Origin of the sequence: Streptomyces sp. SudanB5_2050 (genome assembly GCF_964272335.1) — a bacterium.
Taxonomy (GTDB): Bacteria; Actinomycetota; Actinomycetes; order Streptomycetales; family Streptomycetaceae; genus Streptomyces; species Streptomyces rochei.
In genome coordinates this window covers 4,985,362-5,098,867 of record NZ_OZ186760.1, presented here as the reverse complement: position 1 = coordinate 5,098,867, position 113,506 = coordinate 4,985,362, and the positions used below count along the sequence as shown (strand labels likewise).

103 protein-coding genes (2 of these 103 running past the window's edge) are annotated in these 113,506 nt (G+C 70.9%); 35 read left to right on the top strand and 68 right to left on the bottom strand.

The window, feature by feature from the left end:
* Together ACFZP7_RS22865 and fdxA are read right to left on the bottom strand one after the other, a co-directional pair.
* Window positions 1-1,029, bottom strand: the 5' portion of a protein-coding gene (locus ACFZP7_RS22865; RefSeq protein ID WP_030971146.1) for a bifunctional succinyldiaminopimelate transaminase/glutamate-prephenate aminotransferase. Its footprint begins 69 nt before the window's first position; the window shows 1,029 of its 1,098 coding nt (coding positions 1-1,029); it begins with the start codon at window positions 1,027-1,029; its stop codon lies off the left edge, out of view.
* 111 nt (window positions 1,030-1,140) lie between these two features.
* The gene (gene fdxA / locus ACFZP7_RS22860; RefSeq protein WP_003973842.1) at window positions 1,141-1,461 is read right to left on the bottom strand and encodes a ferredoxin; all 321 of its coding nucleotides are present in this window, start codon (window positions 1,459-1,461) and stop codon (window positions 1,141-1,143) included.
* Between the two features lie 141 nt (window positions 1,462-1,602).
* On the opposite strand from fdxA, the gene ACFZP7_RS22855 reads away from it, so the two are divergent.
* Both ACFZP7_RS22855 and ACFZP7_RS22850 read left to right on the top strand, forming a co-directional pair.
* Window positions 1,603-2,610 carry a GNAT family N-acetyltransferase gene (locus ACFZP7_RS22855; protein WP_385635466.1) on the top strand — a complete coding sequence of 336 codons (1,008 nt, stop codon included), beginning with the start codon at window positions 1,603-1,605 and terminating at the stop codon, window positions 2,608-2,610.
* A gap of 30 nt (window positions 2,611-2,640) precedes the next feature.
* Complete coding sequence (locus ACFZP7_RS22850; RefSeq protein WP_385635464.1) at window positions 2,641-3,525, top strand: tetratricopeptide repeat protein; 885 nt, start codon at window positions 2,641-2,643, stop codon at window positions 3,523-3,525.
* 67 nt (window positions 3,526-3,592) lie between these two features.
* Here the strand turns inward: ACFZP7_RS22850 and ACFZP7_RS22845 are convergent, their stop codons facing one another.
* The 4 genes from ACFZP7_RS22845 to ACFZP7_RS22830 form a co-directional block, all read right to left on the bottom strand.
* On the bottom strand, window positions 3,593-5,947 hold the full coding sequence (locus tag ACFZP7_RS22845; protein ID WP_385635462.1) for a hypothetical protein: 2,355 nt from the start codon (window positions 5,945-5,947) through the stop codon (window positions 3,593-3,595).
* Window positions 5,948-6,104: 157 nt separating this feature from the next.
* Window positions 6,105-6,527, bottom strand: a complete 423-nt coding sequence (locus ACFZP7_RS22840; RefSeq protein ID WP_030971142.1) for a DUF6113 family protein — start codon at window positions 6,525-6,527, stop codon at window positions 6,105-6,107.
* A complete protein-coding gene (gene mshB, locus ACFZP7_RS22835; protein WP_385635458.1) occupies window positions 6,524-7,414 on the bottom strand; it encodes an N-acetyl-1-D-myo-inositol-2-amino-2-deoxy-alpha-D-glucopyranoside deacetylase in 891 nt (296 codons plus the stop codon). The genes ACFZP7_RS22840 and mshB overlap by 4 nt, the downstream gene beginning before the upstream one ends.
* Window positions 7,415-7,501: 87 nt before the next feature.
* Window positions 7,502-7,696 carry a hypothetical protein gene (locus ACFZP7_RS22830; protein WP_029393692.1) on the bottom strand — a complete coding sequence of 65 codons (195 nt, stop codon included), beginning with the start codon at window positions 7,694-7,696 and terminating at the stop codon, window positions 7,502-7,504.
* Between the two features lie 186 nt (window positions 7,697-7,882).
* On the opposite strand from ACFZP7_RS22830, the gene ACFZP7_RS22825 reads away from it, so the two are divergent.
* Complete coding sequence (locus tag ACFZP7_RS22825; RefSeq protein WP_385635456.1) at window positions 7,883-10,009, top strand: prolyl oligopeptidase family serine peptidase; 2,127 nt, start codon at window positions 7,883-7,885, stop codon at window positions 10,007-10,009.
* A gap of 128 nt (window positions 10,010-10,137) precedes the next feature.
* On the opposite strand, the gene ACFZP7_RS22820 is transcribed toward ACFZP7_RS22825, so the two are convergent.
* The 5 genes from ACFZP7_RS22820 to ACFZP7_RS22800 are packed head-to-tail and all read right to left on the bottom strand — an operon-like array spanning window position 10,138 to window position 15,778.
* Window positions 10,138-11,253 (bottom strand): ABC transporter ATP-binding protein, encoded by a 1,116-nt coding sequence (locus ACFZP7_RS22820; RefSeq protein WP_385635454.1) that lies wholly within the window; start codon window positions 11,251-11,253, stop codon window positions 10,138-10,140.
* Complete coding sequence (locus ACFZP7_RS22815; protein ID WP_030971133.1) at window positions 11,246-12,229, bottom strand: ABC transporter ATP-binding protein; 984 nt, start codon at window positions 12,227-12,229, stop codon at window positions 11,246-11,248. Before ACFZP7_RS22815 ends, ACFZP7_RS22820 begins: the two co-directional genes overlap by 8 nt.
* Before the next feature lie 8 nt (window positions 12,230-12,237).
* Complete coding sequence (locus ACFZP7_RS22810; RefSeq protein WP_185927533.1) at window positions 12,238-13,224, bottom strand: ABC transporter permease; 987 nt, start codon at window positions 13,222-13,224, stop codon at window positions 12,238-12,240.
* Window positions 13,217-14,140 carry an ABC transporter permease gene (locus ACFZP7_RS22805; protein WP_019327067.1) on the bottom strand — a complete coding sequence of 308 codons (924 nt, stop codon included), beginning with the start codon at window positions 14,138-14,140 and terminating at the stop codon, window positions 13,217-13,219. The genes ACFZP7_RS22810 and ACFZP7_RS22805 overlap by 8 nt, the downstream gene beginning before the upstream one ends.
* 9 nt (window positions 14,141-14,149) lie before the next feature.
* Window positions 14,150-15,778, bottom strand: a complete 1,629-nt coding sequence (locus ACFZP7_RS22800) for an ABC transporter substrate-binding protein (protein ID WP_385635451.1) — start codon at window positions 15,776-15,778, stop codon at window positions 14,150-14,152.
* Window positions 15,779-16,282: 504 nt separating this feature from the next.
* Here ACFZP7_RS22800 and ACFZP7_RS22795 point away from each other — a divergent pair.
* From ACFZP7_RS22795 to ACFZP7_RS22775, 5 genes are all read left to right on the top strand, one after another.
* Complete coding sequence (locus ACFZP7_RS22795; protein WP_247608067.1) at window positions 16,283-17,311, top strand: ABC transporter permease; 1,029 nt, start codon at window positions 16,283-16,285, stop codon at window positions 17,309-17,311.
* A gap of 76 nt (window positions 17,312-17,387) precedes the next feature.
* Window positions 17,388-19,148, top strand: a complete 1,761-nt coding sequence (locus ACFZP7_RS22790; RefSeq protein WP_385635448.1) for an ABC transporter substrate-binding protein — start codon at window positions 17,388-17,390, stop codon at window positions 19,146-19,148.
* A 108-nt stretch (window positions 19,149-19,256) separates the two neighbouring features.
* Complete coding sequence (locus tag ACFZP7_RS22785; protein WP_046250237.1) at window positions 19,257-20,237, top strand: ABC transporter permease; 981 nt, start codon at window positions 19,257-19,259, stop codon at window positions 20,235-20,237.
* Window positions 20,238-20,282: 45 nt separating this feature from the next.
* Complete coding sequence (locus ACFZP7_RS22780; protein ID WP_019327072.1) at window positions 20,283-21,320, top strand: ABC transporter ATP-binding protein; 1,038 nt, start codon at window positions 20,283-20,285, stop codon at window positions 21,318-21,320.
* Between the two features lie 26 nt (window positions 21,321-21,346).
* A complete protein-coding gene (locus ACFZP7_RS22775; RefSeq protein WP_385635446.1) occupies window positions 21,347-22,387 on the top strand; it encodes an ABC transporter ATP-binding protein in 1,041 nt (346 codons plus the stop codon).
* Between the two features lie 154 nt (window positions 22,388-22,541).
* Here ACFZP7_RS22775 and ACFZP7_RS22770 read toward each other — a convergent pair whose 3' ends face one another.
* From ACFZP7_RS22770 to ACFZP7_RS22740, 7 genes are all read right to left on the bottom strand, one after another.
* Window positions 22,542-23,663 (bottom strand): ABC transporter ATP-binding protein, encoded by a 1,122-nt coding sequence (locus tag ACFZP7_RS22770; RefSeq protein WP_031018963.1) that lies wholly within the window; start codon window positions 23,661-23,663, stop codon window positions 22,542-22,544.
* A 57-nt stretch (window positions 23,664-23,720) separates the two neighbouring features.
* Window positions 23,721-24,782, bottom strand: a complete 1,062-nt coding sequence (locus ACFZP7_RS22765) for an ABC transporter ATP-binding protein (RefSeq protein ID WP_030969513.1) — start codon at window positions 24,780-24,782, stop codon at window positions 23,721-23,723.
* A gap of 13 nt (window positions 24,783-24,795) precedes the next feature.
* Window positions 24,796-25,773 (bottom strand): ABC transporter permease, encoded by a 978-nt coding sequence (locus tag ACFZP7_RS22760; RefSeq protein WP_019329237.1) that lies wholly within the window; start codon window positions 25,771-25,773, stop codon window positions 24,796-24,798.
* Window positions 25,774-25,872: 99 nt separating this feature from the next.
* Complete coding sequence (locus ACFZP7_RS22755) at window positions 25,873-27,669, bottom strand: ABC transporter substrate-binding protein (protein WP_031018960.1); 1,797 nt, start codon at window positions 27,667-27,669, stop codon at window positions 25,873-25,875.
* 111 nt (window positions 27,670-27,780) lie between these two features.
* Window positions 27,781-28,824 (bottom strand): ABC transporter permease, encoded by a 1,044-nt coding sequence (locus ACFZP7_RS22750; protein WP_029394169.1) that lies wholly within the window; start codon window positions 28,822-28,824, stop codon window positions 27,781-27,783.
* A gap of 645 nt (window positions 28,825-29,469) precedes the next feature.
* Entirely contained in the window at window positions 29,470-31,386 is a 1,917-nt protein-coding gene (typA, locus tag ACFZP7_RS22745; protein ID WP_019329234.1) for a translational GTPase TypA, read from the bottom strand.
* Between the two features lie 155 nt (window positions 31,387-31,541).
* Window positions 31,542-33,848, bottom strand: coding sequence for an ABC transporter substrate-binding protein (locus ACFZP7_RS22740; RefSeq protein WP_385635443.1), 2,307 nt, complete (start codon window positions 33,846-33,848; stop codon window positions 31,542-31,544).
* Window positions 33,849-34,155: 307 nt separating this feature from the next.
* Here ACFZP7_RS22740 and ACFZP7_RS22735 point away from each other — a divergent pair, with 307 nt between their 5' ends.
* The 4 genes from ACFZP7_RS22735 to ACFZP7_RS22720 are packed head-to-tail and all read left to right on the top strand — an operon-like array spanning window position 34,156 to window position 38,033.
* Window positions 34,156-34,446: a hypothetical protein gene (locus ACFZP7_RS22735; RefSeq protein ID WP_019329232.1), complete on the top strand. Its 291-nt coding sequence runs from the start codon at window positions 34,156-34,158 to the stop codon at window positions 34,444-34,446.
* A gap of 28 nt (window positions 34,447-34,474) precedes the next feature.
* Window positions 34,475-35,311 carry a hypothetical protein gene (locus ACFZP7_RS22730; protein ID WP_385635441.1) on the top strand — a complete coding sequence of 279 codons (837 nt, stop codon included), beginning with the start codon at window positions 34,475-34,477 and terminating at the stop codon, window positions 35,309-35,311.
* Window positions 35,311-37,266: a fumarate reductase/succinate dehydrogenase flavoprotein subunit gene (locus ACFZP7_RS22725; protein ID WP_385635439.1), complete on the top strand. Its 1,956-nt coding sequence runs from the start codon at window positions 35,311-35,313 to the stop codon at window positions 37,264-37,266. The genes ACFZP7_RS22730 and ACFZP7_RS22725 overlap by 1 nt, the downstream gene beginning before the upstream one ends.
* Window positions 37,266-38,033 (top strand): succinate dehydrogenase/fumarate reductase iron-sulfur subunit, encoded by a 768-nt coding sequence (locus ACFZP7_RS22720; protein WP_127438274.1) that lies wholly within the window; start codon window positions 37,266-37,268, stop codon window positions 38,031-38,033. Before ACFZP7_RS22725 ends, ACFZP7_RS22720 begins: the two co-directional genes overlap by 1 nt.
* Here the strand turns inward: ACFZP7_RS22720 and ACFZP7_RS22715 are convergent.
* From ACFZP7_RS22715 to ACFZP7_RS22685, 7 genes are all read right to left on the bottom strand, one after another.
* Window positions 38,030-39,313 carry a glycosyl hydrolase family 18 protein gene (locus tag ACFZP7_RS22715; RefSeq protein WP_385635437.1) on the bottom strand — a complete coding sequence of 428 codons (1,284 nt, stop codon included), beginning with the start codon at window positions 39,311-39,313 and terminating at the stop codon, window positions 38,030-38,032. The genes ACFZP7_RS22720 and ACFZP7_RS22715 overlap by 4 nt on opposite strands.
* A gap of 241 nt (window positions 39,314-39,554) precedes the next feature.
* Complete coding sequence (locus ACFZP7_RS22710; RefSeq protein WP_109202657.1) at window positions 39,555-42,143, bottom strand: SpoIIE family protein phosphatase; 2,589 nt, start codon at window positions 42,141-42,143, stop codon at window positions 39,555-39,557.
* A 253-nt stretch (window positions 42,144-42,396) separates the two neighbouring features.
* The gene (locus ACFZP7_RS22705) at window positions 42,397-42,810 is read right to left on the bottom strand and encodes an ATP-binding protein (protein ID WP_193448679.1); all 414 of its coding nucleotides are present in this window, start codon (window positions 42,808-42,810) and stop codon (window positions 42,397-42,399) included.
* A gap of 137 nt (window positions 42,811-42,947) precedes the next feature.
* Window positions 42,948-43,370 (bottom strand): (deoxy)nucleoside triphosphate pyrophosphohydrolase, encoded by a 423-nt coding sequence (locus ACFZP7_RS22700; protein ID WP_046250245.1) that lies wholly within the window; start codon window positions 43,368-43,370, stop codon window positions 42,948-42,950.
* A 135-nt stretch (window positions 43,371-43,505) separates the two neighbouring features.
* The gene (locus ACFZP7_RS22695; RefSeq protein WP_019329224.1) at window positions 43,506-43,697 is read right to left on the bottom strand and encodes an SPOR domain-containing protein; all 192 of its coding nucleotides are present in this window, start codon (window positions 43,695-43,697) and stop codon (window positions 43,506-43,508) included.
* A 411-nt stretch (window positions 43,698-44,108) separates the two neighbouring features.
* Complete coding sequence (locus tag ACFZP7_RS22690) at window positions 44,109-44,861, bottom strand: GntR family transcriptional regulator (RefSeq protein ID WP_019329223.1); 753 nt, start codon at window positions 44,859-44,861, stop codon at window positions 44,109-44,111.
* 147 nt (window positions 44,862-45,008) lie between these two features.
* A complete protein-coding gene (locus tag ACFZP7_RS22685; protein WP_385635435.1) occupies window positions 45,009-46,211 on the bottom strand; it encodes a DUF4190 domain-containing protein in 1,203 nt (400 codons plus the stop codon).
* Window positions 46,212-46,331: 120 nt separating this feature from the next.
* Between ACFZP7_RS22685 and ACFZP7_RS22680 the strand changes: the two genes are divergently transcribed.
* Window positions 46,332-47,537: a serpin family protein gene (locus ACFZP7_RS22680; protein WP_385635433.1), complete on the top strand. Its 1,206-nt coding sequence runs from the start codon at window positions 46,332-46,334 to the stop codon at window positions 47,535-47,537.
* Window positions 47,538-47,553: 16 nt separating this feature from the next.
* Here the strand turns inward: ACFZP7_RS22680 and ACFZP7_RS22675 are convergent, their stop codons facing one another.
* Window positions 47,554-49,149 (bottom strand): S8 family serine peptidase, encoded by a 1,596-nt coding sequence (locus ACFZP7_RS22675; protein WP_385635432.1) that lies wholly within the window; start codon window positions 49,147-49,149, stop codon window positions 47,554-47,556.
* Window positions 49,150-49,448: 299 nt separating this feature from the next.
* Between ACFZP7_RS22675 and ACFZP7_RS22670 the strand changes: the two genes are divergently transcribed.
* The 3 genes from ACFZP7_RS22670 (at window position 49,449) to ACFZP7_RS22660 (ending at window position 50,634) form a co-directional block, all read left to right on the top strand.
* Window positions 49,449-49,859, top strand: coding sequence for an SRPBCC family protein (locus tag ACFZP7_RS22670; protein ID WP_385635430.1), 411 nt, complete (start codon window positions 49,449-49,451; stop codon window positions 49,857-49,859).
* Window positions 49,860-49,990: 131 nt separating this feature from the next.
* Window positions 49,991-50,242, top strand: a complete 252-nt coding sequence (locus ACFZP7_RS22665) for a hypothetical protein (RefSeq protein ID WP_018845686.1) — start codon at window positions 49,991-49,993, stop codon at window positions 50,240-50,242.
* Window positions 50,242-50,634 carry a DNA-binding protein gene (locus ACFZP7_RS22660; protein WP_385635428.1) on the top strand — a complete coding sequence of 131 codons (393 nt, stop codon included), beginning with the start codon at window positions 50,242-50,244 and terminating at the stop codon, window positions 50,632-50,634. Before ACFZP7_RS22665 ends, ACFZP7_RS22660 begins: the two co-directional genes overlap by 1 nt.
* Before the next feature lie 369 nt (window positions 50,635-51,003).
* On the opposite strand, the gene ychF is transcribed toward ACFZP7_RS22660, so the two are convergent.
* Window positions 51,004-52,092 carry a redox-regulated ATPase YchF gene (gene ychF, locus ACFZP7_RS22655; RefSeq protein ID WP_030969476.1) on the bottom strand — a complete coding sequence of 363 codons (1,089 nt, stop codon included), beginning with the start codon at window positions 52,090-52,092 and terminating at the stop codon, window positions 51,004-51,006.
* Between the two features lie 169 nt (window positions 52,093-52,261).
* Here ychF and ACFZP7_RS22650 point away from each other — a divergent pair, with 169 nt between their 5' ends.
* Window positions 52,262-52,888 carry a DUF6542 domain-containing protein gene (locus ACFZP7_RS22650; RefSeq protein WP_385635426.1) on the top strand — a complete coding sequence of 209 codons (627 nt, stop codon included), beginning with the start codon at window positions 52,262-52,264 and terminating at the stop codon, window positions 52,886-52,888.
* A gap of 189 nt (window positions 52,889-53,077) precedes the next feature.
* Here ACFZP7_RS22650 and ppgK read toward each other — a convergent pair whose 3' ends face one another.
* Both ppgK and ACFZP7_RS22640 read right to left on the bottom strand, forming a co-directional pair.
* On the bottom strand, window positions 53,078-53,842 hold the full coding sequence (gene ppgK, locus ACFZP7_RS22645; protein ID WP_019329213.1) for a polyphosphate--glucose phosphotransferase: 765 nt from the start codon (window positions 53,840-53,842) through the stop codon (window positions 53,078-53,080).
* A gap of 30 nt (window positions 53,843-53,872) precedes the next feature.
* On the bottom strand, window positions 53,873-54,901 hold the full coding sequence (locus tag ACFZP7_RS22640; RefSeq protein ID WP_125536363.1) for a 4-hydroxy-3-methylbut-2-enyl diphosphate reductase: 1,029 nt from the start codon (window positions 54,899-54,901) through the stop codon (window positions 53,873-53,875).
* Window positions 54,902-55,017: 116 nt separating this feature from the next.
* Between ACFZP7_RS22640 and ACFZP7_RS22635 the strand changes: the two genes are divergently transcribed.
* The 3 genes from ACFZP7_RS22635 (at window position 55,018) to ACFZP7_RS22625 (ending at window position 58,032) form a co-directional block, all read left to right on the top strand.
* A complete protein-coding gene (locus ACFZP7_RS22635) occupies window positions 55,018-56,421 on the top strand; it encodes an APC family permease (protein ID WP_127436638.1) in 1,404 nt (467 codons plus the stop codon).
* Between the two features lie 144 nt (window positions 56,422-56,565).
* Complete coding sequence (xseA, locus tag ACFZP7_RS22630) at window positions 56,566-57,774, top strand: exodeoxyribonuclease VII large subunit (protein ID WP_029394163.1); 1,209 nt, start codon at window positions 56,566-56,568, stop codon at window positions 57,772-57,774.
* Between the two features lie 9 nt (window positions 57,775-57,783).
* A complete protein-coding gene (locus ACFZP7_RS22625; protein ID WP_019329209.1) occupies window positions 57,784-58,032 on the top strand; it encodes an exodeoxyribonuclease VII small subunit in 249 nt (82 codons plus the stop codon).
* A 16-nt stretch (window positions 58,033-58,048) separates the two neighbouring features.
* Here the strand turns inward: ACFZP7_RS22625 and ACFZP7_RS22620 are convergent, their stop codons facing one another.
* Window positions 58,049-58,264: a DUF4287 domain-containing protein gene (locus ACFZP7_RS22620; RefSeq protein WP_385635424.1), complete on the bottom strand. Its 216-nt coding sequence runs from the start codon at window positions 58,262-58,264 to the stop codon at window positions 58,049-58,051.
* Between the two features lie 279 nt (window positions 58,265-58,543).
* Here ACFZP7_RS22620 and ACFZP7_RS22615 point away from each other — a divergent pair, with 279 nt between their 5' ends.
* Window positions 58,544-59,134: a malonic semialdehyde reductase gene (locus ACFZP7_RS22615; RefSeq protein ID WP_019329207.1), complete on the top strand. Its 591-nt coding sequence runs from the start codon at window positions 58,544-58,546 to the stop codon at window positions 59,132-59,134.
* An 81-nt stretch (window positions 59,135-59,215) separates the two neighbouring features.
* On the opposite strand, the gene ACFZP7_RS22610 is transcribed toward ACFZP7_RS22615, so the two are convergent.
* Complete coding sequence (locus tag ACFZP7_RS22610; protein WP_029394162.1) at window positions 59,216-59,752, bottom strand: DUF4245 domain-containing protein; 537 nt, start codon at window positions 59,750-59,752, stop codon at window positions 59,216-59,218.
* Window positions 59,753-59,877: 125 nt separating this feature from the next.
* Here ACFZP7_RS22610 and glpX point away from each other — a divergent pair, with 125 nt between their 5' ends.
* Window positions 59,878-60,909 carry a class II fructose-bisphosphatase gene (glpX, locus tag ACFZP7_RS22605; RefSeq protein ID WP_019329205.1) on the top strand — a complete coding sequence of 344 codons (1,032 nt, stop codon included), beginning with the start codon at window positions 59,878-59,880 and terminating at the stop codon, window positions 60,907-60,909.
* A gap of 99 nt (window positions 60,910-61,008) precedes the next feature.
* Here the strand turns inward: glpX and ACFZP7_RS22600 are convergent, their stop codons facing one another.
* Window positions 61,009-61,386: a WhiB family transcriptional regulator gene (locus tag ACFZP7_RS22600; RefSeq protein ID WP_029394161.1), complete on the bottom strand. Its 378-nt coding sequence runs from the start codon at window positions 61,384-61,386 to the stop codon at window positions 61,009-61,011.
* A gap of 104 nt (window positions 61,387-61,490) precedes the next feature.
* On the bottom strand, window positions 61,491-62,174 hold the full coding sequence (locus tag ACFZP7_RS22595) for a DUF1707 domain-containing protein (RefSeq protein WP_019329203.1): 684 nt from the start codon (window positions 62,172-62,174) through the stop codon (window positions 61,491-61,493).
* 277 nt (window positions 62,175-62,451) lie between these two features.
* Between ACFZP7_RS22595 and ACFZP7_RS22590 the strand changes: the two genes are divergently transcribed.
* The 4 genes from ACFZP7_RS22590 to ACFZP7_RS22575 all read left to right on the top strand — a co-directional run bounded on the left by ACFZP7_RS22590 (window position 62,452) and on the right by ACFZP7_RS22575 (window position 68,775).
* Entirely contained in the window at window positions 62,452-64,119 is a 1,668-nt protein-coding gene (locus ACFZP7_RS22590; protein ID WP_029394159.1) for a fumarate hydratase, read from the top strand.
* Between the two features lie 77 nt (window positions 64,120-64,196).
* Entirely contained in the window at window positions 64,197-65,600 is a 1,404-nt protein-coding gene (locus tag ACFZP7_RS22585) for an aspartate ammonia-lyase (RefSeq protein ID WP_019329201.1), read from the top strand.
* Between the two features lie 97 nt (window positions 65,601-65,697).
* Window positions 65,698-66,399 (top strand): DUF402 domain-containing protein, encoded by a 702-nt coding sequence (locus tag ACFZP7_RS22580; RefSeq protein WP_030969467.1) that lies wholly within the window; start codon window positions 65,698-65,700, stop codon window positions 66,397-66,399.
* Between the two features lie 279 nt (window positions 66,400-66,678).
* On the top strand, window positions 66,679-68,775 hold the full coding sequence (locus ACFZP7_RS22575) for a SpoIIE family protein phosphatase (RefSeq protein ID WP_176603912.1): 2,097 nt from the start codon (window positions 66,679-66,681) through the stop codon (window positions 68,773-68,775).
* A gap of 64 nt (window positions 68,776-68,839) precedes the next feature.
* On the opposite strand, the gene ACFZP7_RS22570 is transcribed toward ACFZP7_RS22575, so the two are convergent.
* Window positions 68,840-71,146 (bottom strand): transglycosylase domain-containing protein, encoded by a 2,307-nt coding sequence (locus ACFZP7_RS22570; protein ID WP_210903369.1) that lies wholly within the window; start codon window positions 71,144-71,146, stop codon window positions 68,840-68,842.
* Window positions 71,147-71,521: 375 nt separating this feature from the next.
* Between ACFZP7_RS22570 and ACFZP7_RS22565 the strand changes: the two genes are divergently transcribed.
* Genes ACFZP7_RS22565 through ACFZP7_RS22555 form a run of 3 tightly spaced genes read left to right on the top strand, consistent with a single transcriptional unit; the run spans window position 71,522 to window position 75,071 of the window.
* Window positions 71,522-72,046, top strand: a complete 525-nt coding sequence (locus ACFZP7_RS22565; protein ID WP_029394156.1) for a PadR family transcriptional regulator — start codon at window positions 71,522-71,524, stop codon at window positions 72,044-72,046.
* Entirely contained in the window at window positions 72,043-72,732 is a 690-nt protein-coding gene (locus ACFZP7_RS22560; RefSeq protein WP_019329196.1) for an ABC transporter ATP-binding protein, read from the top strand. Before ACFZP7_RS22565 ends, ACFZP7_RS22560 begins: the two co-directional genes overlap by 4 nt.
* Window positions 72,729-75,071, top strand: coding sequence for an ABC transporter permease (locus ACFZP7_RS22555; protein ID WP_385635421.1), 2,343 nt, complete (start codon window positions 72,729-72,731; stop codon window positions 75,069-75,071). The genes ACFZP7_RS22560 and ACFZP7_RS22555 overlap by 4 nt, the downstream gene beginning before the upstream one ends.
* A gap of 68 nt (window positions 75,072-75,139) precedes the next feature.
* Here ACFZP7_RS22555 and ACFZP7_RS22550 read toward each other — a convergent pair whose 3' ends face one another.
* Complete coding sequence (locus tag ACFZP7_RS22550) at window positions 75,140-76,078, bottom strand: LysR substrate-binding domain-containing protein (RefSeq protein WP_019329194.1); 939 nt, start codon at window positions 76,076-76,078, stop codon at window positions 75,140-75,142.
* Window positions 76,079-76,215: 137 nt separating this feature from the next.
* On the opposite strand from ACFZP7_RS22550, the gene ACFZP7_RS22545 reads away from it, so the two are divergent.
* Together ACFZP7_RS22545 and ACFZP7_RS22540 are read left to right on the top strand one after the other, a co-directional pair.
* The gene (locus ACFZP7_RS22545) at window positions 76,216-76,770 is read left to right on the top strand and encodes a peroxiredoxin (protein WP_019329193.1); all 555 of its coding nucleotides are present in this window, start codon (window positions 76,216-76,218) and stop codon (window positions 76,768-76,770) included.
* Window positions 76,771-76,776: 6 nt separating this feature from the next.
* Entirely contained in the window at window positions 76,777-77,313 is a 537-nt protein-coding gene (locus ACFZP7_RS22540) for an alkyl hydroperoxide reductase (protein ID WP_019329192.1), read from the top strand.
* Between the two features lie 88 nt (window positions 77,314-77,401).
* Here the strand turns inward: ACFZP7_RS22540 and ACFZP7_RS22535 are convergent, their stop codons facing one another.
* The 11 genes from ACFZP7_RS22535 to ACFZP7_RS22485 form a co-directional block, all read right to left on the bottom strand.
* Window positions 77,402-78,820, bottom strand: a complete 1,419-nt coding sequence (locus ACFZP7_RS22535) for an AI-2E family transporter (RefSeq protein ID WP_385635419.1) — start codon at window positions 78,818-78,820, stop codon at window positions 77,402-77,404.
* 152 nt (window positions 78,821-78,972) lie between these two features.
* Complete coding sequence (locus ACFZP7_RS22530) at window positions 78,973-79,668, bottom strand: transglycosylase SLT domain-containing protein (RefSeq protein ID WP_031018917.1); 696 nt, start codon at window positions 79,666-79,668, stop codon at window positions 78,973-78,975.
* A gap of 413 nt (window positions 79,669-80,081) precedes the next feature.
* Window positions 80,082-81,407 carry a PhoH family protein gene (locus tag ACFZP7_RS22525; RefSeq protein ID WP_019329189.1) on the bottom strand — a complete coding sequence of 442 codons (1,326 nt, stop codon included), beginning with the start codon at window positions 81,405-81,407 and terminating at the stop codon, window positions 80,082-80,084.
* Between the two features lie 1,295 nt (window positions 81,408-82,702).
* The gene (locus tag ACFZP7_RS22520) at window positions 82,703-83,494 is read right to left on the bottom strand and encodes a methyltransferase domain-containing protein (protein ID WP_385635416.1); all 792 of its coding nucleotides are present in this window, start codon (window positions 83,492-83,494) and stop codon (window positions 82,703-82,705) included.
* A 181-nt stretch (window positions 83,495-83,675) separates the two neighbouring features.
* Window positions 83,676-84,548, bottom strand: coding sequence for an LLM class flavin-dependent oxidoreductase (locus tag ACFZP7_RS22515; RefSeq protein ID WP_385635414.1), 873 nt, complete (start codon window positions 84,546-84,548; stop codon window positions 83,676-83,678).
* A 47-nt stretch (window positions 84,549-84,595) separates the two neighbouring features.
* A complete protein-coding gene (locus ACFZP7_RS22510; protein ID WP_385635412.1) occupies window positions 84,596-85,285 on the bottom strand; it encodes a hypothetical protein in 690 nt (229 codons plus the stop codon).
* An 8-nt stretch (window positions 85,286-85,293) separates the two neighbouring features.
* Window positions 85,294-85,887: a hypothetical protein gene (locus ACFZP7_RS22505; protein WP_385635410.1), complete on the bottom strand. Its 594-nt coding sequence runs from the start codon at window positions 85,885-85,887 to the stop codon at window positions 85,294-85,296.
* A gap of 91 nt (window positions 85,888-85,978) precedes the next feature.
* Entirely contained in the window at window positions 85,979-87,337 is a 1,359-nt protein-coding gene (locus tag ACFZP7_RS22500) for a putative T7SS-secreted protein (RefSeq protein WP_385635408.1), read from the bottom strand.
* On the bottom strand, window positions 87,334-87,651 hold the full coding sequence (locus ACFZP7_RS22495; RefSeq protein WP_030969441.1) for a hypothetical protein: 318 nt from the start codon (window positions 87,649-87,651) through the stop codon (window positions 87,334-87,336). Before ACFZP7_RS22495 ends, ACFZP7_RS22500 begins: the two co-directional genes overlap by 4 nt.
* A 104-nt stretch (window positions 87,652-87,755) precedes the next feature.
* Complete coding sequence (locus tag ACFZP7_RS22490) at window positions 87,756-88,733, bottom strand: hypothetical protein (RefSeq protein WP_385638508.1); 978 nt, start codon at window positions 88,731-88,733, stop codon at window positions 87,756-87,758.
* 41 nt (window positions 88,734-88,774) lie between these two features.
* Entirely contained in the window at window positions 88,775-89,434 is a 660-nt protein-coding gene (locus ACFZP7_RS22485; protein WP_385635406.1) for a hypothetical protein, read from the bottom strand.
* 269 nt (window positions 89,435-89,703) lie between these two features.
* Here ACFZP7_RS22485 and ACFZP7_RS22480 point away from each other — a divergent pair, with 269 nt between their 5' ends.
* Entirely contained in the window at window positions 89,704-90,096 is a 393-nt protein-coding gene (locus ACFZP7_RS22480) for a DUF192 domain-containing protein (protein WP_322501372.1), read from the top strand.
* A gap of 44 nt (window positions 90,097-90,140) precedes the next feature.
* On the opposite strand, the gene ACFZP7_RS22475 is transcribed toward ACFZP7_RS22480, so the two are convergent.
* The 15 genes from ACFZP7_RS22475 to ACFZP7_RS22405 form a co-directional block, all read right to left on the bottom strand.
* Window positions 90,141-90,683 (bottom strand): hypothetical protein, encoded by a 543-nt coding sequence (locus ACFZP7_RS22475; protein ID WP_385635404.1) that lies wholly within the window; start codon window positions 90,681-90,683, stop codon window positions 90,141-90,143.
* An 8-nt stretch (window positions 90,684-90,691) separates the two neighbouring features.
* On the bottom strand, window positions 90,692-91,312 hold the full coding sequence (locus ACFZP7_RS22470; RefSeq protein WP_127433361.1) for an OmpA family protein: 621 nt from the start codon (window positions 91,310-91,312) through the stop codon (window positions 90,692-90,694).
* 8 nt (window positions 91,313-91,320) lie between these two features.
* Window positions 91,321-91,899, bottom strand: coding sequence for a hypothetical protein (locus tag ACFZP7_RS22465; RefSeq protein WP_030969429.1), 579 nt, complete (start codon window positions 91,897-91,899; stop codon window positions 91,321-91,323).
* Window positions 91,900-91,932: 33 nt separating this feature from the next.
* On the bottom strand, window positions 91,933-92,526 hold the full coding sequence (locus ACFZP7_RS22460; protein ID WP_109203872.1) for a pilus assembly protein TadG-related protein: 594 nt from the start codon (window positions 92,524-92,526) through the stop codon (window positions 91,933-91,935).
* On the bottom strand, window positions 92,523-92,720 hold the full coding sequence (locus tag ACFZP7_RS22455; RefSeq protein WP_030969427.1) for a Flp family type IVb pilin: 198 nt from the start codon (window positions 92,718-92,720) through the stop codon (window positions 92,523-92,525). The genes ACFZP7_RS22460 and ACFZP7_RS22455 overlap by 4 nt, the downstream gene beginning before the upstream one ends.
* A 135-nt stretch (window positions 92,721-92,855) precedes the next feature.
* The gene (locus tag ACFZP7_RS22450) at window positions 92,856-93,659 is read right to left on the bottom strand and encodes a response regulator (protein WP_385635401.1); all 804 of its coding nucleotides are present in this window, start codon (window positions 93,657-93,659) and stop codon (window positions 92,856-92,858) included.
* A 32-nt stretch (window positions 93,660-93,691) separates the two neighbouring features.
* On the bottom strand, window positions 93,692-95,182 hold the full coding sequence (locus ACFZP7_RS22445) for a sensor histidine kinase (protein ID WP_385635399.1): 1,491 nt from the start codon (window positions 95,180-95,182) through the stop codon (window positions 93,692-93,694).
* 143 nt (window positions 95,183-95,325) lie between these two features.
* Window positions 95,326-96,219: a DUF5936 domain-containing protein gene (locus tag ACFZP7_RS22440; RefSeq protein WP_385635397.1), complete on the bottom strand. Its 894-nt coding sequence runs from the start codon at window positions 96,217-96,219 to the stop codon at window positions 95,326-95,328.
* A 13-nt stretch (window positions 96,220-96,232) separates the two neighbouring features.
* The gene (locus tag ACFZP7_RS22435) at window positions 96,233-97,177 is read right to left on the bottom strand and encodes a type II secretion system F family protein (protein WP_019329172.1); all 945 of its coding nucleotides are present in this window, start codon (window positions 97,175-97,177) and stop codon (window positions 96,233-96,235) included.
* 8 nt (window positions 97,178-97,185) lie between these two features.
* A complete protein-coding gene (locus tag ACFZP7_RS22430; RefSeq protein WP_030969421.1) occupies window positions 97,186-98,523 on the bottom strand; it encodes a CpaF family protein in 1,338 nt (445 codons plus the stop codon).
* Window positions 98,524-98,542: 19 nt separating this feature from the next.
* Window positions 98,543-98,857: a TadE/TadG family type IV pilus assembly protein gene (locus ACFZP7_RS22425; RefSeq protein WP_385638505.1), complete on the bottom strand. Its 315-nt coding sequence runs from the start codon at window positions 98,855-98,857 to the stop codon at window positions 98,543-98,545.
* A 226-nt stretch (window positions 98,858-99,083) separates the two neighbouring features.
* On the bottom strand, window positions 99,084-99,479 hold the full coding sequence (locus ACFZP7_RS22420) for a septum formation initiator (protein ID WP_019329169.1): 396 nt from the start codon (window positions 99,477-99,479) through the stop codon (window positions 99,084-99,086).
* Window positions 99,476-100,735: an AAA family ATPase gene (locus ACFZP7_RS22415; RefSeq protein ID WP_031018889.1), complete on the bottom strand. Its 1,260-nt coding sequence runs from the start codon at window positions 100,733-100,735 to the stop codon at window positions 99,476-99,478. Before ACFZP7_RS22415 ends, ACFZP7_RS22420 begins: the two co-directional genes overlap by 4 nt.
* A gap of 7 nt (window positions 100,736-100,742) precedes the next feature.
* On the bottom strand, window positions 100,743-101,450 hold the full coding sequence (cpaB, locus tag ACFZP7_RS22410) for a Flp pilus assembly protein CpaB (protein ID WP_019329167.1): 708 nt from the start codon (window positions 101,448-101,450) through the stop codon (window positions 100,743-100,745).
* A 74-nt stretch (window positions 101,451-101,524) separates the two neighbouring features.
* Window positions 101,525-102,394, bottom strand: coding sequence for a hypothetical protein (locus ACFZP7_RS22405; protein WP_050990783.1), 870 nt, complete (start codon window positions 102,392-102,394; stop codon window positions 101,525-101,527).
* A gap of 409 nt (window positions 102,395-102,803) precedes the next feature.
* Between ACFZP7_RS22405 and ACFZP7_RS22400 the strand changes: the two genes are divergently transcribed.
* The 3 genes from ACFZP7_RS22400 (at window position 102,804) to ACFZP7_RS22390 (ending at window position 106,742) form a co-directional block, all read left to right on the top strand.
* Complete coding sequence (locus ACFZP7_RS22400; protein WP_385635395.1) at window positions 102,804-104,567, top strand: chitinase; 1,764 nt, start codon at window positions 102,804-102,806, stop codon at window positions 104,565-104,567.
* 269 nt (window positions 104,568-104,836) lie between these two features.
* Window positions 104,837-105,346 carry a SigE family RNA polymerase sigma factor gene (locus ACFZP7_RS22395; RefSeq protein WP_019329161.1) on the top strand — a complete coding sequence of 170 codons (510 nt, stop codon included), beginning with the start codon at window positions 104,837-104,839 and terminating at the stop codon, window positions 105,344-105,346.
* Window positions 105,347-105,455: 109 nt separating this feature from the next.
* The gene (locus ACFZP7_RS22390) at window positions 105,456-106,742 is read left to right on the top strand and encodes a hypothetical protein (RefSeq protein WP_385635393.1); all 1,287 of its coding nucleotides are present in this window, start codon (window positions 105,456-105,458) and stop codon (window positions 106,740-106,742) included.
* Between the two features lie 69 nt (window positions 106,743-106,811).
* Here the strand turns inward: ACFZP7_RS22390 and ACFZP7_RS22385 are convergent, their stop codons facing one another.
* From ACFZP7_RS22385 to ACFZP7_RS22355, 7 genes are all read right to left on the bottom strand, one after another.
* On the bottom strand, window positions 106,812-108,371 hold the full coding sequence (locus tag ACFZP7_RS22385; protein WP_385635391.1) for a carbohydrate-binding protein: 1,560 nt from the start codon (window positions 108,369-108,371) through the stop codon (window positions 106,812-106,814).
* A 203-nt stretch (window positions 108,372-108,574) separates the two neighbouring features.
* On the bottom strand, window positions 108,575-109,903 hold the full coding sequence (locus ACFZP7_RS22380) for an Nramp family divalent metal transporter (RefSeq protein WP_385635389.1): 1,329 nt from the start codon (window positions 109,901-109,903) through the stop codon (window positions 108,575-108,577).
* A gap of 80 nt (window positions 109,904-109,983) precedes the next feature.
* Complete coding sequence (locus ACFZP7_RS22375; protein WP_270882675.1) at window positions 109,984-110,574, bottom strand: hypothetical protein; 591 nt, start codon at window positions 110,572-110,574, stop codon at window positions 109,984-109,986.
* 88 nt (window positions 110,575-110,662) lie between these two features.
* Window positions 110,663-112,150, bottom strand: a complete 1,488-nt coding sequence (locus ACFZP7_RS22370) for a GntP family permease (protein ID WP_019329156.1) — start codon at window positions 112,148-112,150, stop codon at window positions 110,663-110,665.
* 124 nt (window positions 112,151-112,274) lie between these two features.
* A complete protein-coding gene (locus ACFZP7_RS22365) occupies window positions 112,275-112,685 on the bottom strand; it encodes a RidA family protein (protein WP_019329155.1) in 411 nt (136 codons plus the stop codon).
* Window positions 112,682-113,446, bottom strand: a complete 765-nt coding sequence (locus ACFZP7_RS22360; RefSeq protein ID WP_019329154.1) for an IclR family transcriptional regulator — start codon at window positions 113,444-113,446, stop codon at window positions 112,682-112,684. The genes ACFZP7_RS22365 and ACFZP7_RS22360 overlap by 4 nt, the downstream gene beginning before the upstream one ends.
* Window positions 113,443-113,506 carry the end of a sugar kinase gene (locus tag ACFZP7_RS22355; RefSeq protein WP_385635386.1) on the bottom strand. It continues 1,013 nt past the right edge of the window, so 64 of the gene's 1,077 nt are visible here — the last part of the coding sequence; the start codon falls outside the window, past its right edge; it ends in the stop codon at window positions 113,443-113,445. Before ACFZP7_RS22355 ends, ACFZP7_RS22360 begins: the two co-directional genes overlap by 4 nt.

Here is a 113,506-nt window from a genome sequence, read left to right as displayed (position 1 = left end):
GTCGGCGCCCGCGGGGCCGTAGAAGTCGCCGGGGGCGACCAGGATGCCGCGTTCGGCGAGGTGGGCGACGGTGTCCCAGCAGGACTCTCCGCGGGTGGCCCAGAGGTAGAGGCTGGCCTCGCTGTGCTCGATGCGGAAGCCGTGGCCGAGGAGCGCCTCGCGCAGGGCCGTGCGCCGGGCCGCGTAGCGCTCGCGCTGGACGCGGACGTGTTCGTCGTCGCCGAGGGCCGCCACGACCGCCGCCTGCGTCGGCGCGGACGTCATCATGCCGCCGTGCTTGCGGATCTCCAGGAGGGGGCCCAGGACGGCCGGGTCCCCCGCCAGGAAGGCCGCGCGGTAGCCCGCGAGGTTGGAGCGCTTGGAGAGCGAGTGGACGGCCACCAGGCCGTCGTACGAACCGCCGTTGACGTCCGGGTGCAGGACGGAGACCGGGTCGGCCTCCCAGCCCAGCTCCAGGTAGCACTCGTCGGAGACGACGAGGACGCCGTGCTCCCGGGCCCAGGCCACGATCCGGGTCAGCTCGGCCTTGGACAGGACCTTGCCGGTCGGGTTCGACGGGGAGTTGAGCCACAGGAGCCTCAGGCCCGCCGGGTCCAGCCCGGTCGGGTCGTCGTACGCCTCGTACTCCGCGCGGGCCAGGCGCGCGCCGACCTCGTACGTCGGGTAGGCCAGCCGGGGGAAGGCGACGCGGTCGCCGGGGCCCAGGCCCAGCTGGGTGGGGAGCCAGGCGACGAGTTCCTTGGAGCCGACGACGGGCAGCACGTGGCGGTGGGTCACGTCGCGGGCGCCGAGCCTGCGTCCGAGCCAGCCGGTGATCGCGTCGCGCAGTGCCGGGGTGCCCCAGACGGTCGGGTAGCCCGGGGAGTCCGCCGCGTCGACCAGGGCCTTCTGGATCAGGTCGGGGACCGGGTCCACCGGGGTGCCGACGGAGAGGTCGACGATGCCGTCCGGGTGCGCGGCGGCCGTCTTCTTGTACGGCTCCAGCCTGTCCCAGGGGAAGGAGGGAAGGCGGTCGGAGACTGCGGACACGGTTACTGGCTCACTTTCGTCGGTACGGCGAACGCCTCGGTCCCGTACGGCGCCGATCGGGTGGCGATCAGGCCGGACGGGACCGAGGCGGCGCGGGTGTGCGGGCCGCTCTTACTGGTTCTGCGGCGGCAGCGCGGCGACGAAGGGGTGGTCGCGCTCGATCAGCCCCAGCTTGCTGGCGCCGCCGGGCGAGCCCAGCTCGTCGAAGAACTCGACGTTCGCCTTGTAGTAGTCCTTCCACTCCTCGGGAGTGTCGTCCTCGTAGAAGATCGCCTCGACCGGGCAGACCGGCTCACAGGCGCCGCAGTCGACGCATTCGTCCGGGTGGATGTACAAGGACCGCTGGCCCTCGTAGATGCAGTCGACCGGGCACTCCTCGATGCACGCCTTGTCCTTGACGTCGACACAAGGCTGCGCGATGACGTAGGTCACGCTGTCGTTCCTCCTCGATACGGGCGCTGGCGGGCCTCCTCAGGCTCCGCCGCCTGGCGCGCGGGAGCGCGGCGTCGTCGATGCCCGCCCCTAGTATCTCCGTTCTTGGGCATGATCCGAACAGGAGGGGTGCACCGACCCGTGGAAATCTCTGCCGCAGGCCGTCTCGAAGTCCGCATCACCGCTGCTGACGTGGGCAAACGAGTCTCCGTACGGCGCTTGAACGAAGCTGGTGACACGGCGGAGAAGTTCACCGACACGGTTGGTGTTCTCACATCATGGGACAACGGTGTGCTGGTGATCACACGGAAGAGTGGCGAGGGCGTCCACATACCCGAATCGTCGCTGGTCGCAGGCAAGATCGTGCCGTCGGCCCCGGCGCGTCGCCGCGGTCCCGCCGCCTCCTACGAGGAGCTGGCGCGGGTCGCCGCGCGGGCCTGGCGGCCGGTGGAGAGCGAGCGGCTCGGCGAGTGGGAGCTGCGGGCGGCGTCCGGGTTCACGCGGCGGGCCAACTCGGTGCTGCCGCTCGGTGATCCGGGGATGCCGCTCGACGCGGCGCTGACGGCCGTACGCCGCTGGTACGGCGAACGCGGCCTGCCCGCGTACGTGCAGACCGCCACCGGCGCGGAGGGCACCGAGGAGATGCTCTGCGCGGAGCTGGAGCGGCGGGGCTGGGAGCGCGAGGTGACGGCCGAACTGTGGACCGGCGGCCTCGCACCGGTCGCCGACCGGGCGGAGGGCGCCGGGGTCGTCCTGTCCCGTGAGGTGGACGGGGCCTGGCTGTCGCGGTACGGCCGCAAGGGTCTGAGCGACGTGGCCCTGCGGGTGCTCGGCTCGGGGCCGTCGGTCTGGTTCGCGACGGTGCCCGGCGCCGACGCCCCGGCCGCCATCGGCCGGTGTGTGGTGGACGGGCGGTGGGCCTCCTTCGCGGCCGTCGAGGTCGATCCCGCCCAGCGGCGCCGGGGGCTCGCCACCGCGGTGATGGCCGCCCTGGCCCGGCGGGCGCTCGACGAGGGGGCCTCGGCGGCGTGGCTGCAGGTCGAGGCCGACAACACGGCGGCGCGGGCGCTGTACACCGGGATGGGCTTCACGGCCCACCACGCGTACCACCACTACCGGGAGCCGGCGGGCACCGGCACGGACCGCTGACCGATCGCCGTGGAAGGGCACGAGCCAGTCATGCGTCACTCTCAACCCCCGCACCCGCCGTCGCCGGAACGCTCCGCCGAGGTGCGGCGCCGGTTCGCCGAAGAGGCACGGTCCGAGCGTCCCGATCTGTCCACGCTGTGCCTGCTGGTGGGCGCCGAGGCGGACGGGGCGCTGGACGAGGCGGCTCTGGACGCCGCGCAGATGGAGCTGGACCGGCTGGCCGGGGAGCTGCCGTTCCGGCCGGGCTCGCCGCGGGCCTGGGCGGGGGCGCTGCGGGACCTGCTGGGCGGGCGGTACGGGTTCCACGGGGTCGCCGCGGACTACCAGCGGCTGGAGTCGTCGCTGCTGCACGAGGTGCTGCGGCGCCGGCGCGGCCTGCCGATCATGCTGTCGGTGGTCTGGCTGGAGGTGGCCCGGCGGGCCGGGGCGCCGGTGTACGGGGTCGCGCTGCCCGGGCACTTCGTGGTCGGGTTCGGGTCGGAGCTGGGCCCGGCGTTCGGGTCCGAGGAGGAGCGGGTGCTCGCCGACCCGTTCGACGGGGGCCGGATCCTCCAGGGGAACGACGCGGAGACGCTGGTCGCCGGGGCCACGGGGGCGGGGCTGCGGCCCTCGATGCTGGAGCCCGCGGCGCCGCTGGACGTGGTCGCGCGGGTGCTGAACAACATCCGGGCGTGGGCGGCGGGGCGTCCGGAGCAGTCGGCGGTCGGGCTGTGGGCGATCGACCTGGCGCTGCTGCTGCCGGCGCATCCGGCGCGGTTGCGGTACGAGCGGGCGCGGCTGCTGGTCCAGCGGGGGGAGTTCGCGGCGGGGGCCGGTGAGCTGGAGGCGTACGCGGAGGTCGTGGGGGTGGTGGACGAGGAGGCCGCGGAGCGGGTGCGCGGGGAGGCGCGGGCGGCTCGGGCGATGCTGAACTGAGTCGGCGGACGTACGACGCGGGGGCGCCCGGCGAGTGCCGGGCGCCCCTTGTCGGTTCGGTGAGCCGTCAGCTCGGGTCGGTCTCGATGACGGCCACGCGGTCGGTCTTGCTCTTGAGCGCCTGGCGCAGGGCGCCGTAGACGTCCTGCGGGGTGACGGGCGTCTTCTCACCGTTGGCGCGGGTGATGAGGACGCCGTCGAAGGCCCCGCCGTACAGCTCCTCGAGCGCCTGGAGGTCGGGCTTGTCGACCAGCTTGCCGTTGACGGCCGTGACCCTGAGGAACTTCCACAGGGACTTCTCCGGACTCATCGGGACGGAGTGCGCGGGGTCCGTCTGCACGGTCACCTTGGCCGACATCGCCGGCTCGGCGAACTCCTTCATCATCCGGTCGACCTCGGCCTTGGAGACCGTCGGCTGCTGGGTGGTCGTCGGCACGTTCACCGGGGTGGCGGTGCCCGTCTCCACCTGGGCGCGGTACGCCTCCCGCACGGCCTCGGTGGACTTGGCGACGTCGATGCCCTTGCCCGGCTTGCCGTACACGGGGACGGCCTTGCCGGACTCGAACTCGATCGAGCCCTCGGTCACCGATCCGGCGCCGCCCGCCGCGTCCTCCAGGGCGGCGTGCAGCTTCTCCTCGTCGACGGGCATGACCGGCTCGACGACCCGCTCCTGGCCGAAGAGCGAGCCGATCACGGAGACCGGGTTGTAGTCGCTGGTCGCCGCGGAGCTGGCGGTGGCCTGCGTGTCGAGCTGGAGCCCCGCCTGGTCCGGCTTCAGGGAGACGGTCTCGCCGCCCACCGTGAGCTTGAGCGGCTTGGCCGCGCGAGCGGCGAGGACGTCGTCCAGCTTCTCGACGGCGTCGTCGCGGGTGCTGCCGCCGATGTCGACGCCGAGCACGGTGGTGCCCTTGGGGACGTCGGAGCGGTTCATCAGCAGGCCGGCGCCGTAGGTGACACCGGCGACGACGACCAGTCCGCCGACGAGCAGCGGGAGCTTCCCGCGCCCCTTCTTCTTGGCGGGCTTGGCGGTGCCGGCCGGGGGCGTGGAGACCGGGTCGGGCAGTTTCGGGGGCGTGTGCGGCAGCGGGCCGTCCGCGGGCGCGCCCTGGAACGGCGCCTTGCGGTCGTTCGGCACCACGGGGATGCCGCTGGTGACGGTGTTGCCGGAGACGTTGTCCGGGTTGTAGCCGGACGTGCCGGGCTCGGGGGCCGGCTTCTGCGGGGTGAGGATCGCGGTGTCGTCACTGAGCCCGCCACCGGGGCCGAGCCGGCCGGCGTCGGGACCGCCACCGGGGCCCTGCGGCCGGCCCGGACCGCCGGGACCACCCGGGCCACCGGGACCGCCGGGACCACCCGCTCCGAGGCGCCCACCGGGTCCGGTCGGTCCGCCCGGGCCGCCGGGGCCGCCGCGCAGACCGTCGGCCGCGGGGCCGCGCTGTCCGCCCGGTGCTCCGGGACCCGCGGGCGTCCTCGGCCCGCCGGGCCCGCCCGCCGACGGCGACGTCAGCGCGCTGTCGCCGGTGACCGGACCGCCCGTCGGACCCGCGGGGCCCTGGGCTCCGCCGTACGGGGACGGCCCGTTCGGGCCCTGGTGCTCACGGGGGCCGGGGGCACCGCCCTGCTCGTCCCCGAAGTAGGGGAGGTCGTCGCGGCGCGGCTCGCCGGAGCCGTCACCGCCCGGACGGGTGCCGTTGCCGTTGCCGAGGGGGCCGGCCGCCAGCGCCTCGGTGACGTCGAAGGAGCCGGTGCCGCCGCCGTGTCCGGGCGCCACCGGACCGCCGGTCGCGCCGGATCGGCCGGCGCCCTGGGCGGACCCGGACCGCGCGCCGCCCGGCGCGTTCATGGAGCCGACGACACCACCGGGACGGCCACTCCCGCCGCCCGGTCGCGCGCCCGCACCCGGGGCTCCGCCCCCTACGGGACCCGCACCGGGACCACCCGGCGCGGGCGTCCCCGCCTGCGAACCGTCGGAGGGAGCGGCGCCGTTGGCGGCGCCTCCGCCCTGAGCGCCCTTGGCCGGGCCCGACTTGCGCGGCGCGAACCAGTCACTGGTCGGCTTCTCCTCGGCGGACCGGGCGTGCTGCTCCGGCTCGGCGGGAGCCTCCGCGACACCGGGGGCCGGGGTGGCGGTGCCGGGCTCGGACCGCTCGGCGGTCTCCGTGCCACCGGCGTCACCCTCGGCGTCCGCGACGGGCTTGCGCACGACGACCGGCGGGATGGGCCGCGATCCGGGGATGTTGATCCGGATACGGGTCGTCAGCGTCGTCTCGGTCTTGCGCTCCTCCGGCCGCGAGGCCGAACGGCCCGCTTCCGCACCGGCGTCGGAAGCCGCGGGCGTCCCGTAGGGCGGGGTGCCCGACGGGTAGGCGGTTCCGCCGCGCCCGTTGGGCCCGGAGGACGGACTGTCAGTTTCACGACTCAAGGCAGGTTCTCCCGGTTGGCTCCGCCGCCCGTCACACCTTCGAAGCGGGCGGCTCGGCGGCGCGCACCACCATACTGGCCACGTGTGGCGCGTATCCCGTGACCGCCGGGGAAACCCACACCGGACACACACGCCGGCGCCACGGCGAAGCGGTACGTCACTTGCGAAGTCGGACGGCGTCGCCGTCCGGTTGCCGCACCGGCGCGAGGGTGGCGCACATCACAGCGACGGCGATGCCGCCGAGCAGGAAGAGGTACGAGCCGCTGCCCGCGGCGAAGAGGAAGTCGCCCTCTGGCCTGCTGGTGGTGAGCAGGACCACGGCCAGCGCCCAGCCCGCGGCGGGTGCGACGGCCCCGCCCCGGCGGCCCACGGCCCGTCCCGCGCCGAGGCAGAGTCCCGCCTCGGCGGCCAGCGCGAGCAGCAGCCCGCCCGGGAACCACGCCGCCTGCACCAGCGCCCCGGCCACGCCGACCACGGCCCCGAGCACGAAGAGCCCCAGGTAGAGGGCGGCCCGCCCGAAGGACGGCGGGCGCAGCGGCTGGGCCAGGGCGGAGCTGGTCGCTCCGGTGCGTTCGCTCACGACGCCTCCCCGGTGCCGGTGCCGGTGCCGATGCCGATGCCGGCGAACAGATCGGTCTCCCGCCCGTCGCCGGGCCCCCGCTCACCGCGCACCAGTTCGTAGTACTCGGTGGTGAAGAGCGGCTGGGCCAGTTCGTTGGAGAGGACGAAGTACGGCTCGTCCACGGTGATCTGGGTGGCGTGCGCGCGCATGGCGGCGGCCTTGGCGGCGTGCGTGAAACCCTCGCCGCGGATCTCGGTGGTGATCACCTCGTCGTCCACGACGCCCGGTACGTCCCCGACGCCGGCCGCCTTCTCGAAGGGCAGGCCCGGCAGCTCCTCGCCCAGCCGGGCGAAGGCGTCCTCGGCGACGGAGCGCGGGACGCGGTTCCAGTAGACCTTGGCGACGGGGCATCCGGCCTCGGCCGCCAGCTCCGCCGCCCGCATGGCGATGCGGTGGGCCTGGATGTGGTCGGGGTGGCCGTACCCGCCGTCCGGGTCGTAGGTGACGAGCACCTGGGGGCGCACCTCGCGGATCACCTCGACCAGGAGTCCGGCGGCCCGGTCGACGTCGGCCTGCCACAGGCAGCCCGGGTCGTCGTTGTCGGGCAGGCCCATCATCCCGGAGTCGGCGAACCGGCCGGGTCCGCCCAGCAGCCGGAAGTCGTCCACGCCGAGCGCGCGCATGGCGGCCGCCAGCTCCTGCCTGCGGTGCCCGCCGAGGGCGGCTCCGCTCAGGTGGGCCAGCTCGGGCGGGATGACCTCACCCCGCTCGCCGAGGGTGCAGGTCACCAGCGTCACGTGGGCGCCCTCGGCCGCGTACCTGGCCATGGTGACGCCGTTGTTGATCGACTCGTCGTCCGGGTGCGCGTGCACCAGCAGCAGACGCCGGGCGGGGAGGTCCGTCATGGGTCCCACCCTATGAGGCCGCGCACCCGTCCTCGTCACGTGGGAGACCATCCGGGGCGCGACCGCCGCCGGCGCCCCGGCCGGCCCTCAGAAGTTGATGCTTCCGATCATCCCCGCGATGTTCGTCGTCAGCTCACTGATCGTGGGCGCGACGGTCGACGAGGCCAGGTAGAAGCCGAGCAGCATGCAGACGACCGCATGCCCCGCCTTCAGACCTGACTTCTTGACCAGCAGGAAGACGATGATCGCCAGCAGCACAACCGCCGAAATCGAGAGTGCCACGGCGGCTCACCTCCAATAAGCCCAGGGACATGGGGGGTCGGACGCAGTCGAACCTTGGGGCAGATAAATCCACGCGGCGGGCACCTGGTTGATACCCACTATGCGCTAGCGATCATAACTATCCGTACGCGCGCATCTCTCGGCGCACGGCCGCACAAGGGGGCGCATGGCCAATATGGTCAGGGCATGACGACCGAGTCCGACTCCTTCCCCAAACGGCACGCCCGCACCCAGCGGTTCACGCTCGGCGCGCCGCGTTCGTTCACCGTGGCGCCCGACGGTTCACGGGTCGCCTTCCTGCGCTCCGGCTCCGGCCAGGACCGGGCCAACGCCCTCTGGATCCTCGACGTCGAGGAGGGCGGGGAGCGCGTCGCCGCCGACCCGCGCGCCCTCCTCGGCGGCGCCGAGGAACGCCTGTCGCCCGAGGAGCGGGCACGGCGCGAACGCAGCCGCGAGGGCGGCGCCGGCATCGTCGGCTACGCCACGGACGCGGCCGTCGAGCTGGCCTCCTTCGCCTTGTCGGGGCGGCTCTTCGCGGCCGAACTGCGGGCCGGGACCGCGCGCGAACTCACCGTCCCCGGGCCGGTGATCGACCCGCGCCCCTCCCCCGACGGCCGGTACATCGCCTACGTCTCGCGGGGTGCCCTGCGGGTCGTGGGCGCCGAGGGGGAGGGCGACCGGGCGCTGGCCGAGGCGGAGGCGGAGGGCGTCACGTACGGGCTCGCCGAGTTCATCGCCGCCGAGGAGATGGGCCGCAGCCGGGGCTTCTGGTGGGGGCCGGAGTCGGACCGGCTGCTGGTGGCGCGCGTGGACGACACGCCGGTGCGGCGCTGGTGGATCTCCGATCCGGCCCACCCCGAACGTGATCCGCACCACGTGCCGTACCCGGCGGCAGGCACCGCCAACGCGGACGTACGACTGTTCGCGGTCGGGTTGGACGGGGGGCGCACGGAGGTCCAGTGGGACCGGGCGCGGTACCCGTATCTGGCGCGAGTGCACTGGTCAGCGGCGGGTGCTCCGCTCCTGCTCGTACAGTCGCGCGACCAGCGCAGCCAGTTGTTCCTGGCCGTGGACACCGAGTCCGGGGCGACCCGGATGGTGCACGCCGACGAAGATCCAATTTGGCTGGAACTCTTCCCCGGCGTCCCCTGCTGGTCCCCCTCCGGGCAGCTCGTGCGGATCGCGGACGAGGGTGGCGCGAGGGTGCTGGCGGTCGGTGAACGCCCGCTCACCGGAGCCCAGTTGCACCTGCGCGCCGTGCTCGACGTCTCCGACGACGACGTGCTGGTTTCCGCGTCGGCGGGCGAGGAGGCGGCCGACGCGGAGACCGGTGAGGTGCACGTCTACCGGGTGAACGAACTCGGCGTGGAGCGCGTCTCCCAGGAGCCCGGCGTCCACTCGGCGGTACGCGCCGGGAACGTGACCGTCCTGGTCTCGGCGACGCTCGACCGGTCGGGCGCCCGGGTGCAGGTCCTGCGGGACGGGAAGGCGACGGCGACCGTCGCCTCTTATGCCGAAGATCCCGGTTTGTCCCCGCGCGTGACGCTCACCCAGGGGGGCGCACGCCGCGTCCCGTGCGCCGTGCTTATGCCAAGGGACTACCACGGTGACACCCCCCTCCCCGTCCTGCTGGACCCGTACGGTGGCCCGCACGGCCAGCGCGTGGTGGCCGCGCACAACGCCCACCTCACCTCGCAGTGGTTCGCCGACCAGGGGTTCGCGGTGGTCGTCGCCGACGGACGCGGCACCCCGGGCCGCTCCCCCGCCTGGGAGAAGGCCATCAAGGACGACGTCGCCGCGGTCGTCCTCCAGGACCAGGTGGACGCGCTGCACGCCCTCGCGGCCGACTTCCCGCTCGACCTGAACCGCGTCGCCATCCGCGGCTGGTCCTTCGGCGGTTACCTGGCGGCGCTGGCGGCCCTGCGCCGGCCGGACGTCTTCCACGCCGCCGTGGTGGGCGCCCCGGTCACCGATCTGCGGCTCTACGACACCCACTACCAGGAGCGCTACATCGGCCACCCGGACGAGCAGCCGGACGTCTACCGCCGCAACTCGGTGATCGACGACGCGGGCCTGGTCGACGCCGCCGAGCCGCACCGGCCCATGATGGTCATCCACGGGCTGGTGGACGACAACGTGGTGGTCGCCCACTCCCTGCGTCTGTCCTCCGCCCTGCTGGCCTCCGGCCGCCCGCACGAGGTGCTGCCGCTGTCCGGGGTCACCCACATGACCCCGCAGGAGTCGGTCGCCGAGAACCTGCTGCTGCTCCAGGTGGACTTCCTCAAGCGGTCGCTGGGCCTGTCGCCCGCCTGACGTCGCCCGTCCGACCCAACCGCTTTAACACGCGGGCAACTTCGCCGAAGCGGTACCGATATACGGACGCGCCAAGCTGTTCAGCGTACGGCCGTGCGGGTGCCGTGAGCGGGCCGGGGAGCGCCATGTCACCCCGGCCCGCTGCCGTGTCCGCCCTCCTGAGCGCTGTCCTCGCGGTGGGAGCCGTGCGGTCGGGGCGTGCCGGGCTCCTCCGGCGGCACCACCTGCTTCTCCTCGGCGAAGTGGCACGCCGAGTCGTGGGCCGCGGGACCGGTCGTGTGCCGGAACTCCGCGGGGACCGCGAGCGCCGGTACCTCCAGGGCGCAGCGCTCGCGCGCCTTCCAGCAGCGGGTGCGGAAGCGGCAGCCGGAGGGGATGTCGGTCGGTGAGGGGACGTCACCGGTGAGGATGATGCGTTCGCGGTGTTCGCGGGCTTCGGGGTCGGGCACCGGCACGGCGGACAGCAGCGCCTGGGTGTAGGGGTGCGTCGGATGGTCGTAGATCTCGGCGTCGCGGCCGGTCTCCACGATGCGGCCGAGGTACATCACGCCGACCCGGTCGGAGATGTGCCGGACGATGGACAGGTCGTGGGCGATGAAGATGTAGGAGAGGTCGAACTCGTCCTGGAGCCGGCCCATCAGGTTGATCACCTGGGCCTGGACGGAGACGTCGAGGGCCGAGACCGGCTCGTCGGCGACGATGATCTCGGGGCGCAGGGCGAGGCCCCGGGCGATGCCGATCCGCTGGCGCTGTCCGCCGGAGAACTGGTGCGGATAGCGGTTGATGTACTCCGGGTTGAGGCCGACCACGTCCAGCAGGTGCTGCACGCGTCCGCGCCGGTCGCCCTTCGGGGCCACCTCCGGGTGGATGTCGTACGCCTCTCCGATGATGTCGCCGACCGTCATGCGGGGGTTGAGGGAGGTGTAGGGGTCCTGGAAGACCATCTGGATGTTGCGGCGGACGGACTTGAGGGCCTTGCCGGACAGCCGGGTGATGTCCTCGCCCTTGTAGCGGATCTCGCCGGCCGTCGGCTTCTCCAGGTTGACCAGCATCTTGGCGACCGTGGACTTGCCGCAGCCGGACTCGCCGACGATGCCCAGCGTCTCCCCGCGGGCCAGCGTGAAGTCGACGCCGTCGACGGCCTTCACCGCGCCGACCTGCTTCTTGAAGAGGATGCCGGAGGTCAGCGGGTAGTGCTTGACCAGGCCGCGGACTTCGAGGATCGGCTCGCTCGTCTCAGCCATGCAGGCACTCCCTCCAGAAGTGGCAGGCGCTGCCCCGCTCCGCGTCGGACTCCGTCACCTCGTACAGGGGCGGTACGTCGGTGCGGCAGACGTCCTGGGCCATCGGGCAGCGGGGGTGGAAGGCGCAGCCGGGCGGGATGCGGGTGAGGTTGGGCGGCAGGCCCTTGATGGCGTACAGCTCCTGGCCCTTCTGGTCCAGGCGCGGGATCGACTCCAGCAGGCCCCGGGTGTAGGGGTGGGCGGGCGCCTTGTAGATGTCGTGGACGGGAGCGGTCTCGACGATCCGGCCCGCGTACATCACCGCGATCTTGTCGGCGACGTCGGCGACCACGCCGAGGTCGTGGGTGATGAGGATCAGGCCCATGTGCAGCTCGCGCTGGAGCTCCGCGAGGAGGTCCATGACCTGGGCCTGGACGGTGACGTCGAGGGCGGTGGTCGGTTCGTCGGCGATGATCAGCTTCGGTTCCAGGGCCATCGCCATGGCGATCATGATGCGCTGGCGCATGCCGCCGGAGAACTGGTGCGGGTACTGCTTCACCCGCTCCCTGGCCGCCGGGATGCGGACGCGGTCCATCAGCTCGACGGCCTTGGCGCGGGCGTCCTTGCGGGACATCCCCCGGTGGACGGTGAACATCTCGCCGAGCTGGTCGCCGACGGTGAGGACCGGGTTCAGCGAGGACAGCGCGTCCTGGAAGATCATCGCCATCTCGGCGCCCCGGACCTTGCGGCGCTCCTCCTCCTTCAGCTTCAGCAGGTCCCGGCCCTCGAAGAGGACTTCGCCCGCGGTGATCCGGCCGGGCGGCATGTCGAGGATGCCCATGACGGTCTGGGCGGTGACGGACTTGCCGGAGCCGGACTCGCCGAGGACGGCCAGGGTCTCGCCCGCGTCCACGCCGTAGCTGACGCCGTTGACGGCCTTGGCGACGCCGTCCCGGGTGTGGAACTCCACGTGCAGGTCGCGCACTTCGAGCAGCATGCGGCGGCTCACCTCAGCTTCGGGTCGAGGGCGTCGCGCACCGCGTCGCCGAGCATGATGAACGCGAGGACGGTGACGGCGAGGGCCCCGGAGGGCCAGAGCAGGGCGTGCGGGGCGTTGCGCACGTAGGGGGCGGCGGCGGAGATGTCGATGCCCCACGAGACGCTGGGCGGCTTGAGGCCGACGCCGAGGAAGGACAGGGTCGCCTCCAGGGAGATGTAGGTGCCCAGCGCGATGGTGGCGACGACGATGACCGGCGCGATCGCGTTGGGCGCGATGTGCCGCAGCAGCAGCCGGGAGTGGGAGGCGCCGAGCGCGCGGGCCGCCTGGACGTAGTCGTTCTGCTTGGCGGTGATGACGGAGCCGCGGGCGATGCGGGAGATCTGCGGCCAGCCCAGCAGCACGATGAAGCCGATGACCGGCCAGACCGTGTTGCTGGTGATGACGGAGAGCAGGACCAGGCCGCCGAGGACCACCGGGATGGCGAAGAAGACGTCGGTGATCCGGGAGAGGATCGCGTCCCCCGCGCCGCCGAAGAACCCGGCCAGTCCGCCGAGGACGCTGCCGAGGACCGCGACGCCGAGCGTGGCGAGGACGCCGACCGCCACCGAGGTGCGGGCTCCGTAGACGGTGCGGGTGTAGACGTCGCAGCCCTGGCCGTTGAAGCCGAAGGGGTGACCGGACTGGGAGCCCTCCTGGGCCTTGGCCAGGTCGCACTTGAGGGGGCTGCCGGAGGCGATCAGGGACGGCCAGATGGAGATCACGATCAGGAAGAGGATCACCAGGGCCGAGATGATGAAGACGGGGTTGCGGCGCAGGTCGTGCCAGGCGTCGGACCAGAGGCTGCGCGGCTTGTCCTGGGGGCCGGTGCCGTCGGGGCTCTCCGGGGTCTTCTCCAGGGTGATGGCCTCGCTCGCGCCCAGGTCCATCTGCCCGCCCATGCCGGTGCCGGCGACGGCGCGCTCGGGCTCGTAGGGCTGCTGCGGGTCAGGCATAGCGGATCCTCGGGTCGAGTACGGCGTACAGGAGGTCGACGAGGAGGTTGGCGACGAGGAAGACCAGGACCAGGACGGTGACGAAGCCGACCACCGTCTGCGTGTTCTGACGGAGGATGCCCTGGTAGAGCTGGTAGCCGACGCCGTGGATGTTGAAGATCCGCTCGGTGACGATGGCGCCGCCCATCAGGGCGCCGATGTCGGTGCCGATGAAGGTGACGACCGGGATCAGGGAGTTGCGCAGCAGGTGCCGGGTGATGACCCGGTGGCGGGGCAGGCCCTTGGCGATGGCGGTGCGGACGTAGTCGGAGCGCCGGTTCTCCGCGATGGAGGTGCGGGTCAGGCGGGTGACGTACGCCAGGGAGACCGAGGCGAGGACCAGCCCGGGGACGATCAGCTCGCCGAAGGGTGCCTCGGAGGAGACGGCCGGGTCGATCCAGCCCCACTTGACGCCGAGCAGCAGCTGGAGCAGCAGGCCGGTGACGAAGGTGGGGACGGAGATGACGACCAGGGTCAGGAGCAGGACCCCGGTGTCGACGGGACGGCCGCGGCGCAGGCCGGTGACGACCCCCAGGACGATGCCGACGACGATCTCGAAGAGGATCGCCACGATGGTCAGCCGGATGGTGACCGGGAAGGCCGTGCCCATCAGCTCGGTGACCGGCTGGCCGTTGAAGGCGGTGCCGAAGTCGCCGGTGAAGACGTTGCCCATGTAGGTGACGTACTGCCGCCACACGGGCTGGTCGAGTCCGAACTCGTGCCGCAGTTGCGCCGCCGTCGCCGGGTCGCACTCGCGGTCGCCGCACAGTCCCGCGATGGGGTCGCCCATCACGTTGACCATCAGGAAGATCAGCAGCGTGGCCCCGATGAAGACCGGGATCATCTGGAGCAGCCGCCGGACGACGTAGCGTCCCATGGCGCCCCCTCAGCCGACCTTGATCTCGTTGTAGACCGGGACGCTGAACGGGTTGAGCTCCACGTTCGACAGCCGGTCCGAGTAGCCCGCGCTGCCGTTCTGGTACCAGAGCGGGATGGCGCCCATCTCGTCCCGCAGGACCTCCTCGGCCTGCTGGAAGAGGTCGATGGCCTTGGCGGTGTCCGTCTCGGCGTTGGCCCGGTCGACGAGGTCGTCGAACTTCTGGTTGGACCACTTGCCGTCGTTGGAGGAGGCGTTGGTGTAGTAGAGCGGCTGGAGGAAGTTCTGGATGAGCGGGTAGTCCATCTGCCAGCCGGCGCGGAAGGGGCCGCTCATCTTCTGGTCGGTGATCTGGTTGCGGAAGTCGGCGAAGGTGCCGACCGGGTTGCCGACGCAGGCGCGGTCGTTGTCCAGGGCGTTGTTGATGGAGTTGCAGACCGCGTCGACCCACTGCTTGTGGGAGCCGGTGTCGGCGTTGTACGTGATCTTGACCTGACCGCCGGGGAGCCCGCCGCCGTCCTTGATCAGCTGCTTGGCCTCGTCGGGCTTGAACTCGCACGCCTCGCCGCACAGGCCGGCCTTGTAGCCGCCGTCCTCGCCGAGGACGGGCGAGGTCCAGTCGGTGGCCGGGGTGCGGGTCTGCTGGAAGATCGTGTCGGTGATCTGCTTGCGGTCGATCGCCATGGACAGGCCCTTGCGGACCTTCTCCGAGCCGGGCTTGTTCCAGTCGTCGTCGTAGAACGGGAAGGCCAGCGTCTGGATGATGCCGGCCGGGGTGTTGATGTACCGGTCGCCGAGGTCGTTCTTCACGTTCTTGAGCTGGGCGGCGGGGACGTCGTCCACGAGGTCGAGGTTGCCGGCCATCAGGTCGGTGTAGGCGGTGTTGTTGTCGGTGTAGACCTTGAGGTCGACGCCGCCGTTCTGCGCCTTGTCCGGTCCGGGGTACTCCTCCCACTTGCGCAGGGACATCTGCGAGCCGCGGGTGTAGTTGTCGACCAGGTACGGACCGTTGCCGACGGGCTTCTTCAGCCAGGCGTCGTGGTCGTCGAAGAAGGCCCGGGGCAGCGGGGCGAAGGCCGGGTAGCCGAGGGTGTCGGGGAAGGTCGAGAACTTCTGGCTGAGCTTGACGGTGAAGGTGAGCGGCCCGGTGACCTTCAGCCCGGAGAGGGTGTCGGCGCTCTGCCCGCCGCTCTCGGGGTGCACCTTGTCGTAGCCGTCGATGTACGCGAAGAAGTACGCGTTGCGCTGGTTGTTCTTCAGGCTCGCGCCGTAGTTCCAGGCGTCCACGAAGGACTGGGCGGTGACCTTCTCGCCGTTGGAGAAGGTCCAGCCGTCCTTGACGGTGACGGTGAAGTTCTGCGAGTCGGTGGTCTCGATCTTCTCGGCGAGCATGTTCTGCGCCTCGCCGGTCTTCGGGTCGTACTTCTTCAGCCCCCGGAAGATCATGTCGAGGACCTTGCCGCCCTGCACCTCGTTGGTGTTGGCCGGCTCCAGCGGGTTCTGCGGGTCGCCCCAGGAGGAGCTGAGCACGGCGCCCGCGTCTCCCCCGCCGTCCCCGCCCCCGCCCCCGCAGCCCGTCGCCGCGAGGACTACCGCCGCCGCGCATACGGCCCATGTGGCGTGCGTGACTCCGCGCATGGAGTGCCTCCTCGTGCCCTGACTCGTCCGCTGACTTCTCCGCTGATCCATTACCGGTCAGCATCAGGGCAAAAGGTGCACATCGCACACGCATACCTCCCTTTGGAGGAACCCCACACCCGGCGAACGGATCCGGGGCGGGAGGCGAAACCAATCCGATTATCCCGCTACAAAGGATCTTGAACGTCGATGCAACGGATCTTCACCTTCCGATGCGAAACCGTTGGATTGCGAACGCTCGGTGTACGCATTTCGACGACCTCGCGTCCGCATAACGAACGCCTTGCCCGTTTGGTCCAGTTGGCCCGATGTAAGGCACAGATCGATCACGAGGCGCTACACGCGTAACTACGGATTGACCAAGGGAAGGTAAAGAAGGTAAAGAGAACGTCAACTCGGACCAGATTTTATTGACCTTGAACGAATTGCGTTGAAAAAGTCCGGCGTAGCCCGTAGGGGGACGCCCTGCGGAGTCATCAGACCCTCCTTTGGGCCAGGAGCACCATGACCCCCCCAACTCCATCAGCGGCTGCCCCGCTCGAGGTGACCGACGAGAGCGTCGACAAGTCGCCCACGCCCGCCACCCCCAAGGGCAGCGAGAGCCGTTCCCCGGGCCGCCTGGCCTGGAAGCGCTTCAAGCGCGACCGCGCCGGCGTCACCTCCGCGTGCATCGTGCTCTTCTTCTTCGTGATCGCGCTCGCGGCGCCCCTCATAGCCAAGCTGTACGGCAAGGACCCGTACACGACGTACGCCAGCCAGCGGCCCGAACTGCTCGACGCGTTCGCGTACCCGGCGGGCCCCAACGGCGGCATGAGCTCGGAGTTCTGGTTCGGCATCGAACCGCAGCTCGGCCGTGACGTGTTCACCTTCCTGCTGTACGGCATCCGGACCTCGCTGGGCATCGCGGTGGCCACCACGCTGGTCACCGCCTTCCTCGGCATCGTGATCGGCACCACCGCGGGCTACCTCGGCGGCAAGACGGACTACCTCGTCGGCCGGGTCATCGACATCCTGCTGTCGTTCCCCTCCACGCTGTTCTTCATCGCCTTCATGCCGGTCATCTACGGCCTCTTCGTCGCCCCGGACGAGAACATCCCGACCTGGCTGCGGGCCGTCTCCCTGATCATCGTGCTGTCCGGCTTCGGCTGGGCCTCCCTCGCCCGTCTGCTGCGCGGGCAGGTGCTCGGTCTGCGCGAGCGTGAGTTCGTGGAGGCCGCGAAGGTCACGGGCGCCTCGCCGATGCGGATCGTCTTCAAGGAGCTGCTGCCCAACCTGTGGACGCCGATCATCATCCAGTCCACGCTGATGCTCCCGGCCTTCGTGACCGCGGAAGCGGGTCTCGCCTTCCTCGGCGTCGGCATGATCGACCCGACGCCGGACTGGGGCGTCATGATCCAGCGCGGCGCGCAGTTCTACACCGAGGACATCACCTTCATGCTCTTCCCGGGCCTGTCCATGGTGATCTTCGTCCTCGCCTTCAACCTGCTCGGCGACTCGGTGCGCGACGCACTCGACCCGAAGTCCAAGCGCTGACCCGTTCCTCCTCCGGTCCGTACACAGGAGTCCGGCCGGCCACCTCCGTCCCGTATGACCACTCTTGGGGTTCATCATGGCTTTCTCCCGTAGAAACTTCCTCATAGCGACCGGTGTCGTCGCGGCCTCCTCCTCCGTCCTGACCGCCTGCGGCGGCGAGGACAAGGGCGGCTCCGCCAAGAACGACGGCCCCAAGGTCAGCGGCAGCAAGACCGTGGACATCCCGGTCGGCACCAAGGCCGACTCGACCGGCCCGGCTCCCGAGGTCAAGGGCGCGGTGAAGGGCGGGATCGCGTACTCGCTCGACCAGCAGGACATGGACCACCTGGACCCGGCGCAGATCTACTCCAGCACCGAGGCCGCCATCACCGTGCCCATCCTGCGCGGCCTGACCGGTTACAAGGTCGACGACAAGGGCGGCGCGATCCTGGTCGGCGACGCCGCCACGGACGCGGGCACCATGAAGGACGGCGGCAAGACCTGGTCCTTCACCCTGAAGGACGGCCTGAAGTGGGAGGACGGCTCGGACGTCACCGTGGAGGACGTCCGCCACACCTTCGAGCGCACCTTCGCCTCCTTCATCACCGAGGGCCCGATCTACGTGCAGACGTGGCTCGTGGGCGGCGACAAGTACGACGGCCCGTACGAGGGCAAGCACCTCGACTCGATCGAGATCGACGGCAAGACCATCACCTTCCGCCTCAACGAGGCGCGGGCCGACTTCAACTTCACGCTCGCCATGCGTGGTTACGCCTTGGTGCCGAAGAAGCACGACACCAAGGAGAAGTACGACAAGCGTCCGTTCTCCTGCGGCCCGTACAAGATCGAGAGCCGCAGCATCGGCAAGTCGATGACCTACGTGCGCAACGAGCACTGGGACCCGAAGACGGACGCGATGCGCAACGCGTACCCGGACCAGTACAAGTTCCAGTTCGGCTTCCAGCCGCTCGCCGCCACCGACCGCTTCATCGCGGACCAGGGGAACGACAAGCAGGCGATGGTGATCTTCAACGAGGTCGCCGCCGAGCGTGTCGCCCAGGTGCTGACCAACCCCGAGCTGAAGAAGCGCGTCCTCACCGCGATCGACGTGGCCACCTACTACTGGCCGATCAACACCACCCGCATCACGGACGTCAAGGTCCGCCAGGCCATCAACTACGCCTGGCCGTCCCAGCAGCTGCAGACGATCCGCGGCGGCGCCTCGGTCACGGAGATCGCCACCACGATCCTCAGCCCGGTGACCCCCGGCTACGCGCAGTTCGACCTGTACGGCAAGGACAAGAAGCCCGGCGGTGACCCGGAGAAGGCCAAGGCCCTCCTGAAGGAGGCCGGCAAGCTCGGCCAGAAGCTGGTCATCGCCTACCAGCAGTCGGACAACGCCGTGAAGCAGGCCGTCGCGGTCAAGAACGCGCTGGAGGCCGCCGGCTTCCAGGTCGTCAACAAGCAGGTCGACAAGTCGACCTTCTACACCCAGATCGGCAAGGTCGACAACGGTTACGACCTGTTCGCCGCCGGCTGGAGCCCGGACTGGCCGGGTGGCTACTCCGTCTTCTACCCGTGCTGGCACGGCAAGAACATCGGTGACGGCCGCAACAACTACGCCCAGCTGAACGACGCCGGTCTCAACAAGGCGATCGACGCGGCCTCCAAGATCGAGAACCCGGAGCAGGCCAAGAAGGCCTGGGGCGACATCGACCGCCAGGTGCTGGAGCTGGCGGGCGCGGTGCCCGACTACCACCCCATCCGCAACTGGATGTACGGATCCAAGATCGGCAACGTCGTGTACGACGCGGGCAACAACTGCGTCGCGCTCTGCAAGCTGTACGTCAAGAAGTAAGCGCGCACGATCCTCAGGGGGCGGCCACCACCCTTACGGCCGCCCCCTGGGGCCCGCCCACCCCCCTCCACCCCCGGCGACGGCGCCCCGTCCGGAAAGTCACGCCCCATGCTCCGCTTCCTAGTCCGCCGAGTCTCCGGTGCGATGGTCATCCTGCTGATCATCAGCGCCGTCACCTTCTGGCTCTTCTACGCCGTTCCGCGTGACCCTGCCATGATGTCCTGCGGCAAGAACTGCACGCCGGAGGCCCTGGAGCAGATCCGGAAGAACCTGGGCATCGACGAGTCGATCGTCATGCAGTACTGGCACTGGCTCGCCGGCGTCTTCGCCGGCCGTGACTACGGCGGCTACGGCTACTGCGACGCGCCGTGCCTCGGCTACTCGTTCGCCAACCGTGAGCCCGTCTTCGGCACGATCATGGACCGGCTGCCGCTCACCCTCTCGCTGGCCTTCGGCGCCGCCGTCGTGTTCGTGATCGTCGGTGTCGGCGCGGGCATGCTCGCCGCCCTCAAGCAGGGCAAGTTCCTGGACAAGTTCGCCAGCTCCGTCTCGCTGCTCGGCTCCTCGCTCCAGATCTACTTCGTCGGCTACATCGCCATGTTCTTCCTGGTCTCGGAGCTGGGCATCCTCAGCCAGCCCTCGTACACGCCGCTGACCGAGAACCCCGCCGCCTGGGTGTCCGGCCTGTTGCTGCCGTGGCTGGTGCTGTCGATCATCTTCACCGCCAACTACACCCGTATGACGCGCTCCCAGATGGTGGAGCAGCTCAGTGAGGACTACGTGCGCACCGCGCGCGCCAAGGGCCTGTCGAAGCGCAACGTCTTCTTCCGGTTCGCCTGGCGCGGTGCCATGGGACCGATCGTCACGCTCTTCGGCATCGACCTCGGTGTGCTGATCGGCGGCGCCATCATCACCGAGACGACCTTCAGCCTCCAGGGCATCGGCCGGCTCGCGATCCAGTCCGTGGACCAGAGCGACCTGCCCATGCTGCTCGGCGTCACCGTGCTGGCGGCCGGTGCGATCGTGATGTTCAACATCATCGTCGACGCGGTCTACGCCCTCATCGACCCGCGGATCCGGCTCGCCTGACCTCCGCCTGCCCCCTACCTTCGCATCACCTCCTGGAGCGTCCCCGTGACGAGCACCGAACAGCAGCCCTTCCTCTCCGTCAGGGACCTGAAGGTCCACTTCTCCACCGAGGACGGCATCGTCAAGGCCGTCGACGGACTCTCCTTCGACATCGCCAAGGGCAAGACGCTCGGCATCGTGGGCGAATCGGGCTCGGGCAAGTCGGTCACCAACCTGACGATCCTGGGTCTGCACGACCGGGACCGCACCGCGATCGAGGGCGAGATCGTCCTCGACGGCAAGGACCTGCTCACCTCCACCGAGCGGGAGCTGGAGCGGCTGCGCGGCAACAAGATGGCCATGATCTTCCAGGACGCCCTGGCCTCGCTGTCGCCGTACCACACCATCGGCAAGCAGATCGGCGAGACGTACCGCAAGCACACCGGTGCCTCCAAGAAGGAGGCCCGGGAGCGGTCGATCGAGATGCTGCGCCGGGTGGGCATCCCGCAGCCGGAGATGCGGGTGGACGACTACCCGCACCAGTTCTCCGGCGGTATGCGCCAGCGCGCGATGATCGCCATGGCCCTGGTCTGCGACCCCGAGCTGCTCATCGCGGACGAGCCGACCACGGCCCTGGACGTGACGGTCCAGGCCCAGATCATGGACCTGCTCAAGGACCTCCAGCAGGAGTTCGGGACCGCCATCGTCTTCATCACGCACGACCTCGGTGTCATCGCCGACATCGCGGACGACGTGCTGGTGATGTACGGCGGCCGGTGCGTGGAGCGCGGTACGAAGGAGGAGGTGCTGCGCGACCCGCAGCACCCCTACACGCTGGGCCTGATGAGCTCCATGCCGAGCCTGGACGGGCCGGTGGACGTGCCGCTCCAGCCGATCCCGGGCTCGCCGCCCTCGCTGCTCAACCCGCCCACGGGCTGCCGCTTCCACCCGCGGTGCGCCTTCGTCGACAAGGTCGCCGGCGGACTGTGCTCCTCGGAGCGGCCCCTGCTCGAGGTGGCCGACGGCCGCGGTTCCGCCTGCCACCTCCCCAAGGAGCAGCGCAAGGAGCTGTTCGCCGACCTCGCCGTGATCCGGCACAACTGACGTACAAGAGACAGGACTTCACCATCATGAGCAACGCGGAAACGCTCCTGGACGTCAGCGGCCTGACCAAGCACTTCCCGATCAAGGGCGGCTTCCCCATCCCGCGCACGGTCGGTGCGGTCCGGGCCGTGGACGGCCTCGACTTCACCGTGGGCGCGGGCGAGAGCCTGGGCCTGGTCGGCGAGTCCGGATGCGGCAAGTCCACGACCGGCCGGCTGATCACCCGCCTGCTGGAGCCCACGGGCGGCAAGATCCTCTACAAGGGCCAGGACATCACCCACGCCAAGCGCAAGGGGCTCGCGCCGATCCGGTCCGAGATCCAGATGATCTTCCAGGACCCCTACGCGTCCCTCAACCCGCGCCAGACGGTCGGCAAAATCATCTCCGGTCCGATGGAGATCAACGGGATCAACCCGGCCGGCGGCCGGGAGAAGCGGGTGCGCGAGCTGCTGGAGATCGTGGGTCTCAACCCCGAGCACTTCAACCGCTTCCCGCACGAGTTCTCCGGCGGTCAGCGCCAGCGCATCGGCGTCGCACGGGCCCTGGCCCTGGAACCCAAGCTGATCGTGGCCGACGAGCCGGTCTCCGCGCTCGACGTGTCCATCCAGGCCCAGGTCGTCAATCTGCTCCAGAAGGTGCAGAAGGAACTGGGCATCGCGTTCGTCTTCATCGCGCACGACCTGGCCGTGGTGCGGCACTTCTCACAGCGCGTCGCCGTCATGTACCTCGGTAAGATCATGGAGATCGCCGACCGCGACGACCTGTACGACAACCCGCGTCACCCCTACACGCGTGCCCTGCTCTCCGCCGTGCCCGAGGCCACGGTGGAGGACACGCCCCGCGAGCGCATCCGGCTCGTCGGCGACGTGCCCTCCCCGATCAACCCGCCCTCGGGCTGCCGCTTCCGCACCCGGTGCTGGAAGGCGACGGACAAGTGCGCCTCCGAGGCGCCGCCGCTGGTGCAGGTGGAGGGGAACAAGGCGGGACACCTGACCGCGTGCCACTACCCCGAGACGGATGACGTACCCTCGCCCCGTCTCACCAAGAGCCCCCAGGCGGCCGCCTGACAACACCCCTTTTCTGTCGGCACCGCCTGCGGAGAGGACCTTCCACGGCCCATTGACCCGAGCCCGGAAACGTCCGCTCCAGGGAAACGAGGGCCCGCGCCTCCCCAGGCGCGGGCCCTCGGTCGTTCCCTTGGGAGCCGGTCTCCCGACCGGTTCAGTCCTTGTCCGGCTTCTCCAGTGCGGCCAGTGCCGGGTCCATGACGACGTCCTGCCCGCGGGCCTCGATCGTCGGCTCCTCGGGGAAGTGGCAGGCCGTCAGGTGCCCGTCGCGGTTGCCGTCGATGCGGACCAGCGGGGGTACCTCGGAGGCGCACTTGTCCTGCGCCTTCCAGCAGCGGGTGCGGAAGCGGCAGCCGGAGGGCGGGTTGATCGGGGAGGGCACGTCACCGGCGAGCCGGATGCGTTCCCGGGTGCCGCCCTCCTCGTCGGTGAGGGTCACCTCGGGCACGGCGGAGAGCAGGGCGTGGGTGTAGGGGTGGCGGGGGCGGGTGTAGATGGAGTCCCGGTCGCCGACCTCGATGACCTTCCCGAGATACATGACGGCGACGCGCTGGGAGAAGTGCCGGACGACGGCCAGGTCGTGGGCGATGAACAGGAAGGCGATGCCCAGTTCCTTCTGCACCTTCTGGAGCAGATTGACGACCTGGGCCTGGATGGACACGTCGAGCGCGGAGACCGGCTCGTCGGCCACGATCAGCTTGGGTTCCAGGGCCAGGGCCCGTGCGACGCCGATGCGCTGGCGCTGACCGCCGGAGAACTCGTGCGGGAAGCGGTTGTAGTGCTCGGGGTTGAGACCCACGATCTCCAGCAGCTCGCGTACGCGCTTCTCCCGGCCGCCGGCCGGGTCGATCCCGTTGATCTCCATCGGACCGGAGATGATCTTGCCGACCGTCTGGCGCGGGTTCAGCGAGGAGTACGGGTCCTGGAAGATCATCTGGATCTCGGACCGGATCGGCGCCAGCCCCTTGCGCTTGGCGTGGGTGATGTCCTGGCCCTTGTAGAGGATCTTTCCGCCCGTGGGCTCCAGCAGGCGGGTGATCAGCCGGCCGGTCGTCGACTTGCCGCAGCCCGACTCCCCCACCAGTCCGAAGCTCTCCCCGGAGTGCACGGTCAGGTCGATGCCGTCGACGGCCTGGACGTGCCCCACGGTCCGCCGGATGGGGAAGCCGCCCTTGACCGGGAAGTGCTTGGTCAGCCCCTCCGCCACCAGCAGCGGCTCCCCCGGCCCGCCGGCCGCGGACTCGCGCGGGGCGGGGAGTACGAGGTCTTCTTTCATTGCTCCTCTTTCGTCCGGCGGGTACTCCTGGTCGGCGCGTCACCTCGTGAGTGGCGCCTACCCCAGCCGGGGCCTGATCTCTTCGATGAAGATGGAACGCTTCTGCTCCGTCGTCAGATGACACGCGGAGGACCGGTCCGCGCCCAGCAGCGGCCGCTCGGTGACGCAGCGGTTGCCGCCGACCCGGTCCTGGAAGGTGCAGCGCGGATGGAAGCGGCAGCCCGAGGGCGGATTGAGCAGCGAGGGCGGAGTGCCGGGGATCGGTGCCAGCGCGGCGGAGAGGTCGGAGTCCAGGCGCGGCATCGAGTTCAGCAGGCCCCAGGTGTACGGGTGCCGCGGCGCCCTGAGCACCTGGTCCGTGCTGCCCCGCTCCACCGCGCTGCCCGCGTACATCACCATGATGTCGTCGGCCACGTCGGCGATGACGCCCAGGTCGTGGGTGATGAAGACGATCGCCGAGCCGAACTCCTGCTGGAGGTCCTTGAGCAGGTCCAGGATCTGCGCCTGCACGGTCACGTCCAGCGCTGTCGTGGGCTCGTCGGCGATCAGCAGGTCGGGGTCGCAGACCAGGGCCATGGCGATCATCGCGCGCTGGCGCATACCGCCGGAGAACTGGTGCGGGTAGTCCTTGGCGCGCTGGGCCGGGTTGGGGATGCCGACCTTGCCCAGCATCTCCACCGCCCGGTTCCACGCCTCCTGCTTGGAGGCGCCGGTGTGCTTGCGGAACGGCTCGGCGATCTGCCGGCCCACCGTGTAGTACGGGGACATGGCCGTCAGCGGGTCCTGGAAGATCATGGCGATCCGGTTGCCGCGCAGTTGCTCCAGTTCCCGCTCGGTGGCGGTGATGAGTTCCTTGCCGTCGAAGACGATCTCGCCGTCGATCGTGGTGCTGTGCGGGTTGTGCAGGCCGAGGATCGTCAGGTTGGTCACGGACTTGCCGGAGCCGGACTCGCCGACGATGCCCAGGGTGCGGCCCCGTTCGACGTCGAAGGAGAGCCCGTCGACCGCCTTGACGACACCGTCCTCCGTGGCGAACCGCACGCTCAGGTCGCGGACCGACAGGAAGCCCTCGGGCCCGGTGGGGGGCGGCGTGTCCTCGGTCTTGGTCAGTGTGGTCACTGGTGGCCTCTTCCTAGGAAAGCCGGACGCGCGGGTCGATCCAGGCGTACGCGATGTCGACGAGGATGTTCAGGACGAGGATCATGAAGGCCCCGACCAGCATGACGCCCATGGTCAGCGGCAGGTCCTTGTTGACCGCGCCGTCCACCGCGAGCCGGCCGATGCCCTGGAGGGAGAACGTCAGCTCGGTGACGACGGCTCCGCCGAGCAGGCTGGAGAGGTCGATACCGAGGATGGTGACGATGGGGATCAGGGAGCCGCGCCAGGCGTAGCGGAAGAAGACGTACTTCTGCGACATGCCCTTGGCGCGGGCGGTGCGCACATGGTCCTCCGCCAGCTGCTCGATCAGCGAGGAGCGCGCCATACGGGTGTACTGGGCGGTGAAGATGGTCGCCATCACGACCATCGGGATGGACAGACCGATCAGCCAGCCGAACGGGTCCTCGGTGAAGGGCACGTACTTGGGGTCCTCCATCAGGCCCGTGCCGTACACCAGGACCATCAGGGCGATCGGGCCGAGGAAGTAGATCTGGAACGAGCTGAGCACCATGGAAGCGCCGGTGGCCACCTTGTCCACGTGCGAGCCGCGCCGGAAGGCGGCGAGCATGCCCGTGCCGAGGCCGACGATCAGGAACACGAGCGCGGCGCCGATGGTCAGCGACACCGTGAGCGGGAAGCGGTCCATGATGGTGTCCCAGACGAGGTCACCCGAGTAGAAGGACTGCCCGAGGCACGGTGCGGAGCAGTGCCCGGTGGGGAAGTCGCGCCCCATGACGATGCCGGACATGAAATCCCAGAACTGCTGGGCGACCGGCTGGTTGAGGCCGAGCACCTCACGGATCTCCTCGAGCCGCGCGGCCGAGCAGTCCTTGCCGCAGGCGAGGGAGGCGTAGTCGGACGGGCCGGCGACGAAGAGGAAGAACGTCGCGGCACCGATCAGGAACAGGGTGACGGCGGCACCGACCGTGCGCCGGATGATGAACTGAAGCATGGCGGGTGGGCTGCTCTCTGCGGAGGCGGTCGGGAAGATTCACGGAACCCTGGGGGTGCGCTCCGCCTGGTGCGCACCCCCGCAGTCAGCCGTAGAGAGTCACGACTTGAGGAACAGGCCGTTCAGGTCGATGTAGCTGGACTCGGTGCTGTAGCGAGCGCCGCCGACGTTCGAGCCGTAGAGCTGGAACTGCTTCGTGTACCACAGCGGAGCGGCCGGGTTGACCTCCTCCAGGATGTAGCGGTGCGCTTCCTTCCACGTCGCCGCGGCCTCGGTCGGCTCCTGGGTGAGCGCCTTCTTGATCAGCTCCTGGACCTTGGGGTCGTTGATGTGCGAGTAGTTCGGCGAACCGTCGGCGATCTGGTCACCGTCGTAGACCGGCGTGACGACCGTGCCCGGGGACGGCCAGTCCTGGCCCCAGCCCGTGATGTACATGTCGTACGGGTTCTTCAGCTTGCCGATCTGCTCGTAGAAGCTGGCCGCGTCGATCTCCTTGGAGACGACCTCGATGCCGGCCTTGGACAGCGCGTCCTCGATGGCGACCTTGTGCTTCTGGCCGGCCTCGTTGTTGCGGTAGGCGAAGACGAGCTTCTTCTCGGCCGCCGGGACGTCCTTGAGGAGTTCCTTGGCCTTCTCGATGTTGCCCGACGGCGTCTTCAGCCGGCCGTACGGGTCGTAGTCCGCCTCGTAGCCCGGCAGGGTCGGGGCGAACAGGTTGGGCGCGACGTCTCCGCCGTACGCGCCGCCCTCGCCGGCGATGAGCGACTTGGAGTTCACCGCGTAGGTGATGGCGTCGCGGACCTTCTTGTTCTTCACCCGGTCGAGGTTGAAGGTCAGCGTCATCACGTAGGGCTGGTAGCCCTTGATGGTGCGCTTGTTGACGGCCGGGTCGCTGACGACGTCCTGGATCTGCGTGGCCTCGACGGCCCGGGTGAGCTGGATGGCGTTCTTGGCCTCGCCCTGGTCGGCGATCAGACGCTTGGTCTGGGTCGACTCGGTCACACCGAAGTCGAAGTTGTAGCCGTCCACGTACTGGTGACGCACCACGTCGGTCTTCGGGTCCCAGTTCTCGTTCCTGACGAGCTTGAGGGACTTGCCGACCTTGTACTCGGCGATCTTGTAGGGGCCGGTGGAGACGGGGGCCTTGTCGTACTTCTCCTTGGTGTCGGTCTCCTCCGGCACGACCGTGTAGCCCGGCATGGCCAGCGTCTGCGGCAGGTCGGGACGCGCGGTGTCGAAGTGGAAGATGACCGTCTTGTCGTCCGGGGTCTCCAGCACGGAGTCCGGCAGGTGCTTGTCGCCGTAGCCGCCGTCGGGCAGGGCGTCGCGGTACTTGGGGCCGCTCAGCCAGGTCTGGAGGTAGGTCGGGCCGTCGAAGATGAACTTCGCGTACTGGCGCTCGACCGTGTGCCGTATGTCGGCGGACGTGATCGGGTTGCCGTTCTGGTCCTTGACGCCGTCCTTGAGCGTGAACGTCCAGGTCTTGCCGCCGTCCGAGGACTTGCCGGAGTCGGTGGCGAGGTCGCCGACGACGGAGACGTTGCCCTGGCCGTCCTCCTGGAAGTTGGTCAGGCCGCGGAAGAGCAGGTTGGCGACCTGGCCGGCGTCGGAGACATAGATCTGGCCCGGGTCGAGGTGGGTCAGGCCCGCCTCCTCGTACACGTTGATGGTGCCGCCGGGCTTGGCGCCGGGGACCTCCTTGGCCGGCCCGGTGGAGGCCGCGGCGTCGGCGTAGGTGACCGGCTTCGCCTGGACCTCGGCCTCCTTCTGGTCCTTCTTGGAGTCCTTGCCGGAGCTGCCGCCGCCCTTGTTCTCCGAGCAGCCGGTGAGGACGAGCGAGCCTGCCGCGAGCGCGACCATCACGGCGCGCGCAGTGCGAGAGTTGAACGACTTCATGTGGTGATGCACCTGCCTGTCGGGTTTGTTATCCACTGAGCACTGCTGTGCACTGCCTGGCGCGGCGTGAGCCGACGCAGGGGCGGCAGTCCCCCCACCCATGGACCCCTCTTACCGTCCTGACTTGGGGTCGAGGGCGTCCCGCACGGAGTCTCCGAGGAGGTTGAAACACAGGACGAAGACGACCAGCGCCACGCCCGGGAAGAACATGAACGCCGGGTCCTGCTCGGCGACCTTGGCGCCGGTGGCGAACATCCGTCCCCAGTCGGGGGTCGGCTCGACGAAGCCGACACCGGCGAAGGACAGGAACGCGATGCTGAGGATGGTGCTGGGGAGCAGGTAGGTGAACTGGATGAGGATCGGCGAGACCACGTTCGGGAGGATCTCCTTGCGGATGATCCGCCAGGGCGAGGCGCCCGCGACCTTCGCCGCCTCGACGAACTCCCGCTCCCGCAGGGACAGCACGGTGGAACGCACCAGTCGGGCCATGCCCATCCAGCCCAGCAGCCACAGCACGATCAGGATGGCCAGCGCCCGGAAGTAGGTGGGCGTCTCGTCCCGCGGGTCCACGAAGAACGAGGTGACCACCGGCATGAAGGCGATGAAGAAGAGCTGCTGCGGGAAGGAGAGGAAGAAGTCGGTGAAGCGGCCGAGGAAGTAGTCGGTCCGGCCGCCGAAGTAGCCGCCCACCAGACCGACGAGGACACCGGTCACCATCAGCAGCGTGGTCACGCCCAGCGCCATGTAGAGCGAGGTGCGCATGCCGTAGAGGAGCATCGTGAAGACGTCGCGGCCGAACTGCGGCTCGACGCCGAACCAGTGCTCCCCGGTGACACCGCCGAAGTAGCCGAGCGGCAGCCCGAAGTCGTCGAGGACGGGGTTGTCGGTCGCGTACTCGGGGTCCTGCCCGTACAGGGTGTACGGGTTCTTGCCGTAGAGCTTGGCGATCACCGGCGCCAGCGCGGCGATCAGGAAGTAACCGAGCACGACCCAGGCGCAGATGACACCGGTCCGGTCGCGCTTGAAGCGCAGCCACATCAACTGCCCGGGAGAACGGCCCTCGAGACCGCGGGTCTCGCTCTTGCGGGCCGGCTCCGGTGCTCCGTCGACGGCGGCCGGCGTTCCGCCGCCCTCAATGTCGATTGGACTTGTCACAGTTCGCCCATTTCACAGGTGTGGGTGTGCCGAACCGGCGACCGGCGCGGGTGTGCGCGATCGCGGAACGGATCATGAAGAAGCGTCGAGGGGTCCCCGATGGTGCGGGAAACCCGCAGCCGGACGCGCGTAGCCGGATGTCCGGACTTCGGCGGCCGGCCCGCTCCTCAGAGTCGATCGCCGTCCGACGGGGCGAAGTTGGGCGCGACGGACCGTGTGACCCACCTGGTGTTCGTGACACCGCGCATGGGGCTCCTCCTCATGACTCCACGTGTTCACCGACAGGAGGGGGCGACACGTCTGCCTTCCGACACCCCTGACGGAAGGCCAGACACCCCCTGGTGCTCGTGAGTCGAGCGCTGTCCCCACAGCGCGTGACCCATTGACCCGAGCGCTACGCGGCTAACTATCTGCCATGAGCAGAAGGACCGACCACCGTCTTTAAATCTCAATTCAGTCACGGCTCGCGGCTAGATCTTCCAAAATCTGGACAAACTGTTCGTGACAAGAAGGCCGCGAAACGGACGTGTTACATGGCTATCGGGCGTTGATCTCCGCATGCCGGACGCCCGGCACCGGAAAACCGGTTGCAAAAAGCCCGGGTGCCCCCATGATGGGGACACCCGGGCTCCGGGAGGTGCGGGATCAGCCGTGCTTGGCGCGGCTCGCGGCGCGGGCGCGCTCGCGGGCGTCCAGGTTCACCTTGCGGATGCGAACGGCCTCCGGGGTGACCTCGACGCACTCGTCGTCACGGCAGAACTCCAGCGACTGCTCCAGCGAAAGCTTGCGCGGCGGGACGATCGACTCGGTCACGTCGGCCGTGGACGACCGCATGTTGGTGAGCTTCTTCTCCTTGGTGATGTTGACGTCCATGTCGTCGGCGCGGGAGTTCTCGCCGACGATCATGCCCTCGTACACCTCGGTGCCGGGCTCCGTGAAGAGCACGCCGCGCTCCTGGAGGTTCGTCATCGCGAACGCGGTGACGGCGCCGGCGCGGTCGGCGACGAGCGAACCGTTGTTGCGGGTCGTCAGGGTGCCGAACCACGGCTCGTGGCCCTCGTGGATGGAATGCGCGATGCCGGTGCCGCGGGTCTGGGTCAGGAACTCGGTGCGGAAGCCGATCAGACCGCGGGAGGGGACCACGAACTCCATGCGGACCCAGCCCGAGCCGTGGTTGGACATGTTGTCCATCCGGCCCTTGCGCACGCCCATGAGCTGCGTGACCGCGCCCATGTGCTCCTCGGGCACATCGATCGTCATGCGCTCGACGGGCTCGTGCACCTTGCCGTCGATCTCGCGGGTGACGACCTGGGGCTTGCCGACGGTCAGCTCGTAGCCCTCGCGGCGCATCTGCTCGACCAGGATGGCCAGCGCCAGCTCACCGCGGCCCTGCACCTCCCAGGCGTCGGGGCGCTCGGTGTCCAGGACGCGGAGCGAGACGTTGCCGATCAGCTCGCGGTCCAGGCGGTCCTTGACCTGGCGGGCGGTGACCTTGCGGTCCTTGACGGCCGCCTTGTTGTCCGCGCCCTTGCCGGTGGCGCCGCGGCCGACCAGCGGGGAGGTGTTGGTGCCGATCACCATGGAGATCGCGGGCTCGTCCACCGTGATCAGCGGCAGCGCGACCGGGTTCTCCTGGTCGGCCAGGGTCTCGCCGATCATGATGTCCGGGATGCCGGCGACGGCGCAGATGTCACCGGGGCCGGCCTTCTCGGCGGGCTTGCGGGTGAGCGCCTCGGTCATCATCAGCTCGGAGATGCGCACGTTGCTCACCGAGCCGTCGCGCTTCATCCAGGCGACCGTCTGCCCCTTCTTCAGCTCGCCCTGGTGGACCCGGAGCAGGGCGATGCGGCCGAGGAAGTTGTCGGCGTCCAGGTTGGTGACGTGCGCCTGGAGCGGGGCGCCCTCCTCGTAGGTGGGGGCCGGGATGTGCTCCAGGATGGTGGAGAAGAAGGGCTCCAGGTTGGTGGAGTCCGCGGGGACCGTGCCGTCCTCGGGCTTGGTCAGGGAGGCGACGCCGTCCCGGCCGCAGGCGTAGACGATCGGGAACTCGATCTGCTCCTCGTCGGCGTCCAGGTCGAGGAAGAGGTCGTACGTCTCGTTGACGACCTCGTCGATGCGGGCGTCGGGACGGTCCGTCTTGTTGATGCACAGGATGATCGGCAGCCGCTGCTGGAGCGCCTTGCGCAGCACGAAGCGGGTCTGCGGCAGCGGGCCCTCGGAGGCGTCCACGAGCAGCACCACGCCGTCGACCATCGACAGACCGCGCTCGACCTCGCCGCCGAAGTCGGCGTGGCCGGGGGTGTCGATGATGTTGATGGTGATGGGCTCCCCGCCGTCCTTGGGGTGGTACTTCACCGCCGTGTTCTTGGCGAGGATCGTGATGCCCTTCTCACGCTCCAGGTCGTTCGAGTCCATCATGCGGTCGTCGACGGAGTCGAGCTGGTGCGCGGCGAAGGCGCCGGCCTGCTTGAGCATTCCGTCGACGATGGTGGTCTTGCCGTGGTCGACGTGGGCGACGATGGCGACGTTGCGGATGTCGTGACGCGTCGTAAACGCAGTCATAGTGAGGCGTACTCCCGGAGATGTGAGGTCGGCCTCGCGTACGTCCGTGTCACGCGGGCCTGCCGGGCGGTACATGCCACGGCCTCACCCCATGGTACGGGGCCCCGGGGGCTGCGGCTTGCCGGGGCGAGGGCGCACCGGGCGCGGCCGCCGGGTCACCGGGCCGGGCTCGCCGACGCCTCGGCGCCCCGGGCGCCCTTCTTCAGGAAGCCCATGTCCTCGTAGACCGGTGTCTCGAAGCCGAAGGCGCCCGCGTTGGCGAGGTTCTCGCGGGCCGCCACGAGCTGGGGGCGCTGGTAGAGCGGGACGGAGCCGGCCGCCGCCCAGATCCGGGAGTCGGCCTTGCGCAGCAGGTCCCGGGCCTTGCCCTCGTCCAGGGTGCCCATGGCCTGGTCGAAGAGCTGGTCGACCTGGTCGGTGCCGACCCGGGTGTAGTTCTGCGCGACGTTCAGGGAGCCGTCGGCGGCCGGGACGGGCTTGGCGTAGATGGGGCGGGCGTCGGTGGCGGGGAAGGCGGAGGCGGGCCAGGAATAGAGGGCCAGGTCGTACTCGCCGGAGGCGACGTGGTCCTTGAAGTAGCTCTCGTCGGGGACCTTGGTGATCTCGGTGCCGATGCCGATCTTCTCCAGCATGTCCGAGATCCGGTCGGCGACGGTGCGCAGCGCCTGGGAGCCGGGGCCGGAGGGGAGGACGAAGCGCAGGGTGAGCGCCTTGCCGTCCTTGGCGACGGGGGCGGCCGCGGCGCCGGCCGGGGCCGCGGTGCCCTTGGGGGCGTAGGCGCCGGGGGCGCCGCCCTGCGCGGTGTTCTTGCCGCTGCTGTGCTTCTCGCCGCTCTCCTGGTCGGTGCCGCCGGCGTCCTCGCCCTCCTCCCGGCCGCCCTCACCGTCGTCCTTGTTCTTGCCGTCGGTGTCCTTGCCGTCCTCGCCGTCCTTGCCGGCCTTGCCGTCCTCGCCGACGATGTACGTCCCCTCGTCGCCGCCGTCGGACTTCTTCCCGTCCTCGTCGTCCTCGGACTTCTCCGCGCCGGCCGCCTTCTCGCCGTCCTCGCTCTTCTTCACCGGTCCGCCGGGCACCCACCCGGCGTCCGCGAGGAGGGCCCGCGCCTCCTTGGCGTCCTGCTCGCCGAGGGCGCCGCTGCCGTCCGCGTAGGCGGGCTGGCCGGAGAGCGCGAGGTGGCTGCCCACCGGCTCGGCCGGCAGGCCCAGCGGCTTCAGCACCGCCTCGGCCAGCTTCTCCCGGTCCAGGGCGCGGGCCACGGCACGGCGGACGCGCTCGTCGGCGAGGGGGCCTTCGGCGCCGTTGAGGGCGAGCTGGGTGTAGGCGGGCTCCAGCGACTTGCGGACCTCGAAGCCGCTCAGGGCCTTGCGCCGGCGTTCCGCCTTGGCCTCGGCCTTGCGCCGCTTCTCCCGGGCGAGGATCTCCTCCTCGGCCGCCTCCTCGTCGGAGCCGTTGGCGATGGCCCAGGAACGCAGCGCCCGGGCGGCGGACCCGCCCTGGGGGCCGGGGAGCGCGGAGGCGCCCGAGCCCGGGGCCGGGGTGCCGTCCGGGCCCATGAGCGGGGTGCCGGTGCCGGCGTCCCGGGGGGCCGCCGCCCGGGCGACCTGCTCGGCGGTGTCGGGGTCGATCTCGGCCAGGTCCAGCTCGCCGGCGACCAGCTCGGAGACCCGCTCGTCGCGCGGCACGGCACGCAGGACGATCTTGTCCAGCTTGGCCGGCTCTCCCCACCAGCGCGGGTTGCCGGTGAGGACCACCTCGTCGGCCTTGGTGTCGACCTTCTTGACCGTGAAGGGGCCCGCGGTGACCTCGATGCCGCGCCGGGCTCCGTCGTTGAAGGCGTCCGGGGTGCCCGTGACCTCCTTCGGGTACAGCGGCGTGAACAGCGACTTCCAGTCGGCGTAGGGGCGGTCGAAGGTGACCTTGACCTCGAGGTCGTTCGCGCCGCGTTCGATCTTCTCGATGCGGTCGTAGCCGGCGTTGCGGGCGGTCCAGTAGGCGGTGTCCTTGCCGGACAGGGCGCGCCACTGGGCGGCGAAGTCGGCGGCGCCGATCTCCCGGCCGTCGCTCCAGACGGCCTGCTGGTTCAGCTTGTAGACCACGACCTGCTTGGGTTCGGTCTCCACCACCTTCGCCGACTCCAGGTAGTCGGGGTTGCGCACCGGCCGGCCGCGCTCGTCCATCCGGTACAGGGAGGGCAGCACGGCCTGCGCGACGCGGGCGGTGGTGGCGTCGGCGTCGGACTGGAACGCGTTCAGGGTGTCCGGTACGGAGTCCACGGCCCAGCGCAGGGTGCCGCCGTCGGCGACCCGGGCGCGGGCCGCGGCGGCGACGTCCTGCGCGGCGAGCGGCTTGCCCGACGGATCCTCGGAGCTGCAGCCGGCCAGCGCGGGGACCGCGAGCACGCCCGCGGTGAGGAAGGCGACCGAGCGCATGACCGCGCGGGGTCCGACGCCGACGTGGGACATCTCTGCTACCTCCGGAAGGCCGCGGGCGTTGTGGTCGCTTTTGGCGGTATTTGGAGTTGATCATTTGTATCCGGGCGGGATGCGGCCACTGAAGAGGAAACGGTTCGGCCACGCCGGGAGACACGGCGGTGACGGTGCGTAAGCCCACTCGTGCGGCGCAACGCCACCCGCGGTGCACCGACGCGCCCCGGCCAATCGCTGCACGTCCCTTCCCAGCGGCAGGTGTGACGCGCGACACTCGCAGGCGCATGAACGTCACCACCAAGGCCGTTCCGCGCGCCGCGGCCGGCGGAAGCGAGGTCACGTCATGTCCGTGCACGACGACCTGTCATCGATCCAACGCAGCCTCGACGACCTGACCCGGTCGGTGGCCCGGCTGGAGCAGCGGCTGGGCGGCGGTGGCCTGGAGGTCCGCCGGGTCCGTACCGACGCCGACCATCTGCGCGACAGCGTCGCGCTGCTGCGGGCGGCGGCCGCCGCGCCGGACGCGCCCAGGCGCCCGGACCTCGTCACGATCCCCGACACGCCGTACGACGGCTCACTGTGGACGGACTCGGACGACGAGGGCCTCGGCGCCCGTGACCGCCGCGCCCCCTGAACCCGACCCCACCGACCGGAGTCGCCCCGTGGCCACTGGTACGGAACACCCAGCCACCGACCCCCGTCCCCGGGGCGGCGGCGTCCACACTCCGACGCGCGCCGCCATCCGCGCCCCGCACCTGCGCACCGACCGCTGGTGGCTGGCTCCGGCCGGCACCGCCGCCGGCCTGCTGGCCTTCGTCGTCTACTCGACCTGGCGGGCCTTCGCGAACGCGGACTACTACGCGGCTCCCTACGTCTCGCCCTTCTACTCCCCCTGTCTCGCGGAGAACTGCGCGCCGATGCGCTCCGGGCCCAACTGGGAGATCGTCGGCGGCTGGTGGGGCCTCTCCCCCGCGATCCTCATCCTGATCTTCCCGCTCGGCTTCCGCCTGACCTGCTACTACTACCGCAAGGCGTACTACCGGGGCTTCTGGGCGTCCCCGCCGGCCTGCGCGGTGGCCGAGCCGCACAAGAAGTACACCGGCGAGACCCGCTTCCCGCTCGTCCTGCAGAACGTCCACCGGTACTTCTTCTACGCCGCCCTCGTGGTCGCGCTGATCCTCACCTACGACACCGTGCTCGCCTTCCGCGACGAGCACTACGCCTGGGGCCACATGGGGCTCGGCACCCTGGTCTTCCTCGCCAACATCGTGCTGATCTGGGCGTACACCCTCTCCTGCCACTCCTGCCGGCACATCGTCGGCGGCAAGCTCAAGCACTTCTCCCGGCACCCCGTGCGCTACCGGATGTGGCGGTGGGTCGGGAAGCTCAACGCCCGCCACATGCAGCTCGCCTGGGCGTCCCTGGTGAGCGTGGCGCTCGCCGACTTCTACGTGTACCTGGTCGCGTCCGGTGCCTTCGACGATCCGAGGTTGTTCTGATGTCCGTGGTCGACCGGCAGGAGTGGGACGTCGTCGTGGTGGGCGCGGGCGGCGCCGGGCTGCGCGCCGCGATCGAGGCGCGCGAGCGGGGCGCCCGTACGGCCGTGGTCTGCAAGTCGCTGTTCGGCAAGGCGCACACCGTGATGGCCGAGGGCGGCATCGCGGCCGCGATGGGCAACGCCAACTCCGGTGACGACTGGCAGGTCCACTTCCGCGACACCATGCGCGGCGGAAAGTTCCTCAACCAGTGGCGGATGGCCGAACTGCACGCCCAGGAGGCCCCGCAGCGGGTGTGGGAGCTGGAGACCTGGGGCGCGCTGTTCGACCGCACGGAGGACGGCCGGATCTCGCAGCGCAACTTCGGCGGCCACGAGTACCCGCGCCTGGCCCACGTCGGCGACCGCACCGGGCTGGAGCTGATCCGCACCCTTCAGCAGAAGGTCGTCGCGCTCCAGCAGGAGGACTTCCGGGAGACCGGCGACTACGAGTCCCGCCTGAAGGTCTTCCAGGAGTGCACGGTCACCCGCGTCCTCAAGGAGGGCCGTGAGGTCTGCGGCGTCTTCGGCTACGAGCGCGAGTCGGGCCGCTTCTTCGTCCTCGAGGCGCCCGCCGTGGTGATCGCCACCGGCGGCATCGGCAAGTCGTTCAAGGTGACGTCGAACTCGTGGGAGTACACCGGCGACGGCCACGCGCTGGCGCTGCTGGCCGGGGCGCCGCTGCTGAACATGGAGTTCGTGCAGTTCCACCCGACGGGCATGGTCTGGCCGCCCTCGGTGAAGGGCATCCTCGTCACCGAGTCGGTGCGCGGCGACGGCGGGGTGCTGAGGAACGCGGACGGCAAGCGGTTCATGTTCGACTACGTCCCGGACGTCTTCAAGGACAAGTACGCGGTGACGGAGGAGGAGGCCGACCGCTGGTACGACGACCCCGACCGCAACCGGCGGCCTCCCGAACTCCTCCCCCGCGACGAGGTGGCCCGCGCGATCAACGCCGAGGTGAAGGAGGGCCGGGGCTCCCCGCACGGTGGGGTCTTCCTGGACGTGTCGACGCGGATGCCCGCCGAGGTGATCAGGCGCCGGCTGCCGTCCATGTACCACCAGTTCAAGGAGCTGGCCGACGTCGACATCACGGCCGAGCCGATGGAGGTCGGGCCGACCTGCCACTACGTGATGGGCGGCATCGCGGTCGACTCCGACACGGCCGCCGCGCGCGGGGTGCCGGGCCTGTTCGCGGCCGGTGAGGTGGCCGGCGGCATGCACGGCTCCAACCGGCTCGGCGGCAATTCCCTGTCCGACCTGCTGGTCTTCGGACGCCGGGCCGGCCGGTACGCCGCCGAGCACGCGGCCGGGCGGGGTGACGGCACGCGCCCCCGGGTGACGGACGCCCAGGTCGACGCGGCGGCGGCGGAGGCGCTGCGCCCCTTCTCGGCGGAGGCGGAGGCGGAGGCGGCGTCGGCCGGGGAGTCCGGCGTCGGCCCGCCGGAGAACCCGTACACCCTCCACCAGGAGCTCCAGCAGACGATGAACGACCTGGTCGGCATCATCCGCCGCGAGCCGGAGATGAAGCAGGCCCTGGAGAAGCTGGCGGAGCTGCGGCTGCGGGCCCGCCGGGCCGGGGTGGAGGGGCACCGCCAGTTCAATCCGGGCTGGCACCTGGCCCTGGACCTGCGCAACATGCTGCTGGTCAGCGAGTGCGTGGCGCGGGCCGCGCTGGAGCGCACCGAGTCGCGCGGCGGTCACACCCGCGAGGACCACGCGGCGATGGACCGCGCCTGGCGCAACGTCAACCTGCTGTGCTCCCTCACCGATCCCACGGGCGGGCTCGCCGCCACCGACCCGGTGCGCGGCCAGATCGCCCTCACCCGCGAGCGGACCGAACCCATCCGTCCCGACCTGCTGGCCCTCTTCGAGAAGGAGGAGCTGGTCAAGTACCTCGCCGAGGAGGAGCTGTCCTGATGAGCGGCTACGAGGCGCGCTTCAAGGTGTGGCGGGGCGACGTGGAGGGCGGCGGCCTGGAGGACTTCCGCGTCGAGGTGAACGACGGCGAGGTGGTCCTCGACATCATCCACCGCCTCCAGGCCACCCAGGCCCCCGACCTCGCGGTGCGCTGGAACTGCAAGGCGGGCAAGTGCGGTTCGTGCTCCGCCGAGGTCAACGGCCGTCCGCGGCTGCTGTGCATGACCCGCATGTCCGTCTTCACCCGCGAGGAGACCATCACCGTCACCCCGCTGCGGGCCTTCCCGGTGATCCGGGACCTGGTGACGGACGTCGGCTTCAACTACGTCAAGGCCCGGGAGGTCCCGGCCTTCGTGCCGCCCGCCGACCTGGGGCCGGGCGAGTACCGGATGATGCAGGAGGACGTCGACCGCTCGCAGGAGTTCCGCAAGTGCATCGAGTGCTTCCTGTGCCAGGACACCTGCCACGTCGTGCGGGACCACGAGGAGAACAAGCCGGCCTTCGCGGGCCCGCGTTTCCTGATGCGGGTCGCCGAACTGGACATGCACCCGCTGGACGCGGCCGGGGACACCGGCCTGGACCGCGGACGCACGGCCCAGGACGAGCACGGCCTCGGCTACTGCAACATCACCAAGTGCTGTACGGAAGTCTGCCCCGAGGGCATCAGGATCACCGACAACGCGCTGATCCCGCTGAAGGAACGGGCCGTGGACCGCAAGTACGACCCGCTGGTGTGGCTGGGGTCGAGGATCCGGCGCCGGTCCTAGGGCGTGCCCCGGCCGACCCAGCCCTCCTGGTACTCCTTCCAGTTCGTCTCCGTGGCGGCGAAGTCGATGTACGGGGCGACGCCGAAGAGCCTCCGGTCGGCGTCCGTCCGGGACAGGCCCAGGCGGACGCCGCGGACGGCGGCTTCGACGGTCTCGGCGTGACCCCAGTGGTCGAAGTTGCTCTCGTGGTAGAAGGGCAGGCCCATCAGCAGGTGGGTGGTGGGCGGGGTGACCTCCAGGGCGAGTGACGTCTGCTGGGCCACGTAGCCGCCGTAGGTGCCCTCCAGCGGCTGCGCGGTGTCGTACGTCATCACCGCGATCTGGTCGACGCGGCGGGCGACCTGGCCGAAGAACTCCTGCGACCACCACTTGGGGTTCTCGGTGAAGACATTGAAGACGGTGTGCAGGGCCGGCAGCGGGTCGATCTGGTGGGCGGCCACGGACAGCCGCGCCTCCTCGGCGCGGGTGACGGCGCGCAGGTCGTCCAGGAGGGAGAGGTAGTCCCGGTCGTCCGAGTGCACGGGCTCCAGGTCGAGGTGGACGCCGTCGTAACCGGCGTCGAGGACCTGGCGGGCCGAGTCGACGACGGCGGCGCGGGTGCCGGCCTGGTTCAGACGCATGCCCTCGGCCGCCTCGGTGACGAGGACGTCGCCCAGGAAGGCCTGGACGCGGACGCCGGGCAGCTCGCGGTGCACGGCGTCGATGAACCAGCGGGCCTTGGGGTAGCGGGCCTTCGGCAGGGTGCCGTCGTGTTCCAGCGGGCCGGTGTGGACGTACAGGTCGCGGATGCCGGTGGTCTTCAGCCGGGCGGCGAAGGCGGCGAGGTCGGCGTCGTCCTTGCGGCCGTCGACCCAGGCGTGGCCGAGCCACATGGCGTCGCGGTTCCTGGTGTGTGTGCCGTCGGCGGGGTCGCCCATGTAGTTGACGCGGAGGGCGGTCTCGGCGGTGAGGAGCGGGAGGAGCAGGACGAGGAAGGCGGCCAGGACGAGACGGCGCGTGCGACGGAGGCGGCGCCTCTTCGGCCGCGGTGGGGGCTGATCGCCGTCGGCGGCTGCGGGGGCGGGATCCGGGGCGGTCTCCGGGTCGGTCTTCGGGTCGGTCTTCGGGTCGGATTCCGATGCGGGTCTCGGTTCGGGTCCTGGATCGGGCCTCGGTTCGGGTCCCGGATCGGGCCTCGGTTCAGGTCCCGGATCGGGCTTCGGTTCGGGTCCCGGATCGGGCCTCGGTTCAGGTCCCGGCTCAGGTCCCGGATCGGTGTTTCGCGGTTCCGTGTCCTCCACGGTGTCCCCTCCCTGTGGCCCGGCTCCGGTCGCGGTGGCGGATTGCCGCGCATACGCTCCGAGCGTGTTGCCAGCGGGGACGACTCGAACCGGTGTTCCGGTTGCGGTCAGGGGTGAGCGGCGGTGATCTCCGCCGATCTGGTGCCGCCCCTGGTCACGGCCGGGGCGGCCCTGCTGCTGGCCGGGTGCAGCCGTGTGCGCCGCACCCGGCGGGCCCGGACCCGTACGACTCCGGGCCGGGTCAGAACAGGCTCAGCAACGCCTCCGCCGGGTCGGTGAGCTGGGTGTCGCCGCCGGGCAGGGGCAGCTCGAACCAGACCGTCTTGCCGCGCGGCGTACGGCGTGAGCCCCAGGCCGCGCTGAGCAGGCCGACCAGTTGCAGACCGCGGCCGCCCTCGTCGGTGTCGCGGGCGCGGCGCCGGCGGGGCTGGACCAGGCCGGAGTCCCAGACCTCGCAGACCAGGGTGCGGTCGAGGAGGAGACGGAGCCTGATCTCACCCTCGCCGTACCGGAGAGCGTTGGTGACCAGTTCACTGACCAGCAGTTCCGTGGTGTCGACCAGGGGTTCCATGTCCCAGTCGAGCAGCTTGGCGCGGGCCAGCTCGCGGGCCCGGCCGACGCTGCGCGGCTCGCGGGGCAGGGTCCAGTCGCCGACGGAGTCGCTGGGCAGCCCCTGGACGCGGGCCATCAGCAGGGCGATGTCGTCCTCGCCGTGGTGGCTGTCGAGGGTGTTGAGGACTTGGTCGCAGACGTCCTCCAGGGGGCGCGTGGGGTCGGTGAGCGCGCCGACGAAGGCTTGGAGGCCCTCGTCGAGGGGGTGGTCGCGGCTCTCGACCAGGCCGTCGGTGTAGAGGGCGAGCAGGGCGCCCTCGGGCAGTTCGACCTCCACCTCCTCGAAGGGCTCCCCGCCGACGCCGAGCGGCAGGCCCGGCGGTACGTCCAGCATCAGCGCGGACTCGCCGGGCTCGACCAGGACGGGCGGCAGGTGGCCGGCGTTGGCGAAGGTGCAGCGCCGGGTCACCGAGTCGTAGACAGCGTAGACGCAGGTCGCGAGGTACACCTCGGAGAGGTCGGCCTCGCGGGGGCGGCGGGCGGCCCGGGTGGCCTGCTGGACGCCTCCCGGCGCGCCGAGGCCGCGGGCGATCTCGTCGAGCTGGGAGAGGACTTCGGCCGGTTCGAGGTCGAGTCCGGCGAGGGTGCGGACGGCCGTGCGCAGTTCGCCCATGGCGACGGCGGCGCGCAGGCCGCGGCCCATGACGTCGCCGACGACCAGCGCGGTGCGGTGGCCGGGCAGTTCGATGACGTCGAACCAGTCGCCGCCGACCTCGCTGGGCCGGCCGGTCGCCGCGTTGCCGGGCAGGTAGCGGCAGGCGATGTCGAGGCCGGACGCCTCGGGGTCGCCGGGCGGCAGCAGGGACCGTTGCAGTATCAGCGCCCGCTCGTGCTCGCGCCGGTAGAGGCGGGCGTTGTCGATGCAGACGGCGGCGCGCGCGGCCAGTTCCACGGCGAGGTCGCGGTCGCGGTCGCCGAAGGGTTCGCTGCCCTTGGTGCGGGCGAACTGGGCCAGTCCGACGACGGTGTCGTGGGCGACCATCGGCACGGCCAGGGTGGACTGCACGAGGCCGCCGTCCTCGGCGGGGACGGTGCGCGGGCGGGCGGTGCGCAGGGCGTCCGCGCAGGGCGAGTTGAACGGGTAGTGGTGGACGGCGCCGAGCTTGACCCGTTCGCCGGTGCCGTGGAAGGGCGCGTCGGAGACGGCGCTGGAGAAGGCGACGCGGCGCAGCTCGGCGCTGCCGTCCGCGAGGCCGGGCGGGGTCTCGTCGCCCACCAGCAGGCCCTGGTAGAGGTCGACGGTGGCCAGGTCGCAGAAGCCGGGGACGACGACGTCGAGGAGTTCGCGGGCGGTGGTCTCCAGGTCGAGGGAGTTGCCGATGCGGGCACCGGCCTCGTTGAGGAGGGCGAGGTTGCGCCGGGCGGCGGCGGCCTCCCGGGCGGCCTCGCGGCGGGCGGTGATGTCGGTGCCGAGCCAGGCGACGCCGATGGGACGGCCGGAACCGCTGTGCACACGGTAGAGGTTGACGGACCAGTGGCGGCGGTCCTCGGTGCCCGGCGTGAAGCCGGTGACGTGCATGTCGGTGATGGAGTCGCCGGTCTCCAGCACCCGGCGCAGGGTCGCGGAGACCCGGTCGGCCTCGGCCCGCGGCAGATAGTCGTGGACGCCCTTGCCGCGGTGGTCGTCCGGTGTGCCGCCGAAGACGGAGGCGAACCGTTCGTTGGCGCGGCGCACCCTGAGGTCCGGGTCGATCAGCAGGAAGCCGAACGGAGACTGTCCGAATATGGCCTGTGAGGCGGCGAGGTCGGTCTCGATGCTGCGCAGCACCCGGACGTCGACGACGATGCAGACGGCGGCCTTCTCCCCGTCCTCGGTGCGCGTCGGCATGACGTACACCTCGGCGAGCCCGCGCTGCCCGCGTCCGCGCCGGCCGTCGCGCCCGGCGCCGTCGTCGGGCACCCGGAAGGGCACCACGCCGGTCCACTCCCGCCCGTCGAGGATCTCGGCCATCTTGCGCTGGCCCCGCTCCCGCAGGTCGGGGTCGATGAAGGCTTCGATGGGGTCGGTGCCGACGGCCTGTTCGGCCCGGATGCCGAGCAGTTGCTCGGCGCGCAGGCTCCACTGGTCGACGAGACCGTCGGGGCCGATGGAGAAGGACGCGACCTTGATGTAGTCGTAGATGGAGCCGGGCGGGCTGCTCTGCCACACCGCGTCACCGAACGGCGCGCCGTCCGACGGGCCCTCGGACCCCGTGGCCCTCGCTGGTATCTCGCTCACGCGAACCGTCCCCTCCAGCTCACCGCGTCCGGCACCGGTCACCGGAGGCGGCTGCCCGCAGTATCCAGCACTACGGCGCCGCACAACACGGTGTTCACGATCACAGCACGGTCCCGATGATTTTCGGTCCGGACCGTGACAACACTTCCAGTCTTCTAACCAGCGGACACGGCATCGAATCACGCGGTTCGACAACTGCCACTGGCCTGAACCGGTCGGTGGGCCGAAAACGGAGCGTCACCCGGTGGTTCGGTCACTCGGGCACGGCGAGTTCGAACCAGACCGTCTTGCCCGCCGCTCCGGGCCGGGTCCCCCAGCGGCGTGCGGAGGAGGCCACCAGCTGGAGTCCGCGGCCGTCCTCGTCGCCGGGCCGGGCGACGCGGGCGCGGGGCGGGTCCGGAAGCGGGTCGGAGACCTCCACCAGCAGCACACCGTCCGCCCCTGCGGGACGCCGGCGCACCACGCGGACGCCGATGGGCCCGGTGGCGTGCCGCAGCGCGTTGGTGACCAGCTCGCTGACGAGGAGGGCGGCGATGTCGCCGACGTCGTCGAGGCCCCAGCCCCGGAGGGTGCCGCGGACGGCGGAGCGGGCGGTCCGCACCGCCTCCGGCGCCGCGGGGAAGACCCACTCGGCACAGCCGCCTTCGCTGTCGATCACGCCGATCACTTCCCCGGCCGACAACCCCCACCCATGTCCGGTTTCGTGGGGTTAATGGGCACATACCCGGTTCCCCGGCGCCGGTACCGTCAAGGACGGCGCACGGTTGCACCCGCGGCGCACACGGCGCCGGCGCCGTGCGGATCTCAGACGCCGTGCGCGCCCTTCGCGCCCATGCCCAGGTGGGCGACGGCTCGCTCGACGGCCGGTACGTCCTGGTCGAGCCACGGCACGTCCCAGATCTCGGCGGGGGCGAGCCAGCGCAGTGCGTCGTGGTCCTCCAGGGGTGCGGGGGCCGCGGAGCCGGGGAGCAGGCGCGCGGTCCACACCTGAAGGACGAAGGGGGCCCGCAGGGGCCACTGCCCCGGGACCCGCTCACCGAGCCGCGCGGACACGCCCAGCTCCTCGCGCAGCTCGCGCACCAGGGCCGCCTCGGGCGCCTCGCCCGTCTCCACCTTGCCGCCGGGCAGCTCCCAGCGTCCGGCCAGCTCCGCCGGCGCGCTGCGGCGCGCGGCGAGCAGGCGCCCGCCGTCGACCAGGGCGGCGCCCACCACGATCCGTTCCGTCATGCGGGGGAGCCTACGGCCCGTCCGGCCGACGCGGCTCGTCCGGCCGACGCGGCCCGTCCGGACGGATCGGCCCGTCCGGACGGATCGGCCCGTCCGCCCGGTCGGTCCGTCCACGCGGTCAGTCCGCTCGCGCGGTCAGTCCGCCGCGCCCGTGCCGTTCGCCCCGAGCTTCTCGACCCAGTAGAGCTGTTGGTGACCGCGACCGTCGAGGGTGTCCGCGATCCTCTGGGCCTCGGCCCGGGTCGCGTACCTGCCCACGCGGTAGCGATTGCCGTTGTCGTCCTGCCGGAAGACCAGCCAGGGGAGAGTGACCGTGCCGTCGTTCATCGCGCCCCTCCACTTCCCGTCCACGGCACCCGCCGCGCCCCGCCCGCTAAGGAAACCGCAATCCGCATATGCCCGAGCTTACGCCTCACCTTCACGCAGCGAATACGGCTTTACACAAAGAGGTACCCATCCGGCCAGAACGCAGGGGGCGCACGATGCGGAACGCGCCGTCCGCGCACCCCGGCACCCCGGTCGAGGGCATGCCGGGGCCCGCGGGGCGACCTGCGGGAACGACCGGATCGCGGCGCCCGGGCGGGCGCCGACGAGGGCGCGCACGCCCGTAGGTCCGGGGAAAGGGGGCGCGGGGGGCGCACGGGAGGCGTGCGCCATCTCACACCACCGGGAGAGCCCCCACTCCCCCGGCGCCGCCGCCGCTCGGGCGGCTCTGCTTCACGGGCAGGCGGTAGGGCTTTACTTCACGGGCAGGTGGTACGCCACCCGGTAGCGGTCGGCGGGGATCACCACGTCGGCCGTCTCGACGGCCCGGCCCGAGGCGTAGAAGGTGCGCTGGATGACCAGCACCACGTGACCGGGGACGCCGCCCAGCGCCAGCAACTCCTCCGCGAGGCCGGGACGGGCGCCGACCTCCTCCGTCACGTTGTCCACGACGACGTCGATGGCGGCCATCCGCTCGACGACTCCCATGCCGCCGAGCGGCCCCTCCTCGGGCAGCATCACCGGCGTGCGGCCGGTGAGGTCCAGGGGCTCCCAGGAGGTGGAGAGCATCATGGCCTCGCCGCCCTCCCGGAAGACGTACCGGGTGCACATCACCCGGTCGCCGGGCTTGATCCCGAGCCGCTCGGCCACCGCGACGCTCGCCTCGGCCTGCTCGCTGCGCGATTCCCAGGTACCGCGCGTCTCGCCGTCCGCCTGCTCCTGCCGGAAGGGGGTGGCACCCCCGGCCGGCCGGAAGCCGGAGCGGGCGACGCGCCGGGGCACGGGACGCTCGCGCACATAGGTCCCGGACCCCGAGCGGCCCTCGACCAGCCCCTCGGCCATCAGCACCTTGCGCGCCTCCAGGGCGACGGTGTCCGAGACGCCGTACTCCTCGCGGATGCGCGCCTGGGACGGCAGACGGGTGTGGGGCGGCAGCAGTCCGTCGGTGATCTTCTTGCGGAGATCGCCCGCGACGCGGAGATACGCCGGCTGCTCACCGAATGTCACTGGCCGCTCCCATCAGGTTGTACAGACAGCAACAGCGTGGCAACCGTAGGTTGTGCCAGGCAAGCAAAGGCCAGAGAATCACTCGAAGTGATGACTTGAGGCGTCGGGGGGCTTTACGCAGGCACTTTCTCCCCGCTATGGCCGCCCTCACACCTCCTTGCCCGGCTCGGCGCCTCCCCCCTCCTCACCGGTCTCCTCGTAGACCGGCGGCGTGGTGTCCAGGCCGAGGGCGTCGCGGGCCCCGACCGCGGTGTCGGCGTCGATGAGCGCGATGGCCTTGTCGGAGTGCTCGTAGTAGGCGTCGGCGTCGGTCGCCCGGGACGCGAGGCCGAACTCCTCGCGCGCCGTCTCCAGGTCGGCGACCAGGGCGGCGACCGGGCGCTGCGCGTCGGCGGGCCAGGAGTGCCCGCGCAGCATCCCGGTCTGTCGGTCGAGCGCCGCGGAGACCCGCGTCGCCCAGAAGGTGTGTGCCGCGAGGTCCTCCTCGGCGGTCCGCTCCACGGGCATCTCGTCCATGGCCAGGTAGAGCTGGAGTTCCGCCGCCAGGTAGGTGTGCTGGTCGGGGTCGAGCGTCGTGCCGTCGGTGCGCAGGGACCCGGTCAGCGTGCCCCGCTCGTCCGTGTTGCCGAAGAGGCAGGTGACCTCCCGGTCCCCGGCGCGCCAGCTCTGCGAGGTCGGAGTCAGGTAGTACACGTCCACGTCGCCCGGCAGGGCCCAGCGGTCCATCGCGTAGGAGTCCTGGAGCGCGTAGCACCGCTCGTCCGCGACCCGGGTGATCCCGTCGTCGCCGGGGAAGGCCCCGCCCGGCAGGTCGAACACGGCGAACACCTCGCCGTCGTGCTCCCGCGCGCACGACACCTGGTCGACGTCGTACGTCACCCCTTGCAGGGAGCCGCTGGGGGTGGTGAAGCACTCGCCCTTCTCGAGGGCGTAGGCGGTGCCCTCGCCCCGCGCGGCGTCGCGGAAGCCGCCCCAGAACTCGCCAGCGGCCCCCGTGGAGAGCGTCACCGCCCACAGGACCAGTCCCACGGAGGACAGGACCGATCCGGCCACCGCAAGGCCCTTGCCCCGCTCGCCGCGCTTCCTGATCCGGGCCAGGGCGACCAGGCCCAGCACCAGTCCGACCGCGGGCACGCAGCACAGGACGCCCAGCACGAAGGCGGCGACGGCGAGTCCGTTGACGGGAGGCCGCCGCGGGTACGCCCCGTAGGGCTGCCCCCAGGCCCCGCCCGGGTACGGTTGCTGCGGCACCGGGAACGGCCCCTGGGGGTACGGCTGCTGGGCGTACGGCTGCGGGTACGGCCCCTGGGCAGGGGGCTCCTGGGGGCCGGGCGGCGGCGGTATGGACACGTGTACCGTGCTCCTGTTTCGGGCGGTGACGCGGAGGCGCCGCGGGGCTGGGGCGGGCCTTCCCTCGGGTGGCCGGCCGATCACTGAGCGCATGGTAAGCGCGCGGAGGGCGGGGACGGCATGCGGGTCGCGCACGCGACGGTCCAGGCGGTGAACGGGCTCACGGCACGCTGGGCGGCCGCCGCCGACGGGGGCACGGTGTTCTCGGCGGTGGGCGTGTGGCCCCTGCTGGCCCTGCTCGCCGACGGCGCGGCGGGCACGGCCCGGTCGGAGCTGGAGGAGGCGGTGGGCGTGCCCGCCGGCCGGGCGGCCCCGGCGGCCCGCGAACTGCTCACCGGTCTCGGCTCGGTGCGCGGCCTGGAGAGCGCCCTGGGACTGTGGACCCAGCGCACCCTGGAACTGCGCGAGCCGTGGGAGGCCGGCCTGCCCGCCGACGCGCACGGCGTGCTCACGGGCGACGTGCAGGCCGACGGGGCGGCACTGGACGCCTGGGCGGCGAAACGCACGGGCGGGCTGATCGAACGCATGCCGGTGCGGGCGACGCGGGACACCGGGATGGTGCTGGCGAGCGCGCTGGCGCTGCGCACCCGGTGGCTGAAACCCTTCGAGGAGAGTTGGCTCATCCCGGAGACCGGCCCCTGGGAGGGGCGTGACCTGGCGGGCCTGTGGCGCCACAGCGCGCTGCTCGACCGCATCGGCGTGGCGGACACGCCGCACGGCCACGTCACCGAGCTGAAGGTACTGGGCGACACCGCCGTCGACGTCCATCTGCTGCTCGGCGAGGAGGCCATGACGCCCGGACAGGTCCTCGGTGCGGGGATCGGCGTCCTCGCACGCCGGCACCCGGTGACGCCGGGTTCGCACCTGCCGTACGGGGAGGCGGGCCCGGGGGTCGAGGTCGTACGGGAGCCCACGATGCGGCCCGAGCCGCCGGTGCTGGAGGTGAGACTGCCGGCGTACGCGGTCACCTCCGAGCACGACCTGCTGGAACGCCCGGAGCTGTTCGGACTGGCGACGGCGCGGCTTCCGGTGCCCGGTCACTTCCCCGGCGTCAGCTCGCACCCGCTGTGCGTCGAGTCGGCCCGGCAGTCCGCGCTGGCCCGGTTCGGGGCCCTGGGGTTCGAGGCCGCCGCGGTGACGGCGATGGGCGCGGCGGGGGTCGGGATGCCCGAGCTGCGGTGGCTGCGCACCACCGTCCGGGCCGTCTTCGACCGTCCCTTCGGCTTCCTCGCCGTCCACCGGCACACGCGCCTCGCCCTCGCGGCGGGCTGGGTCACCGACCCGGAGCCGTTCCGCGAGGACGAGGTCATCGGTTCCTACGACTGATCAGGCCGACCGGGCGTCAGAACTGCAGGGCCCAGGCGTCGATCCGCCCGGTGTCCCACGAGGCGTTGTCGCTGACCCGCAGTTTCCAGGTGCCGTTGGCGGTCTCCGAGGAGGCGTCGACGGTGTACGTGGTGTCGATGCCGTCGGCGCTGCCTCCGGTGCCGTACGACTTGAGCGTGTACGCCGTGCCGTCCGGGGCGACCAGCTGGACCTGGAGGTCACCGATGTAGCTGTGGACGATCTTCACCTCGACGGAGAGCGCCGAGGGGGCGTTGCCCGAGACGCCGGAGACGGTCACCGGGGATTCGACGGTGGCGTTGTCCCGGATGGTGTAGTCACCGGTGTTCTCGAAGCGGTCGCCGGTCGGCGGGGGCGTGGTGCCGCCGTCCCCGACGTACAGCAGCCGGTTGGGCGAGCCGGTGCCGGGGTTGGAGACGACGCCGCTGGTGGCGGCGGACGTCAGCGCGGAGGCGACCTGCGCGGGGGTGGCCGAGGGGTTGTCGGCCAGGTGCAGGGCGGCGGCCCCGGCGACGTGCGGGCTCGCCATGGACGTACCGGAGATGGTGTTGGTGGCCGAGTCGCCGCTGTTCCACGCCGAGGTGATGGAGGAACCGGGCGCGAAGATGTCCAGGACCGAGCCGTAGTTGGAGTAGCTCGCGCGGGCGTCGCTCGAGGTCGTGGCGCCGACCGTGATCGCCTCCGTCACCCGGGCCGGGGACTTGGTGGAGGCGTTGGTGGACTCGTTGCCGGCCGCGACGACGAAGGTGACGCCGGAGGCGATGGCGTTGCGGACGGCCGTGTCCAGGGCGCTGTCGGCGCCGCCGCCCAGGGACATGTTGGCGACGGCGGGCTTCACGGCGTTGCGGGCGACCCAGTCGATGCCGGCGACGACCTGGGCGGTGGTGCCGGAACCCGAGTTGTCGAGGACCCGGACGCCGACGACCTTGGCCTGCTTGGCGACGCCGTACGCGCTGCCCGCCACGGTGCCCGCGACGTGGGTGCCGTGGCCGTGGCCGTCCTGGGCGGTGTTGTCGTTGTCGATGGCGTCGTAGCCGTTGGAGGCACGGCCGCCGAAGTCGCTGTGGGTGATGCGGACGCCGGTGTCGATGACGTACGCCGTCACGCCCTGTCCCGCGCCGGCCGGGTAGGTGTACGAGCTGTCCAGCGGACGGTTCCGCTGGTCGATGCGGTCCAGGCCCCAGGACGGCGGGTTGGGCTGGGTGCCGGTGACGTGGAAGGTGCGGTTCTGCACGACGGAGGCGACGGCCGGGTCGGCGGCGAGACGCTTCGCCTCCGCCTCGGACGCCTCGACCGCGTAGCCGTTGAGGGCCTTGGTGTACGTGCGCTCGATGTCGGCGCCGTACTTCTTCGCCACGGCGCGGCCCTCGGCGGTGCCGGACCTCGCCTCGTCGGACTTCAGGGTCACGATGTAGCTGCCGGCGACCGCGTTCGCGGCGTCCTGGTACTGGATGCGGCCCTCGGCCGCGGCCGGGGCGGCGCCCGCGGGGAGCGCGGAGACGAGGCTCGCGGTGAGGGCCGCGGTGGCCACGGCGCCGACGGCGGCCAGTCTTCGCCGGGTGGTGCGGTGGGGGTCGTGACGCAGCACTGCCATGTGAGGGGTCCTCCTCGGTGGGGGTGGTGCATGGTGGGGTTCGTGCACGCCGAGCAGGCCGCCCGTCGGGACGTGGACAGACACGGGTGGGTCATGCCCATGACAACTAGGGGCGGCTTTGGTGCGTCAGCCGAAAGATTGAGGCTTCCAGAGGAATTGCACAAGGGCCCTGCACGGATGCGCGGACACCCACACCGTTTGAGCAGAGCACCGCACGCTGCCCCTTGCTGACCCACGGTTCAGTCCCACGTCCGTTTCCTTCAAGAAACCGGCACCTACGACCCCCTACCATCACCGCCATGGACAGCACCGGCACCCCGTCACGCCACATCGGCGTCCGCATCGACCGCACGGCCGACGATGTTTACGCCTTCGCCTCCGACCCCGCCAACATGCCGGCGTGGGCCCACGGTCTGGGACGCTCGATCAGGAAGATCGACGGTCGATGGGTCGCGGAAGACTCCCCGCTGGGAAGGGTCGCGGTGGCCTTCACGCCGCGAAACGACCTGGGCGTCCTCGACCACGACGTCACACTGCCCTCCGGTGAGACCGTCCACAACCCGCTCCGGGTGATCGGCGACGGCACGGGGTGCGAAGTCGTGTTCACTCTGCGGCGCCGGCCCGGACAGAGCGACGCCGACTTCGAGCGGGACGCCGCCATGGTCACCGCCGACCTGTCCCGACTCCGGGAGCTGCTGGAGTCCGCATAGCCCGACCCAGACGTGCCTGTTCCGACGTGCCAGCTCGGTGTCCGGCAGCGTTCGCAGCTTCCTGCGGACCTACCGAGCCAAGGGTCAGCCTTTCGCAGCCCAGACTTACCACCGTTGGTAGGATCGGCACCATGAGCGGTAGTAGGAAGTACTCGATCAGCCTGCCCGAGGATCTCGCCGAGGCCGTACGCGCCCATGTCGGGCCCGGCGGTTTCTCCGCCTACGTCGCCGAAGCCCTCGAACAGAGGGTCGCCATGGACAAGCTCCGGGAGATCGTCGCCGACTTCGAGACCGACAACGAAGCTCTCACCCGCGAGGAGGTCGAGGCCGCCCGGGCGCTGCTGCGCCACGACCACCGGCAGGCCGGCGGGGCCGCCGCCTGATGCCCGGCACCCTCCTGCTCGACAGCGAAGGACTCTCGAAGCTCTGCCGCAAGGACCGCACCGTCGTGGCCCTGGTCCAGGCGGCGTCGGAGGAGGGCATCCGAGTCGCCACCAGCGCCATGACCACGCTTGAGGCCGACTACGAGCGCATTCACCCGGCCCGCATCACATGGGTCCTCTCCCGCATCGACGTCCACGACGTCACCAAGGAGATCACCGACCGGGCCGCCGTCCTCCTTCGCACCCATCACCTTCACGGCCACAAGTACGCCATCGATGCCGCTCTCGCCGCCATCGCCCGCAAGGCGCCCCGACCGGTCACCGTCCTCACCTCCGACCCCGAGGATCTGACGCTCCTGTGCGGCCCTTCCGTGGAGGTGGTCAAGGTCTGAGACCGCTTCGCCGCCACACCGCTCGGCCGAACGCTGCCAGCACGCGGTTGACAGCTCGCGACAGGCTTTCCAGGAGCTAGCAGCCGAGCTCGCTCTCAACCGTCGGCGATGCCTTGACAGGAGCCGATTACGTCGAGACCGGTCCTTTGCGGCTCTCGTAGTCCGCCAGGTACTCGTCCAGGACCTGCCCGCGCAGCTCACGATCGACCGCCTCGGCGATGAACGCGGAGAACTCCCGCTGGCCCACCCGGGCACGGATCGCCTCCGCGGTCCCTTCGGGCAGCGAAAGCCAAGGGCCCGACCCCGAAGAGTCGGACCCTCTTTGACCTGCATGTTTGCCAGATCAGCGGCATGGTGACATGTCAGCGGCTACACGTTGAAGCGGAACTCCACCACGTCCCCGTCCTGCATCACGTAGTCCTTGCCCTCCATGCGCGCCTTGCCCTTGGCGCGGGCCTCGGCGACCGAGCCGGTCTCGACCAGGTCGTCGAAGGAGATGACCTCGGCCTTGATGAAGCCCTTCTGGAAGTCGGTGTGGATGACACCGGCGGCCTCGGGGGCGGTGGCGCCCTTCTTGATGGTCCAGGCGCGGGATTCCTTGGGGCCGGCCGTCAGGTAGGTCTGCAGACCGAGGGTGCGGAAGCCGACGTGGGCGAGGGTGGCGAGGCCGGGCTCGTCCTGGCCGACGGACTGGAGGAGCTCCAGGGCCTCGTCCTCGTCCAGCTCGGCGAGGTCCGCCTCCAGCTTGGCGTTGAGGAAGATCGCCTCGGCGGGGGCGACCAGGGCGCGCTGCTCGTCCTTGAAGGCGTCGTCGGTCAGCTCGTCCTCGTCGACGTTGAAGACGTAGAGGAAGGGCTTCGTCGTGAGGAGGTGGAGGTCGTGGAGGAGTTCCGCGCGCTCGGTGCCCTGGAGGATGCCCTGGGAGAAGAGGGTGTCGCCCTTCTCCAGGATCTCCTTGGCCTCCTCGACGGCCTTGACCTTGGGAGCCACGTCCTTCTTGATCCGCGACTCCTTCTGGAGGCGCGGGAGGACCTTCTCGATGGTCTGGAGGTCGGCGAGGATCAGCTCGGTGTTGATCGTCTCGATGTCGTCCTTGGGCGAGACCTTGCCGTCGACGTGGACGACGTTCTCGTCCTTGAAGGCACGAATGACCTGGCAGATCGCGTCGGACTCGCGGATGTTGGCCAGGAACTTGTTGCCCAGACCCTCGCCCTCGCTCGCGCCGCGCACGATGCCGGCGATGTCGACGAAGTCGACGGTGGCAGGGAGGACCTTCTCGGAGGAGAAGATCTCGGCCAGCTTCGCCAGGCGGGGGTCGGGGACACCGACCACGCCGACGTTGGGCTCGATCGTGGCGAACGGGTAGTTGGCCGCGAGCACGTCGTTCTTGGTCAGGGCGTTGAACAGGGTCGACTTGCCGACATTCGGCAGACCGACGATTCCGATCGTGAGCGACACGTTGCGACTTCCCGTACGTGAGGATGCGGAGGGGTGGGCCAGGCGGGCCGATCCACCAGTCTACGGGGTGGCCGATACGGCCGGTGCGCCCTGTCGACGCCTGGCCAAGCTCTCCCCCACGGCGTGTCTGTCGGGCTATTCGGCACATAAACCGACCTAAGTTGGTCCAGTGGAGCAACACAGGACGCGACCTGCGCAGTACGGACCGCGACGAGGGCGGGCGCCGCTGCCCCCGCAGGGGCGGGGCCCGGTGGCGGGCGGCGGGTCGCGCAGAGCGGCGGCCGCGCGTCCGGCCACGGCACGCGCACCGGCGGCACGGCCGGCGACCAGGCCCGTTCCCCCCGTGGCGCGGGCGGTGCGGGCCCTGCGCGGGATGCCCAACCCGCGGCTGACCGGGCTGGGCGGCGGTCTGTTCTGCGCGGCGGTGATGCTGGTACTGGGCTTCCTCGACCAGATGCTGTTCGGCGCCTCCCTCACCGTGTACGGAGTGCTGTTCCTGCCGGTGTGCCTGCTCACCGCGCTCTGGGTGCGCCGGGGCGACCTGCTGACCGCGCCGGTGGTCGTGCCGATCGCCTTCGCCGTGGGGCTGCTGACCGTGGCCGAGAGCGGCGAGGGGGTGGGCGGGCGGCTGATGGGGCTGGTGACCGCCCTGGCCACCGAGGCCGGCTGGCTCTACGGCGGCACCCTGGTCGCCGGGACGACGGTGCTCGTGCGCCGGGTGCGGATGCTGCGCCGGCGTCGGGCCGCCGGTGCGGCCGGTCCCACCGGTGCCGCCCGGAGCCGTACGTCTGCCTAGGCGGAGGGTGTGGTCCCGGGGAGGGCGGCTCCCGGGCCGTGACGGCCGGATCGGCTCCCGGACCGTGACGGCCGGCTCCGGGACCGGTGACGGCCGGCCCGGGACCGGTGACGGCCGGGTTCGGCTCCGGACGGCGGGCCCCGGCGCCCCGGCGCCTCGACGGTCGGCAGTCGGCGGTCGGCGGTCGGGTCAGCCCGAGGCGGGCCCGCCCGCTCCCTCCGCCGCGCGCATCGCCGCGCCCACGATGCCCGCGTTGTTCTGCAGCTGGGCGGGGACGATCTCCGCCTTGATGCCCTCGATGTGGTGCAGGAACTTGTGGGACTTGCGGCTCACCCCGCCGCCGATGATGAACAGCTGGGGCGAGAACAGCATCTCGACGTGGGCGAGGTACTTCTGGACGCGGTGGGCCCAGTGCTCCCAGGACAGGTCGTGGTCGTCCTTGGCCTTGCTGGAGGCGCGCTTCTCGGCGTCGTGGCCGTCCAGCTCCAGATGGCCCAGCTCACTGTTGGGGACGAGGACGCCGTCGGAGAACACGGCGCTGCCGATGCCGGTGCCGAAGGTGAGCAGGATGACCGTGCCCTTGCGGCCCCGGCCGGCGCCGAAGTGCATCTCGGCGACGCCCGCCGCGTCCGCGTCGTTGACCACCGTCACGTCGAGCCCGCCCAGGCGCTCGCCGAACAGGGCCCGCGCGTCGGTGTCCACCCAGCTCTTGTCGACGTTGGCCGCGGTGCGGACCGTGGCGCCGTCCGTCACCACGCCCGGGAAGGTCAGCCCCACCGGTCCGGTCCAGCCGAAGTGCTCGACGACCTGCTTGACCCCGTCGGCCACACCGTCGGGGGTCGCCGGGTGCGGAGTCAGTACCTTGCAGCGCTCCTGGGCCAGGTCGCCCCTGTCGAGGTCCACAGGGGCGCCCTTGATCCCGGATCCGCCGATGTCCACGCCGAAGATCTGCATGGGCACCACGTTACGACGTGCGACCGCCGGTCACGCCACGGAACCGGAACCGGTCGTACCGGAACCGCCCCGCTCCGCCACCAGGGCCGCCGCCTCCTCGCGCAGGTCGCGGCGGAGTTCCTTGGGCAGCGAGAAGGTGATCGACTCCTCGGCGGCCTTGACGATCTCCACGTCCTCGAAGCCGCGCTGCGACAGCCACTCCAGGACCTGCTCGACCAGCACGTCCGGGACCGAGGCGCCGGAGGTGACGCCGACCGTGGTCACGCCCTCCAGCCACGCCTCCTCGATCTCGTCGGCGAAGTCCACCAGGTACGCGGCGCGGGAGCCCGCCTGCTTGGCGACCTCGACGAGGCGCTTGGAGTTGGAGGAGTTGCGGGAGCCGACCACGATGACCAGCTCGGCCTCGGCGCCCATCTGCTTGACCGCGAGCTGGCGGTTCTGCGTGGCGTAGCAGATGTCGTCGCTCGGCGGGGAGATGAGCTGCGGGAACTTGTCCTTGAGGGCGTCGACGGTCTCCATGGTCTCGTCGACGGAGAGGGTGGTCTGGGAGAGCCAGACGACCTTGGACGGGTCGCGGACCTCGACCTTCGCCACGTCCTCCGGGCCGTCGACGAGCTGGATGTGGTCGGGGGCCTCGCCGGAGGTGCCGATGACCTCCTCGTGGCCCTCGTGGCCGATCAGGAGGATGTCGTAGTCGTCGTTGGCGAAGCGGACGGCTTCCTTGTGCACCTTGGTGACGAGCGGGCAGGTGGCGTCGATGGTGGCGAGCTGCCCGCGCGCGGCCTCCTCGTGGACGACGGGGGCGACGCCGTGGGCGGAGAACATGACGATGTTGCCCGGGGGGACCTCCTCCGTCTGCTCGACGAAGATGGCGCCCTTCTTCTCCAGGGTCTGGACGACGTACTTGTTGTGGACGATCTCGTGGCGGACGTACACCGGAGCCCCGTACTGCTCCAGGGCTTTCTCGACGGCGATCACGGCGCGGTCCACACCCGCGCAGTAGCCACGGGGGGCGGCGAGCAGGACACGGCGGCCAGGCGAAGCAGTCATGGCACCCATCGTAAGGCCGCGTTCGGCGGGTCAGAGATCGCGTGGGTGCGGGTTCGCCGGAGAGACTGACGGGGACGTGGACGGGAACGTTCCGAGGCGGAGTCCGAGGCGCTGGCGGAGGCACGATGTCCGAGACCGGTACGGCGGCCCAGGGGGCCGGTGGCGACGACCATGGGCACCGGGAACACCACCCGGAGCAGCAGCTCAAGCGCAGTCTGGGCTTTCGGGACCTGGTCGTCTACGGTCTGCTGTTCATCGCGCCGATGGCCCCGGTCGGGGTCTTCGGCACGCTGGACGCCAAGTCGCACGGCGCGGTGGCGCTCGTCTACGTCGTCGCCACGGTCGCGATGGCGTTCACCGCATTCAGCTACGCCCAGATGGTGCGGGTGGTCCCCCAGGCGGGGTCGGTGTTCGCGTACGCGCGCGTCGGTCTCGGGAACGGGGCCGGTTTCGTCGCCGGGTGGATGGCGATGCTGGACTACGTCCTCATCCCGGCCGTGGCCTATCTCTTCTCCGGCATCGCGATGGAGGCACTGGTCCCCGAGGTGTCGCGGTGGGTGTGGACGGCGCTGGCGGTGGTCGTCACCACCCTGCTGAACCTGTGGGGGGTCCGCGCGGCGGCGCGGGTGGGCTTCCTGGTGCTCGCCATGGAGATCGTGGTCCTGCTGGTGTTCGTGGTGGCGGCGATCGTCGTCCTGGCGCGGGACGGGGCGGCGCGCGACTGGCTGTCGCCGCTGTCCGGGGACGGCTCGCAGGGGGCGTTCGCGCTGTCGGCGGTGGTGGGCGCGGTGTCGGTGGCGGTGCTGTCGTACCTGGGCTTCGACGCGATCGCGACCTTCGCGGAGGAGGTCACCGGCGGCTCGGCGAAGGTGGCGCGGGCGCTGTTGTTCTGTCTGGCGCTGGCCGGTGTGCTCTTCGTGGCGCAGACGTATCTGGTGGCGCTGCTGGAGCCGGTGTCGTCGGCCCAGCTGGCGGCGGAGCCGGAACGGCAGGGGTCGGCGTTCTACGACGCCGTGGACGCGTCGGTGGGCACGTGGCTGCACGATCTGGTGGCGGTGAGCAAGGCGATCGGCGCGGCGTTCGCGGCGCTGGCCGGGCAGGCGGCGGCCGGGCGGCTGCTGTTCGCGATGGGCCGCGACCGGCGGTTGCCGGGGGTGCTGTCGCGCACCGACGCCGGGGTGCCGCGCGTGGCGCTGCTGGTGTCCGCCGTGATCACGATGGTGGCGGCGGTGTGGGCGGCGCGCCGGGACGACGGGCTCGACCACCTGGTCTCGGTGGTCGACGTCGGCGCGCTCACCGCCTTCACGCTGCTGCACGCGAGCGTGGTCGGCTGGTTCGTGGTCCGGCGCGCCGGGGGCCCGGTGAGCTGGTGGCGGCACGCCGTGGTGCCCGTGCTCGGCGCGGCGATCACCGTCGCCGTGATCGTGGAGGCGTCGGGCACGGCCCAGCTGGTGGGCGCGATCTGGCTGGCGGTGGGTCTGGTGGTCCTGGCGGCACAGGCACCCGGCAGGCGCACGATGGGGGCGTGAGGGGCCGGCGGGGGCCAGTGGGGCACGGTCGGCGGGCGGGTCGGCATCCAGCCCGGTCCGGGGTGTCGTGCCCGGCCGGGTCCAGCCCGGTCAGGGGTGTCGTACCCGGCCGGGTTGTCGTACCCGGCCGTTACGCTCGGGCGCATGGCTGTTAACTCGACTCCCGAAAGCCCGCTGCCCGTGGGCGAGGTGTCACGGCTGATCGGGGGCTGGATCGACCGGCTCGGCGCGGTGTGGGTCGAGGGGCAGATCACGCAGTTGTCGCGGCGGCCGGGCGCGGGGGTCGTGTTCCTGACGCTGCGCGACCCGTCGCACGACATCTCCGTGAGCGTGACCTGTTACCGGCAGGTGTTCGACGCGGTGGCGGACGTGGTCGGCGAGGGCGCGCGGGTCGTGGTGCACGCCAAGCCGGAGTGGTACGCGCCGCGCGGGCAGCTGTCGCTGCGGGCCGCCGCGATCAAGCCCGTGGGCGTCGGCGAGCTGCTGGCACGCCTGGAGCAGCTGAAGAAGGCCCTGGCGCGCGAGGGGCTGTTCGCGGCGGAGCGGAAGAAGCCACTGCCGTTCCTGCCGCAGCTGATCGGCTTGGTCTGCGGACGGGCCTCGGCGGCCGAGCGGGACGTGCTGGAGAACGCCCGGCACCGCTGGCCCGCCGTCCGCTTCGAGGTGCGCAACGTCCCCGTGCAGGGCGTGCACGCGGTGCCGCAGGTGGTGCAGGCGGTGAAGGAGCTGGACGCGATCGACGACGTGGACGTGATCGTCGTCGCCCGCGGTGGTGGCAGCGTGGAGGATCTGCTGCCCTTCTCCGACGAGCAGCTGGTGCGGGCGGTCGCCGCCTGCCGTACGCCGGTCGTCTCGGCGATCGGGCACGAGCCGGACAGTCCCCTGCTGGACCTCGTCGCCGACCTGCGCGCCTCCACGCCCACCGACGCCGCGAAGAAGGTCGTACCGGACGTCGGTGAGGAGTACGAGCGGGTGCGGCAGCTGCGGGACCGGGCGCGGCGGTGCGTGGCGGCGTACGTCGACCGGGAGGAGCGGGGGCTGGCCCACGCGCTGGCCCGGCCGTCGATACAGGACCCGCACCGCATGATCGACGAGCGGGCCGAGCAGGTGACGGCCCTGCTGGAGCGGGGCCGGCGCACCCTGCGGCACCACCTCGACCGCGCCGAGTCCGAGCTGACGCACACCCACGCGCGCGTGGTCGCCCTCTCCCCCGCCGCGACCCTGAAGCGCGGGTACGCCGTGCTGCAACGGGCCGACGGCCACGCCGTGCGCGACCCCGGCGAGGTGGAGCCGGGCGAGACCCTGCGCGCCCGCGTGTCCGAGGGCGATTTCTCCGTACGAGTCGATGCGTAAGGTGAGTGGATGACCAGCGAGGTGGAGCAGTCGGCGGCCGTGTCCGAGGCGCTCGGGTACGAGCAGGCGCGGGACGAGCTGATCGAGGTCGTGCGGCGGCTGGAGGCCGGCGGTACGACGCTGGAGGAGTCCCTCGCCCTGTGGGAACGGGGCGAGGAGCTGGCGAAGGTCTGCCGCCGCTGGCTGGACGGCGCCCGCGCCCGCCTGGACGCGGCGCTGGCCGAGGAGGCGGAGGCGGGCGAGGACGGGGAGCGCTAGGCCCTGGCGGCGGCGCCTACTCGCCGGAGTCCTCGGCGAGCGTGTGCGCGACGAGCGCGTTGGCGTGGCCGTGGCCCAGGCCGTGCTCGGTCTTGAGCCAGGAGACCAGCTCCATGTGCTTGGTGAGCGGCGAGGAGCGGATCAGCTCCTTCCACTCCGCGATCGGACGCCCGTACTTCTTCTCGATCGACGGGAAGTAGGAGGCGGGTCCCTTGACTGCGCCGCTGGTCATGTCCGTGTGCTCCCTCGGTGCCGTGGACGGTGTGCTGCCCCTTACGACCCCGGCAGCCCGGAGAAGTGATCGGCACGGGCGAGTGATCCGCGTCACCCCGCCCTCAGCCGCAGCGGGGACCGGGAAGCCTTCGCGCGACAGCGGATGACCCTGTGAGGCGGATCACCGCGCCCCACCTTTGGTTGAAGGTTGAACTTCTTTGGCGTAGCGTCGTCCTCGTCAACGGCTCCCCGCCGACCGGTACGGGGCCGACGCACATCCCCCCGAGGAAGATCACGTATGTCTCTCGTCCTTGACCCCGCCGCCCAGGACCTGCTGTTCCGCGAGGCGCGCACCGCGAACACCTTCACCGACGAGCCGGTGACCGACGAGCAGGTGCAGGCGATCTACGACCTGGTCAAGTACGGCCCGACCGCCTTCAACCAGTCGCCGCTGCGCATCACGCTGGTCCGCTCCCCCGAGGCCCGCGAGCGCCTGGTCCAGCACATGGCCGAGGGCAACCGCCCCAAGACGGCCGCCGCCCCGCTGGTCGCCATCCTGTCGGCGGACAACGAGTTCCACGAGGAGCTGCCGCAGCTCTTCCCGCACTTCCCGCAGGCCAAGGACGCCTTCTTCAGCGAGCGCCCGGTGCGTGAGGGCGCCGCCACGCTGAACGCCGCCCTGCAGGCCGCGTACTTCATCGTCGGCGTCCGCGCCGCCGGGCTGGCCGCCGGTCCGATGACGGGCCTCGACTTCGAGGGCGTCCGCAAGGAGTTCCTGGACGACGACCACACCCCGCTGATGGTCGTCAACATCGGCCGTCCGGGCCCGGACGCCTGGTTCCCGCGCTCCCCGCGCCTGTCGTACGAGCAGGTCGTCACGACGGTCTGAGCCGTTCCCCCGGCACCGAACACGAGGAAGCCCCCGGCACCGCGCCGGGGGCTTCCTCGTGTCATGGAGTGCGGCAGTGGCTCAGGCCAGCTTCAGCGCCGCCGCCATCTTGCCGAGCTGCTCGAACGACCCCGTGCCGGCCACGACCGTCGTCGCGCCCTTCACGCCGTCGGTGTCGTGCAGCACCAGGGCCTCGTACCGGCCGCCGGTGTAGCGGGTCCACGTCCGGCCACCGATCTCCTCGGTGGTCTCCGTCTTCCGCGCGCCCTGGCTGGCCTCCTCGATGAACTCGGCCGGCTTCCCCGTGGACTGCTCGACCGCCACGTACTCCCCGCCGGGGGCCTGGTAGCCCAGGTGCCAGGCGTTGTCCTCGGCGCCGCGGTAGCGCACGGAGGTCGGCTTCCACTCCTGGGACAGCCCCTCCGGCGCCGCCACCGGGTACGGTGCGGCGCGGCGCGCGGTGGTCAGCTCGACCGTGTAGTCGACCCGCTTGAGGTCGGGCCCGCCGTCGTCGTCGTGCGGGATGAAGAGATACATGACCAGACCCGCGAGAACGATGACGCCCAGGGAGAGCACCATGTCCCGGGCCGTCTTCTGCTTACCGTTCGTACCTGCCACGCCCCTATCGTCGCAGGTCCCCCATGTGCTCATACGTGGGGTCCCCTGCTCATTCTGTCGGACTGACGATAGAGTCATGGCCACACCCTCATCCGGCCGTCGTCGTATCAGAAAGGTGCGTTCCGATGACCGAGCATCATCTGCCCTCCGAGCTGGACGTCCCCTCGGAGGCCCCCGACCGCAACCTCGCCATGGAACTGGTGCGGGTGACCGAAGCCGCGGCGATGGCCGCCGGCCGCTGGGTAGGGCGCGGTGACAAGAACGGCGCCGACGGTGCCGCGGTGCGCGCCATGCGGACCCTCGTCCACACCGTCTCGATGAACGGCGTCGTCGTCATCGGTGAGGGCGAGAAGGACGAGGCCCCGATGCTCTTCAACGGGGAGCGGGTCGGCGACGGCACCGGCGCCGAGGTGGACATCGCCGTGGACCCGATCGACGGCACCACGCTGACCGCCAAGGGCATGACCAACGCGATCGCGGTGCTGGCCGCCGCCGAGCGCGGCTCCATGTTCGACCCGTCGGCCGTCTTCTACATGGACAAGCTGGTCACCGGTCCGGAGGCGGCCGACTTCGTCGACATCAACGCGCCCGTCTCCGTGAACATCCGTCGGATCGCCAAGGCCAAGCGGCGCACCCCCGAGGACGTCACCGTCGTCATCCTCGACCGGCCGCGGCACCAGGGCCTGATCAAGGAGGTCCGGGAGACCGGCGCCCGGATCAAGCTGATCTCCGACGGCGACGTGGCCGGCTCCATCCTCGCGCTGCGCGAGGGGACCGGCATCGACCTGCTGCTCGGGGTCGGCGGCACGCCGGAGGGCATCATCTCGGCGTGCGCCGTGAAGTGCCTGGGCGGAACCATCCAGGGCAAGCTGTGGCCCAAGGACGACGAGGAGCGGCAGCGCGCGATCGACGCCGGGCACGACCTGGACCGGGTGCTGACCACCGACGACCTGGTCTCCGGGGACAACGTCTTCTTCGTCGCGACCGGCATCACCGACGGCGAGCTGCTGCGCGGGGTGCGGTACCGGTCCGAGACGGCGACGACCGACTCGATCGTGATGCGGTCGAAGTCGGGGACGGTGCGGCGGATCGACTCCGAGCACCGGCTGAGCAAGCTGCGGGCGTACAGCGCGATCGACTTCGACCGGGCGAAGTGACTCCGCCGGCTTCGCCGGCCGCCCTCTGAGGACGTCTTCCGTCCCCGTGCGAAAGGGCACCCTCTGTGCGGAGAGGGTGCCCTTTCGCCTGCCTGGGTCCTAGCCGGCCGCCGCTATGCGGCCCGTCGTGCTGGCGGCCTTCTTCAGCTCCAGGTCGCGGCGGCGGCGCCGGGCCAGGACCACGCGGCGTTCGGCGGCGGTGAGGCCGCCCCAGACGCCGTACGGCTCGGGCTGCAGCAGGGCGTGCTCGCGGCACTCGACCATGACCGGGCAGCGGGCGCAGACCCGCTTGGCCGCCTCCTCGCGGGAGAGCCGGGCCGCGGTGGGCTCCTTGGAAGGGGCGAAGAACAGTCCGGCCTCGTCGCGCCTGCACACCGCCTCGGTGTGCCAGGGAGTGTCCTGGTCCCTGTGCCGCACGGGCACCCGCTGGGCCGGGACGGCAGCTACCTGCAGGGACGAATGCGGCGGTTGCAGCACGGTCTACTCCTGACGACGGCTTCGCGAGCGAGAGACGATGCGTCAAGGCTTACCCGTTGTACGCGCGCCTATGCACAGGGTTCCCGACCGGGGCGCGAGCCGGGCTAGAGGTGCTTGCGCAAGCTGTTCTCGACCTTGCGGTGCACCCGGTCGAGGAGGTCCGTGACGAGCTTGCCGCGCTTGGGCCGCGCCTCGACACTGCCCAGCACGGCCCAGCCGTCCACGTGGACGACGGGGGCGTCGACCTCGGCGGAGTCGACGGCGTCCACCTCGAAGCTGCCGAGCACTCCGCCGCCCGCGCCGCGCAGCGACACGTTCTCCGGGACGCGCACCTCGACGCTGCCGAAGACGGAGAACGCCTTGATCACGACCTGCTGGTGCTCGAAGAGCGCCTCGCTGAGGTCGATCTCGACGCTGCCGAAGACCGCGTAGGCGTGGATGCGGCGGCCGGCCCGCCAGCGGCCCCTGCGGACGGCGCTGCTGAAGACCGCCACCACGTTCTCGTCGGGGTCCGCCGGGACCGGGCCGGCGACGGGGCGGTGAGGGGCCGGGGCGACGCCGGGACGGCCCGCGTGCGCGGCGGGCAGGTCCCGCACGAAGACGTCCAGCTCGCCGACGGTCTTGGCGGCGAGCACGCCCTCGACGCGCTCGGCGTGCTCGTCGGCGGTGAGCCGCCCCTCGGCGAGGGCTTCGCGCAGCATGTCGGCCACGCGGTCACGGTCGGCGTCCGAGGCGCGCAGCTCGGCGGTGCGCGGGGCGGTGGCTGGGGCGTGCTTCTGAAGGTCCACGGCGGTAGCGTACCGAAACGCGATAGATCGCGACTAGCCCTGTGGACAACCTTGTCGCCGACCGTTCGCCGAATCGGCCGAGGACCGGCCGAGGACCGGCCGGGTGCCCGCCCCGCACCCGCCCGGGGCCTGTCGCACGCTTACTGAGCCTTACCTCACAAGCCCGGCGCCGTCGGCAGGTTCTACGCTGGTTGGCGCTGCCAATGGAGGCCAGCCGTCGTTGCTGAGAGATCCAGCGGAATCCAGCGCGCGTGATGTCGAGTGAGGAATGGGCGAGATGCCTGAGTTCGCGTACACCGATCTGCTCCCCCAGGGTGAGGACACCACTCCGTACCGGCTGGTGACCGCCGAGGGCGTGTCCACCTTCGAGGCCGACGGGCGGACCTTCCTCAAGGTGGAGCCGGAGGCGCTGCGCAAGCTGGCCGAGGAGGCCATCCACGACATCCAGCACTACCTGCGCCCGGCCCACCTGGCGCAGCTGCGCCGGATCATCGACGATCCCGAGGCGTCGAGCAACGACAAGTTCGTGGCCCTGGACCTGCTGAAGAACGCCAACATCGCGGCGGCGGGCGTGCTGCCCATGTGCCAGGACACCGGCACGGCGATCGTCATGGGCAAGCGCGGACAGAACGTGCTGACGGCGGGCGGCGACGAGGAGGCCCTGAGCCGGGGCATCTACGACGCCTACCAGAACCTGAACCTGCGCTACTCGCAGATGGCCCCGCTCACCATGTGGGAGGAGAAGAACACCGGCTCCAACCTCCCGGCGCAGATCGAGCTGTACGCGACCGACGGCGGCGCCTACAAGTTCCTGTTCATGGCGAAGGGCGGCGGCTCCGCCAACAAGTCGTTCCTCTACCAGGAGACCAAGGCCGTCCTGAACGAGTCCTCCATGATGAAGTTCCTGGAGGAGAAGATCCGCTCGCTGGGCACGGCCGCCTGCCCGCCGTACCACCTGGCGATCGTCGTCGGCGGCACCTCGGCCGAGTACGCGCTGAAGACCGCGAAGTACGCCTCCGCCCACTACCTGGACGAGATCCCCGCCGAGGGCTCGGCGCTGGGCCACGGCTTCCGGGACAAGGAGCTGGAGGAGAAGGTCTTCGAGCTGACGCAGAAGATCGGCATCGGCGCGCAGTTCGGCGGCAAGTACTTCTGCCACGACGTGCGCGTGGTGCGCCTGCCCCGGCACGGCGCCTCCTGCCCGGTCGCCATCGCCGTGTCCTGCTCCGCCGACCGGCAGGCGGTCGCGAAGATCACCGCCGAGGGCGTCTTCCTGGAGCAGCTGGAGACCGACCCGGCGCGGTTCCTGCCGGAGACGACGGACGAGCACCTCGAGTCCGAGGGCGACGTCGTCAAGGTCGACCTCAACCAACCGATGGACGACATCCTCGCCGAGCTGACCAAGTACCCGGTCAAGACCCGGCTCTCGCTGACCGGCCCGCTGGTCGTGGCGCGCGACATCGCGCACGCCAAGATCAAGGAACGGCTGGACGCGGGCGAGGAGATGCCGCAGTACCTGAAGGACCACCCGGTGTACTACGCGGGCCCCGCCAAGACGCCGGAGGGCTACGCGTCGGGTTCGTTCGGCCCGACGACCGCCGGGCGCATGGACTCCTACGTGGAGCAGTTCCAGGCGGCGGGCGGCTCCAAGGTGATGCTGGCCAAGGGCAACCGCAGCAAGCAGGTCACGGACGCCTGCGCCACGCACGGCGGCTTCTACCTCGGCTCCATCGGCGGCCCGGCGGCCCGGCTCGCGCAGGACTGCATCAAGAAGGTCGAGGTCGTCGAGTACGAGGAGCTGGGCATGGAGGCGGTCTGGAAGATCGAGGTCGAGGACTTCCCGGCGTTCATCGTGGTGGACGACAAGGGCAACGACTTCTTCCAGGACCCGGCGCCGGCGCCGACCTTCACGACCATTCCGGTGCGCGGGCCCGGGCTCGCCTGACCCCCGCGGTGACGCTTCGCCTCCACGGGGAACAGTGGTCGCGTCGAGGACGCTGTGACCAGTGGAGGTGATCGTCGATGGCCGACGAGCAGGACAGGACCGAGTACCGCACCGAGCACGACTCCATGGGCGAGGTGCGGGTGCCCGCCCACGCCAAGTGGCGGGCCCAGACCCAGCGGGCGGTGGAGAACTTCCCCGTCTCCGGGCAGCGCATCGAGCGCGCGCACATCGAGGCGCTGGCCCGGATCAAGGGCGCGGCGGCCAAGGTCAACGCCGAGCTGGGAGTCCTGGACCGGGACGTCGCCGCGGCGATCCAGGAGGCGGCCGGCGAGGTCGCCGAGGGCCGGTGGGACGAGCACTTCCCGGTGGACGTGTTCCAGACGGGGTCGGGGACCTCGTCCAACATGAACACCAACGAGGTCCTCGCGACGCTCGCCACGGAGCGTCTGGGCCGCGACGTGCATCCCAACGACCACGTCAACGCCTCCCAGTCGTCCAACGACGTCTTCCCGTCGTCCATCCACATCGCCGCCACCGCCGCCGTCACCCGCGACCTGATCCCGGCCCTCGGCCACCTCGCCGACGCGCTGGAGCGCAAGGCGGAGGAGTTCGCCGACGTGGTGAAGTCCGGGCGGACGCATCTGATGGACGCCACCCCGGTCACCCTGGGGCAGGAGTTCGGCGGGTACGCGGCCCAGGTGCGGTACGGCATCGAGCGACTGGAGGCATCGCTCCCCCGGCTCGCCGAGCTGCCGCTGGGCGGCACCGCCGTCGGCACCGGCATCAACACCCCGCCCGGCTTCTCCGCCGCCGTCATCGCGGAGGTGGCCCGCGCCACGGGGCTGCCGCTGACCGAGGCGCGGAACCACTTCGAGGCGCAGGGGGCCCGGGACGGCATCGTCGAGACCAGCGGGCAGCTGCGGACCATCGCCGTCGGACTGACGAAGATCGCCAACGATCTGCGGTGGATGGCGTCCGGGCCGCGCACCGGCCTCGCGGAGATCTCGCTGCCCGACCTCCAGCCGGGGTCGTCCATCATGCCCGGCAAGGTCAACCCGGTGATCCCCGAGGCGGTCCTCATGGTCGCCGCCCAGGTCACCGGGAACGACGCGACGGTCGCCGCCGCCGGAGCGGCCGGCAACTTCGAGCTGAACGTCATGCTGCCGGTCATCGCCAAGAACGTGCTGGAGTCGGTACGACTGCTCGCCAACGTCTCCCGGCTGCTCGCCGACCGGACCGTCGACGGCATCGTCGCGCACCGGGACCGGGCCCGCGAGTACGCCGAGTCCTCCCCCTCCGTGGTCACCCCGCTCAACAAGTACATCGGGTACGAGGAGGCCGCCAGGGTCGCCAAGAAGGCGCTGGCCGAACGGAAGACGATCCGTCAGGTCGTGGTCGAGGGCGGCTATGTGGAGCGCGGCGACCTCACGGCCGAACAGCTGGACGAGGCGCTGGACGTGCTGCGGATGACCCACCCCTGACCGCCGGGCGGCCCCGACCGGCCGGCGGCCCTCGTGTCCGCGGGCGCTCCCGGCGATCACCGGCGCGTCGTGTGGCCGGGGCACCTAATATCTGCCCATGACAGACGGAGAGACGGTGAGCGCTGCGGAGGGGGGCGGGCCCGCGGCCCGCACGGAGTTCTGGACGCCCGGGAGCCACATCCTGTGGCGGTACCGGGAGAACGGCGGCCCGCACGTGCACATCGCACGTCCCGTCACCGTCGTCCGGGACGACGCGGAGCTGCTCGCCGTCTGGCTGGCGCCCGGCACGGAGTGTGTGAAGCCGGTGCTCGCCGACGGCACCCCCGTGCACCTGGAACCACTGGTGACGCGCTACACCAAGCCGCGCACCGTGCAGCGCGACCAGTGGTTCGGCACGGGCGTGCTGAAGCTGGCGCGGCCCGGGGAGCCCTGGTCGGTGTGGCTGTTCTGGGACCCGGGCTGGCGGTTCAAGAACTGGTACGTGAACCTGGAGGAGCCGCTCGCCCGCTGGGAGGGCGGCGTCGACTCCGAGGACCACTTCCTGGACATCTCCGTGCACCCGGACCGCAGCTGGTACTGGCGGGACGAGGACGAGTTCGCGCAGGCCCAGCGGGACCGGCTGATGGACGCCGCGCTGGCGGAGCGGGTGCGGCGGGCGGGGCGCTCCGCGGTGGCGGACATCCGCGCCTGGGGCTCCCCCTACGCGGACGGCTGGGAGCACTGGCGACCCGATCCGTCCTGGGCGGTACCGTCGCTCCCCGGGGACTGGGACCGCACTCCCGCGCACGTGTCCTCATGAGACCCTTGATGCGCCCCCGGGCAAGAAACGTAGGATCGTCCTCCGCAACCAGCAGGGCGGCAACCGGCGGGGCGTGCACCGTGCTTGACCGATCGTCACCGAGGGGCGGCAGGACGTGAGCGAGAGGTACGCAGACAACCCGGGTACGGGCCGCGGACGGTCCGCCGGTGACACAGGAACAGCCTCTGACCACGCGGGAATCCCGTTCCCGGGACACGTATTCCGGGTATCGGGACTCCTGCGGGACGAACTGCACGCGCCGCGCGCAGTCCCGGACGGATGGATTCGACACGCGTGACGGAGCACCCGACCTCCTTCGACCGCCCGACGGCGGGCGGTGACCCCGCGGACCCCCGCGGGGCGCTCCTGCGTACCCCCGTGCCGCCGCGCGCCTCCGGGTCCGCGTTACCGGTACAGGGGCACGCCGGCGAGACACCGCCGACCGCCGGCACCGGCGCCTTCGAGCACTCCCAGCCCGGCACCGAGCCGGCCGCCGGTTCCGACGCCCACCGGCCGCGCCCCGCGGCCGACGGCGTCCCCGTGCAGCCGGGCGGAGCCCAGACCGGGTCCGCGTCCGGGTCCGGTTCCGGGGCGGCGCCCGGCCCGGCGGCGCCGCCGCGCGGAGAGCGCCGCAGCGGGCAGCTCACCGCGCCCGGCCGGCCCACCCCCATGCGGCGGGACGGGGACCGGCTCCGCTTCGTCGGCGCCGCGACCCGGCGGATCGCCCGGGGCATGGACCTCGACGAGATCGTGATGGGGCTGTGCCGGGCCACCGTGCCGACCTTCGCGGACGCGATCCTGGTCTATCTGCGCGAGCCGCTGCCGGTCGGCGACGAGCGGCCCACCGGACCGCTGGTGCTGCGGCTGCGGCGCACCGACCGGATACCGGCCGAGCGGGACACCGAGAACGGGTTCACGCCCGCGGTCCAGCCCGAGCCCTCGGAGCTGGAGACGGTCGGCTCCGAGCTGTGCGAGGTCCGGCCGGGCAGCGCGCTCGCCGAAGTGCTGCGCGGGGTGCGCCCGGTCTTCACGGACACCCCGGCGGCCCGCGCCGCCCTGCCGGAACTGCTGGGCGACGACGGCGACTTCACCGTCCCCGACGGACGGCGGGCCATCCTGGCGCCGCTGCGCGGCCGGCGCCGGGTGATCGGTGCCGCCCTCTTCCTGCGCGGCCCCGAGCGCGTCGCCTTCGAGGCCGACGACCTGCTGGTCGCCGCCCAGCTCGCCACGCACAGCGCGCTCGGCATCGACAAGGCGGTGCTGTACGGCCGTGAGGCGTACATCGCCGACGAGTTGCAGCGCACCATGCTCCCGGAGAACCTGCCGCGCTGCACCGGCGTGCGCCTGGCCTCCCGCTATCTCCCGGCCGCCGAGACGGCGCGGGTCGGCGGTGACTGGTACGACGCGATCCCGCTGCCCGGCAGCCGCGTCGCGCTGGTCGTCGGCGACGTGATGGGCCACTCCATGACGTCGGCGGCCATCATGGGCCAGCTGCGGACCACCGCGCAGACCCTGGCCGGCCTGGACCTGCCGCCGCAGGAGGTGCTGCACCACCTCGACGAGCAGGCCCAGCGCCTGGGCACCGACCGCATGGCGACCTGCCTGTACGCCGTCTACGACCCGGTCTCGCACCGCATCACCGTCGCCAACGCCGGCCACCCGCCGCCGGTCCTGCTCCACCTGGGCGGCCACGCCGAGGTGCTGCGGGTGCCGGCCGGCGCCCCGATCGGCGTGGGCGGCGTGGACTTCGAGGCGGTGGAGCTGGACGCCCCCGCGGGCGCCACCCTGCTGCTCTACACCGACGGGCTGGTCGAGTCCCGGCTGCGCGACGTGTGGACCGGCATAGAGCAGCTGCGGGAGCGCCTCGCCGTCACCGCCCAGCTCACCGGCCCGGACCATCCGCCGCCCCTGGAAGCCCTGTGCGACGAGGTGCTGGACATGCTCGGGCCGGGCGACCGGGACGACGACATCGCGCTGCTGGCCGCCCGCTTCGACGGCATCGCGCCCAGCGACGTGGCGTACTGGTTCCTGGAGCCCGACGACACCGCTCCGGGGCGGGCCCGGCGGCTGGCCCGGCGCTCCCTGGCCCGCTGGGGCATGGAGGACCTGACGGACTCGGTGGAGCTGCTGGTCAGCGAGGTCGTGACCAACGCCGTGCGGTACGCCACCAAGCCGGTCACCCTGCGGCTGCTGCGCACGGACGTGCTGCGCTGCGAGGTCGGCGACGACGTGCCGCAGCTGCCGCGGCTGCGGCAGGCCCGCGCCACCGACGAGGGCGGTCGCGGACTGTATCTGGTGAACCGGCTGGCCCGGCGCTGGGGAGCGACCCGGCTGAGCACCGGGAAGGTGGTCTGGTTCGAACTGAACCGGGGCTGACGCGCCTGCCCGAGCGAGAGGGCGCCCGGTGTCCACCGGGCGCCCTCTCACCTGTCCGGACGGGTCACCGCTCCTGCCGGTCCCCGTCCGGGAAGAGCGGGTTCTCCGGTTCCGTGGACTGTCCGTCCGTCGGCGGCTGGGAGGACGGGCTGTTCGACGGGGACTGGCTCGGCGACTGCGTCGGCGACTCGGTCTCCGGCGCCTCGGTCGTCGGCGCCTCGGTCGTCGGCTCCTCGGTCTCCGGCGCCTCGGTCGTCTCCTCCTCGGTCGGCGACTGGGTCGGCGACTGGCTCTGCGTCGGCGTGGTGCTCGGCTTCACCGCGTTGCCCTGCTTGGTCTCCAGGTCGAACTCGGAGATCTCGTCCATGACGCCGAAGGTGTACGCGGCCCAGATCTCCGCCGGGAAGCCACCGCCGTTGACGCGGTAGTCGACGCCGCCGGCCTTGTACATCGGGACCTGGGCGTGCGTCTTCGGGTCCTCGCCGAACAGGCCGACCGAGGTGACCAGCTCGGGCGTGTATCCGCTGAACCAGGCCGACTTGTTGTTGTCGGACGTACCGGTCTTGCCGGCGACCGTCTGTCCGTCGCGCAGCGGGTTGTCCCGCACGGACTTCTTGGCCGTACCGTCGTCGACCACGCCGGTGAGCACGGAGGTCACCGTGTCGGCGGCCTCGCGGCTGATGACCTGCTCGCCGATCGGCTCGGGGAACTCCACCGTGCGGTCCTTGTGCTCGACCGACTTCACGACGGCCGGGGTGACCTTCTTGCCGTGGTTGTCGAGGGTGGCGTAGACGCCGGCCATCTCCAGCGGGCTCGCGCCCATACTGCCCAGGGTCTGGGCGGGCACGGCCTGGTCGCCCTCGGTGTTCATGCCGAGGTCGCCGGCGACCTTCATGACCTGGTCCATGCCGACGTCGACGCCCATCTGCGCGAAGACCGAGTTGACGGACTTGTTCATCGCCTCCTGGACGGTGATGTCGTCGTAGTCGACGTCGTCCTCGTTGGGCGGTGCGAAACCGACCTTGCGGCCCTGGTCCACGACCGGGCGCTTGCTGGTGCCGTCGTAGATGGTGTTGGCCGTGATGGGGACGCCGTCCTGGGTCTCGGCGTCCTGGTCGACGGCCGCGGCGAGGATCACCGGCTTGAAGGTGGAGGCGGGCTGGTAGTCGTCGCGGGTGGCGTTGTTGGTGAAGTGCTTCACGTAGTCCACGCCGCCGTACATCGCCACGACGCCGCCCGTCTTCGGGTCGACGGAGACGGCGCCGGCCTGGACGTCGGCGTCGACCTCGCGCTCGTCGGGGTCGAGCTTGCTGGTGAGCTTGGCCTTGACGGCCTTCTCCAGCTCCGCCTGCTTCTTCCTGTCGACGTTGAGGGTGACGGTGTATCCGCCGAGGTCCAGGAGCGCCTTGGCCTGCTCCATGTCCTCCGCGGCGCCCTGCGCGACCAGCTGCTTCCGGATCTCGTAGTTGGCCGCGTCGACCAGATACCCGTTCTGGCCCCCCATCCCGGCGGAGGTCTTCGGCTCCTCGGGCACCGGGAACTCCATGCCCTGGCGGTCGGCCCGGCTCAGCCAGTCCTCCTCGACCATGTTGTCCAGGACGTAGTTCCAGCGTTCCTGGACGAGCTTCTTGCCGGTCTCGCTGGCGATCGCCCAGTCGTACTGGTTCGGCGCCTGGAGCAGGGCCGCGAGGTAGGCGCCCTGCTCGACGGTCAGGTCCTCGGCGTCGACGCGGTAGTACGCCTGGGCGGCTGCCTGGATGCCGTAGGCGCCGCGGCCGTAGTAGCTGGTGTTGATGTAGCCGGCCAGGATGTAGTCCTTGGACTTCTCCCGGTCCAGCTTGAGGGAGATGACCAGTTCCTTCAGCTTGCGCGTGACCGTCTGTTCCTGGGACAGGTAGTAGTTCTTCACGTACTGCTGGGTGATGGTCGAACCGCCCTGGGCGCCCTTGCCGGAGAGCGTGTTGAGCACGCCGCGCGCGGTGCCCTTGAGGTCGACGCCGGAGTCCTTGTAGAAGGTCTTGTTCTCGGCGGCGACGAAGGTGCGCTGGACCTCCTTGGGGACCTTGGCGAGGTCGACGATCTCGCGGTTGCGGTCGCCCGTGCGGGTCATGATGCTGCCGTCGCTGTACTTGTAGACGTTGCTCTGCAGCTCGGCCTCGGGGTTGCCCTCGGGGATGTCGATGACCAGGTACAGCACGATGAAGGAGCCCATGCCGAGCAGGCAGAGGCCGAAGAACGTGCCGAGGATCTTCTTCCAGGTGAACAGCCGGCGTATGCCGCTCTTCCCGCCGGCCCCCGACGAACGGCGGCGTTTCGGCGCCGCGCGGCGGCCACCGCGCTGTCGCGCTCTTCTCTCTTCCGCTCGTCCCATGGCCTCGATCCGCTCCGCTTCGTCCATCTGTGGTCACGTTCTGCTCACGCGTCACACAGGTTCGTCGCTCAGGTCAGCTCAGAAAGCTAACACCGGGAGATGTGACAAACGCCCGCCGATCCGCCCGATCCGGTGTTCTACGGACGTGAGAATCAGCACCTGTTCCCATGGAACCGACGTACGAGAGGGGTCGAGGGTTGCCGTCGCGGGCCGAAGTGCCGACGCTTTCGCACTCTCGCCGCGGGGGCTCAGGCGCGGCTCGCGCCGTAGCGGAACCGTGACAATCGCCTCCGACCTGGGCACATCCACGCGCGGCCATGACCTCCGCACGGTGCGTATACACGGCGCGTATACACCGTGTGTAGAGTGCTCGGCATGTCCATCGGTCACACCCTCCTCGGGCTCCTGGAGTCCGGACCGCGCCACGGTTACGACCTCAAGCGCGCCTTCGACGAGAAGTTCGGTCACGACCGGCCGCTGCACTACGGCCAGGTCTACTCGACGATGTCCCGCCTGCTGAAGAACGGCCTCGTCGTCGTCGACGGCATCGAGACCGGCGGCGGCCCCGAACGCAAGCGGTACGCGATCACCGACGCCGGCATCACCGACGTACAGCGGTGGCTGGCGACGCCCGAGAAGCCGGAGCCGTACCTCCAGTCGACCCTCTACACCAAGGTCGTCCTCGCGCTGCTCACCCACCGCGACGCCGCCGACGTCCTCGACACCCAGCGTTCGGAGCACCTACGCAGCATGCGCATCCTGACCGACCGCAAGCGCAAGGGCGACCTCGCGGACCAGCTCATCTGCGACCACGCCCTCTTCCACCTCGAGGCCGACCTGCGCTGGCTGGAACTGACCGCCGCGCGCCTCGACAAGCTCCGTGAGGCGGTGGCCCGATGACCCCTCCCGCCGGTTCCCTGCTCTCGGCCGAGCACCTGCGCAAGGCCTACGGCCCGACCCTCGCCCTCGACGGCGCCGAGTTCTCCATCCACCCCGGCGAGGTCGTCGCCGTGATGGGGCCCTCCGGCTCCGGCAAGTCGACGCTGCTGCACTGCCTCGCCGGCATCGTCACACCCGACTCGGGCACCATCCTGTACGCCGGGCGCGAGCTGTCCGCCATGAGCGACGCCGAGCGCAGCGCGCTGCGCCGCTCCGACTTCGGGTTCGTCTTCCAGTTCGGCCAGTTGGTGCCGGAGCTGACGTGCGTGGAGAACGTCGCCCTGCCGCTGCGGCTGAACGGCACCTCCCGCAAGGAGGCCGAGCGGGCCGCGCTCGGCTGGATGGAGCGGCTGGAGGTCGACGACCTCAGGAAGAAGCGGCCGGGCGAGGTCTCCGGCGGCCAGGGCCAGCGGGTCGCGGTGGCCCGTTCGCTCGTCACCGACCCGCGCGTGCTCTTCGCCGACGAGCCGACCGGCGCGCTGGACTCCCTCAACGGCGAGCGGGTGATGGAACTGCTCACCGACGCCGCCCGCTCCACCAACGCGGCCGTCGTCCTGGTCACGCACGAGGCACGGGTCGCCGCCTACTCCGACCGCGAGATCGTCGTCCGGGACGGCAGGTCGCGGGACATGGAGCGGGTCGTATGAGTGTGCGCCAGTGGGCAGCCGACCTCGGGCTGGGCATCCGCTTCGCCTTCACGGGCGGCCGGGAGGGCTGGACGCGGGCCTTGCTGACGGCCGTCGGCGTCGGGCTCGGCGTGGCCCTGCTGCTGCTGACGACGGCGATCCCGAACGCGCTGGAGGTCCGGCACGAACGGGAGGCGGCTCGCTCCGACATCACCTTCGCCCTCGACCCGATGCCGAAGGCGAAGGACACGCTCGTGATCGCCAGGGTCGACGACTACTTCCGCGACGACGACGTCCGGGGCCGGGCCATGGAGCCGGAGGGGCCGCGGGCACCGCTGCCGCCGGGGGTGGAGAAGTTCCCGGCGGTGGGCGAGATGGTGGTCTCCCCGGCCCTGAAGGAGCTGCTGGAATCGGACTCCGGCGCACTGCTGCGCGAGCGGCTGCCGGACCGGATCATCGGCACGATCGCGGAGGAAGGGCTGATCGGCTCGGCCGAACTCGCCTTCTACCGGGGCGGGGAAGGGCTCGCGGAGCAGATCACCCCGGGCCGGATCGAGCGCATCGACCGGTTCGGCGACCCGCAGCCGGGCGAGGAACAGTCCGACCCGGTGCTGCTCCTGCTGGTCCTCGTCGTCTTCGTGGTGCTGCTCATGCCGGTGGCGGTCTTCATCGCCGCCGCCGTGCGCTTCGGCGGCGAGCGGCGGGACCGGCGGCTCGCGGCGCTGCGGCTGGTGGGCTCCGACAGCCGCATGACCCGGCGCATCGCCGCCGGTGAGGCCCTGGCCGGCGCGGTGCTCGGGCTGGTCTTCGGCGCCGGGTTCTTCATGGTCGGGCGGCAGCTCGCCGGTAACGCCGAGGTGTATCGCATCAGCGTGTTCCCCAGCTACCTCAACCCCTCGCCCCTGCTGGCGCTGCTGGTCGCGGTGGCGGTGCCGGCGGCGGCGGTGCTGGTGACGCTGTTCGCGCTGCGCGGCGTCGTCATCGAGCCGCTCGGCGTGGTGCGTGCGGGCCGGCCCCCGCGGCGCCGGCTGTGGTGGCGGCTGCTGCTGCCGCTGGCCGGGCTGGCGATGCTCTACCCGATGATCGGCGACGGCCGCGAGAACGGCGACTTCAACCAGTACCTGGTGACCGGCGGTGTCGTCCTGCTCCTGGTGGGCGTGACCGCGCTGCTGCCGTGGATCGTGGAGAGTGTCGTCGCCCGGCTCGGTTCCGGCGGGGTGGCCTGGCAGTTGGCGGTGCGCAGGCTCCAGATGAGCAGCGGCACGGCGGCCCGCATGGTCAACGGCATCGCGGTGGCCGTCGCCGGGGCGATCGCGCTGCAGATGCTGTTCGCCGGCGTGGACGACGACTACACCAAGTCCACCGGGCAGGACGTGTCGCGGGCGCAGATGGAGGCGACCCTGTCGAGCGGTGTCCCGATGGCTGCGGCCGCCGAGAAGTTCCGCGACACCGAGGGGGTGAAGGCGGTCTACGCCTTCTCCGAGGGCTACCTGGGCGACCGCGCCCAGGAGCCGGAGCACGGGACGACGATCACCGTGGGCGACTGCGCGTCGCTGCGGGAGATCGCCGGGCTGCCCTCCTGCGCGGACGGTGACGTGTTCGCCGTGCACGGTGCCGAGTGGGACACCGGGGAGGACATGACGAAGCTGGCGGCGCCCGGCCGGAAGCTGTACGCGGACCCGTCCTACGAGGGCGGCCCGAAGCGCCACGAGGTCCCCTGGACGGTGCCCCAGGACATCAAGGCGGCGAAGCCGCGTGAGGGTCTGGCGGCCGGGACCGACCGGGGAGGCTTCCTGATCACGCCGAAGGCGGTGCCGGACGCGCTCGCCCCGGCTCTGGACGGGCACGCCTATCTGAAGCTGGACCGGTCGGTGCCGGACGTGCAGGACCTGGTCCGGAACACCGCGACGGCCATCGATCCGCTGGCGTCCACCGTGACCTGGGCGGAGACCGAGCGGGCCGAGCGCTTCGACGCCATCCGCACCGGTCTGTTCGTCGGGGCGGCGTGCGTGCTGGCGCTGATCGGCGCCAGTCTGCTCGTCTCTCAGCTGGAGCAGCTGCGCGAGCGCAAGAAGCTGCTGTCGGCCCTGGTCGCCTTCGGCACCCGGCGCCGCACGCTGAGCCTGTCGGTGCTGTGGCAGACGGCGATCCCCATCGTGCTCGGTCTGCTGCTCGCCTCGGCGGTGGGGCTGACCCTGGGCACGGTGCTGCTGAAGATGACGGGCACCCCGGTCCGCGTCGACTGGGTCGGCGTCCTGTCCATGACCGGCATCGGCGCGGCGGTCGTCCTGGCGGTGACGCTGTGCAGCCTGCCCCCGCTGCTGCGTCTGATGCGGCCGGAGGGGCTGCGCACGGAGTAGGCCCACCACTCCGCCGCGATGCGAGTGAGCGACCGCCCGTCCGCACGGACGGGCGGTCGCTCACTCGCTCACTCGCTCACCGTGCGGACGGGCAGGTCCGCCATCGCCTCGCGCAGCGCCGCCGCCAGTTCCTCGTACTCCGCCGAGCGGGCCGCGCCGGTGCGCATGGCGAGGGCGACGCGGCGGGTGGGGGCCGGGTCGGCGAAGGAGCCGGTGAGGAGCTGACTGGAGCGGGAGGTCTCCACGCGGACCGCCGTGCGCGGCAGCAGCGTCACCCCGAGCCCGCCGGCCACCAGCTGCACCAGCGTCGACAGTCCGGCGGCCGTCGTGGTCGCGGGGACGTCCGCGCGGCCCGCCTCCCGGCAGATGTCGAGCGCCTGGTCGCGCAGGCAGTGCCCCTCGTCGAGGAGCAGCAGGTTCAGCTCGCGCAGCACCGAGCGGTCGATGCCCTCCCGGCCGCCGAGCCGGTGGTCGAGCGGGGTGACGAGCACGAAGTCCTCGTCGAAGAGCGGGAGTTCGGCGACGCCGGGGACGCCGAGCGGCACCGCCAGCAGGAGCAGGTCGAGGCGGCCGGTGGTGAGCCCGTCCAGGAGGCTCGCGGTCTGCTCCTCGTGCACCTGGAGGTCGAGGTCGGGGTACCGGTCGTGGACGAGCCTGAGGACCGTCGGCAGCAGGTACGGCGCGACGGTCGGGATGACGCCGAGCCGCAGCGCTCCGGTGAAGGGGGCGCGTACCGCCTCCGCCTCCTCCAGCAGCGCGCCGACCTCCGCCAGTACCGCCTTGGTCCGCACCGCCAGCCGCTCCCCCGCCGGGGAGAGCAGCACCTTGCGCGTCGTACGCTCCAGGAGGGTGACACCCAGTGCCTCCTCCAGGGCGGAGACGGCGCCCGAGAGTGCCGGCTGGCTCATCCCGATCGCGGCGGCGGCGTCGCGGAAATGCAGGTGCTCGGCGACCGCGTCGAAAGCCCGCAGCTGGGCGAGGCTGGGCTGCCTCTTCTTACCCGACACTAATAGCCACCTCCGATCAACCCGACCGAGTGTAGCTATTTCCCTAATCAATGCACCCTGTGCCAACATCAACACCGTCCAACCCATGGGAAACACTCGCAAAATGGGTGTTTCTTCGCTGCACTATTGGAGAGCGCGTGCTCACTGTCGGTGACAAGTTCCCCGAGTTCGAACTGACCGCCTGCGTCTCGCTGGAGAAGGGCAAGGAGTTCGAGCAGATCGACCACAAGACCTACGAGGGCAAGTGGAAGGTCGTCTTCGCCTGGCCCAAGGACTTCACCTTCGTGTGCCCGACCGAGATCGCCGCCTTCGGCAAGCTGAACGACGAGTTCGCCGACCGTGACGCCCAGATCCTCGGCTTCTCCGGCGACTCCGAGTTCGTGCACCACGCCTGGCGCAAGGACCACCCGGACCTCACCGACCTGCCCTTCCCGATGATGGCCGACTCGAAGCACGAGCTGATGCGTGCCCTCGGCATCGAGGGCGAGGACGGCTTCGCGCAGCGCGCCGTCTTCATCGTGGACCAGAACAACGAGATCCAGTTCACGATGGTCACCGCCGGCTCCGTCGGCCGTAACCCCAAGGAGGTCCTGCGGGTCCTCGACGCCCTGCAGACCGACGAGCTCTGCCCGTGCAACTGGAGCAAGGGCGACGAGACCCTGGACCCGGTCGCGCTGCTCTCGGGGGAGTGAACTGACATGTCGCTCGACTCCCTGAAGTCCGCCATACCGGACTACGCCAAGGACCTGAAGCTCAACCTGGGCTCGGTCATCGGCAACTCCGACCTCCCGGCGCAGCAGCTGTGGGGCACCGTGCTGGCGACCGCCATCGCCTCGCGCTCCCCCATCGTCCTGCGCGAGCTGGAGCCGGAGGCGAAGGCGAACCTCACGCCCGAGGCGTACTCGGCCGCCAAGTCGGCCGCCGCCATCATGGCGATGAACAACGTCTTCTACCGCACCCGGCACCTGCTGTCGGACCACGAGTACGGCACCCTGCGCGCCGGCCTGCGGATGAACGTCATCGGCAACCCGGGCGTCGACAAGGTCGACTTCGAGCTGTGGTCCTTCGCGGTGTCCGCCATCAACGGCTGCGGCATGTGCCTGGACTCGCACGAGCAGGTGCTGCGCAAGGCCGGTGTGGACCGCGAGACGATCCAGGAGGCGTTCAAGATCGCCGCCGTGGTCGAGGCCGTGGGCGCCACGCTGGACGCGGAGGCCGTGCTGGCCGCGCAGTAGTCCCGCACGGGATCGCGCACGCGACGGGCCCCGCTCACCGACCGGGTGAGCGGGGCCCGTCGCGTCGTCGTGCGGGCGGGGAGCGACGCTACGCCGGGGAAGTGCCGTTCGACGGCCCGTCGCCCCTGTGCTCGGCCGGCGGTTCGGCGCCCGCGTCCGCGGCGGCTCCCGAGGTCGCGGAGCCGTCCGGAAGGGCCGGTGACGCGTCCGTGGCCGTCGCGCCGCGCGGCTTCGGCGCCTGCCGTACGGCGGCCTCCCGGGAGTACGCCCGCAGATAGCCGACGACGGTGTTCGTCACCGCCACCAGCGGTACCGCGACCACCGCCCCGCCGATGCCGGCCACCATGCCGCCCGCGGCCACCGACAGCACCACCGCCAGCGGGTGGACCCGCACCGCGCGCCCCAGGATGAACGGCTGGAGGATGTGGCCCTCGATCTGCTGCACGGCCAGCACCACGATCAGCGTCATGACGGCCGCGAACACGCCCTGCGTCACCAGCGCCACGACGACCGCGAGCGCACCCGAGATCACCGCGCCGACCAGCGGGATGAAGGCGAACAGGAAGATGAACACGGCCAGCGGGACGGCCATCGGCACGTCCAGGAAGTAGATGCCGAGACCGATGAAGATGGCGTCGATCAGCGCCACGATCACCGTGCCGCGCACATACGCCGTCAGGGTGCGCCAGGCGCGCGGCCCCGCGCCGGCCACGCCCGGCCGGGCCGCCGCCGGCACCAGCTTCAGCGTCCACTGCCAGATGCGCTTGCCGTCGTAGAGCAGGAACAGCGTCGAGAAGGCGGCCAGCAGGATGCCGGTGAGCGCCTCGACGACGACCGTGACGCCCTCCAGACCGGCGGACGTTATCTGGTCGGTGTTGGCGCCGACGGCCTCGCGCAGGTTCTTGGCGATCTCGTTGATCTGCTTGTCGGTGACGTGGAACGGGCTGTTCAGCAGCCAGTTGCGCAGTTCGTCGATGCCGTCCTGGACCTGGTCGGAGAGGTTGTCGATGTTCTCCATGACCTGCCAGGTCACGAACCAGCCGATCAGCCCCATCACGACGAAGCCGAGGATCGCGGTCAGCGCGGTGGCCGGCCCGCGCGGCACGCCGAGGCGGCGCAGCCGGGCCACGGTCGGCTGGAGCAGCGCCGTGATCAGCAGTGCGGCCACGAACGCCAGCACCACCAGCTGCACGGCGCTGATGACGCGCATCAGCACCCACACGGTCCCCGCGAGGACCAGCAGCCGCCACCCGGCCTCCGCGGCGACCCGTACGCCCCAGGGGACGGCCTGCGCCGGATCGGGACGCTGGTGGACGACGAACGGCTGCGGCGCCGCGGTGTGCTCCGGGGAGGCTTCCTGCCGCGACAGCGGTGCGTGGAGGGCGTCCGGCGCCGGTTCGTCGTCCGGGCCCTCTCCCCGCGCCTCTTCCCGGCGCTGCTCCAACCGCCTGCTCATCTGCGTCAGTCCGGCGCCGAGCCGACCGAGCCACCCTGGCACTCGCGACATGATCCGTCCTCTTCCCCCGTCTTTCCCCACCACTCCCCCCTGGAGTCGTTTCGGTCCGACCGTACATCGCGGGCACGCCGAAGCCCCTCACCGAAGGACGGCGAGGGGCTTGGCGAGGTTGAGCGGTGGGGCCGGACGGCGCCGGGCCGGGCTCAGTACCAGTGGTTGGCCTGCCAGAAGGTCCAGGCGTCGCACGGGCTGCCGTAGCGGCTGTCCATGTAGTTGAGGCCCCACTTGATCTGGGTGGCCGGGTTGGTCCGCCAGTCGGCGCCCGCCGAGGCGTACTTGCCGGCCGGCAGGGCCTGGAAGAGGCCGTAGGCGCCGGAGGAGGGGTTGACGGCCTTGTAGTTCCAGCTGGACTCGTGGTCCACGATGTTGCTGAAGCACTGCCACTGGCCGCTGGGCACCATCTGACGGGCCATCGCCTGGATCTGGCTGGTGCTGTACGAGCTCTGGACGGCGAAGCTGGTGGCCTCGCGCTCGGCGTCGCGGCTGGCCGCCTTCTCGGCCGCCTCGCGCTTCTTGGCCTCCTCGGCCGCCTGCTTGGCCTTCTCCTGCTTGGCCACGGCGGTCTCGGCGGCTGCCTTGCGGGCCGCCTCCTCGGCGTCCTTCTTGGCGCTCGCGTCCGCGGCGATGGCCTGTACGTCGGCCTGCTGCGTCAGGGACGCGGTCTGCACCTGCGCCTGCTCGCCCATGGGGATGTCCGCAAGCAGCGTCGTGCCGGCTGCTGTGGCTTCCGCGTCGTTGTTCTGCGCGGTGCTGCCCGAGGCAACGCCGACGACACTTCCGACAGCGGTGACCGCCGTGGCCGAGGCCACTGCGAATCCCCGGACCGAGATCCGGCTCACACGGTTTCCTTCCAGCATCGCCCGCTTCGGTGACCCTCGCGGACGCAATCGTGCCCCTGGCACTGGCCTCCCCAACTACGGGTCACGGGAGGCACGGGCCCGGTGGACAACTCCCCGCGAGGGGAGCGCCGCGTGGTGCTCGGGCGGCATACGACGCTGCTATGGAGTTGGGACTGGTGCTTCTGTCGTGCTGCCGTACCGCTGGGGGTACAGCTGTGTCGTATGCGGGGCCTGACAGGAACGAGACTCTGCCGTAACCCGACGGGGTGAAGCAATTCTGTGTTGCGTGTGAAAGCTCACATCTCGTTTGGTCCAGGTGATTCTCGGAAAGCCACACACGCCGAGGCGCCGCCCGGCTAGGCTCTTCGCCTTCCGGACGGCGCCGGTGTCACGCCGATGTCACGCGATGTGGGTCAGATGTGGCCGTCCTCCAGCATTTCGGTCACGAGCGCGGCGATCTGGGACCGTTCGGACCGCGTCAGGGTGACGTGCGCGAAGAGCGGATGCCCCTTCAGCTTCTCCACGACGGCGACGACACCGTCGTAGCGCCCCACCCGCAGGTTGTCCCGCTGCGCCACGTCGTGGGTCAGGACGACCCGCGAGTTGGCGCCGATGCGGGAGAGCACGGTCAGCAGGACGTTCCGCTCCAGCGACTGGGCCTCGTCCACGATCACGAACGCGTCGTGCAGCGAGCGTCCGCGGATGTGGGTGAGCGGCAGGACCTCCAGCATCCCGCGCGCGGTCACCTCCTCGATGACCTCACGGCTGGTGACGGCCGACAGGGTGTCGAAGACCGCCTGCGCCCAGGGGCTCATCTTCTCGGCCTCGGAGCCGGGCAGATAGCCCAGCTCCTGCCCGCCCACCGCGTACAGCGGACGGAAGACCATCACCTTCTGGTGCTGCCGCCGCTCCAGCACGGCTTCGAGCCCGGCGCACAGCGCCAGCGCCGACTTGCCGGTGCCGGCCCGGCCGCCCATTGACACGATCCCGACGTCCGGGTCGAGGAGCAGGTCGAGCGCGATCCGCTGCTCGGCGCTGCGGCCCTTGATGCCGAACGCCTCCCGGTCGCCGCGCACGAGGCGGACGCTGCCGTCGGGCGTGACCCGGCCGAGGGCCTTGCCGCGCTCGGACTGGATGGTCAGCCCGGTGTGCACGGGAAGGCCGGCGGCCTCGGGGACGAAGACCCGCCCCTCCTCGAAGAGGATGTCCACCTGTTCACCCGGGAGGGTGAGTTCGGACATGCCGGTCCAGCCGGACGCGTCCGTGATGGCCAGCTCCGCGCGGTACTCCTCGGCGAGGAGTCCCACGGAGGACGCCTTGATCCTGAGCGGGAGGTCCTTCGACACGACGGTGACGTCGTACCCCTCCGCCTGCAGATTGCGGGCGACCGCGAGGATGCGGGAGTCGTTGTCCCCCAGGCGGTAGCCGGTGGGCAGCACGCTGGGGTCCGAGTGGTTCAGCTCGACACGGACGGTGCCGCCGAGATCCCCGATCGGGATGGGGGCGTCGAGGCGACCGTGCCGCACCCGGAACTCGTCGAGCAGACGCAGGGCCTGCCGGGCGAAGTAGCCGAGTTCGGGATGGTGCCGTTTGGCCTCCAGCTCCGTCACCACGACGATCGGGAGCACGACCTCGTGCTCGTCGAAGCGGTTCAGGGCGTTCGGGTCGGCCAGCAGGACGCTGGTGTCGAGAACGTAGGTGCGCCGATCTGGCTTGTGGCGCTTTGTGCTGGTCACCACGGAAGGACGTACCCCCTCGGATGAGGTCGGGGAGCGACGGAGTGGACGCTGGGCCGGGAGAGCGGGAGCGAGCCGACCGGTCGACGGCCGCCCTGCACCGGCGCGGGCCGCGAGCCGGCCCTCCGCCACGTCTTCCGTGCCGTGACCGCACGGTGGGGCTGGTGCAAAGGGCCTCCCGGGCGGACGGCTCCGTGCCGTCCGCTGAGATGCGACGCCCGTGGTTCGGGCGTCGACCTGCTTGGCTTATGCCCTCGAACACACGCCGCCATGCAACGACCCAGGACGACGCACCGGTGAACTCCTCATGACGTGCGCCCCTCGGGAGCCGCCCGAGTCCCGCCCGGTCCTCTTCCCCGTCCCCTTCCCCGGGATCACCCCGGCCCCCGTCTCCGGGAGCGCACAGAAAACGGGCCGGTCCGTGGGGGGGGGATACGGACCGGCCCGAGGGGGGGTTTCCACCATAACCCTTCGTAAGGAATGTCGCGCGCATCGGCGTGCCACAACTACTCTCCGAAATCATCCGGCGACGCCCGGAGGGCCCCGGAAGCACCTATTCCGCCGCGAATCGTGGCCAAAAGAGAGCGGATGAGGAGAAGAAGGGGAGAGGAGAGGGAGAAAGGGCTGCGTCGCGAGTGCACCGGGGGGCGGTTCGGTGGCATCCCCACACACCGGCACCCGCGTCACGAGCCGCCGGCCCGGCCGCCCGCACTTCCCTCCACCGGGTGACTCCCCCGGCGGGCTGCCGCTTGACCCGGCACCGCGCAGCCCCCTCCACTGCGCGGTGCCACACGCGCAGCTTTGCTCACGCGAATTACCTGGCACCGAACTTACGTGATCGGGCGGCGCGGAATCGAGGCGAGACGGGCAACGATGGATAACGATGTGGAAACCCTGTGAGGATGGGTGGGCGGTTCCCCACCCTCCCTCCACGCATGCGGTTGTTTGTGCGGCTGTTTGCGAAGGCGTGCCCATACGTCCGGAAGATCCCTGCTCCGGGCAGGCCACGCACCGGTGATGCCGGAGAGTCCGTCCGGGCCACCGACCTCACCACCCGCGCCCCCTCCCTGACACCGCCTCATGACGAGGGCGTGGAGGGCCATGTGACGGACGGCGAGCGCGGGCCGCCCCTCGACCGGCGGTTCCCGGCCAAGTCCGCCCGAACGGGCACGCCGGCCGCCGAAGCGATCGGAGCGGTGCCCGGCGTCCACACCCGCGTCGTCCCCTCGGCGCAGCCACCGGTCGGCCTGGGGACCGACAGACGGGTCGCCGTCGCCTACCGACGGGGCTTCCGTCGCCTACCGACGGGGTTTGCGGGCCTCGATGAGATGCCGCGCGCTGTGGGCGACGAACGGTCCCTCGGCCTCGATGCGCTCGTGCAGCTCGCGGAGCCGGTCCCGGTACGCCTCGACGGTGAACCCGGGCACCATCCACACGACCTTGCGCAGGAAGTGGACGACGGCGCCGATGTCGTGGAACTCCATCCGCAGCCGCTCCGCCCGCAGGTCGACGACCTCCAGCCCGGCGGCCTCGGCGTCGGCCCGCTCCCCGTCCGGGTGCCGGGCGTCGCGGCTCTCCTCCGGCTGCGGCCCGAGGAAGAACTCGACGACCTCGAACACGCTGGCGGGTCCCACGTGCTGGGCGAAGTACGTACCGCCGGGCGCGAGGACGCGGGCGATCTCCGACCAGTGCGGCGCGACGGGATGCCGGCTCACGACCAGGTCGAAGGCCCCGTCGGCGAAGGGGAACGGCGCGTCGTCGGGCGAGGCGACCACGGGTACGCCCCGGGGGCGCAGCAGTGCGCTGGCCTTCGCGACGTTGGGCGGCCACCCTTCGGTGGCGACCAGGAGGGCGGGCCGGCCGGGCGCCGCCGTCCCGAGGGCGAAGTCCAGCACCTCCCCTCCCCCGGTCTGCACGTCCAGCACGGCACCGGCCCCGGCGAGCCGCCCGCCCAGGGCGCGCGCGTACCCCCAGGAGGGTTGTGCCTCGGTGGCCCTCCCCTCGAACCACGAGAAGTCCCACCCTTCGGTGGGGACGGCGGCGCCCTCGGCCACGAGGTCGTCGAAGGTACGGGAGGTGGGTGGTGCCATGGGAGTTCTTCCGATCGGCGTGCGTCTGCGCGGTGCGGGTCGGGTGGTCGAGGGACGGGGGCGGGGACGGTGCACGTCGCTCGGGGGCGAGGGCGGTGTACGTCGCTCGGCGCGACGGCGCTCTCAGGCCGCCCTCATCCCCTCATCCCTCAGGCCCTCAGGCCCTCAGGCCCTCAGGCCCTCAGGCCACCATGGGGCCGATCTCCTCGGCGACGAAGCGCACGAAACCCTCCGGGTCGGGCTCATAACCGGTCGGCTGGAGGATGACGGAGTCCGCGCCGGCCTCGGCCAGCCGCCGTACGGCCGCGGCGACGGCTTCCGCGTCCCCGGCCACGCCGAGCCCCGGAACGGCGTCGTCCCCTTCGGCGACCAGCTCGGCCCGCAACCGTTCGTGGGCGTCGGCCCCGGTGGCGGCGAGCAGATAGACGACGACCTTGTGGGCGTCCGTCCGCCCGGCCGCCGCACGCCCTTCGTCGATCAGCCGCCGGGCCCGCCGTACGCCGTCCGGCGGGGTGGACGCGGTCAGTACCGTCCCGTCGGCCGCCTCACCGGCCAGCCGCAGCGAACGCGGGCCGGTGGCACCGGCGAGCACCTCGACCCCCTGCCCCGGAGGCCAGTCCAGCGCGACGTCGTCGAGCCGGACGTACCGTCCCTCGGTCGTCACCCTCTCTCCCGCCAACAGGGCTCGCAGGGCGAGCAGGTGCTCCCGCAGCAGGGTGACGGGCGATTCGACCCGGGCCCCGACCTGCCCCATCCAGTCCTGCACGCCGTGCCCGACGCCGAGGATCGCCCGGCCGGGGAACATCCGGTGCAGCGTGGCGGCTTCCATCGCGGTGATCGCCACGTTCCGCAGGGGCACGGGCAGCAGTCCCACGCCGACCCGCACCCGCTCCGTCCACGCGAGCGCGGCGGCGGCCGTGGAGATCCCGCCCTCGCGGAAGCAGTCCTCCCAGAGCCACAGCTCCTCCAGCCCGGCCTCGTCGGCGGCACGGGCGACGGCACGGAGGCGCTCGGGGGCGAGCTGGGGGCGGAACACGGCACCGAGTCCAGTCATGAGCCCTTCCTACCGGGGGCTCCGTCGCCGGACAACCGCTTTACGGGTCAGTGCCTCAGGGTGCCCAGGGGCTTCTCGAACCGCACCGTCTCGACGACCTGCCGCAGGATCGTCCGGTACTCCTGCCGCCGGGCGGTGGCGGTGGTGCTGAGCGTGAGGACGGCGAGGCGGCGGCAGTCGGGGTGAGGGAGACGGGCGTGGATCTGGAGGAGGGGGAGCTGAGGGAGACCGCTGTCCGCCGCCGGGCGCAGCACGGACTCGCTGAGGGTGAGGGGTCCGGTCGGCAGATCGACGTACTCGATGTGTTCGTGGTCCACGAGTTCGGCGGCGACACGGGCCACGGTCGCCGCCCTCGGGGCCGCCGAGGTGTCGCGCCAGGTGACGGTGAGCAGGGAGAGCAACGGCTGCGCGCCCCCGCCGGCCGGTCCCCGGACGTCGTCGCGGTGCAGGCCCACCGCACAGTGAACGGTGCCGAACTCGCGCAGCGCGCCGAGCATCCGCTGGCCGGACGCCAGGAGCGCGACGAACTTCTGCCGGGCCATCTCGGTGGGCGCCGATTCCAGCAACGGCGCGACGGCCGTACGCAGAGCATCGGCCCCCGGCGTCCCCGGCTCGGCGAGCAGGTTGTCCAGCGGGAGAGGCAGAAACCCGGGCGGTTCGGCGAACCAGAGTTCGGCGTGGGGGTCGTCGACGGACTCGTGGACGAGGATGGCGGCGGACTGCACGGCGTGGCTCATCTCGGGGCTCAGGGTTGGACGGGGCGGACGCCTGCGCGTCGTCCGCGCTCGATGTCATCGGGAGTAGCGCCCCAGTCGGCGAAACGCCAGCCGCTTCGCACGTGCATCCGCTGCTCGAGGACATGCAGTCGGCGAGGAGCGGTGCCACGGCGGGCAGGAGCGGCGACAAGCCCGATGAATCGGGGATCACCGGCGAACCAGAGGGTATCGATCTGGGCCTTCAGATGAGGTTTTGCCCGGGGGGCCATGCGGCGGGCCCACCAACTCCTGCGGAGGTGACGTGGGAATACAAGCGGCAGAGGCTGTTCCCGGAATGCAGGGTTGGGGAACTCGAACCAGCCGTACTGCTCACTCACCACGTCGGGCCTTCTGGTCAGCCCTCGCGGGACGCTCCGCAGGATTTGCCACGGATACGCTCGCAGGACACGGAGCATCAAGAAGGCCGAGGCGAAATACTTGCATTGCGTCAACACCCGGTAAGCGCCGTAAAGGAAGTAGGGCATGAAAGCCCATACGACCCAGTCTGGTGTGTAGGTGGAGACCACCAGCAGCAGGACCCAGCCGCCGGCCCAGCCGACCAAGCCGATGATGTTCATGATCATATGCAGGATCCACGCCCGTCGTGTCGGGGGGTGATTCCATGCGACGGCACACGCGACAGGGTCCACTGCTGCTTTCTCTCCCTGTGAGGCATCAGAAGACATGACGAACGAGACCGATGATTCCCCCGCTGTCAAGGATTAGGCGGGAACCATCGATGCCTGCGACGGCACCATCCTTGATACCGTCATCGTCAGCATCCACTGCTTTGGAGTAGAGCCCGACACCGCCCGTAGCAACGCCCGTTAGACCGGATGCCGCAACCACTGCCTTTGCCGCCTTTTCCGGATTGTTGAATCCGCGAACCGCTCGCGCAACAAATCCGTTCTCCAGAGCGACAATGCGCTCAGCTTCATCCATGGACTTGGAACCGTAGGTGGCGGCCTTCTCCCAGAACCCCAGCGTCTGCGCCCCCGTCCGAACAGCGTCCGTGGCTTCGATTCCACCCTTCACTACAGCTCCCAGCCCCGGCAACGCACCGGCAAGGTCCGCACCGACCGAAACGGCGTTGCTCCAGAAGTCGGCGTCGAACTCGCCCTTGGTGAAACCGTCTCGAAGCGACGCACGGGTTTCCGGATCGCTCAGCCGCAGGACGAGTGCCGTCGCGCTCAGTCCCGATGCCGTGAGCATCAGCGCGGCCACCGTCGCGATGCCCCAGCCCAGAGGGCCAGAGAGGAGAAGCGCCACGACGCCGATGAGTCCGGCGGTGAAGCTGAGGATGTCCGGCAGGTTGTCGCCCAGCCAGTCCAGTACCTCGTCGAACCACCCCGGCTCGTGCGGCACGAGCTTCTTCGTGGCGTCGCGGATCTTGCCGGCCCGGTGTCCGGCCTTCCGCTCGTGCTCCTCGGCCAGACTCTTCGCCTTGCCGATGACCTTCCGCAGTTCCGTCTCGGCGTCGTCCAGGTCACCGTTCGCACGCGTCAGGGCCTTCCGCGCGGCCTCGCGATCGGCGCCGTCGGCCTGGAGGCCGGGGTCCTCGCCCGCCTTGTCCGCCCGCCCCCGCGCGCGGTCGACCGCGGCCCGGGCCTCCTTCGCCTCCTCCTCCAGCCTCCTGGCGCGCCGCTGGAAGTCGTCGAGTTCGCCTTCCCAGTGGCCCAGCTGCTTGGCCGCCTTGCGGACGGAGTGGGCCGCGTTCTTGAGGTTGAGCGGCAGCGGGCCGCCGTCGAGCTGCTCGCGGAAGGCGACCGCGGCATCGCCCTGCCAGTAGCTGCCGTCCAGCAGTTTGGTGACCGTGTCGTAGGTGTCCTGCAGCACCTTGGCGCAGCCGCTGAGCTTCTTCCGCAGGCTCCGCACCGTCTCCGTGTCGCCCGGTACGGGGTTGAAGCCGAGGTGCGGGTAGTCGGGGTTGGGGATGCGCGGGGCCGATTTGAGGCCCTGGGGCTTGTCCAGGTCGGCCCGGGACCGGGGGTCCAGGGCGGCGCCGTACTCCTCCTGTCCGGAGGTGGCGCTCACTTCGCTCCGCCGCTCTCGGCCTCGCGCGACTTCCGCACCGCTTCCTCGAGCGCCTTGTCGACCTCGCGGTAACCGTCCTTGCTCTTGCCGATGATGTCGGCGAGGTCCTCCGTCTGCTTGCCGATCTCCTCGGATCCGTACTTCCAGTCGTCCTGGAAGGCTTCGCAGGCCGAGTCGAGGTCGTCCGTGCCGAGGCCGTGGACGGTCGCGTCCGACAACGCCTTGCGGACGCCGTCGAGCGACGTCGACGACTTCCTCAGCGACTTCATGAAGCGCCCCAGCTCGTCATCGTCGACCACCAGCCGCCCCGCCATGCGCCCGTCCCCTCTCCGGTCCACTGCACCGAAGAGGGGAACGACGGCATCCGGTTTTTGTGGCGTGTGCGCGGTTCCTTACGCACGGAGGGCTGGTGCGGACGTCAGCGGTTGACGGCCTGGATCTCCTGGACGACGACGTCCTGTGTGGCGCCGAACGTGCCGTCGGGAAGGTCGCCGCCCGCGCCATCACTACCGGTCCAGTGGATCTCCCAGGTGACCGTCGCCTGGAGCGGGAACGTGCCGTCGCCCGAGGACCGCAGGTACTTCACTCCGCACGGCGGTGTGTCGTTCGCCTTGCCCTTCGCGTACGGCTCGCCGATGCGACCGTCCTTGATCTCGCAGACGCCCGAGGCCGGGTACACCTCGGCGTCCGGGGTGCCGGGCTCGATCCGCAGGGAGACCGGCTCCGCCGTGGCCGTCGCCTCGACACCGATCTCCGGCACGGAGGCGGTGACGGAGACCGGCTTGAACTCGGCGCCGTCCAGCCACGCCCAGGTCGGCAGGTTCACCTTGGTGGCCTCCGCGGGGGCGAGTGTCACCTCGGTGCCGGGGACGCGGATCTCGGCGTAGGCGAGCTCGGCGAGGACCTCGGGGGTCACGGCGTTCTCGATGTCGGCGGGAGGGGGGTCGTCGAAATCCACCCAGAAGTAGTCCTCGTCGCAGGAGTCCCAGCCGGGCGGGTAGCTCTTGTCGACGTAGGAACCCCACCAGTAGCCCTTACCGGACTTGTCCTTGTTGAAGCCCTTCTTCTCGTCGTCGGCGTTGTACTTCTCCCGCTGGTCGGCGTCCCACTCGTAGCCCGTGGAGCCGGCTTCCCAGATCGGCTCCAGGTACTTCTGCAGTTGTTCGGGGGTGTACTTCGGGGCGTACCAGCAGGGCGGCGGGCTCCAGGACGTGGACGACGTCAGGGCTCCGACGGAGTCGCCGCCGCCGTTCTTCGAGCGGTCGAAGACAACACCACCGACGGTCACGGACACGGTGCCGTCACCGCCGACTTCGGCTTTCTGTCCCGTCGACCCTCGGGTGCCGCCCTCACCGCGCCCGCCGGCGAGCGCGGTGGGGGCAGCGATCAACGGCACACTGGCGAGTGCGACAAGTGTCGCGATACGCAGGCTTTTCCTCACGGTTGGCACGTTTCGCTCCCCCGGTCCGACGCGATGTCGGTGGTCTGCCACACACCCTCGGCGTTCTTGGCGAGTTTGGTGTTGTAGAGGACGTAGCTGTCCGCCGTCGTCGGCGTTTCTTCGACCTTGCCCGTCTTCTTGTCCTTGATGAACGACTTGCTTTCGTCCGAGCAGTAGGTCACGTACGCCTGGTTCTCGTCGACGAGATTCACCTTGTAATCGAAGTACCGGGTCTCGCCGACCCAGGTGCGCTTCTTGTCGACGTATCCGAGTACGTACGTGATCGAATCACTCAGGGCTGACTCGGTGTTGTAGAAGCCGAGGGCCTTGGTGTCCGTGCTGCCGCTGAAAATGGCCTCGTCGACGGAGTTGACGCCGAGCGTGCTGTCCTTGAGTACCGCGTCTTTCGTCGTGTCCCCAGTCTTCTGGTACTCGAAGACGTTCTTGGCGTCAGCAGGGAAGGTGATCTCCGGGCGACCACCGGTGTCCGAGGCGCTGGGGCTCGGGGAGGCCGGCTTCTCACTCCCCGTGTCCGCGCCCGCGATCTTGTCGTTGTCGCTCGCGGGCTTGTCGTCGCTTCCGCACGCGGACAGCGTCAGGGCCGCTGCGGCGGTCAGCGTGAGCGCTGCGAGGAGGGTGGGGCGGCGGCGATTCACGGTCGGCTCCTGGTGGGGACGAGGCTTCTCTCGAGCGAAGCAACGCTATCCAGCGGGATCGGACGGCACCAGGGTGGAAGCCGAGCCCCCGTGGTGTCCGTGGGACTCAAAACGGCCTTACATGTGCCTTCTTGGGCAGTAACGATTGCGTCACGCAACCGCGCGGCTGCAAAGGGGCCCGGTCGTCCGCGTTGGGCCCGTGGGCCCATGCCGGGGCCGGGACGTGGCCGCTACGTTCGGGGCGGGATGCGGGCGGGGAGGAGGCCGGTATGGGGCAGCGGTGGCGGGACGGCGTGGGTGAACTGGTGGTCGGCGAGGAGGCCGGGGGCGGCGGTGTCCGCGTGCCGTTGGAGATCGCTGGCTCGTACCGTGCCCGTACCCGAGGACTGCTCGGGCGGGACGCACTCGACGGGGCGATGCTCCTCTCCCCCGCCGGCAGCGTCCACACCTTCCGGATGCGGATGCCCATCGACGTCGCCTACCTCGACCGGCGGCTCGTCGTCATCGCCGTGCGCACCATGCGGCCTGGACGGCTCGGGATGCCCCGGTTGCGTTCCCGGCACGTTCTGGAGGCGGAGGCCGGGGCGATGGCCCGGTGGGGGGTGCGGGCCGGGGCGCGGGTGCGGATCGAGGCGGCGCAGGCCGGTACGGCGGTGCGCTGAGCCGAGTGGGTGCGGTGCCCGACCCGTGCGGCTCCGTCTCGGCGTCACGGGGAGACGACGTGCAGGAGGGCCGTGCCGTCCGGTCCCGTCGACGCCTGGATGACGACCGCGTCGGGCTGAGCGCTGGGCCGGGTGCCGCTCACCGCGCCGCAGGAGGTGCCGCTGCCGTTCTCGCGGAGCGCGGTGACGCAGCCCTGGCCCGCGCCGCTCGCGCCGCCCTCCGCCCGGCCGTTGCCCGACTTCAGGGTGTACTCGACCTCGTCGCGGCCCACCTCGGTCACCGACAGCGTCACCGGTCCGCCCGGGCCCTGGAAGCGGACGGTCACGGGCCGGGCCACCGCGACCTCGCAGTTCGCGTCGGCGCAGGCCCGGATGTCCGCTCCGTCCGCCGCCGAGACGGAGGGTGCCGGCGTCGACCGGGACGCGGAGGGGCGCTCCCGTGCGGACGCCGGTGCGTCGTCGGACGGGCTCGGGCTGTCGCAGGCGGCCAGGGCGAGGGCGGTCGTCAGGACGGTCAGGAGGGTGGGAGCGGCCGGTGGCGGACGGCGGCGGTGCCGTTGCCCGGCGGTGGTCGTGGGGTGCCGCATCGGTTCGGTCAGCCCTCCGTGCGCGGGAAGGAGACCTCCACCCTGCGGTTCTTCTTGCGGCCTGCCTCGGTCGAGTTGTCGGCGATGGGGTACTGCTCGCCGTAGCCGCGGACCTCGTAGGTGATGCCGGCGTCGTTCAGGGTCTCGGTGAGGATGTCGTGCACGGCGTTGGCGCGCTTCTTGGAGAGGACGTCGCCGTGGGCGGAGGAGCCGAGGTTGTCGGTGAAGCCGAAGACTCGGACGCGGGTGGCGTTCTGGTTCTTGATCTCCTCGGCGATGCCGGTGATGCGGGACTTGGCTTCGGCGCCGAGCTTCGCGCTGTCCTTGCCGAAGAGGACCTCTGCCTGCAGCGCGAAGGTGACGCTGGTGTTGGTGTCCTCGCGGCGTTCGTCGCCGCTCTGGTCCTCGACGACCGACTTGATGTCCAGCACCTTCGCCTGCGCGAGCGTGGCGCCGTCCGGCAGCTTGAGGTCCGGGTCGTTGGGGTCCACCTTCACGGGGGCGGCTGCGGAGATCTCGGTACCTGGGGGGTCGTCGTCGGCGTGGGCCGAGGCGGCGCTGTAGAGGCTCGTCGCGAGCAGCACGGTGGTGGTGCTGAGGGCCAGGGTGAGACGTGGGGTCGAGGTCATGGCCGGGCTCACCCTGAGATCTCGATGAGGGCTGTCGAGAACATGGGCAGCTGGAGGGTCAGCTCGGTCGCAGTCGCGGGAGGGGCGGGAAACTGCATGAACACGGGCAAGGTCTCTCCGGCCTTCACTGCGGAGAAGTTGGTTGTGGTGAGCGGGCGGCCCTCGGTGTCCCGCAGTACGTAGTAGCGCTTCTTCCCTTTGGAGTCCACCAAGGTGGCACCGCCGAGGGACCTGCCGTTCCGGATGATCTCGGTCTCATTGCCGCTCAGCTGCGCCGGCACCGTGACCGTCTTGTCGCCGTCGTTCTTCAACTCGCCGCTCACCGTGACAAAGCCGCCTGAGTCACGCTGTGCGCCGGTGACCTTCAGAATCAAGCCAGAGGGGCCCTTCAGCTCGGCCAGCGGCTCTTCCGACGCTTCTTCGTGAGCTTCCGGCTTCGACTCACTGCTTCTGGACGAGGACGCAGATGCGTCCGGCTTGTCATCGTCACCACTCCCACCACAAGCAGATACGCCTACAACCAACCCGATGGCTACGGGCACGGCGACCAATCCCCTGCGGACCCTGGCTGTAATCCCCATACTCATGACTCCGCTTTCCTTCGTACTCGACATTCCGCGTCAATCGGCCAAGTGGACGTCGAAGAGGTCCTCGGGCTTCGGCAGGTCCACGAGGTCGTCCGGCTTCAGCTCCCACTCCTCGCCCTCGCACGAGAGCGTGGGAAGCACATCGCCATCGGCGTCTTCGCCGGGCAGTTCGAACGAACAGCGAGCTTCGATGACCGCGGTGGCGGACTCTGTCGCATGCCGAGTCTCCGTGCCGGGGACGATCGTGTCCCCGACGGTCTCCTTGGTTTCCGCCACGACGGTGTAGCCCAGCGGTCCGTCCGGGTAACACTGCACATCCGCCCCATTGCGGGCCGCCAGTTCCTGGGCACGCCAGCACGTGCCGGCGACGGGCGCATCCCCGTCGAAGATGCCTTGCCATGATTCAGGCTTCAGGATGTTCGTGAGCCATTGATCGGCAAGCTGGTCCCGCGTTTCCAGGGCGGCCGCGAGCGCGGCAGCGTCGGCGGCGGTCTGGGCGTCACTACGAGTCGCTGCGGCCTGGCCCACGGCAAAGTACGCGAACGCGAGAAGGAGCAGGCCTCCCACCACGGTGATGTAGATGGGAAAAGCCTGCCCCGCGTCGTCGAGTCTGCGATCGAACGTCAGCCGCCAGTGACCTCTGTGATCTTGTCCGTGATCGCGTTGTAGATCGACTGCCCGATATCCGTCCCCGTGATGGCCAACACGATCGCCACCACCACCGCGATGATCCCCAGGTACTCCACCGCCGTCTGCCCCTGGTCGTCGCGGGCCGTGCGGGTGTGCAGGTGGGCGGCGATGGTGTGGAGCCAGTTGGTCATGGTGTTCCCCTCCAGGGTGGGCGGTGCCGTGGCCGTCGTCTGGAAGGTAGGGCTCGCGGGTGCTCCGGTCCGAGGGTCCGTGGGCCCAAACGGGGGCCCAAACGCGGGCGGCGCGTCGCGTCTTGTCCATCGCGGTCACCCCAGACCCAGCCACTTGGCGGTGGCCTCGGAGCGGCTGGTGCTGTGGAGCTTGGCGAAGATGCGGTTGATGTGGTTCTTGACCGTCTTCTCGCTGATGAAGCAGGTGGCGGCGATCTGCTGGTTGTTCATGCCGGTGGCGATGAGATCCATGATCTCCACCTCCCTCGCGCTCAGTCGGAACCTCGTCCTGTCGGCAGCAGCACCCGAGGGAGACTGTGCCACAGACGGTTGCAGTTGCGAAAGGGTTTGAGGGGAAGTGGTCCATATGGGTTGTGCCGGAGGGGTTGTTGACGGGGCGTTGGTGTGTGCAGTCGCGTTTGCTCGGGGGGTCTCCCGCAACTGTGTCAGCAACGCCCCCGCCGCCGTCGGCGTGAAGTGGGCCCTGCCCTGTCTGACGTCCCGCACCGCCGTCACCAACTGCTCCGCCGTGAACTCGCCGTGGACCAGATAGCCGCCCGCCCCGCGTCGCAGGGCCTCCTGGACGATCTCCGACTCCCTGCTGTACGTCAGCATCATCACCGGAGCGATGTCCACCAGGTACGGAAGGGCCGAGATGCCGTCCACGCCGGGCATCCGTACGTCCAGGAGGACCACGTCGGGGCGGTGCTGCCGGGCCGCCTCGCAGGCCGCGCGGCCGTCGGCGGCCTCGGCCACGACGGTGATGTCCGCGCGGCCGGAGAGCAGGGCGGTGAGTCCGGCGCGGACGACCGGGTTGTCGTCCGCCACGACGACCCGCAGCGGCGCGGGTGGCTCGGGCGTGGCGGCCGGCAGGGGGGAGTGGAGCTGTTCCTCGTGCATCGGGGGCCTCCCTTCTGACGTGAGCGGTGTGGTCACGGGTTCCTCCCGCCCGGCGTCAGCGCGGCCAGGGGCAGGTCCACCCGCACCTCCGTGCCGCGCGGGTGCTCGCCCCGGCCGATGCGGATGCGGGCGCCCACCGACGCGGCCCGTTCGACCATGCCGACCAGGCCGAAGTGCCCGGCCCTGCCCAGCTCCTCGAGGTTCGTACCCTCGGGGAGGCCCTGACCGTCGTCGTAGACGCTGATCCGCAGCGAGCCGCCGTGGACGCCCGCGCGTACCTCGACGCGGGTCGGGGACGCGTGGCGGTGGGCGTTCTCCATGGCCTCCGAGGCGATCGTGAGGAGCTGGCGGGCCACGGACGGTGGGACGGGCGGCACGGGTGAGGTCGGAGTTCCCGCGTCCGTGTCGGTGAAGGTGGCGGGCAGGCCCGTGCGGGCCGCGAAGTCCGCGGTGCGCGAGGCGAGTTCCGCCGCCATGTCCGTGCCGTGGGCCGGGTCCGTCTCGCGGCGCAGGTCGGTCAGGAGGTCGCGGGACTCGGCGGCCGCCCTGCGGGCCGAGCGGGCGACCAGTTCGGCCTGCCGGCGGGCGAGCGCCGGGTCCATGCGGCCGTCGCGCGCCGTGGCGGCCAGCCCCTCGGCCGCCAGGGCGACGCCGTGCAGCGTCTTGGCGACCGAGTCGTGCAGTTCGCGGGCGAGACGCGCGCGTTCCGCGCCCACCGCCTCCGTGACGGCCAGGCGGGCCTGGATCTCGGTCAGGGCCCGGGTGGCGGCGCCGAAGCGGAGGAGCAGGTTGCGGAGGGTGGAGCCGATGGCTCCGGTGATGACGCAGAGACCGGGCAGGAGGAGCGACTCCGCCGGGCCGGGGTTCGGCCGGTCGTCGTTCAGGGTCGCGTGGACCAGGAGCAGGAGCAGCATCTGGAGGGAGGCGAAGAACGCCGCGCCGCGCCAGCCGTAGGCGAGACCGGCCAGGAGCGGGGTGCAGACGCTGACGTACGCCAGTGTGGTGTCGGGGCCGGCCGAGACGAGGAGCAGGAAGCCGAAGAGGGTGTCCGCCGCCAGGAGGGTCGGGTGGCGCAGCAGGAGCGGGCCGAATCGCTCCCAGTCCCGGAAGAGGACGTACGAGCCCATGAAGGTGATGACCACCGCGGCGCCGACCAGTTTGACGCCCAGGCCCGGCCCGGCGTTGAGGAGCGCGGCCGGAGCCGCCACCGCGATCATGGCCAGGCGGAAGCCGAAGACCTGTCGGCACAGGGCCTGCAAGGCGTTCACCTGGAGGGGGATGGCCGGGGCGGGGACGGCGCCGGAGGCGGGGCCGGCCACGGCGTCGAAGGTGAAACCGAGTGGGGGTGGGGGCGCGGTCACGGGTTCGGGGGCGGGAACCTCGGACGCCGGCGCGTGGCGCTCCGGCACGGGTTCCACCGGGTCGGCCGGGCGGTTCCTCGCCGCCTCCCAGCCCGGCGGGAGAGCCGGGTGTGCCGTCGGTGGGAGAGCCGGGTGTGCCGTCGGTGGGTTCGTGATCGCCATGCCGTCCTCGTCCTCCCCTGCTCACCCGTGTCCGAATGCGTGCTCGTGTCCGAATGCGTGCTCGTGTCCGTGGCTGTGTGTGTCGGGTCCGTGGCTGTGTCGGGACCGCGTCGTTCCCGGCCGGTTGGTCGGTTCTCGGGCCGCTACTCCCCCGTGATCGTTCCGAAGTCCGTACCCGAGCCCAGGATCAGGCCCGCGCCGAGGAGGATCATCGTGGCCGGGACCATGAACGTGGTGATCATCATCGTGGCCTTGGGGACCGCGCGGGCGGCCTTGCGGCGGGCGTTCTGGGCGTCCGTGCGGCGCATGTCCTTGGCGAGGGAGACCAGGGTGTCGACGATGGGGGCGCCCAGTTCCTCGCCCTGCTGGAGTGCGGTCACGAACATCGCCACCTGTTCGGAGTCGTTGCGCCGGCGCAGTTCCGCGAAGGCCTGGCGGCGGCTCATGCCGAGGTCCATCTGGCGCAGGGTGATGCGCAGTTCGTCGGCCCAGGGACCCTCGTAGCGCGTCGCCACCCGGTCCAGGGCCTGGCGGAAGCCGAGGCCGGCGCTGACCACCACCGCCAGGACGTCCAGGAAGTCGGGGAGCGTGCGCTCGATCTCGTCCTTGCGGATGCGGATCGCCGACCAGATGCCGACCTCGGTCCAGAAGGCGCCGAAGGCCAGCAGGAGCAGCGCGACGACGAACTGGCCGCGGAGGAGGAAGACCAGGAAGCCGACGGCGCCCAGGAACCCGTAGACGGCGCGGCGGGCGGCGTAGCGGTCGATGGTGAGGCCGCCGGGGTTGCCGGCCAGGTCGATGCGGCGGCGGTACTTGGCGACCAGGGCCGGGCCCATGACGCGCAGCACAGCGGGGGCGTAGCGCATGCCCATGCGGTCGACGAGGGAGTCGACGGCGCCGGTGCGGGTGGAGCCGACCTCCAGGGCGAGGGCGAGGTCGCCGGGGAGTTTCGCCTCCGCCCGGTACATGCGCAGGCCGGCGAAGACGCCCCACACGCTCAGGGCCGCCGTCAGTGCGAGGAGCAGTCCGATACCCATTGCGGCTCCCTTCTCAGACGTCGATGCGGGACAGGCGGCGGATGAGGACGAAGCCGACGGCGTAGAGCGCGAAGGCGACGACGACGGCGACCTGGCCGGCCGGGGAGCCGGTCATGCGTTCCAGGGCGCCGTCCTTCACCCCGTTCATGAGGAACAACGAGCCGACGCCGAGGACGGGGACGGCGTACGAGGTCATGCTGACCTGGGAGAGCTGGGTGCGGACCTCGCGCCGGGTCTCCTTGCGCTCCTCCAGGGTCTCCGTGAGGTTGCGCAGTGCGCTGACGACCTGGCCGCCCGCGCGGTTGGAGAGGACGAGTGTGGTGACCAGGACGACGAGTTCGCGGGAGGGGAGGCGGTCGGCGAGTTCGCCGAGGGCGTCGTCCATCGAGGCGCCGAGGGCGAGCTGGTCGGCGACCTTGCCCAGTTCCTCGCCGGCGGGCGCCTCCAGCTCCTCCGCCGCCATGCCGATGGCGGTGCGCAGGGCGAGGCCGGCCTGGGTGGCGTTGGCGAGGATGCGGGCGAGTTCGGGGAGCTGGTTGATGAACTTCTCGATGCGTTTCTGGCGTTGCCAGTTGAGGAACTGGACCGCCACGCCTATGCCGAGCAGTCCGGCGAGCGGGCCGAAGAAGGGGGCCAGGGCGGCCTGGCCGATCAGCCACAGGCCCGCGACCGTGGCGACCATGTAGGCGAAGAACTCGCCGGGGGTGAGGTCCAGGCCGGTCGCCGCCAGGCGCAGTTCCAGTGTGCGGCCGAGCTTGGTGCGGCGCAGGCGGCGGTCCAGGGCGCGGAAGCGGCGCCTGCGGCCGGCGGGAGGGAGCTGTCCGGCGGCGGAGAGCCGGTCGACCAGGGCCTGGCGCTGGGCCTTGCCGGCGGCGTAGGAGTGCACGCCGGCGACCGCGAGGGCGCAGGTCAACAGCGTGATGCCGGTGGTGAGGGTGACGAGGGTGTCGAGTTCCATCGGCGGTCCTACCTGGCTTCCCTGGTGGCGAGCTGGTCGTTGGTGTGGGCGACGCCGAAGGCCTGCGGGACGGGCTGATTCGCCATGTAGAGGCGTTCGGCGGCGCGGCGGGGCAGCGGGTGGTACTCGAAGGCGCCGTGGACGCGGCCGTCGGGGGTCATCGGACGGGCGTTGAAGCGGGCGACGGTGGCGAGGCGGTACGGCTCACCGCCGTGGCTGGCGAGCAGCGCGATCTCGGTGATGCGGCGGGCGCCGTCGGCGAAGCGGGTGAGCTGGACGATGACGTCGACCGCGCTGTTGATCTGGTCGTGCAGGGCGACGAAGGGGACCTCGACGTCCGACATGGAGGCCAGGGTCTGCAGACGCATCAGGGCGTCCTCGGCGCTGTTGGCGTGGACGGTGGCGAGGGAGCCGTCGTGGCCGGTCGACATGGCCTGGAGCATGTCCAGGGACTCGCCGCCGCGGACCTCGCCGACGACGATGCGGTCGGGGCGCATGCGCAGGGAGTTGCGGACGAGGTCGCGGATGGTGACGCGGCCCTGGCCCTCGACGTTGGGCGGGCGGGACTCCAGGCGGATCACGTGGGCCTGCTGGAGCTGCAGCTCCGCCGAGTCCTCGATGGTGATGATGCGCTCGTGCTCCGGGATCAGGCCGGAGAGGGCGTTGAGGAGGGTCGTCTTCCCGGTGCCGGTGGCGCCGGAGACGATGATGTTGAAGCGGGCCTGCACGAGACCGGCCAGCAGGTAGAGCATGTGGTCGTCGAGCGAGCCGAGGCCGATCAGTTCGTGGAGGGTGAAGGAGCGCGGGAAGCGGCGGATGGTGAGCGCCGGGCCGGTGAGGGAGAGCGGCGGGATGATGACGTTGACGCGCTCGCCGGAGGGGAGGCGGGCGTCGACCATCGGGTTGGACTCGTCCACGCGGCGGTTGACCGTCGACACGATGCGCTCGATGGTCTGCATCAGCTGGTCGTTGGAGGCGAAACGGAGGGGCAGTTGCTCCACCCGGCCACCGCGCTCGACGAAGATCGCGTCGGGGCCGTTGACCATGATCTCGGTGATGGAGGCGTCTTCGAGCAGCGGCTCCAGGATGCCGAGACCGAGGGCTTCGTCGACGACCCGGCGGATCAGCTGGGAGCGTTCGACCGTCGACAGGACGGGGCCCTCGCGGCTGATGATGTGCCCGAGCACGCGCTCCAGGCGGGCCCGGCGCTCGGCCGTCGCCAGCGAGCTCATCTCGGCGAGGTCGATCTCCTCCAGGAGCTTGGCCCGGTAGGAGGCGACGAGGTGTCCGTCCTCGCCCCGGCTGCCGTGCTCCTCGGGGGAGTGGATGCGTGCGCGCAGGCTCATGCGTCCTCGGGCTCCTCGGTCAGTGGTCGATCGGCATGGTGGCCGTCTTGGTGGCGGTCCCGAAGTCCCAGCCGGGGACGATCGAGGGGATGTCGACGGTGGCCGTGACGGTGACCTCGTCGCCGCCCTCCGCGGCCCCGCAGTCCGTGCCGTCGGCCAGCCAGTCGCTGACGGCCGCGTCGCACGCCTGCCCGGCGCCCTCGTCGAGGGAGGCGCTGCGGGCTCCGGCGCGGGCCGCGGTGCCGGCCTGCTGGGCGGTGTACGCGATGAGACCGAGCTGTACGGCGGCCATGGCGACGATGATCAGGACGGGGAGGAAGCCGAGGTACTCGATGGCGACCTGGCCCCGGTCCCGGGCACCCCGGCCCCGGCCGACACGCTCCCGGTCCCGGGCACCCCGGCGCCCGGCGACGCGGTCCCGATCCCGGGCACCCCGGCCCCCGGCGACGCGGTCCCAGGCGCCGTGGCCCCAGGCGCCGTGGCCCCAGGCGCCGTGGCTCCGGCCCCCGGCGACGCCGTCCCGGTGTCTCGCGCGGTACGTCCGTGGGGAGTACGGCATCTCAGTCGGTCTCCTCCTCCACGGCCCCCGCGTGCCCCCGCACGTCGAAGGGGAAGCTGACCGTGCCCGGGAAGAGGACCGGGACCCTGATCTCGACGTCGGCCGTGACGAAACCGCCCGCCGTGCCGCAGTCCACACCGGCGCCCCCCTCCCACGCGCCCGGCAGCTTGTCGCGGCCCGCCTCCTCGCAGGCACCCTGCCGCGCCCCCCGCTCGGCCGCCGTCGCCGCCCGTACCGCTTCGTCGGCAGCATTCCCCGCGAGCGTGAACGTGTACCCCACGAGCACGAGCTGCCACAGCACCACCAGCGTGACGATGATCGTCGGCAGCATGCCGAGGAACTCGACGGTGACCTGACCGGAGTCGCGCCACCTGGTCCGGTCCCGTAAGGCACTCATCCCCCACCGTCCTTCCGCCGCCGGAAGCTCACCGACCCCCGGTCGCCGCGGAACCGGCCGCCGCCCTTGCGGTGGTCCGCCTCCGGTGCCTTGACCAGGCGCAGTTCGCCCGCGAGGGCCCACAGGGCCTGCTTCACCGTGCTCTTGGCGTCCAGCTCGTGGACGCGGCCGGCGTCCACGGCCCCCTGGAGTTCCTTGAAGTTGGCGGGGACGGTGGTGCCGGCGACCGGCGTCCCGGTGATCTTCTGGATGAGGGCGGGCTGGATCTCCGTGCCGCGCGTGTGCCGGTTGACGACCACGGTGGTCTCCTCGGCCTTGCGGATCTGCAGCCGGTCCCACATCCGCACCGCCCGCTTGGCACCGCGCACGGCGACCACGTCCGGGGTGGTGACCAGCAGCGCGGCGTCGGCCATCTCCACGGCGGCGGCGCCGGCCCCGCCGAGCTGGGCGCCGCAGTCGATGACGACGACCTCGTAGCGCGAGCGCAGGGCGCTGACGATCTGGCGGGCGGCGCGGTCGGTGACCTCCTCGCCCCGCTCGCCCTCCCCGGGGGCGAGCAGCAGGGCCAGCCCGGTGTCGTGGCGGAAGACCGCGTCGGCCAGGACCCGCGGGGAGATGTCGTTGATCGCCGCCAGGTCGGCGACCGAGCGGCGGAACTGGACGTCCAGATAGGAGGCGATGTCGCCGGCCTGGAGGTCCATGTCGACCAGGACGGTGGACCGGCCCGACGCCTGCGCGGCCAGCGCCAGTTGGACGGCCGTCAGGGTGGCGCCCACCCCGCCCTTCGCGCCGCCGACCGTGACGACGGTGCCACCGACGCCGGTGAAGACGTCACCGCCGCTGCCCAGGTGCCGCCGTACGCCCACGGACCACTGGGCGACCGCCTGGACGCGGCTGGCGAGTTCCTCGTAGCTGAGCGGCAGGGCGACCAGGCCGCGGGCGCCGTAGTCCATGGCGGCCTGGAAGAGGCCGGGGCCGGGGTCGGAGGTGACGAGGATGACGCCGACGGCCGGGAAGCGCAGGGCGACCTCGCGGATCAGTTCCAGGGCCGGGACCGGGCCGATGCGCTCGTGGACGACGACGACCTCGGGCAGTTCGTCGACGGACTCGGCGGCGAGGCGGGCGAGGGTGTCGACGAGCTGGGTGGAGTCGACCACCGGGGCGACCGGTTCGGCGTCCGGGAGCTGGCTGAGCAGAGTGGTGATGGACCGTACGGCGTCCGCGTCGCCGACCGCCGGGAGAATCCTCGTGGGCATACCGGCCTCACTTGTCCTTCGCGAGTTCGTACGTCCGGTCCTTGTCCGGAACCGTGGTGTCGCTGCCGGGCGCCACCAGCGCGAGCCGGACCCGCTGGGCGAACGACTCGGCGTAGGTGATGCGCTGGGCGTCGATGGTGGACAGGGCGAAGGTGATGGGGACGGCGTCGGTGGGTTCGCGGTCGCGGCTGTTCTCGTCGGGCTGCAGCGAGGTGAGGTCGCCGACGTCGATGACCCGGGCGTTCGTTACGATGATCTTGGATTGAGCGGGGTCACCCTCCCGCTCTCCCTCGAAGGTGGCGTAGACGTTGACGGTGGAGCCCGGTGTGATCTTGCCGGCGACGCCGGTCGCCGCATCGATCATGATGGCGACCTCCTGCTGCCCGGGCTGCAGGGCGGGCTGGTCGACGATCATGTCGCTCTGCAGCAGCGAGCCCGCCTTCAGCGTCGTCACGGCGATCTTGCCGCGGACCTGGCCGAGATCCGTGACGGCGTTCTTCGACAGCCAGCGCTCGGGCATCTCGATCTTCTCGAACTGCCCCGCGCCCAGCGGCGTGTAGGGCTCCACGTCGGTCTTGAGCCGGTACGCGGTGACCTCGGGGCCGACCTTCGACTTCACGTCGTTCACGACGGACAGCACGCCGGCGAAGACGCCGAGGGCGCAGAGGACCGACAGGATCAGCAGGATGATGCCGCGGCGCTGACGGGAGTTCATGTGCCGTGCAACCTCATTGGGGGAATCGGTCGAGCCGGAACGGATGGCGGGGCGGGCGGTGCAGCGGTACGGACCTACCCCGTCAGGGCGCGTCTCTCACGGCGGTGGCCGAGTGCGGGGCCGCGGCGTGCCGCGGGGGTCCGGTCGCGGCCGGTGTCGTACTCCGGCGGCGTGGCCGAGCAGAACACGCAGCGGTCACCGATGACGTCGATGCCGCACCAGTGGCATGTGCTCTGCCGTACGGACGTGACCAGTTGGTAGAGGACGGACAGGTCGGGCAGGTAGGCGCAGAACTCGGTCAGCTTGCCGGTCCCCCACCAGCCCGGGGATTCGGCGGGCAGCGGCATCTCGCGCAGGCCCTGCACCTTCCAGGACGGGGCGAGGGTGCCGGTGACCCAGTCCGGGGCGAGCTGGCCCTTGGCGACCAGCAGCCAGGTCCCGAACTCGGGCCCGTCGAGGGCGGCGTCCGGTCCGATCCGCACCAGCTGCGGCACGGGGTGGGCGACGACACCGAACTGGCTGCCCGGCATCCAGGACCGGGCGTGCGACTTCAGGCCCACGGGGACGTGGTCGAGCCGGGCGACCGAGCCGAGCAGCGCGCCGGCGTGGATGTAGTGGGTGAGGAGGCGGCCGGCCGAGGCGAGCACGCCGGGGCTGAGGTCGCAGGAGGCGAGCTGGCGCAACTGGCGGGCGAGCACGGCCAGTCCGAGCGGGGGCAGGGACGGCCGGAACAGGGCGATCCGATCGGTCTCCAGGAGGGCGCGTACGGTGTGCAGCCGGCGTTCCACGCTCGCCGGCAGGACCTGCGAACACACCACGATCACATGCCCGTGCTGCTCGACCAGGGCCTGCAGCTCGGCCAGCACCTGCTCCAGCGGTCGTCGGTCGACGTCCTGGAGCACGATCGCGGGCAGCGTCCGGTCGTCCTGCGGCGGCAGCGCCATGTCGGCACTGGTCACGGCAATGGCAGTTGGCACGCGCGGCTCCCGGTCTCCCCATGCCCGTCGGTACGCCGGTGTTACTCCGGCACACCCGGATGACTTCACTGCGTGACTACCTGAGCACTGTATCCACGCGTCTGTGACCGGAGAACAGCGTTTCTGTAGCTGTGGAACAACTTGTGAGGCACAAGGTGCTGCAAAACGGGGCATGTTGAGCATTTCCCGGTCACAGCTCGGGCGGCACACGGCCTCATCTCGGAGGCTGCCAAGTCCGCGAGACGGCAACGAACTTGGTCCGTACCTACCTCTTGACACCCTCAATTGGTCTGGACCACCTTGTACCTCACTGCGCCACCGCTCTCCTCCCCCCGTCCGCGACTCCCCACCGCCCCCACTCCCCACCGGAGGCCCCATGGACCCCGTACGCCGCCGTACCGGCAGACCGATCGGCAGACAGTTCGGCAGACAGTTCGGCAGGAAGTTCGGCAGCCGGACGAAGTTCTGGGCGGGTGCCGTCACCGCCGCGCTCGCCCTCTCCGTCACCGCCGTCGGCCAGGCGTCCGCCGCCGACGTCAACAACGCGAAGAACGCCGGCTTCGAGGCCGGGCTGACCGGCTGGACCTGCTCGGCGAACAGCGGTACGACCGTCACCTCCCCGGCGCACGGCGGCACCGCCGCGCTGAAGGCGACGCCGAGCGGCCAGGACAACGCCCGCTGCTCCCAGACGGTGAAGGTGAAGCCCGGCTCGACGTACGACCTGAGCGCCTGGGTCCAGGGCGGCTACGCCTACCTGGGCGTCACCGGCACCGGCACGACGGACGTGTCCACGTGGACCCCGGACTCCACCTCCTGGAAGCAGCTGAGGACGACCTTCACCACCGGTTCCTCCACCACCTCCGTGACCGTCTACACGCACGGCTGGTACGGGCAGTCCGCCTACTACGCCGACGACCTCTCCGTCTTCGGCCCGGACGGGGGCGGCGGTGACGACGGCGGCCCCGAGCCCACGGTGCCGGCCGCCCCGGCCGGCCTGAGCGTCTCCGGTACGACCTCCTCCTCGGCGTCCCTCGCCTGGAACACGGTCTCCGGCGCCACCGGCTACCACGTCTACCGCGACGGCACCAAGGTGACGGCGGTGACCGGCACGTCGGCGACCGTGACCGGCCTCGCGGCCTCGACCTCGTACTCCTTCCAGGTCACGGCGGTCAACGCGGCCGGTGAGTCGGCGAAGTCGGCGGCGGTCACGGCCCGCACCACGGCGCCGGACGACGGCGGCGGCAACGGCGGCGACCTGCCCAAGCACGCGGTGACCGGCTACTGGCAGAACTTCGACAACGGCGCGGCGGTCCAGCGGATCTCGGACGTCTCCTCCCAGTACGACATCATCGCGGTGGCCTTCGCCGACGCGACCGGCACTCCGGGCGCGGTGGACTTCAACCTGGACACGGCCGGCCTCGACGGCTACACGGTCGACCAGTTCAAGGCGGACGTCCGGGCCAAGCAGGCGGCCGGGAAGAAGGTCATCATCTCGGTGGGCGGCGAGAAGGGCACCGTCTCGGTGAACGACGCCGCCTCCGCGACCAACTTCGCGAACTCCGTTTACTCCGTGATGCAGGAGTACGGCTTCGACGGCGTCGACATCGACCTGGAGAACGGCCTCAACGCCACCTACATGACGCAGGCCCTGCGCGCCCTGTCGGCGAAGGCGGGCCCGGACATGATCCTGACGATGGCGCCGCAGACCATCGACATGCAGTCGACGTCCGGTTCGTACTTCCGCACCGCGCTGAACGTGAAGGACATCCTCACGGTCGTCAACATGCAGTACTACAACAGCGGTTCCATGCTGGGCTGCGACGGCAAGGTCTACTCCCAGGGCACGGTCGACTTCCTCACCGCCCTGGCCTGCATCCAGCTGGAGAACGGCCTCGACCCGTCCCAGGTGGGCCTCGGCCTCCCGGCCTCCACCCGCGCGGCCGGCGGCGGCTACGTCGCCCCGTCGGTGGTCAACGCCGCCCTGGACTGCCTCACCAAGGGCACGAACTGCGGCTCCTTCAAGCCGTCGAAGACGTACCCCGGCCTGCGGGGCGCGATGACCTGGTCCACGAACTGGGACGCGACGGCGGGCAACGCCTGGTCCAACGCGGTCGGCCCCCACGTGCACGCACTGCCGTAACGACGGCAGACCGGCTCCCCCGTCCACGCCCGCACGGGTGTGGACGGGGGAGCCGGTACTTCACGTCTCCGTCAAAAACTCAGCAGCCGCCCCAGGTGGCCCGCAGGTCGGCGCATCGCACGACGACGGTCGAGTCTGACTCGCCGGCGGAGCGCCCTCGCCGAAGTCGGCCGCCTTCTGTGAAGGCCGTATGAAACATTTTCCGGGGCCCACCGCATCAGTGAGGTGAAGGCGGTACTCGACAGCGGTGAGTGCGGGGGAACGCGAGTATGAGACAGGGGCGGGCGGACGAGTACGCCGAGTTCGCGGTGGCTCGGGCCGGGCATCTGTACCGGTCCGCGTGTCTGCTCACGGCCGGGGACACGCATCTGGCCGAGGATCTCGTGCAGGAGACCTTCGGGCGGCTGTACGTGCGGTGGGGACGCGTGTCCCGGGTGGGGAACCCCGCCGGGTACGCGCAGACCGTGCTCACCCGGACCTTCCTCGCCCATCAGCGGCGGCGCAGCAGCCGGGAGCGGGCCACGGACGTGTTCCCGGACCTGCCCGGCGCCGGGGACGGCGACGCCTCGCTGCGGCTGACGCTGCTGGACGCGCTGGCGCGGCTGCCCGCCAAGGACCGGGCCGTGGTCGTCCTGCGGTACTGGGAGGACCGGTCCGTCGAGGAGACCGCCGACGTCATGAACGTCAGCTCGGCGGCCGTGCGGACCCGGTGTTCCCGGGCGCTGGGCCGGCTGCGTGAACTGCTCGGCGAGGATCTCGCGGAGTACGCCGGGTCGTGACGTGACCGGCGGCCTCGTTCCCCCAGTCCCCGACTCCCCCACTCCCTCACTTCCCGACTCCCCCACTTCGGCTCTCACTTGTCCCAGCATGCGGAAAGGGTGGTTCGCCATGCCCGAAAGGCAGGACCAGGAATTCTTCGAGGAGCGGCTCTCCGCCGCTCTGCGCGAGACCGGCGGGGGGTTCGACGCCGACCGTTCGGCCCTCGTCGCCGGCGGGCGGGTCCGCGGGCGGCGGGCACTGACGCGGCGCCGGGCCGGGATGCTCGGCGGGGTGGCCGGGGTCGCGCTGGTCGGGGTGGGCGGGGCGATGCTGCTGCCGCAGGGGGACTCCGACGGACGGGACGTCTCCGCCGCGACCACCGGCGCCACCTCCGCGCCCTCCGCGTCGGCCACGGCGCCCGCTCCGCCTCCCGTCTCCGCCGACACCGTCCTCGGTCAGCTCAAGGAGCTGCTCCCGGAGGGTGAGTTCAGCCAGGAGGACGCCCGGGGGTCCGCCGACCGGCCTTCGCCGTACGCGTATGTCGTGTACGACGACGGGGAGGGGGCCGCCGCGATCAGCATGGGCCTCTACCGGCTGGAGCCGGGCAGCGCTCAGGTCCGCCAGGTGACGGAGTGTCCCGACGAGACGTTCGTCCCGCACGACTCCTGTTCCTCCACCCGCCTGCCCGACGGCTCGCAGCTGCGGCTGTTCAAGGGGTACGAGTATCCGGACAAGCGCGTCGAGACCAAGCTCTGGACCGCCGACCTCGTGACGAACGAGGGGCAGCACGTCAGCCTGAGCGAGTGGAACGCGCCCGCGCAGAAGGACGCGCCCGTCTCGCGCCCGGAGCCCCCGCTCTCGGCCGAGCATCTGAAGGAGGTCGTGACGGCCGAGGTGTGGCGCCGGGTGGTGGACGCGATCCCCGAGCCGTCGGAGTCCGCCCAGTCCCCGGGGGCCGCCCCGACCGCCGACGTCCCGCCGGCCGCCGTGTCCGGCAAGAACGTGGGCGAGACGCTGGCCGGGCTGCTCCCCGAGGGCCTGGACGTGGTCGGCAAGGGCGGTCAGGAGGAGGAGTTCGCCTATGTCGTGGTGGACGACGGGCAGGGCGAGAGCCTCGTCCAGGTCAACGTCCAGTACGGCATGGGCGATGTCGCCGGTCAGCTCTACGCGGGCGGCGAGACCCTGCCCGACGGCACCCGGATCGCCGTCCAGCAGGGCGCCGGCGACGACCGGGTGGCCGGGGTGCTCATGTGGACCGTCGACACGCTGCGGCCCGGCGAGGAAGGCTTCCGTGTGGTGATCAGCGCCTTCAACAACGGGGCCCCGCACGCCCAGCCGTCCCGCGCCACGCCCGCGCTGACCGTCGATCAGCTGCGGAAGATGGCGCTCAGCCCGGAGTGGGACAGGCTGCGGTAACGGGCCGGTCCCCCTCGCCCGGTCCGCCGCCGGCTGTGGCGCGGCGGACCGGGCTCTGACGGGTCACGCTCACCCGCCGAAGGTCACCACCAGGCGTCCGTCCGCCGCGAAGGACCAGCGCAGGGCTCCGGCGTAGGAGGAGCAGCGCGAGCCGTTCGAGCCCGACCAGAACTGGTTCGAGCCGTCGGCGTCGCCGATGATCCGGTCGTTCGCGCCGCTGTCGCACGAGGTGTTGTTCCGGAAGACCGAGTCACCGTCGTCGAAGTTGAAGTTCCGCTGCTCGTTCCCGATGCTGATGTTGTCCGACACCCGCATCGTGCCCGGGTTGCTGTTGTAGGTGAACCCGTGCTTGCCGTTGCCGTAGGCGATGCTGCGGCGGACGACGTGATCGACCTCGATGTCCTCGCCGCCCAGCTTGTAGCCGTTGCGGTCGCCGTTGCCGGCCTGGGAGCCGTCGCTCAGGGTGCCGTTGTCGAGGGCGAGGGAGTCCTCGATGGTGACCGCGCCGATCGCGCCGGTGTCGGACTTGGTGTACAGGTCCCAGCCGTCGTCGATGTTGTTGTGGGCCACGGCGTAGCGGAAGACGTTGCCGGGGCCGGAGGTGAGCTTCGCGGCGAACCCGTCGGCGTCCTCGCCGTCGGAGTCGGCGTTGTCGTGCGAGACGGCGCTCAGGATCAGGTTGTTCGAAGGCCACTGGGCCTTGGGCGTGCTGGAGAGCATGCGGGAGAGCTGCAGGCCGGTGTCGCGGTTGTAGCGGGTCACCGTGCGTTCGAAGACGTTGTTGCTGCCGCCGACGAAGATGCCGTTGTCGCCCGCACGCTCGACGACGACGCCTTTGACGTGCCAGTACGAACCGTTCACCGCGAGCCCGCGGTTGGCCGGGTCCTCGCTCTGCGCCGAGAAGTTCAGCACCGGCGTCTCACCCGGGTAGGCGGCCAGCGTCTTGCGGGCGGACGCGCTGCCGTCGTTCCCCTGGGGGATGGTGACCGTCTGGGCGTGGCGGTAGGTGCCGCCGCGCAGGTAGATCGTGCCGCCGGGGGCGACGCGGGTGATCGCCGAGGTGAGGGTAGTGGGGTCGGACTCCGTGCCGGTGGCGCCGTCGGTGCCGTTCGGGGACACGTAGAGCGTGCCGGTGACGGGGGGCGGGGTGGTGGAGCCGCCGTCCGTCTCCACTTCCACGTAGTCGATGTTCGGCAGACCGGCCGACGTGGTCGGGGTGAGCCGGACCGTGTTGCCGCCCGCCCTCAGCGTCACCGTGAGCGTGCGGGTCGCCCAGGTGCTCCAGGCCCCGGTGCCGTCGAAGGTGGCGGTGGTCGCGGTGGTGCCGTTCACGAGTATGTTCGCGGGACGTGCCGTACCGGTTCCGTTGGCATAGCGGATCCGCAGGGTGGCCGTGCCCGCCGCCGGGGCGTTCACGGTGAACTGGGCGTGTGCGCCGGTGGCGTTGGTGCCGTTGCAGAAGCCGCTGCCCGAGTACCCGGACCAGTCGGAGTCGATCGTGCCCGTGCAGCTCGCGGGGGCGGATTCGGCCTCGTACCGTTCGGTGGCGGCCTGTGCGGGGTTGCCGGACAGGGTGACGAGCGTGCCGGCCAGCAGGCCGACGCCCGCGATGAGGGGTCTGCGTCGCATCGGTTGGTCTCCGATTCGTCGGTGGAGCCACGGATGGGCCGCCGGAGGACGGAGGGGAGCGGCCGGCCCACAGGGATGGAGAAAGCGCTTTCCCGCAAGCTAAGACCGTGATGCGAACACGTCAATGGTCGTGTACGTGATTGGTGTTCAGATCATTGAACCCCGTGGGACCCGGCCCCGCCCGGTCCCACGGGCCTTCGGTCTCAGAAGAAGTCCACCCACGGCTGGTCCCAGATCTCCTTCACGCACAGCACCAGGAACAGCAGGCCCGCGACCGCGAGCATGCCGTTGCTGAGCCAGCCGTTGCGCCACTCGGCGGGGGTGCGGGAGGAGTTGAGGAGCCAGATCAGGGTCAGGGCGAGGAAGGGCATGAAGGCCGCGCCCAGGACGCCGTAGATGATCACCAGGCGGAAGGGTTCGCCCTGGAAGAGCAGGACGATGGGCGGGAAGGTCAGCCACAGCAGGTAGGCGCGGAAGGGCCAGGAGCGTTCGTGCTCGCCCGAGGCGATCTCCTCGGCCTTGCCCGCCCGCTTGTCCCGCAGCCGGGTCACGAAGTCCGCGAACATCAGGCTCACGCCGTGCCACACGCCGATGAGCGAGGTGAACGACGTGGCGAAGAAGCCGATCAGGAAGAACTTGGCCGTCGCCGTGCCGTACTCGTCCTCCAGGATGTCCCCGAGCTGCACCAGGCCCTTGCCGCCGCCGGAGAGGGCGATGTTCGCGGCGTGCAGCAGTTCCGCGCCGACGAAGAGCATCGCGACGACGAAGACGCCGGTCGTGATGTACGCGACCCGGTTGTCCAGCCGCATCACCTTCATCCAGCCGGTGTCGGCCCAGCCCTTGGCGTTGACCCAGTAACCGTAGGCGGCGAGGGTGATCGTGCCGCCCACGCCGCCGATCAGGCCGAGGGTGTTGAGGATCGAGTCGTCGCCGTCGGGGATGACGGGGAGAAGGCCGGCGAAGGCGTCGCCCAGGTTGGGGGCGACCCGGATCGCCAGGTAGACCGTGACCACGAACATCACGCCGACCAGGACCGTCATGACCCTCTCGAAGACGGCGTACTTGTTGAACCAGACGAAGACCAGGCCGACCACGCCGCAGGCCACGCCCCACCATTCGAGGTCCATGACACCGGGGAAGAGGGCTTGCAGGGGGAGGGCGCTGGACGACATCGCCGCGGCGCCGTAGGAGAAGCCCCAGATCACCACGTAGAACGCGAAGAACCAGGTCGTCCAGCGGCCGAGGCTCGCCCAGCCGTCGAAGAGGGTGCGGCCGGTGGAGAGGTGCCAGCGGCCCGCCGCCTCGGCCAGGGAGATCTTGACCAGGCAGCCGAGGACCGCCGCCCACAGCAGGGTGTAGCCGAAGTTGCTGCCCGCGATCAGGGTGGCCACGAGGTCGCCGGCGCCGACCCCGGTCGCCGCGACGACGATGCCGGGGCCGATGTAGCGCCAACTGGATTTACGGGGTGCCGAGTCGGGGCCGTGTGGTGTCCCCGTGGCCTTGTCACTGGTGTTGCCCGTGGTGTCCGCCATGCGGGCCAAGAAAGCCGATGGCGGACGCCGGGACAAGAGGGCGTGCGGGGATCTTCACTCGAAGGTGCCTGTCCCGGGCCCTACTTCGCGTCGGCCGACTCCTGCTCCTCGGCCACGGCCTGCTTCTCGTCCGCCTCGGACTCCGCCTCTCCGTCCTCGAAGTAGGCGTCCAGGACCTCGTCCAGGGCGGCTTCCCACTCCTTGAAGCGGCTTCGGGAGGTCGCCTCGATCTCGATCGGGTACCAGCGGCGGTCCGGGGTGTGCACCGTGACGGTGAACCGCTTGCCGAAGCGGCCGGTCTCCGTCTCGACGGCGCCGACCTCGTCCCAGCGGAACTCGCAGCTCTGGTCGTCGAGGGCGAGGCGTACGCCCCTGTGGTCGGCGACGATCCGGGCGCGGCGGTCGGCGGCCTCGAAGACGGGGCCGTCGGGGGCCTCCTCGTCCTCGTCCGGTTCGTCCGTCCGCTCGGAAGTCTCCTCGGGCTCGGGGGCGTCCTCGGCCTCGGGCGCGGCGTCGGGCGTCTCGGCGTCCGCCTTCTCCTCGGTCGTCTCCTTCGCCGGTCTCGTGTCCTCCGGCTCACCGGTCACGGGCGCGGTGAGCCCGGGGATGAAGGCCGGGTCGAATCCGGCGCCTTCCAGGGGCTGGCTGGTCGATCCTCTGCGCTGCTCCACAGCGGGCAGTATGGTCGACGTTCCTGTGCCGGACACAGCCAGCCCCGTCATCGTTATCAGACGACTATCGTCGCGCGGGCCGGCGGACCTAGACGAACAGGCTCAGTACCGCCGCGACCACGAACCCGGCGACCGACAGGACGCTCTCCAGCACCGTCCACGTCTTGAGCGTGTCCCGTTCGCTGATGCCGAAGTACTTGGCGACCATCCAGAAGCCGCCGTCGTTGACGTGCGAGGCGAAGATGGAGCCCGCCGAGATGGCCATGATGACCAGGGCGACGAACGCCTGCGAGTGGTCGCCCTCGGCGAGCAGCGGCGCCACGATGCCCGCCGTCGTCACGATGGCCACCGTCGCCGAGCCCTGCGCGACCCGCAGCACCAGGGAGATCAGGTAGGACAGGACGATCACCGGCAGGCCGACGTCGTTGAAGGTGTCGGAGAGGGCCTGGGCGACGCCGCTGGCCTTGAGGACGGCGCCGAAGACTCCGCCCGCGCCGACCACCAGCAGGATGTTGCCGACCGGCTTCAGCGAGGCCGTCGAGACGGTCTCCAGGGACTTGCGGGACCAGCCGCGCCGGATGCCGAGCAGGTAGTAGGCGAGGAACAGGGCGATCGTCAGGGCGACGAACGGGTTGCCGAAGAACTCGATGACCGACCGGAGGGTGGACTCGTCCAGGGCGATGGAGGAGAAGGTCGCGGCGAGGATCAGGACCAGCGGCGTACCGATGATGCCGAGGACGGTGCCGAGCGCGACCGGGGTCTCGCGCGGCTCGACGCCGGATGCCCGCTGCTCCTCGACGACGGCCTGCTTGGCCTCCTCGGCGGCCTCGACCATGTCCTGCGGCACGGGGACGAAGATGCGGCGGCCGATCCAGGCGGAGAACGCCCAGGCGGCGAGGACGGCGGGGACGCCGCAGACGATGCCCATGAGGATCACCCAGCCGAGGTCCACCTTGAGCAGTCCGGCGGCGGCCACGGGGCCGGGGTGCGGCGGCAGGAAGGCGTGGGTCATCGACAGGCCGGCCAGCAGCGGCAGGCAGTAGAGCAGGACCGACTTGCCGGAGCGCTTGGCGGCGGCGTAGACGATCGGCGCGAGGACGAAGATGCCGACGTCGAAGAAGACGGGGATGCCGAAGATGAGGCCGGTGAGGCCCATGGCGAGAGGGGCGCGCTTCTCGCCGAAGAGGCCCAGCAGTCGGGAGGCCAGCACCTGGGCGCCGCCGCTGACTTCGAGGATGGCGCCGAGCATGGTGCCCAGACCGATGATGATGGCGACATGGCCGAGGATGCCGCCCATGCCCGACTCGATGGTGGAGACGGCGTCGGACTTCTGGACGGTGCCGAAGAGTTCGGTGACCGAGAGGCCGGCGAGCAGGCCGACGGCTATGGAGACGGCGAGCAGCGCGACGAACGGCTGGAGCCGGACCTTGATGATCAGGAAGAGCAGGAGCGCGATGCCGATCGCGGCGACGGTCAGCAGACCGGCCGTGCCGTCGATCAGGGCGAGCAGGCCGCCGGTGTGCGGTGGCGTCTGTGGCGCGGAGGCGGCGGCGAGCTGGAGGGACGGGTAGGACATACGGGGGTCCTCTGGGTAAACACATACTGCTTTCGGGCAGGGCGGGGCGCGGCACGGCGCCCTGAAGGGGGGAGGGCGCCGTGCCGTGCGACAGGCAGAGAGAGAAGGTGCGGCCGGGGGCGGGTCAGCCCAGGACGGCCAGCGCGTCGATCTCGATGAGGAGTCCGGCGGGCAGACCGACGTAGACGGTCGTGCGGGCGGCGGGCGGCTGGGTGAGGCCCTGCTCCTCGAAGTAGGCGTTGTAGATCTCGTTCATCTCGGCGAAGTGGTCCACGTCGGTGAGGTAGACGCGGATCATCATCACGTCGTCCCAGGAGGCGCCGCCCTCCTCCAGGATCGCCTTGACGTTGGCGAGGGTCTGGAGGGTCTGCTCGCGCAGGGTCGGGCCGGCCGGGGTGGGGGCCTTGCCGTCCTCGTGGGGGAGGAAGCCGACCTGGCCGGCGACCTGGAGGATGTTGCCCTTCTTGACGCCGTGGGAGAACTTCGCCGGGGGGACGGTGTGGGTCGCGGGGGTGAGAGCGATCTTGTCGGTCATGCGGTGACTTCCTTGACTGGGGTCCTGCCGGAGTACTCGCCGCTGATCGCGTCCGCCGTACGGCGCACCAGCGGGAGCAGGGTGAGGAGTTCGTCGGCGGTGACGACCACGTTCGGCGCGGAGACCGACATGGCGGCGACCACCCGGCCGTCGGCGCCCCGGATGGGCGCGGCGACGCAGTTGATGGACTCCTCGTGGCCACCGAGGTCGGTGGCCCAGCCCTGTTCGCGCACCTTGGCCAGCTCCGTGAGGAAACCGTCGGCGTTCGGCGTCGAACGGGGCGTGTACATGGGGTAGTCGAGTTTCTCGACGACGGCTCGGCGCTCGTTCTCGGGGAGGTCGGCGAGGAGCAGCTTCGCCACGGCCGCCACGGTGATGGCGACGGGCTTGCCGATCCGGGAGTACATGCGGACCGGGTAGCGGCTCTCGACCTTGTCGATGTAGAGGACCTCGTTCTCCTCGTACACGGCGAGGTGGACGGTGTGTCCGCACTGTTCGTTGAGGCGTACGAGGTGGGGGTGGGCGATCTCGCGGACGTCGAGGTTCTCCATCGCCTCCTGGGCCAGGGCGATGAGCCGGGCGCCGAGGCGGTAGCGCTGGTCCTCCTGGCGGTAGACGAAGCCGTGTTCGTGGAGGGTGCGCAGCAGACGCAGGGCGGTGGACTTGTGGACGCCGAGGCGGTCGGCGACCCGGCCCAGGTCGGCGGGGCCCTCGGCGAGCAGCGGCAGGATGCTCAGCGCGCGGTCGACGGTCTGGCTCACGGGGTGCGTACCTCCTCCTCGGCCCTCGCGTCGGCCTGTGTCCAGCCGGGGCCGAGTCGA

Coding starts and splice junctions, on each gene's coding strand:
- ACFZP7_RS22585 (WP_019329201.1), top strand. CDS start 64,197: ATGGCCGACGAGCAGGACAGGACCGAGTACCGCACCGAGCACGACTCC.
- ACFZP7_RS22465 (WP_030969429.1), bottom strand. CDS start 91,899: ATGAGTATGGGGATTACAGCCAGGGTCCGCAGGGGATTGGTCGCCGTG.
- glpX (WP_019329205.1), top strand. CDS start 59,878: ATGACCGAGCATCATCTGCCCTCCGAGCTGGACGTCCCCTCGGAGGCC.
- ACFZP7_RS22395 (WP_019329161.1), top strand. CDS start 104,837: ATGAGACAGGGGCGGGCGGACGAGTACGCCGAGTTCGCGGTGGCTCGG.
- ACFZP7_RS22760 (WP_019329237.1), bottom strand. CDS start 25,773: ATGCTTCAGTTCATCATCCGGCGCACGGTCGGTGCCGCCGTCACCCTG.
- ACFZP7_RS22510 (WP_385635412.1), bottom strand. CDS start 85,285: ATGAGCCACGCCGTGCAGTCCGCCGCCATCCTCGTCCACGAGTCCGTC.
- ACFZP7_RS22790 (WP_385635448.1), top strand. CDS start 17,388: ATGGCTTTCTCCCGTAGAAACTTCCTCATAGCGACCGGTGTCGTCGCG.
- ACFZP7_RS22535 (WP_385635419.1), bottom strand. CDS start 78,820: ATGTCGCGAGTGCCAGGGTGGCTCGGTCGGCTCGGCGCCGGACTGACG.
- xseA (WP_029394163.1), top strand. CDS start 56,566: ATGGCTGTTAACTCGACTCCCGAAAGCCCGCTGCCCGTGGGCGAGGTG.
- ACFZP7_RS22820 (WP_385635454.1), bottom strand. CDS start 11,253: ATGGCTGAGACGAGCGAGCCGATCCTCGAAGTCCGCGGCCTGGTCAAG.
- ACFZP7_RS22755 (WP_031018960.1), bottom strand. CDS start 27,669: ATGAAGTCGTTCAACTCTCGCACTGCGCGCGCCGTGATGGTCGCGCTC.
- ACFZP7_RS22675 (WP_385635432.1), bottom strand. CDS start 49,149: ATGGCAGTGCTGCGTCACGACCCCCACCGCACCACCCGGCGAAGACTG.
- ACFZP7_RS22470 (WP_127433361.1), bottom strand. CDS start 91,312: ATGACCTCGACCCCACGTCTCACCCTGGCCCTCAGCACCACCACCGTG.
- ACFZP7_RS22810 (WP_185927533.1), bottom strand. CDS start 13,224: ATGCCTGACCCGCAGCAGCCCTACGAGCCCGAGCGCGCCGTCGCCGGC.
- ACFZP7_RS22805 (WP_019327067.1), bottom strand. CDS start 14,140: ATGGGACGCTACGTCGTCCGGCGGCTGCTCCAGATGATCCCGGTCTTC.
- ACFZP7_RS22735 (WP_019329232.1), top strand. CDS start 34,156: ATGTCCGTGCACGACGACCTGTCATCGATCCAACGCAGCCTCGACGAC.
- ACFZP7_RS22700 (WP_046250245.1), bottom strand. CDS start 43,370: ATGACGGAACGGATCGTGGTGGGCGCCGCCCTGGTCGACGGCGGGCGC.
- ACFZP7_RS22450 (WP_385635401.1), bottom strand. CDS start 93,659: ATGCACGAGGAACAGCTCCACTCCCCCCTGCCGGCCGCCACGCCCGAG.
- ACFZP7_RS22640 (WP_125536363.1), bottom strand. CDS start 54,901: ATGGGTGCCATGACTGCTTCGCCTGGCCGCCGTGTCCTGCTCGCCGCC.
- ACFZP7_RS22365 (WP_019329155.1), bottom strand. CDS start 112,685: ATGACCGACAAGATCGCTCTCACCCCCGCGACCCACACCGTCCCCCCG.
- ACFZP7_RS22740 (WP_385635443.1), bottom strand. CDS start 33,848: ATGTCCCACGTCGGCGTCGGACCCCGCGCGGTCATGCGCTCGGTCGCC.
- ACFZP7_RS22520 (WP_385635416.1), bottom strand. CDS start 83,494: ATGGCACCACCCACCTCCCGTACCTTCGACGACCTCGTGGCCGAGGGC.
- ACFZP7_RS22625 (WP_019329209.1), top strand. CDS start 57,784: ATGACCAGCGAGGTGGAGCAGTCGGCGGCCGTGTCCGAGGCGCTCGGG.
- ACFZP7_RS22635 (WP_127436638.1), top strand. CDS start 55,018: ATGTCCGAGACCGGTACGGCGGCCCAGGGGGCCGGTGGCGACGACCAT.
- ACFZP7_RS22620 (WP_385635424.1), bottom strand. CDS start 58,264: ATGACCAGCGGCGCAGTCAAGGGACCCGCCTCCTACTTCCCGTCGATC.
- ACFZP7_RS22720 (WP_127438274.1), top strand. CDS start 37,266: ATGAGCGGCTACGAGGCGCGCTTCAAGGTGTGGCGGGGCGACGTGGAG.
- ACFZP7_RS22430 (WP_030969421.1), bottom strand. CDS start 98,523: ATGAGCCTGCGCGCACGCATCCACTCCCCCGAGGAGCACGGCAGCCGG.
- ACFZP7_RS22725 (WP_385635439.1), top strand. CDS start 35,311: ATGTCCGTGGTCGACCGGCAGGAGTGGGACGTCGTCGTGGTGGGCGCG.
- ACFZP7_RS22670 (WP_385635430.1), top strand. CDS start 49,449: ATGGACAGCACCGGCACCCCGTCACGCCACATCGGCGTCCGCATCGAC.
- ACFZP7_RS22390 (WP_385635393.1), top strand. CDS start 105,456: ATGCCCGAAAGGCAGGACCAGGAATTCTTCGAGGAGCGGCTCTCCGCC.
- ppgK (WP_019329213.1), bottom strand. CDS start 53,842: ATGCAGATCTTCGGCGTGGACATCGGCGGATCCGGGATCAAGGGCGCC.
- ACFZP7_RS22380 (WP_385635389.1), bottom strand. CDS start 109,903: ATGGCGGACACCACGGGCAACACCAGTGACAAGGCCACGGGGACACCA.
- ACFZP7_RS22800 (WP_385635451.1), bottom strand. CDS start 15,778: ATGCGCGGAGTCACGCACGCCACATGGGCCGTATGCGCGGCGGCGGTA.
- mshB (WP_385635458.1), bottom strand. CDS start 7,414: ATGACGGACCTCCCCGCCCGGCGTCTGCTGCTGGTGCACGCGCACCCG.
- ACFZP7_RS22420 (WP_019329169.1), bottom strand. CDS start 99,479: ATGAGTGCCTTACGGGACCGGACCAGGTGGCGCGACTCCGGTCAGGTC.
- ACFZP7_RS22590 (WP_029394159.1), top strand. CDS start 62,452: ATGCCTGAGTTCGCGTACACCGATCTGCTCCCCCAGGGTGAGGACACC.
- ACFZP7_RS22415 (WP_031018889.1), bottom strand. CDS start 100,735: ATGCCCACGAGGATTCTCCCGGCGGTCGGCGACGCGGACGCCGTACGG.
- ACFZP7_RS22480 (WP_322501372.1), top strand. CDS start 89,704: ATGGGGCAGCGGTGGCGGGACGGCGTGGGTGAACTGGTGGTCGGCGAG.
- ACFZP7_RS22495 (WP_030969441.1), bottom strand. CDS start 87,651: ATGGCGGGGCGGCTGGTGGTCGACGATGACGAGCTGGGGCGCTTCATG.
- typA (WP_019329234.1), bottom strand. CDS start 31,386: ATGACTGCGTTTACGACGCGTCACGACATCCGCAACGTCGCCATCGTC.
- ACFZP7_RS22475 (WP_385635404.1), bottom strand. CDS start 90,683: ATGCGGCACCCCACGACCACCGCCGGGCAACGGCACCGCCGCCGTCCG.
- ACFZP7_RS22695 (WP_019329224.1), bottom strand. CDS start 43,697: ATGAACGACGGCACGGTCACTCTCCCCTGGCTGGTCTTCCGGCAGGAC.
- ACFZP7_RS22560 (WP_019329196.1), top strand. CDS start 72,043: ATGACCCCTCCCGCCGGTTCCCTGCTCTCGGCCGAGCACCTGCGCAAG.
- ACFZP7_RS22400 (WP_385635395.1), top strand. CDS start 102,804: ATGGACCCCGTACGCCGCCGTACCGGCAGACCGATCGGCAGACAGTTC.
- ACFZP7_RS22445 (WP_385635399.1), bottom strand. CDS start 95,182: ATGGCGATCACGAACCCACCGACGGCACACCCGGCTCTCCCACCGACG.
- ACFZP7_RS22515 (WP_385635414.1), bottom strand. CDS start 84,548: ATGACTGGACTCGGTGCCGTGTTCCGCCCCCAGCTCGCCCCCGAGCGC.
- ACFZP7_RS22505 (WP_385635410.1), bottom strand. CDS start 85,887: ATGATCATGAACATCATCGGCTTGGTCGGCTGGGCCGGCGGCTGGGTC.
- ACFZP7_RS22405 (WP_050990783.1), bottom strand. CDS start 102,394: ATGGCGCTGCCGCCGCAGGACGACCGGACGCTGCCCGCGATCGTGCTC.
- ACFZP7_RS22775 (WP_385635446.1), top strand. CDS start 21,347: ATGAGCAACGCGGAAACGCTCCTGGACGTCAGCGGCCTGACCAAGCAC.
- ACFZP7_RS22580 (WP_030969467.1), top strand. CDS start 65,698: ATGACAGACGGAGAGACGGTGAGCGCTGCGGAGGGGGGCGGGCCCGCG.
- ACFZP7_RS22435 (WP_019329172.1), bottom strand. CDS start 97,177: ATGGAACTCGACACCCTCGTCACCCTCACCACCGGCATCACGCTGTTG.
- ACFZP7_RS22555 (WP_385635421.1), top strand. CDS start 72,729: ATGAGTGTGCGCCAGTGGGCAGCCGACCTCGGGCTGGGCATCCGCTTC.
- ACFZP7_RS22825 (WP_385635456.1), top strand. CDS start 7,883: ATGACGACCGAGTCCGACTCCTTCCCCAAACGGCACGCCCGCACCCAG.
- ACFZP7_RS22385 (WP_385635391.1), bottom strand. CDS start 108,371: ATGCGACGCAGACCCCTCATCGCGGGCGTCGGCCTGCTGGCCGGCACG.
- ACFZP7_RS22850 (WP_385635464.1), top strand. CDS start 2,641: ATGCGTCACTCTCAACCCCCGCACCCGCCGTCGCCGGAACGCTCCGCC.
- ACFZP7_RS22440 (WP_385635397.1), bottom strand. CDS start 96,219: ATGGGTATCGGACTGCTCCTCGCACTGACGGCGGCCCTGAGCGTGTGG.
- ACFZP7_RS22565 (WP_029394156.1), top strand. CDS start 71,522: ATGTCCATCGGTCACACCCTCCTCGGGCTCCTGGAGTCCGGACCGCGC.
- ACFZP7_RS22680 (WP_385635433.1), top strand. CDS start 46,332: ATGCGGGTCGCGCACGCGACGGTCCAGGCGGTGAACGGGCTCACGGCA.
- ACFZP7_RS22615 (WP_019329207.1), top strand. CDS start 58,544: ATGTCTCTCGTCCTTGACCCCGCCGCCCAGGACCTGCTGTTCCGCGAG.
- ACFZP7_RS22815 (WP_030971133.1), bottom strand. CDS start 12,229: ATGCTGCTCGAAGTGCGCGACCTGCACGTGGAGTTCCACACCCGGGAC.
- ACFZP7_RS22570 (WP_210903369.1), bottom strand. CDS start 71,146: ATGGGACGAGCGGAAGAGAGAAGAGCGCGACAGCGCGGTGGCCGCCGC.
- ACFZP7_RS22770 (WP_031018963.1), bottom strand. CDS start 23,663: ATGAAAGAAGACCTCGTACTCCCCGCCCCGCGCGAGTCCGCGGCCGGC.
- ACFZP7_RS22785 (WP_046250237.1), top strand. CDS start 19,257: ATGCTCCGCTTCCTAGTCCGCCGAGTCTCCGGTGCGATGGTCATCCTG.
- ACFZP7_RS22370 (WP_019329156.1), bottom strand. CDS start 112,150: ATGTCCTACCCGTCCCTCCAGCTCGCCGCCGCCTCCGCGCCACAGACG.
- ACFZP7_RS22540 (WP_019329192.1), top strand. CDS start 76,777: ATGTCGCTCGACTCCCTGAAGTCCGCCATACCGGACTACGCCAAGGAC.
- ACFZP7_RS22665 (WP_018845686.1), top strand. CDS start 49,991: ATGAGCGGTAGTAGGAAGTACTCGATCAGCCTGCCCGAGGATCTCGCC.
- cpaB (WP_019329167.1), bottom strand. CDS start 101,450: ATGAACTCCCGTCAGCGCCGCGGCATCATCCTGCTGATCCTGTCGGTC.
- ACFZP7_RS22660 (WP_385635428.1), top strand. CDS start 50,242: ATGCCCGGCACCCTCCTGCTCGACAGCGAAGGACTCTCGAAGCTCTGC.
- ACFZP7_RS22795 (WP_247608067.1), top strand. CDS start 16,283: ATGACCCCCCCAACTCCATCAGCGGCTGCCCCGCTCGAGGTGACCGAC.
- ACFZP7_RS22575 (WP_176603912.1), top strand. CDS start 66,679: ATGGATTCGACACGCGTGACGGAGCACCCGACCTCCTTCGACCGCCCG.
- ACFZP7_RS22455 (WP_030969427.1), bottom strand. CDS start 92,720: ATGACCAACTGGCTCCACACCATCGCCGCCCACCTGCACACCCGCACG.